Source organism: Rhodococcus sp. 06-235-1A (assembly GCF_002258785.1).
GTDB lineage: Bacteria > Actinomycetota > Actinomycetes > Mycobacteriales > Mycobacteriaceae > Rhodococcoides.
The window spans coordinates 459473-574815 of the sequence record NZ_NOYI01000013.1; the positions used below are offsets into that span (position 1 = coordinate 459473).

Annotated in this window: 110 protein-coding genes, 1 tRNA gene and 1 pseudogene (2 of these 112 running past the window's edge); 69 read left to right on the forward strand and 43 right to left on the reverse strand. The window is 65.1% G+C overall.

Annotation, left to right across the window (positions count from 1 at the left end):
• The 11 genes from ftsZ to CH275_RS15270 all read left to right on the forward strand — a co-directional run.
• Positions 1-461: the 3' portion of a cell division protein FtsZ gene (ftsZ, locus tag CH275_RS15225; RefSeq protein ID WP_094679133.1), read on the forward strand. The gene continues 814 nt to the left of window position 1, outside the view; only the last 461 of its 1275 coding nucleotides appear in the window; the start codon falls outside the window, past its left edge; it ends in the stop codon at positions 459-461.
• Entirely contained in the window at positions 458-1225 is a 768-nt protein-coding gene (gene pgeF / locus CH275_RS15230) for a peptidoglycan editing factor PgeF (RefSeq protein ID WP_094679134.1), read from the forward strand. The genes ftsZ and pgeF overlap by 4 nt, the downstream gene beginning before the upstream one ends.
• Before the next feature lie 19 nt (positions 1226-1244).
• Positions 1245-2000: a YggS family pyridoxal phosphate-dependent enzyme gene (locus CH275_RS15235; RefSeq protein ID WP_094679302.1), complete on the forward strand. Its 756-nt coding sequence runs from the start codon at positions 1245-1247 to the stop codon at positions 1998-2000.
• Positions 2001-2083: 83 nt separating this feature from the next.
• A complete protein-coding gene (locus tag CH275_RS15240) occupies positions 2084-2731 on the forward strand; it encodes a cell division protein SepF (protein ID WP_094679135.1) in 648 nt (215 codons plus the stop codon).
• A gap of 82 nt (positions 2732-2813) precedes the next feature.
• Positions 2814-3101: a YggT family protein gene (locus CH275_RS15245; protein ID WP_094679136.1), complete on the forward strand. Its 288-nt coding sequence runs from the start codon at positions 2814-2816 to the stop codon at positions 3099-3101.
• A gap of 159 nt (positions 3102-3260) precedes the next feature.
• Positions 3261-4112, forward strand: a complete 852-nt coding sequence (gene wag31 / locus CH275_RS15250) for a DivIVA-like cell division protein Wag31 (protein ID WP_094679137.1) — start codon at positions 3261-3263, stop codon at positions 4110-4112.
• 79 nt (positions 4113-4191) lie between these two features.
• The gene (locus CH275_RS29495) at positions 4192-4368 is read left to right on the forward strand and encodes a hypothetical protein (RefSeq protein WP_179276156.1); all 177 of its coding nucleotides are present in this window, start codon (positions 4192-4194) and stop codon (positions 4366-4368) included.
• 295 nt (positions 4369-4663) lie between these two features.
• A complete protein-coding gene (gene ileS / locus CH275_RS15255) occupies positions 4664-7801 on the forward strand; it encodes an isoleucine--tRNA ligase (protein WP_094679303.1) in 3138 nt (1045 codons plus the stop codon).
• The gene (locus CH275_RS15260) at positions 7798-8445 is read left to right on the forward strand and encodes a peptide deformylase (protein WP_094679138.1); all 648 of its coding nucleotides are present in this window, start codon (positions 7798-7800) and stop codon (positions 8443-8445) included. Before ileS ends, CH275_RS15260 begins: the two co-directional genes overlap by 4 nt.
• Before the next feature lie 2 nt (positions 8446-8447).
• Complete coding sequence (locus CH275_RS15265; RefSeq protein WP_094679139.1) at positions 8448-9815, forward strand: DNA polymerase IV; 1368 nt, start codon at positions 8448-8450, stop codon at positions 9813-9815.
• A 198-nt stretch (positions 9816-10013) separates the two neighbouring features.
• Positions 10014-10502 (forward strand): hypothetical protein, encoded by a 489-nt coding sequence (locus CH275_RS15270; protein WP_179276169.1) that lies wholly within the window; start codon positions 10014-10016, stop codon positions 10500-10502.
• 98 nt (positions 10503-10600) lie between these two features.
• On the opposite strand, the gene CH275_RS15275 is transcribed toward CH275_RS15270, so the two are convergent.
• Entirely contained in the window at positions 10601-11344 is a 744-nt protein-coding gene (locus CH275_RS15275; protein ID WP_094679140.1) for a sensor domain-containing protein, read from the reverse strand.
• Positions 11341-12312 (reverse strand): hypothetical protein, encoded by a 972-nt coding sequence (locus tag CH275_RS15280; protein ID WP_256991039.1) that lies wholly within the window; start codon positions 12310-12312, stop codon positions 11341-11343. Before CH275_RS15280 ends, CH275_RS15275 begins: the two co-directional genes overlap by 4 nt.
• 71 nt (positions 12313-12383) lie before the next feature.
• On the opposite strand from CH275_RS15280, the gene lspA reads away from it, so the two are divergent.
• The 4 genes from lspA to dnaE all read left to right on the forward strand — a co-directional run bounded on the left by lspA (position 12384) and on the right by dnaE (position 18300).
• Entirely contained in the window at positions 12384-13034 is a 651-nt protein-coding gene (gene lspA / locus CH275_RS15285; RefSeq protein WP_094679141.1) for a signal peptidase II, read from the forward strand.
• A complete protein-coding gene (locus CH275_RS15290; protein WP_032394372.1) occupies positions 13031-13957 on the forward strand; it encodes an RluA family pseudouridine synthase in 927 nt (308 codons plus the stop codon). The genes lspA and CH275_RS15290 overlap by 4 nt, the downstream gene beginning before the upstream one ends.
• Positions 13957-14616 carry a hypothetical protein gene (locus CH275_RS15295; protein ID WP_094679142.1) on the forward strand — a complete coding sequence of 220 codons (660 nt, stop codon included), beginning with the start codon at positions 13957-13959 and terminating at the stop codon, positions 14614-14616. The genes CH275_RS15290 and CH275_RS15295 overlap by 1 nt, the downstream gene beginning before the upstream one ends.
• 147 nt (positions 14617-14763) lie before the next feature.
• Positions 14764-18300: a DNA polymerase III subunit alpha gene (gene dnaE / locus CH275_RS15300; RefSeq protein WP_094679143.1), complete on the forward strand. Its 3537-nt coding sequence runs from the start codon at positions 14764-14766 to the stop codon at positions 18298-18300.
• Here dnaE and CH275_RS15305 read toward each other — a convergent pair.
• Positions 18271-18540: a hypothetical protein gene (locus CH275_RS15305; RefSeq protein ID WP_094679144.1), complete on the reverse strand. Its 270-nt coding sequence runs from the start codon at positions 18538-18540 to the stop codon at positions 18271-18273. The genes dnaE and CH275_RS15305 overlap by 30 nt on opposite strands.
• Positions 18541-18705: 165 nt before the next feature.
• Here CH275_RS15305 and CH275_RS15310 point away from each other — a divergent pair, with 165 nt between their 5' ends.
• Both CH275_RS15310 and ilvA read left to right on the forward strand, forming a co-directional pair.
• Positions 18706-19140 (forward strand): nitroreductase family deazaflavin-dependent oxidoreductase, encoded by a 435-nt coding sequence (locus CH275_RS15310; protein ID WP_094679306.1) that lies wholly within the window; start codon positions 18706-18708, stop codon positions 19138-19140.
• A 69-nt stretch (positions 19141-19209) separates the two neighbouring features.
• Positions 19210-20565 carry a threonine ammonia-lyase IlvA gene (gene ilvA / locus CH275_RS15315; RefSeq protein ID WP_094679307.1) on the forward strand — a complete coding sequence of 452 codons (1356 nt, stop codon included), beginning with the start codon at positions 19210-19212 and terminating at the stop codon, positions 20563-20565.
• A 1-nt stretch (position 20566) separates the two neighbouring features.
• Here ilvA and CH275_RS15320 read toward each other — a convergent pair whose 3' ends face one another.
• Complete coding sequence (locus CH275_RS15320; RefSeq protein ID WP_094679145.1) at positions 20567-21091, reverse strand: TetR/AcrR family transcriptional regulator; 525 nt, start codon at positions 21089-21091, stop codon at positions 20567-20569.
• Between the two features lie 137 nt (positions 21092-21228).
• Here CH275_RS15320 and CH275_RS15325 point away from each other — a divergent pair, with 137 nt between their 5' ends.
• Positions 21229-22776, forward strand: coding sequence for an MFS transporter (locus CH275_RS15325; RefSeq protein WP_094679146.1), 1548 nt, complete (start codon positions 21229-21231; stop codon positions 22774-22776).
• On the opposite strand, the gene treZ is transcribed toward CH275_RS15325, so the two are convergent.
• The 4 genes from treZ to CH275_RS15345 are packed head-to-tail and all read right to left on the reverse strand — an operon-like array spanning position 22749 to position 31371.
• Positions 22749-24509 carry a malto-oligosyltrehalose trehalohydrolase gene (treZ, locus tag CH275_RS15330; RefSeq protein WP_094679147.1) on the reverse strand — a complete coding sequence of 587 codons (1761 nt, stop codon included), beginning with the start codon at positions 24507-24509 and terminating at the stop codon, positions 22749-22751. The two genes, CH275_RS15325 and treZ, sit on opposite strands and share 28 nt — an antisense overlap.
• Positions 24506-26881 (reverse strand): malto-oligosyltrehalose synthase, encoded by a 2376-nt coding sequence (gene treY, locus CH275_RS15335; protein WP_094679148.1) that lies wholly within the window; start codon positions 26879-26881, stop codon positions 24506-24508. The genes treZ and treY overlap by 4 nt, the downstream gene beginning before the upstream one ends.
• A 3-nt stretch (positions 26882-26884) precedes the next feature.
• Positions 26885-29179, reverse strand: a complete 2295-nt coding sequence (gene glgX / locus CH275_RS15340; protein WP_094679149.1) for a glycogen debranching protein GlgX — start codon at positions 29177-29179, stop codon at positions 26885-26887.
• Positions 29180-29235: 56 nt separating this feature from the next.
• Positions 29236-31371 carry an acyltransferase family protein gene (locus CH275_RS15345; RefSeq protein WP_094679150.1) on the reverse strand — a complete coding sequence of 712 codons (2136 nt, stop codon included), beginning with the start codon at positions 31369-31371 and terminating at the stop codon, positions 29236-29238.
• A 255-nt stretch (positions 31372-31626) separates the two neighbouring features.
• Between CH275_RS15345 and CH275_RS15350 the strand changes: the two genes are divergently transcribed.
• Positions 31627-32835 carry an MFS transporter gene (locus tag CH275_RS15350; RefSeq protein ID WP_094679151.1) on the forward strand — a complete coding sequence of 403 codons (1209 nt, stop codon included), beginning with the start codon at positions 31627-31629 and terminating at the stop codon, positions 32833-32835.
• Between the two features lie 529 nt (positions 32836-33364).
• Here the strand turns inward: CH275_RS15350 and CH275_RS15355 are convergent.
• Entirely contained in the window at positions 33365-34180 is an 816-nt protein-coding gene (locus CH275_RS15355; RefSeq protein WP_094679152.1) for a MerR family transcriptional regulator, read from the reverse strand.
• 149 nt (positions 34181-34329) lie between these two features.
• On the opposite strand from CH275_RS15355, the gene CH275_RS15360 reads away from it, so the two are divergent.
• Complete coding sequence (locus CH275_RS15360; protein ID WP_143546779.1) at positions 34330-35193, forward strand: sensor domain-containing diguanylate cyclase; 864 nt, start codon at positions 34330-34332, stop codon at positions 35191-35193.
• A 6-nt stretch (positions 35194-35199) separates the two neighbouring features.
• On the opposite strand, the gene CH275_RS15365 is transcribed toward CH275_RS15360, so the two are convergent.
• A complete protein-coding gene (locus CH275_RS15365; RefSeq protein WP_094679154.1) occupies positions 35200-35796 on the reverse strand; it encodes a CHAP domain-containing protein in 597 nt (198 codons plus the stop codon).
• A 47-nt stretch (positions 35797-35843) separates the two neighbouring features.
• On the opposite strand from CH275_RS15365, the gene CH275_RS15370 reads away from it, so the two are divergent.
• Positions 35844-36623, forward strand: a complete 780-nt coding sequence (locus CH275_RS15370) for an SIR2 family NAD-dependent protein deacylase (RefSeq protein WP_306436948.1) — start codon at positions 35844-35846, stop codon at positions 36621-36623.
• 44 nt (positions 36624-36667) lie between these two features.
• Here CH275_RS15370 and CH275_RS15375 read toward each other — a convergent pair whose 3' ends face one another.
• The 4 genes from CH275_RS15375 to CH275_RS15390 form a co-directional block, all read right to left on the reverse strand.
• On the reverse strand, positions 36668-37687 hold the full coding sequence (locus CH275_RS15375) for an ABC transporter permease (RefSeq protein ID WP_218828794.1): 1020 nt from the start codon (positions 37685-37687) through the stop codon (positions 36668-36670).
• A gap of 47 nt (positions 37688-37734) precedes the next feature.
• A complete protein-coding gene (locus CH275_RS15380) occupies positions 37735-38595 on the reverse strand; it encodes an ABC transporter ATP-binding protein (protein ID WP_094679156.1) in 861 nt (286 codons plus the stop codon).
• Positions 38592-38993 (reverse strand): GntR family transcriptional regulator, encoded by a 402-nt coding sequence (locus CH275_RS15385; protein WP_094679157.1) that lies wholly within the window; start codon positions 38991-38993, stop codon positions 38592-38594. Before CH275_RS15385 ends, CH275_RS15380 begins: the two co-directional genes overlap by 4 nt.
• Positions 38994-39063: 70 nt before the next feature.
• A complete protein-coding gene (locus tag CH275_RS15390) occupies positions 39064-39444 on the reverse strand; it encodes a helix-turn-helix transcriptional regulator (RefSeq protein WP_256991040.1) in 381 nt (126 codons plus the stop codon).
• Positions 39445-39506: 62 nt separating this feature from the next.
• Between CH275_RS15390 and CH275_RS15395 the strand changes: the two genes are divergently transcribed.
• Positions 39507-39896 (forward strand): hypothetical protein, encoded by a 390-nt coding sequence (locus CH275_RS15395; protein WP_094679159.1) that lies wholly within the window; start codon positions 39507-39509, stop codon positions 39894-39896.
• 61 nt (positions 39897-39957) lie between these two features.
• Here the strand turns inward: CH275_RS15395 and CH275_RS15400 are convergent, their stop codons facing one another.
• Positions 39958-40527: a TetR/AcrR family transcriptional regulator gene (locus tag CH275_RS15400; RefSeq protein ID WP_094679160.1), complete on the reverse strand. Its 570-nt coding sequence runs from the start codon at positions 40525-40527 to the stop codon at positions 39958-39960.
• A 77-nt stretch (positions 40528-40604) separates the two neighbouring features.
• Here CH275_RS15400 and CH275_RS15405 point away from each other — a divergent pair, with 77 nt between their 5' ends.
• The 3 genes from CH275_RS15405 to CH275_RS15415 all read left to right on the forward strand — a co-directional run bounded on the left by CH275_RS15405 (position 40605) and on the right by CH275_RS15415 (position 43957).
• Complete coding sequence (locus CH275_RS15405) at positions 40605-41177, forward strand: dihydrofolate reductase family protein (protein WP_094679161.1); 573 nt, start codon at positions 40605-40607, stop codon at positions 41175-41177.
• 76 nt (positions 41178-41253) lie between these two features.
• Positions 41254-43557 (forward strand): accessory Sec system translocase SecA2, encoded by a 2304-nt coding sequence (gene secA2 / locus CH275_RS15410; RefSeq protein WP_094679162.1) that lies wholly within the window; start codon positions 41254-41256, stop codon positions 43555-43557.
• A complete protein-coding gene (locus tag CH275_RS15415) occupies positions 43550-43957 on the forward strand; it encodes an META domain-containing protein (protein WP_256991041.1) in 408 nt (135 codons plus the stop codon). The genes secA2 and CH275_RS15415 overlap by 8 nt, the downstream gene beginning before the upstream one ends.
• 7 nt (positions 43958-43964) lie before the next feature.
• On the opposite strand, the gene CH275_RS15420 is transcribed toward CH275_RS15415, so the two are convergent.
• The gene (locus CH275_RS15420) at positions 43965-44552 is read right to left on the reverse strand and encodes a TetR/AcrR family transcriptional regulator C-terminal domain-containing protein (RefSeq protein ID WP_094679163.1); all 588 of its coding nucleotides are present in this window, start codon (positions 44550-44552) and stop codon (positions 43965-43967) included.
• A gap of 124 nt (positions 44553-44676) precedes the next feature.
• Between CH275_RS15420 and bioB the strand changes: the two genes are divergently transcribed.
• Genes bioB through CH275_RS15435 form a run of 3 tightly spaced genes read left to right on the forward strand, consistent with a single transcriptional unit; the run spans position 44677 to position 46510 of the window.
• Positions 44677-45669 (forward strand): biotin synthase BioB, encoded by a 993-nt coding sequence (bioB, locus tag CH275_RS15425; protein WP_094679164.1) that lies wholly within the window; start codon positions 44677-44679, stop codon positions 45667-45669.
• A gap of 22 nt (positions 45670-45691) precedes the next feature.
• Positions 45692-45916 (forward strand): biotin synthase auxiliary protein BsaP, encoded by a 225-nt coding sequence (gene bsaP / locus CH275_RS15430; protein ID WP_094679165.1) that lies wholly within the window; start codon positions 45692-45694, stop codon positions 45914-45916.
• Positions 45917-46510, forward strand: a complete 594-nt coding sequence (locus CH275_RS15435) for a DUF2567 domain-containing protein (protein ID WP_094679166.1) — start codon at positions 45917-45919, stop codon at positions 46508-46510.
• 10 nt (positions 46511-46520) lie between these two features.
• Here the strand turns inward: CH275_RS15435 and CH275_RS15440 are convergent, their stop codons facing one another.
• The gene (locus tag CH275_RS15440) at positions 46521-47219 is read right to left on the reverse strand and encodes an NUDIX hydrolase (RefSeq protein WP_094679310.1); all 699 of its coding nucleotides are present in this window, start codon (positions 47217-47219) and stop codon (positions 46521-46523) included.
• Positions 47220-47298: 79 nt separating this feature from the next.
• Here CH275_RS15440 and nadA point away from each other — a divergent pair, with 79 nt between their 5' ends.
• The 4 genes from nadA to CH275_RS15460 are packed head-to-tail and all read left to right on the forward strand — an operon-like array spanning position 47299 to position 51207.
• On the forward strand, positions 47299-48357 hold the full coding sequence (gene nadA, locus CH275_RS15445; RefSeq protein WP_179276158.1) for a quinolinate synthase NadA: 1059 nt from the start codon (positions 47299-47301) through the stop codon (positions 48355-48357).
• Positions 48354-49922: an L-aspartate oxidase gene (locus CH275_RS15450; protein ID WP_094679167.1), complete on the forward strand. Its 1569-nt coding sequence runs from the start codon at positions 48354-48356 to the stop codon at positions 49920-49922. The genes nadA and CH275_RS15450 overlap by 4 nt, the downstream gene beginning before the upstream one ends.
• Before the next feature lies 1 nt (position 49923).
• Entirely contained in the window at positions 49924-50799 is an 876-nt protein-coding gene (gene nadC / locus CH275_RS15455) for a carboxylating nicotinate-nucleotide diphosphorylase (RefSeq protein ID WP_094679168.1), read from the forward strand.
• A gap of 33 nt (positions 50800-50832) precedes the next feature.
• Positions 50833-51207 (forward strand): RNA-binding S4 domain-containing protein, encoded by a 375-nt coding sequence (locus tag CH275_RS15460; protein WP_094679169.1) that lies wholly within the window; start codon positions 50833-50835, stop codon positions 51205-51207.
• A 52-nt stretch (positions 51208-51259) separates the two neighbouring features.
• Here the strand turns inward: CH275_RS15460 and CH275_RS15465 are convergent, their stop codons facing one another.
• Complete coding sequence (locus CH275_RS15465; protein WP_094679170.1) at positions 51260-52243, reverse strand: LysR family transcriptional regulator; 984 nt, start codon at positions 52241-52243, stop codon at positions 51260-51262.
• A 78-nt stretch (positions 52244-52321) separates the two neighbouring features.
• Here CH275_RS15465 and CH275_RS15470 point away from each other — a divergent pair, with 78 nt between their 5' ends.
• Positions 52322-52738 carry a DUF5997 family protein gene (locus CH275_RS15470; protein ID WP_094679171.1) on the forward strand — a complete coding sequence of 139 codons (417 nt, stop codon included), beginning with the start codon at positions 52322-52324 and terminating at the stop codon, positions 52736-52738.
• Here the strand turns inward: CH275_RS15470 and CH275_RS15475 are convergent.
• From CH275_RS15475 to rhtB, 3 genes are read right to left on the reverse strand one after another with little or no spacing between them, the layout of a single operon-like run.
• The gene (locus CH275_RS15475) at positions 52735-53118 is read right to left on the reverse strand and encodes a YchJ family protein (protein WP_094679172.1); all 384 of its coding nucleotides are present in this window, start codon (positions 53116-53118) and stop codon (positions 52735-52737) included. The two genes, CH275_RS15470 and CH275_RS15475, sit on opposite strands and share 4 nt — an antisense overlap.
• The gene (locus CH275_RS29500; RefSeq protein WP_179276159.1) at positions 53115-53258 is read right to left on the reverse strand and encodes a hypothetical protein; all 144 of its coding nucleotides are present in this window, start codon (positions 53256-53258) and stop codon (positions 53115-53117) included. The genes CH275_RS15475 and CH275_RS29500 overlap by 4 nt, the downstream gene beginning before the upstream one ends.
• Before the next feature lie 17 nt (positions 53259-53275).
• Positions 53276-53902, reverse strand: coding sequence for a homoserine/homoserine lactone efflux protein (gene rhtB, locus CH275_RS15480; RefSeq protein ID WP_094679173.1), 627 nt, complete (start codon positions 53900-53902; stop codon positions 53276-53278).
• A gap of 81 nt (positions 53903-53983) precedes the next feature.
• Here rhtB and CH275_RS15485 point away from each other — a divergent pair, with 81 nt between their 5' ends.
• From CH275_RS15485 to hisI, 12 genes are all read left to right on the forward strand, one after another.
• Positions 53984-54451, forward strand: coding sequence for an SRPBCC family protein (locus CH275_RS15485; protein WP_094679174.1), 468 nt, complete (start codon positions 53984-53986; stop codon positions 54449-54451).
• Between the two features lie 21 nt (positions 54452-54472).
• Complete coding sequence (locus tag CH275_RS15490) at positions 54473-54991, forward strand: DinB family protein (protein WP_094679175.1); 519 nt, start codon at positions 54473-54475, stop codon at positions 54989-54991.
• Between the two features lie 89 nt (positions 54992-55080).
• On the forward strand, positions 55081-56433 hold the full coding sequence (gene hisD / locus CH275_RS15495) for a histidinol dehydrogenase (protein ID WP_094679176.1): 1353 nt from the start codon (positions 55081-55083) through the stop codon (positions 56431-56433).
• Entirely contained in the window at positions 56430-57560 is a 1131-nt protein-coding gene (locus CH275_RS15500) for a histidinol-phosphate transaminase (RefSeq protein WP_094679177.1), read from the forward strand. The genes hisD and CH275_RS15500 overlap by 4 nt, the downstream gene beginning before the upstream one ends.
• On the forward strand, positions 57557-58180 hold the full coding sequence (gene hisB / locus CH275_RS15505; RefSeq protein WP_032379000.1) for an imidazoleglycerol-phosphate dehydratase HisB: 624 nt from the start codon (positions 57557-57559) through the stop codon (positions 58178-58180). Before CH275_RS15500 ends, hisB begins: the two co-directional genes overlap by 4 nt.
• A 61-nt stretch (positions 58181-58241) precedes the next feature.
• Entirely contained in the window at positions 58242-59360 is a 1119-nt protein-coding gene (locus tag CH275_RS15510; RefSeq protein WP_094679312.1) for an MFS transporter, read from the forward strand.
• Complete coding sequence (hisH, locus tag CH275_RS15515; protein ID WP_094679178.1) at positions 59357-59986, forward strand: imidazole glycerol phosphate synthase subunit HisH; 630 nt, start codon at positions 59357-59359, stop codon at positions 59984-59986. The genes CH275_RS15510 and hisH overlap by 4 nt, the downstream gene beginning before the upstream one ends.
• Positions 59983-60189, forward strand: coding sequence for a hypothetical protein (locus tag CH275_RS15520; RefSeq protein WP_094679179.1), 207 nt, complete (start codon positions 59983-59985; stop codon positions 60187-60189). The genes hisH and CH275_RS15520 overlap by 4 nt, the downstream gene beginning before the upstream one ends.
• Positions 60190-60245: 56 nt before the next feature.
• A complete protein-coding gene (gene priA / locus CH275_RS15525; RefSeq protein ID WP_037177565.1) occupies positions 60246-60980 on the forward strand; it encodes a bifunctional 1-(5-phosphoribosyl)-5-((5-phosphoribosylamino)methylideneamino)imidazole-4-carboxamide isomerase/phosphoribosylanthranilate isomerase PriA in 735 nt (244 codons plus the stop codon).
• Positions 60981-60986: 6 nt separating this feature from the next.
• A complete protein-coding gene (locus tag CH275_RS15530) occupies positions 60987-61817 on the forward strand; it encodes an inositol monophosphatase family protein (RefSeq protein ID WP_094679180.1) in 831 nt (276 codons plus the stop codon).
• Positions 61814-62587, forward strand: a complete 774-nt coding sequence (gene hisF, locus CH275_RS15535) for an imidazole glycerol phosphate synthase subunit HisF (protein ID WP_094612623.1) — start codon at positions 61814-61816, stop codon at positions 62585-62587. The genes CH275_RS15530 and hisF overlap by 4 nt, the downstream gene beginning before the upstream one ends.
• A 15-nt stretch (positions 62588-62602) precedes the next feature.
• Entirely contained in the window at positions 62603-62956 is a 354-nt protein-coding gene (gene hisI / locus CH275_RS15540; protein ID WP_094679181.1) for a phosphoribosyl-AMP cyclohydrolase, read from the forward strand.
• On the opposite strand, the gene CH275_RS15545 is transcribed toward hisI, so the two are convergent.
• Positions 62947-63468, reverse strand: a complete 522-nt coding sequence (locus CH275_RS15545) for a MarR family winged helix-turn-helix transcriptional regulator (RefSeq protein ID WP_094679182.1) — start codon at positions 63466-63468, stop codon at positions 62947-62949. The genes hisI and CH275_RS15545 overlap by 10 nt on opposite strands.
• A gap of 88 nt (positions 63469-63556) precedes the next feature.
• Positions 63557-64018 carry a peroxiredoxin gene (locus CH275_RS15550; protein ID WP_094679183.1) on the reverse strand — a complete coding sequence of 154 codons (462 nt, stop codon included), beginning with the start codon at positions 64016-64018 and terminating at the stop codon, positions 63557-63559.
• A 56-nt stretch (positions 64019-64074) separates the two neighbouring features.
• Here CH275_RS15550 and CH275_RS15555 point away from each other — a divergent pair, with 56 nt between their 5' ends.
• From CH275_RS15555 to CH275_RS15610, 12 genes and pseudogenes are all read left to right on the forward strand, one after another.
• A complete protein-coding gene (locus CH275_RS15555) occupies positions 64075-65643 on the forward strand; it encodes an anthranilate synthase component I (RefSeq protein ID WP_094679184.1) in 1569 nt (522 codons plus the stop codon).
• Positions 65640-66302 carry a TIGR02234 family membrane protein gene (locus CH275_RS15560; RefSeq protein WP_094679185.1) on the forward strand — a complete coding sequence of 221 codons (663 nt, stop codon included), beginning with the start codon at positions 65640-65642 and terminating at the stop codon, positions 66300-66302. The genes CH275_RS15555 and CH275_RS15560 overlap by 4 nt, the downstream gene beginning before the upstream one ends.
• Positions 66303-66384: 82 nt before the next feature.
• Positions 66385-67194: an indole-3-glycerol phosphate synthase TrpC gene (gene trpC / locus CH275_RS15565; protein ID WP_094679186.1), complete on the forward strand. Its 810-nt coding sequence runs from the start codon at positions 66385-66387 to the stop codon at positions 67192-67194.
• A gap of 134 nt (positions 67195-67328) precedes the next feature.
• Complete coding sequence (gene trpB / locus CH275_RS15570; RefSeq protein ID WP_045199662.1) at positions 67329-68600, forward strand: tryptophan synthase subunit beta; 1272 nt, start codon at positions 67329-67331, stop codon at positions 68598-68600.
• Positions 68597-69400: a tryptophan synthase subunit alpha gene (gene trpA, locus CH275_RS15575; RefSeq protein ID WP_094679187.1), complete on the forward strand. Its 804-nt coding sequence runs from the start codon at positions 68597-68599 to the stop codon at positions 69398-69400. Before trpB ends, trpA begins: the two co-directional genes overlap by 4 nt.
• Complete coding sequence (lgt, locus tag CH275_RS15580; protein ID WP_094679188.1) at positions 69397-70410, forward strand: prolipoprotein diacylglyceryl transferase; 1014 nt, start codon at positions 69397-69399, stop codon at positions 70408-70410. Before trpA ends, lgt begins: the two co-directional genes overlap by 4 nt.
• Entirely contained in the window at positions 70403-71245 is an 843-nt protein-coding gene (locus CH275_RS15585) for a TM2 domain-containing protein (protein ID WP_094679189.1), read from the forward strand. The genes lgt and CH275_RS15585 overlap by 8 nt, the downstream gene beginning before the upstream one ends.
• A 142-nt stretch (positions 71246-71387) precedes the next feature.
• Positions 71388-71888, forward strand: a pseudogene (locus CH275_RS30400) (TM2 domain-containing protein); the annotation flags it as partial.
• Positions 71889-72157: 269 nt separating this feature from the next.
• Positions 72158-76741: a glutamate synthase large subunit gene (gene gltB, locus CH275_RS15595; RefSeq protein WP_094679313.1), complete on the forward strand. Its 4584-nt coding sequence runs from the start codon at positions 72158-72160 to the stop codon at positions 76739-76741.
• Complete coding sequence (locus CH275_RS15600; RefSeq protein WP_094679190.1) at positions 76734-78239, forward strand: glutamate synthase subunit beta; 1506 nt, start codon at positions 76734-76736, stop codon at positions 78237-78239. The genes gltB and CH275_RS15600 overlap by 8 nt, the downstream gene beginning before the upstream one ends.
• Before the next feature lie 122 nt (positions 78240-78361).
• Entirely contained in the window at positions 78362-79780 is a 1419-nt protein-coding gene (gene pyk / locus CH275_RS15605; protein WP_082073683.1) for a pyruvate kinase, read from the forward strand.
• A gap of 105 nt (positions 79781-79885) precedes the next feature.
• Positions 79886-80710, forward strand: coding sequence for an acyl-CoA thioesterase (locus CH275_RS15610; RefSeq protein ID WP_256991055.1), 825 nt, complete (start codon positions 79886-79888; stop codon positions 80708-80710).
• Here CH275_RS15610 and CH275_RS15615 read toward each other — a convergent pair.
• Positions 80676-81200 (reverse strand): DNA-deoxyinosine glycosylase, encoded by a 525-nt coding sequence (locus CH275_RS15615; protein WP_094679192.1) that lies wholly within the window; start codon positions 81198-81200, stop codon positions 80676-80678. The genes CH275_RS15610 and CH275_RS15615 overlap by 35 nt on opposite strands.
• A gap of 57 nt (positions 81201-81257) precedes the next feature.
• Here CH275_RS15615 and CH275_RS15620 point away from each other — a divergent pair, with 57 nt between their 5' ends.
• Complete coding sequence (locus CH275_RS15620; protein WP_143546781.1) at positions 81258-81461, forward strand: hypothetical protein; 204 nt, start codon at positions 81258-81260, stop codon at positions 81459-81461.
• Here the strand turns inward: CH275_RS15620 and CH275_RS15625 are convergent.
• Complete coding sequence (locus tag CH275_RS15625; protein WP_094679194.1) at positions 81437-81928, reverse strand: anthrone oxygenase family protein; 492 nt, start codon at positions 81926-81928, stop codon at positions 81437-81439. The genes CH275_RS15620 and CH275_RS15625 overlap by 25 nt on opposite strands.
• 119 nt (positions 81929-82047) lie before the next feature.
• Here CH275_RS15625 and CH275_RS15630 point away from each other — a divergent pair, with 119 nt between their 5' ends.
• Positions 82048-83040, forward strand: coding sequence for an AraC family transcriptional regulator (locus tag CH275_RS15630; protein WP_094679314.1), 993 nt, complete (start codon positions 82048-82050; stop codon positions 83038-83040).
• Here the strand turns inward: CH275_RS15630 and CH275_RS15635 are convergent.
• The 3 genes from CH275_RS15635 to CH275_RS15645 form a co-directional block, all read right to left on the reverse strand.
• Positions 83025-83756 (reverse strand): AAA family ATPase, encoded by a 732-nt coding sequence (locus tag CH275_RS15635; protein ID WP_094679195.1) that lies wholly within the window; start codon positions 83754-83756, stop codon positions 83025-83027. The genes CH275_RS15630 and CH275_RS15635 overlap by 16 nt on opposite strands.
• Positions 83757-83759: 3 nt before the next feature.
• Positions 83760-83936, reverse strand: a complete 177-nt coding sequence (locus CH275_RS29505) for a hypothetical protein (RefSeq protein WP_165430221.1) — start codon at positions 83934-83936, stop codon at positions 83760-83762.
• A 63-nt stretch (positions 83937-83999) separates the two neighbouring features.
• Positions 84000-84076: transfer RNA gene (locus CH275_RS15645), tRNA-Leu, on the reverse strand.
• A gap of 120 nt (positions 84077-84196) precedes the next feature.
• On the opposite strand from CH275_RS15645, the gene CH275_RS15650 reads away from it, so the two are divergent.
• Together CH275_RS15650 and CH275_RS15655 are read left to right on the forward strand one after the other, a co-directional pair.
• The gene (locus CH275_RS15650; protein ID WP_094679197.1) at positions 84197-84829 is read left to right on the forward strand and encodes an ANTAR domain-containing response regulator; all 633 of its coding nucleotides are present in this window, start codon (positions 84197-84199) and stop codon (positions 84827-84829) included.
• 173 nt (positions 84830-85002) lie between these two features.
• On the forward strand, positions 85003-86337 hold the full coding sequence (locus CH275_RS15655) for an ABC transporter substrate-binding protein (protein WP_094679198.1): 1335 nt from the start codon (positions 85003-85005) through the stop codon (positions 86335-86337).
• 141 nt (positions 86338-86478) lie between these two features.
• Here the strand turns inward: CH275_RS15655 and CH275_RS15660 are convergent, their stop codons facing one another.
• The 4 genes from CH275_RS15660 to CH275_RS15675 are packed head-to-tail and all read right to left on the reverse strand — an operon-like array spanning position 86479 to position 90703.
• Complete coding sequence (locus CH275_RS15660; RefSeq protein WP_094679199.1) at positions 86479-87282, reverse strand: ABC transporter ATP-binding protein; 804 nt, start codon at positions 87280-87282, stop codon at positions 86479-86481.
• On the reverse strand, positions 87282-88373 hold the full coding sequence (locus CH275_RS15665; protein ID WP_256991042.1) for an ABC transporter ATP-binding protein: 1092 nt from the start codon (positions 88371-88373) through the stop codon (positions 87282-87284). Before CH275_RS15665 ends, CH275_RS15660 begins: the two co-directional genes overlap by 1 nt.
• Positions 88366-89355 (reverse strand): branched-chain amino acid ABC transporter permease, encoded by a 990-nt coding sequence (locus CH275_RS15670; RefSeq protein WP_032404006.1) that lies wholly within the window; start codon positions 89353-89355, stop codon positions 88366-88368. Before CH275_RS15670 ends, CH275_RS15665 begins: the two co-directional genes overlap by 8 nt.
• A gap of 7 nt (positions 89356-89362) precedes the next feature.
• Positions 89363-90703: a branched-chain amino acid ABC transporter permease gene (locus CH275_RS15675; RefSeq protein WP_094679316.1), complete on the reverse strand. Its 1341-nt coding sequence runs from the start codon at positions 90701-90703 to the stop codon at positions 89363-89365.
• A 261-nt stretch (positions 90704-90964) separates the two neighbouring features.
• Between CH275_RS15675 and polA the strand changes: the two genes are divergently transcribed.
• Positions 90965-93706, forward strand: coding sequence for a DNA polymerase I (gene polA / locus CH275_RS15680; RefSeq protein WP_094679200.1), 2742 nt, complete (start codon positions 90965-90967; stop codon positions 93704-93706).
• A gap of 92 nt (positions 93707-93798) precedes the next feature.
• Here the strand turns inward: polA and trxA are convergent, their stop codons facing one another.
• The 3 genes from trxA to CH275_RS15700 all read right to left on the reverse strand — a co-directional run bounded on the left by trxA (position 93799) and on the right by CH275_RS15700 (position 95971).
• A complete protein-coding gene (gene trxA / locus CH275_RS15685) occupies positions 93799-94170 on the reverse strand; it encodes a thioredoxin (RefSeq protein WP_032394311.1) in 372 nt (123 codons plus the stop codon).
• A gap of 86 nt (positions 94171-94256) precedes the next feature.
• Positions 94257-95255, reverse strand: coding sequence for a helix-turn-helix domain-containing protein (locus CH275_RS15690; RefSeq protein WP_094679201.1), 999 nt, complete (start codon positions 95253-95255; stop codon positions 94257-94259).
• Positions 95256-95464: 209 nt separating this feature from the next.
• Complete coding sequence (locus tag CH275_RS15700; protein WP_094679317.1) at positions 95465-95971, reverse strand: 2'-5' RNA ligase family protein; 507 nt, start codon at positions 95969-95971, stop codon at positions 95465-95467.
• 10 nt (positions 95972-95981) lie between these two features.
• Here CH275_RS15700 and CH275_RS15705 point away from each other — a divergent pair, with 10 nt between their 5' ends.
• Positions 95982-97079, forward strand: coding sequence for an isocitrate/isopropylmalate dehydrogenase family protein (locus tag CH275_RS15705; protein ID WP_094679203.1), 1098 nt, complete (start codon positions 95982-95984; stop codon positions 97077-97079).
• Positions 97080-97094: 15 nt separating this feature from the next.
• On the opposite strand, the gene CH275_RS15710 is transcribed toward CH275_RS15705, so the two are convergent.
• Positions 97095-97922 carry a class I SAM-dependent methyltransferase gene (locus CH275_RS15710; protein WP_094679204.1) on the reverse strand — a complete coding sequence of 276 codons (828 nt, stop codon included), beginning with the start codon at positions 97920-97922 and terminating at the stop codon, positions 97095-97097.
• A gap of 215 nt (positions 97923-98137) precedes the next feature.
• Here CH275_RS15710 and rpsA point away from each other — a divergent pair, with 215 nt between their 5' ends.
• Positions 98138-99616, forward strand: a complete 1479-nt coding sequence (rpsA, locus tag CH275_RS15715) for a 30S ribosomal protein S1 (RefSeq protein ID WP_027497255.1) — start codon at positions 98138-98140, stop codon at positions 99614-99616.
• Between the two features lie 158 nt (positions 99617-99774).
• Here the strand turns inward: rpsA and CH275_RS15720 are convergent, their stop codons facing one another.
• Positions 99775-99984, reverse strand: a complete 210-nt coding sequence (locus tag CH275_RS15720) for a hypothetical protein (RefSeq protein ID WP_032394307.1) — start codon at positions 99982-99984, stop codon at positions 99775-99777.
• Positions 99985-100113: 129 nt separating this feature from the next.
• Between CH275_RS15720 and coaE the strand changes: the two genes are divergently transcribed.
• Positions 100114-101331: a dephospho-CoA kinase gene (gene coaE, locus CH275_RS15725; protein WP_094679205.1), complete on the forward strand. Its 1218-nt coding sequence runs from the start codon at positions 100114-100116 to the stop codon at positions 101329-101331.
• A 15-nt stretch (positions 101332-101346) separates the two neighbouring features.
• On the opposite strand, the gene CH275_RS15730 is transcribed toward coaE, so the two are convergent.
• Positions 101347-101892: a DUF402 domain-containing protein gene (locus CH275_RS15730; RefSeq protein ID WP_094679206.1), complete on the reverse strand. Its 546-nt coding sequence runs from the start codon at positions 101890-101892 to the stop codon at positions 101347-101349.
• A gap of 78 nt (positions 101893-101970) precedes the next feature.
• Between CH275_RS15730 and uvrB the strand changes: the two genes are divergently transcribed.
• Both uvrB and CH275_RS15740 read left to right on the forward strand, forming a co-directional pair.
• Positions 101971-104133 (forward strand): excinuclease ABC subunit UvrB, encoded by a 2163-nt coding sequence (gene uvrB / locus CH275_RS15735; RefSeq protein WP_094679207.1) that lies wholly within the window; start codon positions 101971-101973, stop codon positions 104131-104133.
• 65 nt (positions 104134-104198) lie between these two features.
• Entirely contained in the window at positions 104199-105065 is an 867-nt protein-coding gene (locus CH275_RS15740; RefSeq protein ID WP_094679208.1) for an SCO6745 family protein, read from the forward strand.
• A gap of 6 nt (positions 105066-105071) precedes the next feature.
• Here CH275_RS15740 and CH275_RS15745 read toward each other — a convergent pair whose 3' ends face one another.
• Both CH275_RS15745 and CH275_RS15750 read right to left on the reverse strand, forming a co-directional pair.
• Positions 105072-105929 (reverse strand): ABC transporter permease, encoded by an 858-nt coding sequence (locus CH275_RS15745; protein ID WP_094679209.1) that lies wholly within the window; start codon positions 105927-105929, stop codon positions 105072-105074.
• The gene (locus tag CH275_RS15750) at positions 105926-108778 is read right to left on the reverse strand and encodes an alpha/beta fold hydrolase (RefSeq protein WP_094679210.1); all 2853 of its coding nucleotides are present in this window, start codon (positions 108776-108778) and stop codon (positions 105926-105928) included. The genes CH275_RS15745 and CH275_RS15750 overlap by 4 nt, the downstream gene beginning before the upstream one ends.
• A gap of 182 nt (positions 108779-108960) precedes the next feature.
• Between CH275_RS15750 and CH275_RS15755 the strand changes: the two genes are divergently transcribed.
• Entirely contained in the window at positions 108961-109413 is a 453-nt protein-coding gene (locus CH275_RS15755) for a universal stress protein (RefSeq protein ID WP_032378962.1), read from the forward strand.
• A 70-nt stretch (positions 109414-109483) separates the two neighbouring features.
• On the opposite strand, the gene CH275_RS15760 is transcribed toward CH275_RS15755, so the two are convergent.
• From CH275_RS15760 to CH275_RS15770, 3 genes are all read right to left on the reverse strand, one after another.
• Positions 109484-111805: a HelD family protein gene (locus tag CH275_RS15760; RefSeq protein ID WP_094679211.1), complete on the reverse strand. Its 2322-nt coding sequence runs from the start codon at positions 111803-111805 to the stop codon at positions 109484-109486.
• Positions 111806-111945: 140 nt separating this feature from the next.
• Positions 111946-113136: a DoxX family protein gene (locus CH275_RS15765; protein ID WP_094679212.1), complete on the reverse strand. Its 1191-nt coding sequence runs from the start codon at positions 113134-113136 to the stop codon at positions 111946-111948.
• Between the two features lie 133 nt (positions 113137-113269).
• Positions 113270-113959: an MBL fold metallo-hydrolase gene (locus CH275_RS15770; protein WP_094679318.1), complete on the reverse strand. Its 690-nt coding sequence runs from the start codon at positions 113957-113959 to the stop codon at positions 113270-113272.
• A gap of 260 nt (positions 113960-114219) precedes the next feature.
• Here CH275_RS15770 and uvrA point away from each other — a divergent pair, with 260 nt between their 5' ends.
• Positions 114220-115343, forward strand: the 5' portion of a protein-coding gene (gene uvrA, locus CH275_RS15775; RefSeq protein ID WP_094679213.1) for an excinuclease ABC subunit UvrA. Its footprint extends 1807 nt past the window's final position; only the first 1124 of its 2931 coding nucleotides appear in the window; its start codon is at positions 114220-114222; its stop codon lies beyond the right edge, outside the window.

Sequence of the window (115343 nt, forward strand, 5' to 3'; positions counted from 1 at the left end):
TCAACGAAGCCGCGTCGCTGGTGCAGGAAGCAGCACACATCGATGCCAACATCATCTTCGGAACCGTCATCGACGACTCACTGGGCGACGAGGTTCGCGTGACCGTCATCGCTGCAGGCTTCGATGGCGGTACTCCCACACGTCGACCGGTCGAAGCGGCCACGTCCACGCGCGGCCCGATCGGGTCGGCCCGCTCCGGAGAAGTGTCCTCGCGCTCGAACGACAGTTCCGAGGGCGCTGTGTTCCGCGACCCGGTCGGCGCACCGAGTGGCAGCAGTCTGCCGCCGTTGAATTCGTCGAGCTCGTCCAACCGTGAGTCGTCCAGCCGAGAATCCGCAGCAAGCCACGGCCGTGACTCGGGCGGGCAGGGTCGTGAGTCGGTCGGCTCGGGCCGTCGGGTGCCGATCGCCGAGGACGAGGGCGAAGACGAAGTCGATGTGCCGTCCTTCATGCGGCGGTGAGTGACACCGCATCCGCCGGTGCGTTTCGCGTCCGCCGCGTCTCGACGACGCGCGCGGGCGGTGTCTCGGCACCGCCGTTCGACACGTTCAATCTCGGCGATCATGTCGGGGACGATCCGATCGCGGTGGACGCCAACCGTCGTCGGCTCGGTGAGCGGTTGGGCATGGGACTCGACCGGCTCGTGTTCATGGAGCAGGTCCATGGCCGGACCGTCACGGTGGTCGATGGTCCCGTGGACGAGCCGGTACCGATGACCGATGCACTGGTGACGACGCAGCGTGACCTCGGCTTGGTGGTACTCACCGCCGATTGCGTGCCGATCCTGCTGTCCGACGAGGAAGCCGGAGTGATCGCCGCCGTCCACGCAGGCCGGGTCGGTGCCCGTATCGGCATCGTGCCCCGGGTCTTGGCCGCGATGGTCGAGCTCGGTGCGGTGCCCGCGAGGATCGGTGCATTTCTCGGTCCGGCCGCGAGTGGCCGACAGTACGAGGTGCCCGCAGCCATGCGTGCGGACGTCGACAAGCATCTACCCGGCAGCGCGACCACGACGGTCCGTCGTACGCCCGGACTCGACATCCCGGCCGGAGTGCGGGCCCAACTGCTCGCAGCGGGAGTATCCGCAGTGGCGCAGGACCCGCGCTGCACGATCGAGGACAGAACGCTGTTCAGTCACCGTCGCGAGGGGTCGACCGGCCGAATCGCTTCTGTCGTGTGGATGGACAGCTCGTCCCCAGGTGATCGGCCGGAAGTGGCCGTTCGGTGACCCGGCAGAGAAGGTTGTGATGAGCGAACCCACCGGCAACGCGTCGGGCACCGATCGGGCGCGCGAGATCGAGACGGCGTTGACCTCGGTGCGGGAGCGGTTGAGCCGTGCATGCATCGAAGCCGGACGGTCTCCGACCGAGGTGGCTCTACTGCCGGTGACCAAGTTCTTCCCGGCGTCGGATGTGCGCATCCTGTACCGCCTCGGGCTGCGCGACTTCGGAGAATCCCGCGAGCAGGACGCGACGCCGAAGGTTGCCGATACCACCGAGGACTTTCTCGCCGACCCGCCTCGGTGGCACATGATCGGACACCTGCAGCGCAACAAGGCCAAGTCGGTTGCGGCATGGGCTCATTCCATCCATTCGGTGGACAGCGCGAGGCTGGTGACCGCTTTGTCGAAGGCGTCGACCGTGGCGCTGGACGAGGGGGTACGTGAGTCGGAGCTGGACGTGTTGGTCCAGGTCAGTCTGGACGGCGATGTGCATCGCGGAGGCGTCGACCGAGACGAACTGCACGAACTTGCCGACGCTGTGTCGAATGCCGCCGGGTTGCGTCTTGCCGGGTTGATGGCGGTGCCGCCTCTCGACGCCGATCCGGATGCGGCGTTCGCGGACCTCGAGAGTCTGCACAACCGTCTGTTGGTCGATCATCCGGGAGCGCTCGAGTTGTCCGCCGGCATGACCGGAGACCTGGAAGCTGCTGTGCGGCACGGATCCACGTGCGTGCGTGTCGGTACCGCAATACTCGGTGCGCGGCCGATAGCCTCGCAATAACAGTCCACGGATCACATCAGTCACAACAGACACTTGCGAACCTGGGGATCGACAGTAGACACACCGCCACGGAAGGCAGAACGATGAGCACCCTGCACAAGTTCAAGGCGTACTTCGGCATGGTTCCGCTCGCCGACTACGAGGACGATTACCTCGACGATCCGGACACGCGGCGCAGCTCCCGTGGTGGTCGCGACAGTTACGACGACATCGACGATCGCGAGTTCGTGAAGCCGTCGTTCGGTGGATCTCGGCACGCGCAACTCGATGACGACTACGACGAGTACGAGGCACCGCGGCCTGCAGCCACGCTCGCCCCGATCGGTGGTCGAACCCGCGGGTCGGCCCCGTCCACACGAGGACCGGCAACGCGCGGAGCGTTGGCCATGGACACTCGAATGGATGTGCGTGCGGAGACTCGACGGAGCCCGATCGCCGACGACGGTGGTCCGTTGTCGAAGATCACCACCCTGCGCCCGCGCGACTACAGCGAGGCCCGCACGATCGGCGAGCGCTTCCGCGACGGCACGCCCGTGATCATGGACCTGGTCGAGATGAGCAACGCCGACGCCAAGCGCCTGGTCGATTTCGCCGCCGGTCTGGCATTCGCATTGCGCGGATCGTTCGACAAGGTGGCGACGAAGGTCTTTCTGCTCTCACCCGCCGACGTCGACGTGTCGCCCCAGGAGCGCAGACGGATAGCCGAGACCGGTTTCTACAGCCAACAGTGAGAGTTTCGCTGTTCGGGGCGGCAATTCGAGGCTGTGACCAGCGCGCTTTGCTCAGCCCGGTGAAGTCAGGCAGAGTATAGCCGTGATCGTGTTCACGGTGATCAACATCGTATTGTTTCTTTTTTGGCTCCTTCTCATCGGTCGAATCATCGTCGAGTTCATCCGGACCTTCGCGAGGGATTGGCAACCGACCGGGGTGGTCGTCATCTTGCTCGAGGCGATCTTCACGGTGACCGACCCGCCGGTGAAGTTCCTCCGTAGGATAATTCCGCCTCTCAATCTCGGTGGAGTACGACTGGATCTGTCAATCATGATCCTGCTGTTCGTCGTCTTCATCGCGTGGAATGTGACCAGCAGTCTCGCGGCCTGAGGCCGAAGATGGAATGTTAGAACGCAGGACGCGCGCAAGCTGCGTGTCCTGTGTGACAGAATGGACGCCAGTTACAGTTTGATTGTTCTGCACTCGCGCGGAATGGCATATAACTGAATGCTTGCTCTACCGCCCCAAGACGCGTGAAGGGATCCTTCCATGCCGCTGACTCCAGCTGATGTGCACAACGTAGCGTTCAGCAAGCCGCCCATCGGTAAGCGCGGATACAACGAAGACGAGGTCGATGCTTTTCTCGACCTCGTCGAACAAGAGTTGTCGCGACTGATCGAAGAGAACGCCGATCTACGCCAGCGGGTCGGCGAGCTCGATCAGGAGCTCTCCGACGCCAAGAGCTCGGTTCGGCAGAACCCGCAGCCTGCTCAGGTCGCGGCGCCGAAGCCCGAGCCGCAGCGCCCGGTCGATCCCCCCAAGCCGCCACCCGTCGCCGCGCAGCCCGCGCCGGTCGCTCCGGTTGCAGCGGCGCCCGCGCAGGGCGGCGACTCCAACATGCAGGCCGCGAAGATTCTCGGCCTCGCTCAGGAGATGGCCGATCGCTTGACCGGCGACGCCAAGTCGGAGTCCGAGCAGTTGCTCGGAAATGCTCGTACCAACGCCGAACGTCTGGTGTCCGATGCGCGCACGCGTTCCGAGGCGATGATGTCCGAGGCTCGGCAGAAGTCCGAGTCGCTGCTGTCGGACGCGCAGACGCGTTCCGAGACTCAGCTTCGCCAGGCCAAGGAGAAGGCCGACGCGCTGCAGGCGGATGCCGAGCGCAAGCACACCGAGATCATGGCGACGATCAACCAGCAGCGCTCCGTTCTTGAAGGTCGCATCGAACAGCTCAAGACCTTCGAGCGGGAATACCGTGTGCGGCTCAAGTCCTACCTGGAATCTCAGCTCGAAGAGCTCGAGAACCGCTCCTCCGCGCTGCCGGTGGACAACGGTCAGGACAACTTCAATCAGGACAACCAGTCGTCCGGGTACAGCCAGTCGTACGCCAAGGGCAACTGACGCGGCTCGGTGCGCCGATGCTGCCGAACGAGGCAGCATCGGGCCCGGTTGTCGCGTGGAGTGGTGAGCGAGGAATCACGTGCTGGTCCTGACTCTCGGCGCAGCGGCGATCGGTTTCGGTTTTCTGGTTCTTGCTCTGATGACGGGTTCGGTGGTGTGGGCGTGGGCCTGCATCGGCGTGTGTATCGTGGGAGCAGTTCTGCTGCTGATCGGTGCACTCACCGGCAAACGACCACCGCCGGAGATCGACAGTTAACATGTGCTCGATCTGATTTGTGCAGTTGATGTCTGGCATCGATCCGGCTATCACCGGGGAGCCTTCGGAAGAACGACGCCGATTCGAGAAGCAACGAACTCGGATCGGTGTTCAGTAGAACCGAACGGGTGAGCCCGTCACAGCTCGTGTGGAGAGGCTCGGTACGGCGGCGACACAGTCGACGCATCCGAGCAAGCGGGGTGGTACCGCGGTATCCGACGTCCCGATCGTCGAATGTCGTCCCCGTGCCAACTGGTGTCGCGTCTCGTACGCGGCCGGCACGGAGGAGATCGATATGACCGATTCGAGCGCACGTCCCGAGAACCCGTCCTACCCCCTGGTCGATTTGGCCGACGGCCGGTCGGGCAGTGTTCCGTTCCCCGATCTCGAGCGCATCGTGTTGCACGAGTGGGCCGAGGACGGAACCTTCCGAGCGAGTATCGACAACCGAGCCGGTGCCGAGGAGTTCGTCTTCTACGACGGTCCTCCCTTTGCCAACGGCCTGCCCCATTACGGGCACCTGCTCACCGGTTACGTCAAGGACCTCGTCCCACGGTTCCAGACGATGCGAGGCAAGAAGGTCGAACGCCGCTTCGGCTGGGATTGCCACGGCCTGCCCGCAGAGCTGGAAGCGGAGAAGCAGCTCGGAATCAAGGACAAGTCCGAGATCGACGAGATGGGCTTGGCGAAATTCAACGCCTACTGCAAGCAATCGGTGCTGCAGTACACCGACGAGTGGCGCGACTACGTCACCCGGCAGGCTCGTTGGGTCGATTTCGACAACGACTACAAGACGCTCGATGTCGACTTCATGGAGTCGGTCATGTGGGCATTCAAGACGCTGCACGACAAGGGCCTGATCTACCAGGGCTACCGAGTGCTGCCGTACAGCTGGTACGAGCAGACACCCTTGTCCAACCAGGAGACCCGCCTGGACGATGCGTACAAGATGCGCCAGGACCCCGCGGTGACCGTCACGATGCCGTTGACGGCTCCCGGCTCACCCCTGGACGGTGCGAACGCACTGATCTGGACCACCACGCCGTGGACCCTTCCGTCCAATCTGGCGATCGCGGTGCACCCGGAGGTGCAGTACGTGCAGGTGCGGGGTGCCGACGGTGAGCGTTACGTGCTTGCCGCTGCCCGTCTTTCGCACTACGCGAAGGAACTGGGGGAGGAGCCGGAGGTGGTCTCGGAGCACACCGGTGCCGAGTTGGTCGGACTCTCCTACGCGCCGCCGTACGACTTCTTCCTCGGCCACGAGAATGCACACCGCGTGCTGCAGGCCGACTACGTCACCACCGATTCGGGTACCGGAATCGTGCACCTCGCGCCCGCTTTCGGTGAAGAGGACATGGACGTCGCCACCGCGAACGGTATCGAGGTGGTACAACCGCTCGACGCGGGCGGCAAGTTCACCTCGTTGGTGCCGCCGTACGAGGGTCTGATGGTGTTCGATGCCAACCCGGTGATCATCAAGGATCTCAAGGCTTCCGGTCGCCTGCTGCGGCACGAGACCATCGAGCACTCGTACCCGCACAGTTGGCGTAGTGGTCAGCCGCTGATCTACATGGCGGTGCCGTCGTGGTTCGTCGCTGTCACCAAGTTCCGTGATCGGATGGTCGAGCTCAACCAGGAGATCACCTGGGTGCCCGAGCACATCAAGGACGGCCAGTTCGGCAAGTGGCTCGAGGGTGCGCGCGATTGGAACATCAGCCGAAACCGGTACTGGGGCAGCCCTATCCCGGCCTGGACGTCCGACGACCCTGCCTACCCTCGTCTCGACGTGTACGGCAGCCTGGACGAGCTCGAGCGCGACTTCGGTGTGCGTCCGACGGATCTGCACCGGCCCTACATCGACGATCTGACGCGACCCAACCCGGACGACCCGACCGGTAAGTCCACGATGCGTCGCGTTCCCGAGGTGCTGGACTGCTGGTTCGAGTCGGGCTCGATGCCGTACGCGCAGGTGCATTTCCCGTTCGAGAACGCCGAATGGTTCCAGACCCACAATCCCGGCGACTTCATCGTCGAGTACAACGGGCAGACTCGTGGCTGGTTCTACACGCTGCATGTACTTGCCACGGCCCTGTTCGACAGGCCGGCCTTCAAAACTGTTGCCGCCCACGGCATCGTGCTCGGTGAAGACGGTCTGAAGATGAGCAAGTCCAAGGGCAACTACCCCGATGTCAAGGAGGTCTTCGACCGCGACGGCTCCGATGCCATGCGGTGGTTCCTGATGTCGTCACCGATCCTGCGCGGCGGCAACCTGATCGTCACCGAGCAGGGCATCCGCGAGGGCGTGCGGCAGGCGCTGCTGCCGATCTGGAATGCGTGGAGCTTCCTCCAGCTCTACGCCTCGACGCCGGGGACGTGGCGCACCGATTCGCCGAACGTGCTCGATCGCTACGTTCTGGCCAAACTGTCGGCCACCCGCGACGCGATCACCGATGCGCTCGAGGGCAACGACATCGCCGGAGCGTGCGACGAGCTGCGCACGTTCTGCGATGCACTGACCAATTGGTATGTGCGACGGTCTCGTTCGCGGTTCTGGAGCGAGGACGCCGACGCGATCGACACCCTGCACACCGTGCTCGAGGTGCTCACGCGCATCGCAGCTCCGTTGTTGCCGTTGATCAGCGAAGTGGTGTGGCGGGGCTTGACCGGTGGCCGCTCGGTGCACCTGACGGATTGGCCCGAGGCCGACGAACTGCCGTCGGATCCGGAACTCGTCGAGAGCATGGACGAGGTTCGTACCGTGTGCTCCACCGTGCTGGGTCTGCGTAAGGCGCAGAACTTGCGAGTGCGGTTGCCGTTGCCCGAGGTGACGGTTGCGGCCGCCGATGCCGAGCGCCTGCGTCCGTTCGTCGACATCATCGCCGACGAGGTCAACGTCAAGAAGGTCGACCTCACCGAAGACGTTGCCGTACACGGAAAGTTCGAGCTCGTCGTCAACGCCCGCGCCGCGGGACCGCGTATCGGCAAGGACGTCCAGACGGTCATCAAGGCCGTCAAGGCAGGCGACTGGTCCGAGGATGCCGACGGAGTCGTCAGCGCGGCAGGCATCGCGTTGCTGCCCGAGGAGTACACGCGCAAACTCGTTGCAGCCGAGCCGGAGTCGACGGCACCGTTGCCCGGAAACGCCGGCCTGGTCGTGCTCGACTCGGCCGTCACCGAGGAGCTGGAGGCCGAGGGCTGGGCCAAGGACCGCATCCGTGAACTGCAGGATGCGCGACGCAACCACGGACTCGACGTCTCGGACCGGATCGACATCGTCATCGAGGTCCCCGAACACCGACAGGCATGGCTCGACACCCACCGTGATCTGATCGCCGGCGAGGTGCTGGCGCTGTCACTGGTCGACGGCCCCGTCGGCGACGAGGGCAGCGATCTCGGTGAAGGAGTTCGGGCAGCGATCACCAAGTCGTCATGATCGACGGCGACGTGTCGGTCGACGCCGTTCGTGAGCTTCTCACCGGGGCTCGCGACGGCGTCGTGCCCATCGTTGCCGCAGGCGACCCGGTGTTGCGATCGAAGGCTGCGCGGTACACCGGGCAGCTCGACTCGGAGACGTTCGCGGAGTTGATCGAGGTGATGCGCGCGACCATGCACGCCGCACCGGGCGTCGGGCTCGCCGCGCCGCAGATCGGCATCCCACTGCGGATCGCGGTGATCGAGGATCGGTACGACGTGGGTGGCGACGTCGGGCGCGTTCGGGAGCGCACACCTCTGCCGTTTCGCGTGTTGGTCAATCCGGGGTACACCCCGGTCGGGTCGCGGACGGCCGGCTTCTACGAGGGGTGCCTGAGCGTTCCCGGCTATCAGGCCGTCGTCACCCGGGCCACCGAGGTGCGGCTCGAGTGCACCGACGAGACCGGGCGTGGGATCGACGAGCTCGTCCGCGGTTGGCCGGCCAGGATCGTGGCCCACGAGACCGACCACCTGGACGGCACCCTCTACATCGACAAGGCCGACACCCGCTCGTTGAGCACGAACGAGAACTACGGCGAGCTATGGTCCGATCCGTCACCCGAACGTGCGGCCCAGGCGCTCGGCTTCACCGTCGATACTCGCTGACGATGTCGAACATCGCCGACGACACCCTGCGGAGTCGCCGATGGGTGCTGCATCTGGACATGGACGCGTTCTTCGCCTCGGCCGAGCAATTGACCAGGCCCACTCTGCGGGGCCGTGCGGTTCTCGTCGGCGGTGCGGGCGGGCGGGGAGTGGTGGCCGGGTGCAGTTACCAGGCCCGCGCGTTCGGGGCGCGTTCGGCGATGCCGATGCATCAGGCTCGCCGACTCGTCGGAGCAGGAGCGGTGGTGCTGCCACCGCGGTTCGTTCTGTACTCGGAGCTGAGCCGTCGGGCCTTCGAGGCACTACGGGGACCGATGCCCGTTCTCGAACAACTGTCGATCGACGAGGCCTTCGGTGAGCCGCTCGAATTGGCCGGAGCGACGGTCGGTGAGGTCGAGCAGTTCTGCGCGGGCCTGCGCGCGCTGATACTCGCCGAGACCGGGCTGGTCGCCTCGATCGGTGCCGGATCGGGAAAACAGATCGCCAAGATCGCGTCGGGCCTGGCCAAACCCGATGGCGTCACCGTCGTCGCTCCTGGAATTCAGGCCGAGCTGATGGCGGCCCTGCCGGTGCGGAAGCTGTGGGGTATCGGACCGGTGGCCGGAGAGCGCTTGCGGCGCTTGGGAATCGATACCATCGGCAAGTTCGTGGCCACGCCGGAGTCGGAAGTGGCATCGATACTCGGGGCCACGATGGGGCCGAGTCTGCATCAGCTGGCGCGAGGAATCGACAATCGCGTGGTGGCCGAGCGGGCCGAGGCAAAGCAGGTCAGCGCCGAAACGACCTTCGCGCAGGATGTCATCTCCCTCGCTCAGCTCCGACCGGCCATCGAGTCCATTGTCAAATCGACTCATCGCCGGTTGCTGAAGGACGGCCGGGGTGCCAGAACCGTGGTGCTCAAACTGCGCAAGTCCGACATGAGCATCATCACCCGATCGGCGACGTTGCCGTACGCGACTGTGGACAAGCAGACCATCGTGGCCACCGCGCAGCGACTGGCGGTCGACCCGGTCGACGTCGGCCCGATCAGGCTGGTCGGGGTCGGCCTGGCCGGGTTGTCGGCGGTACGGCAGGGATCTCTGTTCCCCGAACTCGAACACGAGCCGGTCGTGGATGCGGCAGACGCGACCGAGGAGTCGCCTGCGCCGATCGACGCCGCTGGGGACGTTGTCGTCCCGGAGGGTCCGCGATGGCAGCCGGGCATGGACGTCCGACATCCCGACTTCGGTCACGGCTGGGTACAGGGTGCAGGGCACTCGGTGGTCACCGTCCGATTCGAGACCCGCACCACCGGGCCTGGAATCGCGCGAACCTTCGCCGAATCCGACGAGAACCTGGTCGTTGCCGATGTTCTCGACAGCCTGAAGTGAATGTGGCGGAGCTGAGGAAACTCTGTGAGGTTTCACAGGTATGGGTTCTGGGTTGTGGTTCGACCGATCCGAGCTGACATAGTGGACTCCGGTCCGAGACGACCACTACCCGCAACGACCGACGAGTCACAGAACGATCGAGACGTGACTCAGAGTGAAAAGGACAAGCACTTGAAGCTTCGCAACACCCGACGGGCAATGGTTGCCGGTATCGCCATCGCCGGTGCACTGACCATGACCGCCTGCAGCTCCGGTGGCGGCGACGAGCCGACCGCGACGACGACGACGGCTGTCACCACCTCGGCCTCCACCGCTCCCGAGGGTGGCGCGTACCCGCCCGCACCCACGGTCGAAGAGCTCAACACTCAGCTCATGCGCGGACTCGACCCCAACGTCCCGGTCGAGGAGAAGGCGGCCCTCATCCAGGGCGCGTCCGAGGATCCCGATCTGATCAACCAGGTCGCCGCGGCTGCTGTGGCCAACAACGCTCAGATCGAGATCACCAGCATCGACGACCTCGGCACCGGAGTCCTCAATGCCGGAATCACCATCACGCTCAACGGGCAGGCCAACCCCGGCACGTTCCAGTTCGTCCCCGAGGACGGCGTGTGGAAGCTCTCGAAGGAGAACGCCTGCGGCATCGTTTCGCTCGCGCAGCTGACCAGCCCGGCGTGCCCCGCACCCTGAGTCCTGCCGATCGTCTCTGACCGAACCGGAACTGCCGGTGACATCTTCTCCCGGGGAGATGTCACCGGCAGTTTCGTCGTTCGGAGGTCCGTTCCGACTCAGGCACTCGGCGTGGCCGTTCGGATACGGTCCGCCGCGGCCTCGGCGACCGCGGTGACGGTCGCGGGTTCGAGTCCGCTCTGATCCGAGACGACGATCTGCACGACGGTCGAATCGACCACGGCCACCACGACGTCGGAGATCAACGTGAATCCCTCGCTGCTGGTGGTCAGACGTATCGACGAGGACGCATCGCCGATCTGCGACTGCTCGCGGCCGGCCAACGCGTACTCGACGCTCACCCCGTCGGCATCCGTGCCGGTGAACTCGGTGCACCCGGTCCACGCCTGCTGGACCGAAGCGAATGCCGCCGCGGCCCCGGATGCCTGGTAGCTGGCTGCGTCCTCGTCGATCGACGAGAAGTTCGGCCCCGAGAAGCGGGCCACCGCCGACGATGCCGCGCCGCCGCCTTGCTCCGAGACCGGCGCGAGTACTGCGGCGCACTCGGCCGGGTCGGTACTGGACTTGTCGGGTGAATCGTAGTCGGGAGCCGGGTCCAATCCCAGGTCCTGGACCGGGTCCGGAATCGAGGAGAAGCCGTCCGGGAGGTCGCCCAGAGCCAGCATCGACGCGGTCAGAACGCCGGAGTCGGTGATGGGCGAACCGAGCAGGGGATCGGGAGCGGTGACGGCGGTGGGAACCGGCGCTGGGGCCTGCGACGGCTCGTCCGAGCTGCATCCGGCGGCCGCGGCGATGCAGGCGAGTGACAGTCCGGCCAGTACGCGAGTGGTGCACCGTGTCATCGGGCACCCCAGGTGATCGAGTCTCCGACCGTCTGCCGCAGCACCGTCGTGCTGTCGGGGTCCGTGTACATTTGTTCGCCGCCCGCGGTGATGGATCCACCGACGGGAAGTGGCTGCGTCAGATCGATGTCGAGGGTTCCCGAGCCGGTATAGGTGTACGACGCGATGTTCAGCGTGCCGGAGTTGTCGGGGAGGTTCCACACCGGTGATTCGGGTGTCTGCGTGATCGCGATGTCCACGGTCGCCCGATCGCCGTCGAGTGCTCGGAGCGTGACGGTCGTGCGCTGGTTCAGGGTGATTCCGCTCAGCACCTGCTGATCGACGGTCCACACTGCACCGACACCGATTTCTGCGTCGGGAAAGTCGACGGAGCGATACACCGCGGCGTTGAACGAGCGTTCGATCGCTGCCCTGGCGGTGTCGAGCGCGGCATCGGCCGGAGTGATGTGCAACGCAGTGATCGCTCCGGAATCGGTGGTCGCCAGCCGCGCCGTGGAGCCCTCCGACGCGGACAGCGCGTCGGTCAGACCCTCGTCGGGTGACGTGGCGGCCCCGATGGTCATGTCGATCGACCGTGTCGCCCCGGTCGAGGCGTCGTCTTCCGGTACGGCATCGGCCGTCGATGCGCTCAGGGGCACCGTCAATTCGGGACTGGAGAAGTCCTGCGGCGCACCGTCGTTGATCTGTTGCTGCACGGTGGAGGTGGTCGTGAGGTCGATGTTCTGGGCGTCCGCACCGGCGGTGTCGAAGGCCAGAGTCCGCCGCGGCTCGGTCCCGGGGTTCACCACGGTGGTGGTCGTCGGCGTCACCGCGATGGTCACCTCGTTCGAGGACGGTGTCTGCTCGGGCGAGGGATCGGCATCGGTGCTCGAACATCCGGCCGCCAGAGCCACCGCACAGAATGCGGCGAGCAGACCCGAGCGGACGGTGCGGGAGCGGACGGTGCGGGAGCGATCGGTCGACTTCACGGCCACCAGGCTACTGACAGCCCGCACGGTAGCCGGTATCGCGCGGCACGGATGAGTGTCCGCCGCCGCCGATGCGCCATGATGGACAGGTGATTGAAGACCGCGCCGACGACCCGACACCCGAGACCACCGGTGTCTCGGCACCGAACGAGACCGCGGACCCGCAGGTGACCGATTCCGACAGCGCTGTCGCCGGGCCCGTGAAGCCACTGAAGACTCGATTGCTGATCGCGATCGCGGCGGTGATTCTGCTGTTCGATCTCGTGACCAAAATTCTGGTCGTGCACTTCGTGAAGCCCGGGAGCCCGATCGAAATCTTCGGCGACGTGGTGACGCTGCGGTTGGTGCGCAACCCCGGTGCGGCGTTCTCCATGGCCACCGGCATGACGTGGTTGCTCACGGTGGTGGCCGTCGCCGTCGTCATCGGTGTCATCAAGATCGGTCGGACGCTGCGATCACCGTGGTGGGCGTTGGGGTTGGGTCTGGTTCTCGGCGGCGCACTCGGCAACTTGATAGACCGCTTCTTTCGCGCACCGGGGCCGTTTCAGGGCCACGTCGTCGACTTCGTGTCGGTCGGCTGGTGGCCGGTGTTCAACGTCGCCGACTCGTCCATCGTCTGTGGTGCGATTCTGCTCGTTGTGCTGAGCCTGTTCGGGTTCGAGCCGAACGGCGAACGCGTGACCAAGTCCAAGTCCGATACCCCGGAGAAGGCCGACTCGTGAGGGAATCGCGTTCCATGCCGGTGCCCGACGGCTTGGACGGAATGCGGGTCGATGCCGGGCTCGCCCGGTTGCTGGGGCTCTCGCGTACCGTCGCCGCCACGTTGGCGGAGGAGGGTTCGGTTCTGGTCGATCACGGTGCCGTCGGCAAGTCCGATCGGCTGGCCGCAGGGTCCTGGCTCGAAGTGACATTGCCCGAGCCCGCCCGCGAGTTGACCATCGAAGCGGAGCCGGTGGAGGGGATGGAGATTCTCTATGCCGACGACGACATCGTGGCCGTGGACAAGCCCGTCGGTGTAGCCGCACATGCCAGCGTGGGCTGGACCGGCCCGACCGTCATCGGCGGTCTGGCTGCCGCGGGGTTCCGAATCTCGACTTCGGGTGCACACGAGCGGCAGGGAATCGTGCACCGTCTCGACGTCGGAACGTCCGGGGTGATGGTGGTCGCCACGTCCGAGCGGGCATACACCGTGCTCAAGCGAGCGTTCAAGGCGCGGACCATCGACAAGCGCTATCACGCACTGGTGCAAGGTCATCCGGATCCGAGCAGCGGAACCATCGATGCCCCGATCGGGCGACATGGGAGCAACGACTGGAAATTCGCCGTCCGGGCCGACGGCAAACCCAGCGTCACCCACTACGACACAGTCGAGGCCTTCCAGGCCGCGAGTTTGCTGGACGTGCACCTGGAAACCGGTCGTACACACCAGATTCGAGTGCACTTCTCGGCTCTGCGACACCCGTGCTGTGGGGATCTCACTTACGGGGCCGATCCGCGCCTGGCCGAACGGTTGGGCCTCGAGCGCCAGTGGCTGCATGCACGTTCGCTCGGCTTCGCGCATCCGTCCGACGGCCGCTGGGTGGAGATCGAGAGCAAGTATCCGGCCGACCTCGAACATGCGCTCGAGGTGCTCCGGAAGGCGTGATGCGCGGATTCTCGGGTGTGGTCGGTCTCGTCGCCGCCGCGGCTCTGGTCGTCGGTGGTTCGGCCGTCGTCGGGAACCTGAACCCGCAACGGCAACTGGGTGTCGGTACCGATCGGCTCGGCCCGGACAGCGGTGAGCAGGTGACCGACTACGTGGCCCGTGCCGAGGCGAGCCTGCGCACCGATGATGCCGAACCCCGCTGGGGCTCTGTGTCGTTCGGTCGCGAACTCACGACCGAACAGGCCTATGCCGCGGCGAACGGTGTGCGCATCTCGCAGGTGCTCTTTCGAGTACCTCTCGATCGCGTGCAAACCCCGATACTCACCGTCGGCGTTCCGGGCAGTGAACGGTCGGTATCGAACTCGACCGCACGCGCTGCCGGCCAGATACAGGAATTGTTCGGAGCAGGGGACCGGCAGGCGCAGATAGAGGCCGTCTCGCAGCGCCGGTTGCTGGGCGGATGCGCGTGCGTGGTGACATTGGTGGTGCGGGGCACTGCGGCCGAGCTGAGCGAGGTGGCCGGCCGCGACGAAGTGCGGGCGGTGGAGGCGCTTCCACCCGACGCGGTGTCCGGGAAGTTCGCCGTCGAGCCGTTGCTTCCCGAGTATGTCGACATCGTCGGACCGCTGCCGGACGACGGGCCGATTCCGGCCGAATGAGGGCAACTCCAGTCTCGTTCGTCACACGCGTCACGTCCTCCCAGGACACACCGCCGGCTACGAAAATTCTGTCGGTTCCACCGCTTAGAGTGGGTGCATTCGCGGCTCGTATTTTCGAAAACGCACGACCTTCAGGAGAGAACCTTCGTGGCCGATTCGTTCGTTCATCTGCACAACCACACCGAATATTCGATGCTCGACGGTGCCGCCAAGATCGGGGCCATGTTCGCCGAGGCGGCGCGGTTGGAGATGACGGCGGTCGGCATGACCGACCACGGCAACATGTACGGAGCCAGCGAGTTCTACAACGAGGCCAAGAAGGCCGGCATCAAGCCGATCATCGGCATCGAGGCCTACATCGCCCCCGAATCCCGGTTCAACAAGAAGCGCGTGCTGTGGGGCGATCGGAGCCAGAAGTCCGACGACGTCTCCGGTAGTGGTGCCTACACGCACATGACGATGGTCGCCGAGAACGCCACCGGTGTCCGGAACCTGTTCAAACTGTCCTCGCTCGCGTCCATCGAGGGCCAGCTGGGCAAGTGGGCCCGCATGGACGAGGAGATCATCGCCCAGCACGCCGAGGGCATCATCGCCACCACCGGCTGCCCGTCCGGCGAGGTACAGACTCGGCTCCGGCTCGGCCAGGAGCGTGAGGCGCTCGAAGCTGCAGCCAAGTGGCAGGAGATCTGGGGACCGGACAACTTCTTCCTCGAACTGATGGACCACGGCCTGTCCATCGAGCGACGCGTCCGCGAAGGTCTGCTCGACATCGGCAAGAAGCTCTCCATCCCGCCGCTGGCCACCAACGATTGCCACTACGTCACCAAGGACGCCGCCGAGAACCACGAGGCGCTGCTGTGCATTCAGACAGGTAAGACGCTCAGCGATCCCACTCGCTTCAAGTTCGACGGAGACGGTTACTACCTCAAGTCCGCCGCGGAGATGCGCGAGCTGTGGGACGACCAGGTGCCCGGTGCCTGCGACAGCACACTGCTCATCGCCGAGCGGGTGCAGCCCTACGACGAGGTGTGGGCACACCGAGACCGGATGCCGATCTTCCCGGTTCCCGAGGGCCACACTCAGGGCACGTGGCTGCGCCACGAGGTCATGACCGGTCTCGATCGTCGATTCCCGGACGGCCCGGCCGAGGATTACCTCGCGCGAGCCGAGTACGAGATCAAGGTCATCCTCGAGATGGGCTTCCCGGCCTACTTCCTCGTGGTCGGCGACCTGATCAACCACGCCAAAGCTGTCGGCATCCGCGTCGGTCCCGGCCGCGGCTCCGCCGCCGGATCGCTGGTCGCCTACGCCATGGGAATCACCAACATCGACCCGCTGCCGCACGGACTGCTGTTCGAGCGATTCCTCAACCCCGAACGCGTGTCGATGCCCGATATCGATATCGACTTCGACGATCGCCGCCGCGGTGAGATGGTGCGCTACGCCACCGAGAAGTGGGGCAGCGATCGTGTCGCCCAGGTGATCACCTTCGGCACCATCAAGACCAAGGCGGCCATCAAGGACTCCGCGCGAGTGCAGTTCGGCCAGCCCGGTTTCGGGATCGCCGATCAGATCACCAAGGCGCTGCCGCCGCCCATCATGGCCAAGGACATCTCGGTAGCGGGTATCACCGATCCGTCGCACGAGCGCTACAAGGAGGCCGTCGAGGTCCGTGCGCTCATCGATTCGAACCCCGATGTCGCGACGATCTACAAGACGGCCAAGGGCCTCGAAGGTCTGATCCGTAACGCAGGCGTGCACGCCTGCGCGGTCATCATGTCCTCGGAGCCGCTCACCGACGCCATTCCGGTGTGGAAGCGCGCACAGGACGGCGCGATCATCACCGGCTGGGACTACCCGTCGTGCGAAGCCATCGGTCTCCTCAAGATGGACTTCCTCGGTCTGCGCAACCTCACCGTCATCGGTGACGCGATCGACAACATCAAGGCGAACCGCGGGATCGAGATCGACCTCGACGCACTTCCGCTCGACGATCCGGCCACCTTCGACCTGCTTTCTCGCGGAGACACTCTCGGCGTCTTCCAGCTCGACGGCAGCGCCATGCGAGACCTGCTGCGCCGCATGCAGCCCACCGGCTTCGAGGACATCGTCGCCGTTCTTGCTCTGTACCGCCCTGGTCCCATGGGCATGAACTCGCACAACGATTACGCCGACCGCAAGAACGGTAGGCAAGAGGTCAAGCCGATTCACCCCGAGCTCGAAGAGCCACTCAAGGTGATTCTCGGTGAGACGTACGGCCTGGTGGTCTACCAGGAGCAGATCATGCAGCTCGCGCAGAAGGTCGCCGGGTACACCCTCGGCCAGGCCGACCTACTGCGTCGCGCCATGGGTAAGAAGAAGCTCTCCGAGCTCGAGAAGGCGTACGCCGGGTTCCGGCAGGGCATGTTGGACAACGATTTCTCCGAGGCCGCCATCAAGGCCTTGTGGGACACCGTGCTGCCGTTCGCCGGCTACGCGTTCAACAAGTCGCACTCCGCGGGCTACGGCCTGGTGTCGTACTGGACGGCGTACCTCAAGGCGAACTACCCGGCCGAGTACATGGCAGGCCTGCTCACCAGTGTCGGCGACGACAAGGACAAGGCCGCGATCTACCTGGCCGACTGCCGCAAGCTCGGCATCACCGTGCTGCCTCCCGACGTCAACGAATCCGAGCTGAACTTCGCGTCGGTCGGCAAGGACATCCGGTTCGGGCTCGGTGCGGTGAGGAACGTGGGCACCAACGTTGTTGCCTCGATCATCAGGGCGCGATCGGAGAAGTCGAAGTACACCGATTTCTCGGACTACCTGGGCAAGATCGACGCAATTGCCTGCAGCAAGAAGGTCACCGAATCCCTCATCAAGGCAGGCGCTTTCGACTCGCTCGACCATCCGCGCAAGGGTCTGATGCTCATTCATGCCGACGCGATCGACGCGGTGATGGGCACGAAGAAGGCCGAGGCGATAGGTCAATTCGATCTGTTCGGTGGCGAGGACGCCGACGAGTCCATCTCCGCGGTCTTCAACGTTCGAGTGCCGGACGAGGAGTGGGAATCCAAGCACCGGCTCGCCCTCGAACGCGAGATGCTCGGCCTGTACGTCTCCGGCCATCCGCTCCTGGGAGTCGAGCACATGCTGGCCTCGAAGTCCGACTGCAACATTCCGACCATTCTGGAAGGTGACATCAAGGACGGCACTCAGGTCACCGTCGGCGGAATTCTGGCCTCGGTCAACCGGCGGATCAACAAGAACGGTCTGACGTGGGCATCGGCTCAGCTCGAGGACCTGGCCGGTGGTATCGAAGTGCTGTTCTTCCCGCAGGCGTACTCGGTGTTCGGTGCCGATGTGACCGAGGACTCGGTGGTACTCGTCAAGGGTCGGGTGTCGGTACGTGACGATCGAGTCTCGCTCATCGCCAACGATCTGGCGGTGCCCGATCTGTCGATGGTGGGAATCGACAAGCCGCTCGCGGTCAGTCTGCCGACGCGACTGTGCACGGCGGACAAGGTCGGTGCCCTCAAACGGGTGCTGTCGAGTCACCCGGGAACCTCGGATGTGCACCTTCGGCTGGTGAGCGGAGACAAGATCACCACGATGAAGCTGGACGACAGCCTGCGCGTCACGCCGACGTCGGCGTTGATGGGAGACCTGAAGGCGCTACTGGGACCCGGCTGCCTGACGGGGTGACGCAGGCGCGGTCGGGTGCAGCTCGGTCAGGCGCAACGTCCACCAGGCCGCCACGGCAACTGCGGCACCGGCGAGTACCGCTGCGTGCAGCGAGCCGGCGATGACGAGGGTCGCGAAAAACACGAACGATCCCAGCGCGAGGGCTTCGAGTTTGTAGACCGGCCACGCGATGCCTGCAACATCGACGCTGCGCAGGGCAGCGGTGGGTCGATGGCTCACCCGGGTGCTCGTGAAGGTCATCGTGTTCTCCTCTGCTGCGCCCGGTCCGGTGACTGTTCGGCTGTCCGGCGGGCGAAGTTCAGACTATACCCATCGAAAGATTCGGTCCACCGAACTTGGCATCCGGACCAGGCAATGTGGCCGATCCCGTGGCGTCACGCGCACGAGAGGTGTTCACTGAAAGTCATGCCATTGACAGGAGAATACGAACCGAGTTCATCCGACTGGGCCCGTGAGCAGGCCGAGCGGTACGAGAACTCCGGCGGGACCGAAGGCACGACGATGAACGGGATGCCCGTCGTGCTGCTGACCACCAAGGGGAACAAGAGCGGCAAGCTGCGCAAGTCGCCGTTGATGAGAGTGGAGCACGACGGCGAGTACGCCATCGTGGCCTCGCTGGGCGGAGCACCCAAGCACCCGGTCTGGTACCACAACGTCAAAGCCGAGCCACTCGTCGAGTTGCAGGACGGAACCGAGAAGCACGACTACGTCGCTCGCGAGGTGACCGGCGACGAGAAAGCCGTGTGGTGGGAACGCTCGGTCGCGGCCTACCCCGATTACGCGGAGTACCAGAAGAAGACCGATCGCGAGATCCCGGTGTTCGTTCTCGCGCGCGTCTGAACAGGATCCATCGGTCCGTGGAACGGTCCCGAGTGGGGGGCCGTTCCACGCTGGTGGCAGCATGTGCTGGTGTCTTCATCCCCTGACCTCGCCTCTCAGCACCCATCGTCGGTAGCCGTCACCGCTGCCGACATCGATGCCGCTGCGGTGCGAATTTCGTCGGTGGTGGCCGCAACACCCCTGCAATTGTGCGAGCGGTTGTCGGCGGAGACCGGCGCACAGGTGTACCTCAAGCGCGAAGACCTGCAGATCGTGCGGTCGTACAAAATTCGTGGTGCCTACAACCTGATGGACCAGCTGACCGACGCCGAGCGGGATGTCGGAGTAGTCACCGCGAGCGCAGGCAACCACGCTCAGGGAGTGGCGTTCGCGTGTCGTTCGATGCAGGTGCACGGTCGCATCTACGTTCCGGCGAACACCCCCAAGCAGAAACGCGACCGAATCCGAGTGCACGGCGGTGACTTCGTCGATCTCATCGTCATCGGCGACACGTTCGATGCTGCGGCAGCTGCCGCAGCCGAGGATGTGGCCCGTACCGGTGCCACCATGGTGCCGCCGTTCGACGATCCGCGAACCGTGGCCGGTCAGGGCACCATTGCAGCCGAGATGATCGATCAGCTCGGCGGTGCACCCGATGTCGTCGTGATGCCCGTCGGCGGAGGCGGATGCATCGCCGGCATCTCGAGCTACCTGCGTGAGCGCGCACCGCAGGCGTCCCTGGTGGGTGTCGAACCCTCCGGGGCCGCGTCGATGACCGCTGCTCTGATCGCCGGTGGTCCGGTGACTCTCTCGGAGATCGATCCGTTCGTCGACGGAGCTGCCGTCCGGCGGATCGGGGACGTGCCGTATGCGGCGCTGCAGTCTCTGGGCGCGACGGTGGTCTCGCATGCGTCGTTGCCGCTGATCACCGCGCCCGTGTTCGACAGTTCCGGCCCCGGTGCATTCCTGATCACCCAGATCGACGAGGGCGCGGTCTGTACAGCGATGCTCGACCTCTACCAGAACGAGGGCGTGATCGCCGAGCCTGCGGGCGCGCTGGCCGTTGCGGCGCTCGAGCATCTCGACATAGCGCCGGGAAGCACCGTCGTGTGCTTGGTGTCCGGCGGCAACAACGATGTCTCTCGGTACGGCGAAATCCTCGAGCGATCGCTCGTTCATCTGGGCCTCAAGCACTACTTTCTCGTGGACTTTCCGCAGGAGCCCGGCGCACTGCGTCGTTTTCTCGACGAGGTGCTCGGGCCCGAGGACGACATCACCCTGTTCGAGTACGTCAAGCGCAACAACCGCGAGACCGGCGCCGCGCTCGTCGGTATTCAACTCGGCGCAGCGGACGGCCTTTCTTCCCTACTCGAACGGATGCGGTCTTCGCACCTGCAGGTGGAGCAGTTGGAGCCGGGTTCGCCGGTGTACCGGTACTTGACCTGAGTCAGCGACCGAGCAAGCGGTCGACGACGCGCTTGTGCAGTTCGGGGTCGACTGCCGGCAGGTCGAGCACGGCACCGAGGTAGATTCCGTCGCCGACGAGCCGGATGATCTCGGCCTGGACCGGATCGTCGATTTCGGTGCGCAGGCCCTCGTCCCACTGCTGCATCATGTCGATGACGGCGTCCTGCACCTCGCCCGAGTTCCCGTCGACACTGCGCAGTGCCGCGAGCGTGGAGCGATACAGGGCGATTTCCTTGTCCGAAATGGAATCGGGTGGCTGCAGATACCACTCCGCCACAGACGTGCCACCCTCCGCAGCGTCAGCACGCTGTCGATCGGCCTGAACGGCGAGCCGCCGGACCATGGCCGCTACCAGAGCGTCCTTGGTCTTGAAGTGATACAGCAGGCCGCCCTTCGATACCCCAGCGGCGGCGGCGACGCTGTCCAGAGTCACTTTTGTCATGCCGTGTTCGAGGAGCAGCGTCTCGAGTGAATCCAAGATTCGGTCGCGGGTGTCCGATGACATGGAATTCACTTTACCGGCTGGACGGTTCGCGGTACTCTCAATCACTGTACCGGCTGGACGGTTGGTACTCGGAGGCGATACGGACCCGGCCAACGCCGGCGCACCGGGCGCAGAACGTAGGAGATGTAGTGAGTGACATGCGCACCGGTTCGGTGCACGAGGTAGCCGGGGGATACGAGCAGCGAGCGACCCCGCGGGACTGGCTCGGTTTGGTGGTACTGGCGTTCGCCGTGTTGCTCATCGCTGTCGACGGCACTGTCCTCGACCTGGCGCTGCCGTTCATCAGTTCGGACTTGGCACCGACCAGCAACCAGTTGCTGTGGATCATCGATGTCTACTCGTTCGTGCTGGCCGGCCTGCTCATCACCATGGGCACGCTCGGCGACCGCATCGGCCGTCGCCGATTGCTGCTGATCGGTGCCGCGGGCTTCGGTATCGCCTCACTGGTCGCTGCCGTCTCGACCAGCGCAGAAATGCTGATCGCCGCTCGGGTCCTGCAGGGTATTTCCGGCGCAACCCTGATGCCCGCCACACTCGGCCTGATCCGGACCATCTTCCTGAACCCGCGTCAGCGTGTCGCCGCGATCGGCGTGTGGGGCGCGATGGCCGGTGGCGGCGCTGCGGCCGGTCCTCTCGTCGGCGGCTGGCTGCTCGAGCACTTCTGGTGGGGATCGGTGTTTCTCATCAACATCCCCGTGATGCTCGCGTTGATCGCGCTCGGGCCGCTGGTGATTCCCGAGTCGAAGGACCCGAATCCGGGCCGCTTCGACCTGACGAGCTCGGCGCTGTCGATGCTCGCCATCGTGCCCGTGGTGTTCGCGGTGAAAGAAACTGCAGCACACGGATTCGACGTGGTGTACCTGCTGTCCGCTGTTATCGGTGTGATCGCCGGATACGTGTTCGTGCGACGTCAGCGAACTCTCGCGGCCCCGATGATCGACCTGAGACTCTTCGCGAACCGCGCGTTCTCGACGGGCGTCGCGACGAACTTCCTGTCGGTGTTCGCCCTGGCCGGGGTGTTGTTCTTCGGTTCGCAGTACCTGCAGCTCGTGCTCGGTAACAGCCCGCTCGAGGCGGGTCTGCTGCTGCTGCCAGGTACCGCCGCCAGCATCGTCACCTCGCTACTGGTTGCGGTCCTGCTTCGATACTTCAGTGCCGGAACGGTTCTCGGTGTCGCGATGTTCGTCGGTGCCTCGGGTGCCGGGCTCCTCGTCGGCCTCGCGACCGACAGCGGCCCGGGCTTGTTCATTGCCGGGTTCGTCCTCGTGGGGGCCGGTGTCGGTGTCGCGCTGACGCTGACCTCCGAGCTGGTGGTCAGCGCTGTGGAACCCGAACGAGCGGGAGCGGCGTCGGCAGTGTCGGAAACCGCGTACGAGCTGGGCATCGCCTTGGGCGTCGCGATCCTCGGTACTGTCGTCATGGCCATCTTCCGTCGCGGCATCGACGTCAGCGGGCTGCCCCTCGAGGTGGGGGCACAGGCAGGGGAGACCCTCGGTGGCGCGGACGCAGTGGCCCGTGATCTACCGGAGTCGGTGGCGACGGTCCTGATGGACTCCGCGCATGCTGCGTTCGTATCCGGCATGCACGTCGCGGCCGTCGCCACCGCGGTGGTACTGGCAGTCACCGCCGTATTCGTCCTGGTCAATCTGCGTGAGCGTCAGGACTCCAGCACGGCAAAGGAGTGACCGGGAACCGTTGTGGCGGAGCCGGTCTCATCCGAGGTCGTCGGCTCCCACTCGAGTAGTGCGGAGCCGCCGACCGGCACCGTCACAGCGGAATCGGAGAGGTTGCACACCACGCCGATGCGGCCGCGGCGAACGACGATCCACTTCGCGTCCTCGTCGTACTCCACCTTGACGTGGTCGAGCCAGGGATCGGTCAGCTCGCTCCGGTCGCGCCGCAGCCTCAGCAGATCGCGGTAGACGCCGAACAGTCGTGCGTGATCGCCGTCGCCCACCTCCGACCAATTCAGCTTCGACCGCGTGAACGTCTCGGGATCCTGCGGATCGGGGATATCGCTCTTGTCCCAACCGTGCTCGGCGAACTCCGCTTTGCGCCCCTCAGCGGTGGCCTTGCCCAGCTCGGGCTCGGGGTGCGAGGTGAAGAACTGGAACGGTGTCGACGCTCCCCATTCCTCGCCCATGAACAGCATCGGAGTGTAGGGCGAGGTCAGCACCAGGGCGGCCTTGATCGCGAGCTGGCCGGGCGAGAGGTAGAAGCCCGGACGGTCGCCGATCGCGCGGTTGCCCACCTGGTCGTGTGTGGTCGTGTAGGTCACCAGGGAACTGGCCGGGATACGCCGGGTGTCCAGTGGGCGTCCATGGATGCGTCCGCGGAAGCTCGAGTACGTTCCGGCATGAAAGAACCCCTGCCGCAGCGTGTTCGCCAATCCCTGCAGCGAACCGAAATCGCCGTAGTAGCCCTGCCGCTCACCGGAGACGGCCGCGTGGATCGCGTGGTGAATGTCGTCGTCCCACTGCGCGTCGAGTCCGTAGCCGCCACCCGACCGTGCCGTGATCAGTGACGGGTCGTTGAGGTCGCTCTCGGCGATCAGGGTCAGTGGACGGCCGAGATGCGCTGACAGGGTACGGGTTTCGATCGAGAGCTGCTCGAGTAGATGCACCGCGGTGTGATCGACAATTGCGTGTACTGCATCGAGGCGCAACGCGTCGATGTGGAACTCGGAGAACCAACGCAGCGCGTTGTCCAGGGCATAGCGCCGAACCTCGCCCGAGTCGGCCTCGGCATAGTTGATGGCTTGGCCCCAGCTGTTGGCCCCCTCGGTCATGTACGGGCCGAAGCGGTCGAGATAGTTGCCCGACGGGCCGAGGTGGTTGTAGACCACGTCGAGCACGACCCCGATGCCGCGGCCATGGCAGGCATCGACCAAGCGCTGCAACCCTTCCGGGCCGCCGTACGCCTCGTGCACCGTGTACCAGAGCACACCGTCGTAGCCCCAGTTGTGCTCGCCGTTGAACCCGTTGACCGGCATGACCTCGACGAAGGAGACTCCGAGATCGACGAGGTGATCGAGCTTGGTGATGGCTGCGTCGAACGTGCCCTCGTCGGTGAACGTGCCGATGTGGAGCTCGTAGATCGACGAGCCGGGCAGTTGTCGTCCGGTCCAGGCCGCGTCGGTCCACAGCGTGGCATCGACGTCGAAGACCTGCGACAGCTCGTGTACGCCGTCGGGCTGCCGCGGCGACCGCGGATCCGGCAGCGCCTTGTCTGCGTCGTCGAGCAGGAAGCCGTATCGAGAGTTCGGTGCGGCGTCGACGTCGGCGTGCCACCATCCGTTCGGGGAGCGCTGCATCGGGTGCGCCGTGTCGTCGAGTTGGAGGCGGACCGTCTCGGGGGTCGGTGCCCAGACCTGGAATCGTCGTGTCTTCGCCGAAGAGGTCGCTGCTGTCGATGTCACTGTGTCACCGCTTCTTCGTTGTCGCGCACCAGGAGTGCGACCGGGAGTGAGGCGAACACCTCGGCCACCGAGACGGTGCCCGTGTGTTCGGAGTCGGTGATGCGATCGCGCCAGTGGCCGTCGGGCAGGGTCAGTGTTGTCTCGCCCCAACCCTTCTCGGCCAGTCCGAGCGAGAGTCTGGTGGCCAGTGCGATCACGTCGGCGTTTCCGGGAACCGGTCCGCGCGCAAATCCGACGAGGTGCTCGGCCGCGGAACCGTCCGCGACGACCGGCGCGTAGGTGCCGCCGACGAAGCTCTCCGGCCGCTCGCGTCGCACGTGCAGCGCGGAGCGAACGACGGCCAGCTTCGCTGCACCGGTGTCGAGCGAGAGCGTGCCGGTGCTCGACGCTGCGAGCATCGATCGACGCATCGAGTAGTCGACGGGCCTGCGATTGTCGGGGTCGACAAGCGAGTCCTCCCACAGCTCGGTGCCCTGATACACATCGGGGATACCGGGGCCGGCCAGGTTCAACAACTTCTGACCCAGAGCGTCGGAATGGCCGTGAGGTGCCAGCTTGTCGACCAACATCGTCATCGACCGAGCGACGGCACCATCGAAGATGGCGTCGAGCCAACCGTGTACTGCGGACTCGAACTCCTCGTCCGGTGCGGTCCACGTCGTGCGCAGGGCGGCCTCGCGAATTGCCTTCTCGGCGTATGCATGCACGCGCTCCCGCAGCGTGGAGGTGATCACTCCGTCGGCCGGCCAAACGCCGAACAGGTTCTGCCACAGGAACATTCCGGTTGTACCGTCCGGGCTGGGGGCCAGCTCTTCCCAGTCGGTGATGCAGCGAGCCCACAATTCGGGAGTCTGCGACAGCACGCCGATGCGCGCCCGCACGTCCTCGCCGCGCTTGGTGTCGTGGGTGGAGAGCGTGGTCATCGCAGCCGGCCAACGACGGGCTCGATCGGCATTGGTCAGGTGGTAATACGCTGTGCTGCAACCGAAGCGACTCGGATCGCCGCCGACCTCCTGCAGCGAGATGAGCCGGTTGGCGCGATAGAACAGGCAGTCCTCGACGCCCTTGGCGGTGACGGCACCGCACACCTGATCGAACCGCACCGGAGATTCGGAGCCCGTGACGAGGGCGGTTGCCAGCGCGCCCAGGCCGGCGGTCAGCTCCGGCTGCTCCTCGCCGATAGCAGCGATCACGCCTGGCAACACACCCGCGAGCGGTGCGTAGTCGGTTCGGTACACCGGCACTGCCGCCACGACGGCGACGATCGAGTCGATGACGGATTCGAGTGCGACGGTCGTGCCGGACTCGCGTACGACGGCCCGGGCGAGGCGTCGCACCTCGGGGGACAGGTCGCCGCGCGCAACGGCGGTCTTGAGATCCAACTCTGTTTCGTGCAGCGTCTCGGCGTCGTAGGCGATGCCCGAGCGCACCTGCGACAGAGCAGTGAGCGCATGGATGCCCTCAGGGTCGACGAACACCCCGCCGACCGCGGCCAATGCGTCGTATCCGGTCGTTCCGTCGACGGGGAGTGATTCGTCCAATGGCTCGCCGTCGGCCAGAATTTTCTCGATGACCAGCCATCGGTCGGGTCCGAGCAGTCCGCGTAGCTCCGTGAGGTAGCCGGCGGGATCGGCCAAACCGTCGGGGTGGTCGACGCGAAGCCCGTCGATCAGATCGTCCTCGATCCAACTGGCGACCTGACGATGGGAGTCGGTGAAGACGTCGAGGTCTTCCTGCCGAATTCCGGCCAGACCGTTCACCGAGAAGAACCGCCGGTACCCGATCAGCCCGTCGGACCAACTCACCAGGCGGTAGGCCTGACGGTCGTGCACGGTCTGCGCATCGTCGCCGTCGGTACCTTCGGCGATGGGGAAGCGGTGCTCGTAGAACGCGAGCAGCGGCTCGTCCTCGGAGCGGTCGACGGTCAGCTCGCCGACATCGCTCGCGCTACCGAGAACGGGGATGGCGATTTTCCCGTCGACTCCGTTGTCGGCTCCGAAGTCGATGTCGAAGTACGTCGCGTACTCGGAGTCGCGGCCGCGGCGCAGTACGTCCCACCACCATGCGTTCTGTCGTGGGTCCTCGACTCCGACGTGGTTGGGCACGATGTCGACGATGATCCCCATGCCCAGTTCGGCGGCACGAGAATGCAACCGAGTCAATGCTTCTCGGCCTCCCAGCGCGGCCGAGACCGTGGAGGTGTCGGTGACGTCGTATCCGTGAGTCGAGCCCTCGGTCGCAGTCAGGATCGGTGACAGGTAGAGGTGCGTGACCCCGAGGTCGTGCAGGTAGTCGACCACGTCGGAGGCGTCGGCCAGGGTGAAGGCATCGCCCCGCAGTTGTAACCGGTATGTACTGGTGGGCAGCGGCATGTGTCAGGCAGTCTTTCGTAGAACGAGTAGGGAACGAGCGGTGACCTCCACCGGTGTACCCGCTTCGATCGTTTTCTCACTTGTCCCGGTTCGCGACGCGGTGTTCAGCGCTACCGTCCACTCCTTGGCGTAGTTCCCGTCCGGGGTCACGAACTCGATGGTTTCGTGATGTGCGTTGAAGCACAACAGGAACGAGTCGTCCACCACGCGCTCGCCGCGTTGATTCGGTTCCGGGATTCCCTCACCGTTGAGAAACACCGTCAGTGACTTGCCGAATCCGCTGTCCCAGTCCTCGGGAGTCATTTCCTCGCCCGCGGGGGTGAGCCAGGCGATGTCTCGTGCCTGCTCGCCGGTTCGAATGGGGCGGCCCTCGAAGAATCGTCGACGCCGGAACACCGGGTGTTCGGCGCGCAGCGCGATGGCGTTGCGGGTGAACTCGATGAGTTCGGCGTTCTTCTCCGCCAGCGACCAGTCCATCCACGCCAGTTCGGAGTCCTGGCAGTAGACGTTGTTGTTGCCCTGCTGAGTTCGCGCCATCTCGTCGCCGTGGGCGATCATCGGCGTTCCCTGGCTCAGGAGCAGCGTTGCCATGATGTTGCGGATCTGGCGGGCACGCAGATCCAGGATCTCCGGATCGTCGGTCGGTCCCTCGACGCCACAGTTCCACGAGCGGTTGTGGCTCTCGCCGTCGTTGTTGCCCTCGCCGTTGGCTTCGTTGTGCTTGTCGTTGTACGAGACCAGGTCGTTGAGGGTGAACCCGTCGTGTGCGATGACGAAGTTGATGCTGGCTCCGGGACGACGACCGTTCGACTCGTACAGATCCGAGGATCCGGTCAGCCTCGACGCGAACTCGCCCAGCGTCGCGGGCTCCCCGCGCCAGTAGTCGCGCACGGTGTCGCGGTACTTGCCGTTCCACTCCGTCCACAGCCCCGGGAAGTTGCCGACCTGGTAGCCGCCCTCACCGATGTCCCAGGGCTCGGCGATCAGTTTCACCTGGCTGACGACCGGATCCTGCTGGACCAGATCGAAGAATGCACTGAGTCGGTCGACGTCGTGCAGTTCGCGCGCCAGGGTGGACGCGAGGTCGAATCGAAAGCCGTCGACGTGCATCTCGGTGACCCAGTAGCGCAGCGAGTCCATGATGAGCTGCAGCGTGTGCGGGTGTCGTGCGTTGAGACTGTTGCCGGTGCCGGTGTAGTCCATGTAATGCTCGAGGTCGCCGTCGACCAGACGGTAGTACGCGGCGTTGTCGATGCCACGGAAGCTGATGGTCGGGCCCATGTGGTTGCCCTCGGCGGTGTGGTTGTAGACCACGTCGAGGATCACCTCGATGCCGGCTGCGTGGAACGAACGAACCATGGCCTTGAACTCGGTGACGGCGGCACCGGGAGACTGCAGCGACGAGTACTCGGCATGCGGGGCGAGGAAGCCGAATGTGTTGTATCCCCAGTAGTTTCGCAGTCCTTTGTCCAGCAGAACCTGATCCTGCATGAACTGGTGCACCGGCATCAGTTCGATCGCCGTGACTCCGAGGTGGTTGAGGTGATCGATGATCGCCGGATGCGCCAGGCCGGCGTAGGTGCCGCGCTCGGCCTCGGGGATGTCGGGATGGTTGATCGTCATACCCTTGACGTGGGCCTCGTAGATCACCGTCTCGTGGTACGGGCGCTTGGGGGCTCGATCGGCCTGCCAGTCGAAGAACGGGTTGATCACGACGGTCGTCATCGTGTGTCCGAGCGAATCATGCTGCGGGAAGTCGTTGTTCGGCACGTCGTCGTGCGCGATGGGAGCTTCCTCGATGATCTCGTCGTCGGGATCGGCGAGGTCGGCGGCGTCCTCGAACGGTTCCTCGGCGTCGAGCGAGTCATCGGGTGCGTCCGCCTGGGCATCGGCTTCGGGTTCCGGGTTCGGGGCAGGGGTGTCCATGTTGTACGAGAACAGCGAGCGGTCACCGTCGAACGAACCCTGGAACGCCTTGCCGTACGGATCGACGAGCAACTTGCTCGGATCGCAGCGGTGTCCGGCGGCCGGATCCCACGGGCCGTGCACTCGGTATCCGTAGCGCTGACCCGGCACCACCGTGGGGAGATATGCATGCCAGACGTAGCCGTCCGATTCCTCGAAACGGATTCGGGTCTCGGTGCCGTCCTCGGCGATCAGGCACAGGTCCACTGCTTCTGCGACCTCGGAAAACAAGGCGAAATTGGTTCCTGCTCCGTCGTAGGTCGCTCCCAGCGGATAAGCGGATCCCGGCCATACGGCGATGGCAGGCGTGTCGTCGGAGGCTTCGTGCAGCATGGATCAACCCTACTGTGGCCGATAGGCCCGGGCTTACCGAGCGCGCGGGGCTCGACTCATGGTCCGGCCCACCAGCCGGTGGCCGATCCGACCTGTCGTCCCAGCTCCCTGGTCAGGGTTCGCACATATGTCGCGGTCAGGTGGTGTTCGTCACGGTAGACCAGTACGTTGCCTTGCTCGACGCGGCACACGGTGGCGTCGCAGACGGCGTCGGAGAGGTCGAGAGCCGAAAACCCCTGCAGCTGAAACGACGAGGCCAGTGCCGGGTTCACGGGGTCCAATGCGTCGTCTCTCGGAATACCGCACGAGGTGGCCGTCCCGCCGTCGGCGAGACAGTCGATGGCGCGATATGCCAGCCACGGCGTGTCCCGGACGCCCAGGATTCCCACACCGTCGGCAACCAGTTGCCGCCACACCGAGGCGTACCAGGTAGGGGTGTAGTCGCCCGGGACGTCCTCCCGAGGGCGTGTAGCAGTGGTGAACACGTAGTCCGGCTGCATCTCGGCCACGTCCGCGAGCACGGTCTGCGTCCAATCGAGGCAATCGGGGTATTCGTTGGGGCCGAGCATCGGCATGGTGTCCGTGCTCAGCGGGCAACCCATCTTCAGGAAGGTGACGACCTTGAAGCCGTGCTCCAGACCGAGTGCGTCGAGGGCCGTCACCCAGTGCTCGGCGTGCGAGCTGCCTGCCAGCACGATGGTTCGATCCGCGTCGACGTCGCCGTAGGTGCACGAGACCGCGTCGCGCGTCTCGAAGTCGGCGATGCACCCCTCGATGGTGGTGACGGGTAGGTCCGCGGGAGCGGAGTACAACGGGGGACTGACGTCGGCCGGCTCGACACGAATTCCGTCGGTCAATTCGAGCGCTCCCGGGTGCGTCAGTTCGTCGACCGCTCCATCGGCCTGCACCGCGGTGATCGATCGATCGATGTAGACGTTCCATCCGATCGAACCGGCCGTCACTGCGAGTGCAGCGATCACTGCGCAGCCGGTCACCGCGATGCGTCCCGGAGTGAACGTCGTCGACTGCGTCGGCCGCTCGATCAGCCGCACGGTGAGCCATGCCAGCGTTACCGAGGCTCCGACAATGCCGAGCCCACCGAGCACATCGGCATGGGGCCGGCCGGTGGCCGACAGGTAGAAGATGAGCAGGGGCCAGTGCCACAGGTACAGCGGAAACGCGATCGATCCGACCCAGGCGAAGAACCGGTTGGACAGCGTCGCCGCCACGGCTGTCTCGGATCCAGCGACGATCAACGCGAGGGTCGCCACTACCGGAATCAGCGCCAGGGGTCCGGGAAAGGCGGTCACGCCGTCGACCACGAAGCCGCACCCGACGATGACGGCGATGCCGAGCACGGCCAGGACTCCGCGCGTGGTCGACGTCCAGCGGGGGTGTCGCGGCGACGGTCGATCCGTAGGCGCTCCGCTACGCGCAGCGAACACTGCCGCGACTGCGGCACCGGCCATGATCTCCCACAGTCGCGCGCCGGTGTCATAGTAGTTCCACGCCTGATGATGTCGAACACCGTCCGCCGCGTACACGAACGAGACCAGTCCGATCATCGAGAAGATCGCTGCGAAGGTGCGCGGGCGCAGACTCCTCGGCCCCTCGGGACGGGCGATCCGCCGGACCCAGGCGAGGCCGAACACGACGGCAATGGCCACCAGATAGAACTGGAACTGCACGGCCACCGACCACAAGTGCTGCACGGGACTCACCGAGGGGTCGGCTGCCAGGTAGTCGTTCGCTGTTGCGGCGAGCTGCCAGTTCACGTAGTAGAAGACGCCCGACACCAGTTGGTCGCCCAGGTCTGCCCAGCGGGTACGCGGGAGCAGGAAGATCGATGCGACGGCCACGGCGAGAAGCGTGATCAGCAGCGGCGGCCCGAGCCTGCGCAGCACGCGGGTGAGGCGAGCGATCGGATTCAGGCTCGCTCCGGCCTGGGCCGATCGCAGTAGGGATGCTGTGAAGAAGAATCCGGACAGCGTCAGGAAGACGTCGACACCCCCCGATACGCGACCCATCCAGATGTGGAACACGACGACCAGAGCGATCGCGACGCCGCGCAGACCGTTCAGATCGTGCCGTTGCGGCGGCCGACCTTGCGCGGCGGGGATCGGGGCGGGAGTGTCCTGGACCGGCACCGAGAATTCGGTGGCCGAGTCGCTGTCGGTCGGGTGTACGTGCATGAAGGAGAAGTGGCTCCGGCTGTCGATCGACTACTCGGTCGGATGTGCGATACCGGGCAAACAATACGTGTACGCGAGATGAAGCACTTCCCGGAGTCTGCTTCGAGGCAATAGTCCCATTTCGGGGTCGGCGAAGGCGAATCAGCGCGTTATCTGCTTGCGCCGATAGAGAGCGTATGCAACTATTTATGACGCGCGTGCAACTACACGTGTAAGCCGCATAAATGCGTTCGCCTTACTCTCAGGAGCTTCCTCATGCCGCTAGGTCTGCTCGCCCTCGCAATCGGAGGATTCGGAATCGGATTGACCGAATTCGTCATCATGGGCCTACTGCCCGAGGTCTCGGCCGACTTCGCGGTCACCGAGGCCACCGCCGGCTGGCTCATCACCGGCTATGCGCTGTCCGTGGTCGTCGGCGCGCTCGTCGTCACCGCCGCGGTGACGCGTTTTCCGCGCAAGACCGTCCTGCTGGCACTGATGTGTCTGTTCATCGCCGGCAACCTGATCTCCGCACTGTCGGACAGTTACGACACGATGCTGCTCGGTCGTGTGGTCGCCGCGCTGTGTCACGGAGCGTTCTTCGGAATCGGTGCCGTGGTCGCGGCAGGTCTGGTCGAGCCCGCAAAGAAAGCGGGAGCGATCGCCACGATGTTCGCCGGCCTCACCGCCGCCAACGTTCTCGGTGTTCCGTTCGGAACGTTCCTCGGTCAGAGTTACGGATGGCGATCGGCGTTCTGGGCAATCACGGTGATCGGCATCGTTGCGCTGCTCGGAATTGCCGCCCTCGTTCCTCGGGAAACCGGGATCGGTGAGGAGAGCGATCTGCGCCGCGAACTGCGTGCGTTCCGGTCTCCGCAGGTGTGGCTCTCCATTGCCACGACGGTGCTCGGATTCGGCGGCATGTTCGGCGCGTTCACGTACATCGCGTTCACACTCACCGACGTCAGCGGTTTTGCGTCGAGTTCGGTGCCCTGGTTGCTGGTGCTGTTCGGCGGTGGCCTCTTCGTCGGAAACTACCTGGGCGGCAAGGCCGCCGACCGCGATCTCACTGCGACGCTGCTGACCCTCCTGGGTGCATTGACCGTGGTACTCGTCTTCTTCGCGCTCACCGCGGAGAGTCGCCCCGCCACGATCGCCTCCCTGGTGCTGATGGGGGCGTTCGGCTTCGCAACGGTGCCGGGGCTGCAGATGCGGGTGATGTCGTTCGCGCCCGACGCCCCGACGATGGCATCCGGGGCGAACATCGCGGCATTCAACCTCGGAAACGCGTTGGGCGCGTGGCTCGGTGGTGTGACGATCTCGGCCGGCCTCGGTTACACCTCGCCCATCTGGGCCGGGGCCGGTATCACCGTGCTGGCGCTGGTGGTCTTGCTGTTCGCAACGACACTCCTACGCCGCGCCGCGCCGGTCTCGGAGTCGGACCGGGTGAGCGCCGCGACCAATGCGGCGGGGTCGTCCACCTGAACGCTGAACGAGCGGGCGGTACCGGATGCCCGCCACCGCTGCAGGAGTGCGGGCACCACAACCTCTGCGGCACGGGCCAGCTCGATGTCGACAGTGGTGCCGTCCTGGTTCGGTAGGGCGAGCCGGCCGCCGTCGAGGGTCGGTGCCACGACGCCGTAGCGCCGGCGGACTCGGGCCGAGACGATCGTCGCTCGGTCCACCGTCGCCACGACGGTGCCGGATGTGCGCAGAACCAGAGCCTCGGATGAGAGGACATGCGGGTGCACTCGAGCCAGGGCGACCGACGACGCGAGCAGCACCAGGGACACAACCGACGCGGCTGCAACCAGGGCGCTGAGCCAGAGCCACGGAATCAGCAGGTGCAGAACGACCATCTCGATCACGGTGGCGGCCCCGAACATCAGTGGCAGGGCGAGGGTTCCGCGCGACGCCGTGAACACCGTGGAGCCCGCAGCGATCGGCGCATGCCGCCCCCGTATCCACAGCACAGGCGAATGCCATGTGCCGACCTGGGCAGGAGCCTCGACCGTCATCGGGTGCCCGCGACGTGTTCGGTGGTCTGCGCGTGCTCGGTGGTGCGCAGACGTTCGGTGGCGCGAACGATCACGGCGCGCTGAGCCGGATCGGGCACGATGTCGTCGATGCTCAGCGGGCCGGTCTCGTCGGTCTGCGCAGCGGCATGGAACTGCGGCGAGGCGAGTGAATCGAGGTCCAACATCGACTCCAGTTCTGCTGCGAGCGCGTCGATGTCGTGCTCGGACTCGACCGGGTCCCGGCCTTCGAGTGCGCTGAATCCGCGCAGAAGCACCAGGTACCTCTGCCGACGGCCGGGATCGCCGAGTGTGGAGGTCACCGTCTCGAAGAACGCTGGGGGAACGGCACCCGATATCGCCATCACTTCGAGTAGATCGCGTTCACGGATCAGCGCTTCTCGCTGCGTTGGTGCGGAGGCGTCGATCACCGCGTCGATGGCGTCGGCCACCTCGCGCGGGAGGGCAGTCAGAGGGCGCTGCTCGACGGCGTCGACCAACAGTGCCGACAGTCGGATGTGCTTGTGCGCGAGCGCTTTCTGCTCGAGTTCTATCCCGGCAAGGAGCGCCCGTAGATCGGCGACCACGTCGGCCTCGCGCGTCGCAGGCTCGGCCAGGGCGGCGGCAATCTCGCCCAGTGGCATGCCGCAGTCGGCCAGCCACCGAATTCTCATCAGACGGACGACATCGTCGATGGTGTACTCGCGATAGCCGTTGGACAGCCGGCGTGGCTCGTCGAGCAAGCCGAGACGGTGGTAGTGCCGCACCGTTCGAGGCGTCGTTCCGGCGGCATCCGCAAGGGATCCGATTCTCATGTGTTCAGTGTGAACCTTGACATTGCGTCAAGGTCAAGATCGGCGTCCGCCGTAGCGTGGGGGCCGGGTGCGGGGACGCCGCGTATCGTCGGTGTCTGCCGTGTGAATCGTCGTGGCTTGCACTGTTCGAGGAAGAGACCTGGCTGAAGATGGTCGACACCGATCGCTGGTATCGGGAGATGTTCGAGGCCAGTACCGTCGGATTGGCGTTGGCCGACGAGAACGGTTTGTTGGTCCTGGCGAACGATGCCTATGCGGCGATCGTCGGGTGTCCACGTCATCTGTTGGCCGGCCGGTCCTCGCGCGAATTCACACATCCCGACGACTTGGCTCAGCACGCCGCCATGGAGCAGATCATGGACGAGGCGAAGGCGTGCGGTGAATCGGTTCACGTCGAGAAGCGCTACCTGCACGCCGACGGCTCGGTGCGGTGGGGCTGGATCTCGGCCAGCGAGGTTCCCGGCCCCGGGGGTGCACGCTGGACGATGGCCGTCGTGCACGACACCACCGACCGGCGACGCGTCGAGGATGACTTACGCGTGGCCGCTCAGACCGATGCGCTCACCGGACTCCTCAATCGGCGCGGATGGCGAGATCGGTTGCACGCGTTGACAACACAGCCGGAAATCGATGCAACATTGGCTCTGGCCATGATCGATTTCGACCGGTTCAAGTCGTACAACGACGAACACGGCCACGGCCGCGGAGACCGACTCCTGGTTCGGTTCTCCGTTGCCGCGGCAGACCTGCTCGGCGCTCGGGCCTCGATAGCGCGGTGGGGTGGGGAGGAGTTCGCTCTCGCGATGCCGGGCGTGGGATCGACGACGATGGCAGCGGTGCTGACCGAGTTGGCCACGGTCGTTCCCGACAAGCAGACGTTCTCGGCGGGATATGCGACGTTGCGTGCCGGGGAAACCGTCGACGACTGCTTCGATCGCGCAGACATGCTGCTGTACCGAGCGAAGTTCGACGGCGGCGCACGTTCCTACGGCGACGACTCGTGCCCGACGTAGGGCCCGTCAGCCCCGCAGGCGGCCGAATCCGACGACTCCGGAATCGGACGCGTAATCCAACGTGTGAACCCGGATCTTGCCTGCCTCGTTCCCGCCGACGGTGATGGCCTCGTCGCCGTCGACCGCCACGATCACGTTCGTGTGTTGGCCGATCCAACTGGTGTTGTCGTAGAGCACGACATCGCCCACCGACGGCGTGTAGTCGCCGACGGTCTCGAATCGGCCCTGCTCCTGGTAGTACTCCTGGAGCGTGTAGACGCCGGGTATGCGCCACGAACCCGAATTGGGGTTCGAGAGCGGCATGTCCGCCTCCTTCATGATCCAGCTGACGAAGTCGGCACACCAGGCCTCGTCGATCCCTTCGGCGTAGAACGTTCCCGGACGCTGCTGCTCGTGCTCGGTGCGCAACAGTTCCACCACCCGTGCCTGACCGGCGGTCAGTTCACCGGTGTTCAACTCGGGAAAGGCCTCGGTGTCCCAGGGGAGGTATCGGCTCGGTGCCAGCCACAGAACACCGACAACCGCGACCACGACGACAGCCGTGCAGGCTGCCACCCACAGCGGCCACCGTCGTCGGGTTGGCGAGGCGGTATCGATGCTCATGCGACCACGGTAGCGCGACGTGGGACACCGCTCGGCACAATGACTGTGTGACCGCTTCCGAGAACCTTCATCCCGTTATCGTTCCGGAATCCATCGTGGACTCCGCGCGCCGAGCATCGCGCATCGCCGTACTCACGGGCGCAGGCATGTCCGCCGAGTCGGGGATCGCAACCTTCCGGGACGCCCAGACCGGGTTGTGGAAGGACTTCGACCCCAAGTATCTCGCCAGTCCCGAGGGCTGGATGGCCGATAGCGATCTGGTGTGGGGCTGGTATCGGTGGCGAGCGGAATTGGTCCGACGCTCCGAGCCCAACGCCGGTCACGTGGCACTCGCGCAATGGCAGCAGCGGGCGCATGTCGACATCGCAACCCAGAATGTCGACGACCTTCACGAGAGAGCCGGAACCACGGTGCTGTCGCACGTGCACGGGTCTCTGTTCGAGCCGTACTGCAGCGACTGCGGGACACGAGCAGCGCTCGACGCCGGTTCCGCCGACGCACCGGCCGAGGCGGATCAGCGGGTTCCGCCGCCGGAATGCACGTTGTGCGGTGGGCTGATTCGGCCGGGCGCGGTGTGGTTCGGCGAATCGCTGCCCGAGGCCGCGTGGGAGGCAGCCGAGGATGCCGTCCGACATGCCGACCTGGTTCTCGTGGTCGGCACGTCCGGAGTGGTCTACCCGTTCGCTGGGCTGCCTGCGATCGCTCGAAGTGCCGGAGCCGTGGTCGCCGAGATCAACCCGGTCGAGACCGAGGTCTCGGACATGGCCGATCACCGGTGGCGCACCACGGCCGCGGTGGGATTGCCTGCCTTGGTTGCGCAACTCTGACCTCGGTGACATCCCACCGCGTCGCATGCTGCATGGATCCGCCATCACGGCCGCAGTCTCCGCACCAGGAGCAGTGACAGCCCACCGAGCAGTGCGGCGATCACCAGAGTCAGGGCAGTCTCGATCGCTTGGAACCGCCAGAACAGCCGATCCTCGTGGTACTTCGTCTCGAAGGCTTCGGCACCCTGACCACGGATGCAGTCGATCTCGATTCGGGCGTTGTCCGCCATCCGACGGTCCGAGTATTCCTCGTATTCGGCGACCGTCTCGAATTCGCTCATGTCACGGTAGTCGTCCGGCCAGGCGCGCCAGGCGCACTGCTGCAGGTCGATTTCTACGGCGTCACCGTTTCGATCGACGTAATCCGCCGAGACGTTCCATCGCGGATATATCGAAATCGAATCCAATGGCCGGTAGTAGTCCGGTGTGCCGCCGTACATGTCGTTCATCTTCTGCTCGAGTGTTTGGGTCTCGACCATGGGAGTCGCGTAGTGTTCGCGAATCTGCGTCGGCAGCAGCGCCAGGAAGGCAGTGGACACTACGACGGTCGTGACCATCGCGGCGATCGTGTTCCTCATGGCGAGTGCGCACGCTGCGCCGAGCATCAGGCCGACCGCCGTATACCCCCCTGCTACGAAGCCCGTTGCGCCGAAGGTGGGGAAGTCCAAGCGCGATTCACCGGTGCTCATGAAGGTGAACGATCCGGGGGAGGTGCGGTATTTCGCCCAGTACAGCGCGCATCCGAGTATCGCCATGGCAAGTACAGTGGGCACGAACACCACGAGCACACGCACGCCGTACCAGCGTCGTCTGCTCACCGATTGGGTCAGACCCAGCACGTGAGATCGCCGTTCGAGATCGCGAGAGAACACGGTGACCCCGACGAAAGCGCCGAACACGACGGGAAGCGCGATCGTCAGCAATATCGCCATGGTCTGCGCGGTTTGCGCTGTGCAGTAGTCCTCCTGGAACCCGAAGCATCCCCGGATCCCGGTAACCGGTGCGACGCCCCCAGCAAGTTTCGTGATCGCAATCGTCATGGTCGCCAACAACAGTGGCGTCAAGACACCGAACAATATCGTTGCGCGGAATTGTCGCCACGTCACCCAGATCATGCCGCCACCACCGAACCGAGGTGGGCGAGCACAACGTCGTCCAGGGTGGCGTCCTCGATGGTCCAGCCCGGTCTCGCCGTCTCCGGTCGCGTGCCACGGACGACGAATACCGATGCGCCGGAACCGAATACCTCGGATACGACGGTTCCGTCGTCGACAACGGGCTCGGAACCGGTGCTACCGACGAGAAGATAGTGCTCGCCCGTGATGGTGTCGAGTTCCCCGTCGAGTCGAATTCGTCCGTCGCGCAACAGGAGTAGACGATCTGCGACGTCGACGAGTTCGGACAACACGTGCGAGGACAGCACGATGGTGGTGCCGTTCTCGGCCGCATCGCGCATGAGAGTGCGGGCCACCGCGCGACGGGCGACCGGGTCCAGATCGGCGAGGGGCTCGTCGAGCAGCAGTATTTCCGGTCGTCGTCCCAGTGCGAGTGCAAGGGCGACGCGTGTGCGGTGACCGGGCGAGAGTGATTTCACCCGTGCCGAAAGAGGGATTTCGGCTGCGGACACGAGTTCTGCCGCATAGGCATCGTCCCAGTGGGCGTTGGTGTTTCGGCCGAATCGGAGCATCTCGGCCACGGTGAAGTGCGGATACAGAGGCTTGTGCTGCGCGAGGTAGGACAGGCCGGGCGCGATGCCTCGTTGGCCCACGGCTTCGCCCAGAACTCGGATGTCTCCGGCGTCCGGTGTGAGCAACCCGACGGCGAGCGACATCAATGTCGACTTGCCGGCACCGTTGGAGCCGACCAGCGCTGTGACACTTCCTATTTCGATGGCGAACGAGCAGCGGTCGAGAACGGTCGTTCGCCGGAACGACTTGACCACCCCGTCCATGGTGAGTACTGCGTCGGTCATGATCCGTCTCTTTCGGGTCGGTCGAATTGTGTGTCGAATGCTGCGGTGACGATGGCCTCGAGGTCCGGTCTGTCCAGTCCTGCTGCCAGGCAATGGCGAATCCAGCGGCCCAGTTCGGCCTCGAGGGCAGATCGTTCGGCCATCCCGGGTTTCGCCAGCGAGGCGACCACGAAGGTCCCGGACCCGGTGCGTGGCTCCACCAGGCCCTCCCGTTCGAGTTCGCGGTAGGCCTTGAGCACGGTGTTCGGGTTGATGGCGAGAGCCGTGACCACGTCTTTCGCGGTCGGTAGCTGGTCGCCGACAGCCAGTGATCCGAGTCGTAGAGCCTGTTTGGTCTGCAGTATCAGTTGGACGTAGGTGGGGATGCCGGACTGACGATCGATTCGGTACGCGACCACCAGAAACCTTTCACTAGTTGATTAGTGGAAGACGGTAATGCGAACTATTCGGTTTGTCCAGGTTTTGCGGTCAGTGAGAGGTCAGAGCTTCGACGAGGGCGCTCATTGCCGATGTGGCACTGTCGGTTTCGGTAGGTCCGAGCGCGGCGAGACTGGCAATGAGAGCTGCTATCTCCGGGACGGTCAAACGCACGGGACGGGGATCGGCCACACTCGCCAGCCGTGATCCGCCGTGCACTCCCGAGACCGCATCGATGGGAACCCCGGATTCACGCAACCGGGCGAGATCGCGTTCGACCGTGCGCACTCTCACCCGCAAACGCTGCGCGAGTTCGGGCGAGGTCAGCGGTACAGGTGCCGAACTGAGCCACTCGACGATCCGCTGCTGGCGCGCGACGCGGCGCAGGGTGAGGGCGCTGTCGAGCGAGTGGGGCGAATTCTGCTTCGGCACCGGACCGATTCTTCCGGATTCCCGACACAGCCCTGACGGGAATCGGTCCTACCGTTCTCGATATGACACCTGACGCCGAATCGATCGACAGCTTCTTCGCTCGCTACACGGGGTATCTGACCTCGGGTGATCTCGACGGGCTGGCCGAGATCTACAACTATCCTGCTTTGGCTGTGACGGCGCGTGGTTGCGCGGCAATCGCCGCGCCACAGCAAACGCGAGAGTTCTTCGAGCAGGGCCAGGCCTACTACCGATCGCGCGGGATACAGGGCGTGCGAGCGCGTGACATCGTCACCGAGATCGAGGTGCCGGGGGTGTGGGTCGGGCATCTGCTGCTGGAAAACCTCGACTCCGACGGGTCGCCGGTGGGAACCGAGCGCAATGCCTATCAGGTGGTGACGGCCGAGGACGGCACTCGCCGGATCGCGGTGACGACGCCCCTCGACGCCTAGTGGTGCATGTGGTGGTCGCCTGCACCGAAGTCGTCGATCCTGGATGGGACTCGGTGTGCGATCACGGGTTCAGCAGGCCGGCAACCAATGCGTCGACCACCTCGTCCGTCGAGGTATCCGGATCGATCGGGTAGGTCAGTCGGTCGAGCAGCAGGCCGTCGATCGCGTAGTGGAACAGTGCGACCTCCTTGCGACCCCCCGGTAGGCCTGCGGCGAGATTGAATTCGACGTCGGCAGAGAAGTTCGAGCGCTGCCAGGTGCCGAGGATGTCCCTGATCTCCGGTCGTCTCGATGCCTCGAGCCGCAACTCGAACAGCGCGAGCGTCACCTCGCGATTCGTCAGGAGCCGCGCAACGATGTCGCGGATGTACGCGCCGAACAGCTCGGGGCCGGGATGTTGCGCAGCAAGCGGTTCGTGGACCTCGGCGCTGGGGGCAAGTCTCTGCCCGATGCGCTCGATCAGTCCGGCGATGACGTCGGCGCGGGTCTTGTAATAGTTCGATGCCGTTCCCCTCGGCACTCCTGCTTCCTCGTCGATCGCGCGGTGGGTGAGTCCGCGGGAGCCTTCCGCCGCGAGCAGTCGAAGCCCGGCGTCGGCGAGTTCGGAGCGTCGGAGTGGGTTGCGAGCCATGAAAACAGGCTAGCGGAACCACTACGGATGTCGTAGTCTTGCGCAACCACTACACCCGTCGTGATCGGAGAACTCTCATGCGTGAACTGGTTTACTACGTCGCCGTCAGCCTGGACGGGTACATCGCGGCCCCCGACGACACCTTCGCGGACTTTCCGATGCAGGGAGATCACATCGACATGATCCTGCGCGACTACACCGACACCATTCCGACACTCGGCCTGCGTGCGACCGGACTGACCCCCGACCTGAGTCGCTTCGACACGGTGCTCATGGGGTGGAACACCTACAAGGCCGGCGGAATCCATCCTCCGGACGGTCCGTACGGCCACTTGAAGCAGTACGTCTTCTCGCGCGATCACTCGGGCGTCGAACCGGCCGTGATTCTGACCGGTGAAGATCCAGTAGAGATCGTGCGAAAGCTGAAGGGCGAGAGCGGCAGTGGGATATGGCTGGCCGGTGGAGGCATTCTGGCGTCGGCCCTGGCGGACGAAATCGACAGACTGATCCTCAAGGTGAATCCGATTCTCCTGGGCTCCGGTAAACGTCTCTTCGCCGAGCGCGCGTACTCGCCGGCCCGAACTCACCTCGTGGGCAGTACACCCTTCGAGTCGGGGGTGGTGGTGAACGAGTACACGGTGGATCGATGACGCAGCACCGAGGACGGGGTGGCGCTCGGTACTGTGGGAATGAACGTTCTTCTTTATTCTCAGGTAGGGATTGCAGATGGCTTTGGGCTCCGACCGTTTCTGGCGTGTACTAGGCCGCTCCGCGCAGAAGGCGCAGAGCACGTCGCGTCAGCGCGTCGACCGAGCCCAGGAGCATGCCGAATGGGCGGCCGCCCTGGACGACAGCGACCTGGCAACACAGGCGACCGCACTACGCGTCGAGACCGCAGCACGCCTCGATGTTCCGCGGTACCTGGCCTTGGTGCGCGAGGCGAGTGAGCGAACACTGTCCATGCGACCCTTCGACGTACAGCTGCACGGTGCCGTTCGACTTCTCGCCGGTGACGTGGTGGAGATGGCCACCGGTGAGGGCAAGACGCTGGCCGGTGCAATCGCAGCCGTCGGATACGTCTTGTCCGGGCGTTCGGTGCACGTCATCTCGGTCAACGACTTCCTGGCGCAACGCGACGCGCAGTGGATGCAGCCGTTGTTCGAGGCTCTCGGCGTCACGGTCGGTTTCATAAGTGAGGCGTCGACTGCGCAGGAGCGTCGCACCGCGTACGCCTGCGACATCACCTACGCCTCGGTCAACGAGGTCGGCTTCGACGTCCTGCGTGATCATCTGGTGAACGATCGACAGGATCTGGTCTCGCCGATCCCGGACGTCGCACTGATCGACGAGGCCGACTCCGTGCTGGTCGACGAGGCGCTCGTGCCGCTGGTGTTGGCCGGTTCCGTATCGGGTGACGTCTCGACCTCGACGGTGATGGAGGCAGTCCGTGTGCTGGACAAGGGGGTCGACTACGACACCGATGCCGAGGGGAGGAACGTATTTCTCACCGACGAGGGTGCCTTGCGGATCGAGAAGGAGCTCGGCGGGATCGACCTCTACTCCGAGCACCATGTCGGCACGACGCTGGTGGCCGTCAACGTGGCCTTGCACGCCCAGGTACTGGTGCAACGCGACGTCGACTACATCGTGCGTGACGGACGCGTTCAGCTGATCAACGCCTCGCGTGGCCGGGTGGCCGATCTTCAGCGCTGGCCGGACGGGCTGCAGGCGGCGGTCGAGATCAAGGAAGGGCTGGTGCCCACCGAGACCGGAGAGATCCTCGACACGATCACCGTGCAGGCGTTGATCAATCGGTACGCCACGGTGTGCGGCATGACCGGCACGGCCATGGCGGCGGGGGAGCAGCTGCGCACGTTCTACAGCCTCGGAGTTTCGGTCATCGCTCCGAACGTGCCCACGGTGCGCGTCGACGAAGACGATCGGGTGTACGACACGATCGAGCACAAGAACGCTGCAATTGCGCTGCAGGTGAAGGACATTCACGAGACCGGTCAGCCGATTCTCATCGGCACCCACGATGTCGCCGAGTCCGAGGCGCTGGCCGAGACGCTCAGGGCGTCGGGCGTCGAGGTGGTGGTGCTCAACGCCAAGAACGACGCCGAGGAAGCGGCGGTCATCGCTGCGGCAGGAGCACACGGCGCAGTGACGGTGTCCACGCAGATCGCCGGACGTGGAACCGATATCAAGCTCGGCGGTCCCGACGGAGCCGATCGCGATCGGATAGCCGAACTCGGCGGACTGTTCGTTCTCGGCACCGGGCGCCACACCACCGAGCGACTCGACAACCAGCTACGAGGACGCGCGGGTCGGCAGGGCGATCCGGGCCGATCGTTGTTCTTCGGAAGCTGGGAGGACGACGTCGTCAAGAACAACATCGGCGACAAGGACGCACCCAAGGGGTTCGACGAGAGCGGCCTGTTCACCTCCTCTGCAGCGGCCGACCGCGTCGACCACGCGCAACGCATCGCCGAAGGTCAGATGCTCGAAATTCATTCGCGCACATGGCGTTACAATCAACTGACCGCTCAGCACCGCGAGATCCTGGATCGCCGCCGGGCTACGTTGCTCGACTCGGACGAGGCGTTGGCTCTGCTCGAGCAGCAGTCGCCGACGCGCTCGAAGGAACTGCGCGAGGCCGTATCGGAGGAGACCCTCGTCCAGGTGGCTCGTCAGATAGTTCTCTACCACCTCGATCGGTCGTGGTCGGACTACCTGGCGCACCTCGCCGATGTGCGCGAGAGTATCCACCTGCGCGCATTGGGACGGGAGAACCCGCTGGACGAGTATCACCGCATCGCGGTCGAGGCGTTCAAAACGGTGTCGTCGAAGGCGATGGACCTTTCGCACGCAACATTCGAGTCGGCCGAGATCACCTCCGACGGAATCGATCTGGACGAAGCCGGCTTACGGCGGCCGACATCGACCTGGACGTACATGGTGCACGACAACCCGTTCGCCTCCCGCGGAAATGCCGGTGCGGCCGGTCTGGGGCCGATTTTCGGTGGCTGACGCGCGGCGCGCGTTGGTCGCCCTCGCGTTCGGCGCGAGCATGGTGGCATGTGCGTGTGCCGACTCGTACGGCGAGTTTCCCGCCGACAAGACCTACTCGTCGGTCGACGCCCCCGACTCCTACACCCCGGTTGGCGGGACGACGGTTCGACTCGAGTTCGTCGACGACCGAATCTCGGCCGAGGCGGGGTGCAACAGGTTGTTCGGCACCGTGGACACCTCGCAGGGCAGGATCACCGTCGACTCACTCGGTTCGACGCGGATGGCCTGCCCGGAGGCGTTGATGGAACAGGACCGGTGGCTGACGGCGTTCCTGACGTCGGCCCCACGGTGGTCGAGGAACGACGGCACCATGGTTTTGGACAACGGCAGCGAGCGCGTGGTCTTCGCCGAGACCTGATGTGACTCTAAGGGCGGATGCGATCTGCCGCCGTGTGCCGCACTCCGTCGAGGAACAGCTTCAATCCGAAATCGAAGCGGCTCGTCGGGTCGGGACTCTCGAACAGCGGCGACGCGTCGGGGGTCAGGGCTCCGGCTGAGTCCATCTGGAGCCTGGCCTGTTCGTCCACTGTCTGGCCGAGGATGTAGTACAGCAAGGTATCGGCTGTCAGTTCCGCGTCTCGACGCGGCAGTCCCGCACGGATGCACACGGCGGCGATGCGTTCGCGAATGTGATTGGTCGTGAGCCTCGACGCGTATGTCGCGGCGACCAACTCTGCACCGTCTCGCCGGGAGAGAAGCGCGTCGCGCAGTCGGTGCGCGATCTGACCGATCTGCGCATCCCAGGTTTCCTCGGTGGACGGCGCGTCGGCACCGGCGAGCAGGTGGTCGGCAATGTCACCGAGCAGCGTCTGCTTGTTGGGGAAGTGCCAGTAGAGCGCTCCGGGCTGCACGTGCAGCGATGTCGCCAGGCGCCGCATGGTCAGGTCGGCCAGGCCGTATTCGTCGAGAATGGCGATCGCACCGTCCAGGACGTCCTGCCTGCGTAGCTGCACTGCTTCCCCCAAGTCGTTCGACGCGGCCTTCGCTTTGACAGTAGCCGAGCGCGATGCCTAACGTGAACACCGTTCAACTTGAACGGTGTTCAATTATGGCGCGTTCGACTACGAGGGGACCGGTATGGACATTTTGGCTACGGCGCGGGAACAGGTGCTCGGCGATGGCACAGCTCTCGACAGATCTCAGGTTCTCGAGATTCTCGAGCTGGGCGACGACCGCCTCGAAGAGACGATGCTGTTGGCACACGAGGTGCGGATGAAGTGGTGCGGGCCCGAGGTCGAGGTGGAGGGAATCATCAGCCTCAAGACGGGCGGATGCCCCGAGGACTGCCACTTCTGTTCGCAGTCGGGGCTTTTCGCTTCCCCGGTTCGTGCCGCGTGGCTCGACATCCCCTCGCTGGTGGAAGCCGCGAAGCAGACCGCGAAGACCGGAGCGACGGAGTTCTGCATCGTGGCGGCAGTACGCGGACCCGACGCTCGGCTGCTCGCTCAGGTCGCCGCAGGAATCGAGGCCATTCGGAACGAGGTCGAGATCGATATCGCCTGCTCGTTGGGCATGCTCGATCAGGATCAGGTCGATCAGCTCGCAGCGATGGGCGTGCATCGTTACAACCACAATCTCGAGACCTCTCGATCGTACTTTCCGAACGTGGTGACCACACACACCTGGGAGGAGCGGTGGAACACCCTGCGGATGGTGCGCGAGGCGGGCATGGAGGTGTGCTGCGGCGGAATTCTCGGCATGGGGGAGACGCTCGAGCAACGGGCCGAGTTCGCGGCCGATCTCACCGCCCTCGAACCCGACGAGGTGCCTCTGAACTTCCTGAACCCGCGACCGGGCACCCCGTTCGGAGACCTCGATGTGCTGCCGGCATCCGATGCTCTGCGCGCCGTCGCCGCGTTCCGGCTCGCCCTGCCGCGCACGATTCTGAGATTTGCCGGCGGCCGCGAGATCACCCTCGGTGATCTGGGTGCCAAGCAGGGAATTCTCGGCGGAATCAATGCCGTCATCGTCGGCAACTACCTGACGACGCTCGGTCGTCCGGCAGAGCAGGATCTCGATCTGCTCGGCGAGCTGGAGATGCCGATCAAAGCGTTGAACTCGACCATCTGATGGGCGTATTAGGGTGGGTCGAATGACGAGCGAGACCCACTACGATCCGCACACCGGTCGGACTGTCGAAGCCGGAGCCGAGGTGGGTTCCCACTCGATGTCGGTCGCAGTGCGGCTCGGGCTGGAGCCGCCCCGTTTCTGCTCCGAGTGCGGTCGCCGCATGGTGGTGCAGATCGTCCCCGACGGGTGGACGTCACTGTGTTCGCGTCACGGCCTGACCGACTCGGCCGCGACGGGTAGGCGTTAGATGACCAGCTCGGACCTCGCCGAAGTCTCGACGCGACACAGCACCGGTCGGGTCCTGCTGACGGTCGTCGGGATATCGGTGGCGCTGTCTGCCTTGGGCGGCATGCTGTGGGGTTTCCTCGCGCCGGCGCAACAGTTGCTCGTGGTGGCCCAGGACCGCGGCGCTGCCCTCACCGGGGAGAGTCTGCACCGCTTCGACGCCCTCGCGTTGTTCTCGTTCGTCGCGCTCGTCCTCGGTCTCGTTCTTCCGATCGGGTGGTGGCAGTGGCGGTCGGAGCGGGGGCCGCGACTGTTCGGAGCCGTCTTCCTCGGTGCACTCGCCGGTTCGATCGTTGCGATTCTGGTCGGTAACGGCATTGCTGCCCTTCGGTTTCCGAAGGCCACCGACCCTACGGTCGGATCGATCGTCACCGTGGCACCGAGTATCGAGACTCCGTTGGTGCTGATCGTGCAGGCGTTGACGGCGTCGTTGGTCATCTTGTTGTTGGCAGCGATGAACCCCAACGACGATCTGCAACACACCGATCCCGCGCCGGAGGACTTCGAAGTCGATTCCCCGCCGCCGCCGTCGTTCGACTCACGGACGGCCTACTGACCGCAGCCGCTCACGCCTGCGGCGGGCGCAGGGCCGCGAACTCGTCGGTGACGCGAATGCTGCTGTCGGCGAACCTGAACAGGGCCGGAGGTCGGCCGCCTGCCTTGCCCGACGGGGCGCGTCGCCCGGTGGGTTCGATGACCCCGCGGCGGCCGAGCACACGCTGCAGGTTGGTGGCGTCGACCTGATAACCGAGCGCGGCACCGTAGATCTCGCGCAGCGTCGATATCGCGAATTCGACCGGGGCGAGCGCGAATCCGATGTTGGTGTACGACAGTTTCGCGACGAGTCGGTGTCTCGCGTGCGCGACGACGGTTCCGTGATCGAACGACATCGCCGGAAGCTCCGCGACGGGGTACCACGTCGTATCCGCGGGGAGCGTCGGCTCGGCCGATATGGGCACCAGACCCAGGAAGGTCGATGCGATCCGCCGGTCGCCCGGTACCCGGTCGGGTTCGCTGAAGATCGACAGTTGCTCGAGGTGTGCCACCGAACGCACGTCCACCTTCTCGGCGAGCTGTCGGCGCGCCGAGGTGGCGAGGTTCTCGTCGTCGCGCAGGGTGCCCCCGGGAAGAGACCAGGTGCCGGCTTCGGGGTCGAGCGCGCGCTGCCACAGCAGGACCGCCAACTCGGGGGTGTCGGGGTCGCCGAAGGCACGAACTTGGAACACCGCAATGAGCACTTCGTGGACGGTGCTACGATGAATCATGTTTTCGATCATAAGTCGAAAACTCCCTCGGAGGAAATTCGGTCACCGACGACCGGATGATCGGTGAAGGAGAACCGTCATGACCAGCAGCGCTACCCGGGTGAACATCCTGGACTCGGCTTTCGCCGGAGTTCGCGACATCGTCGACGGAGCCGGTGGCTACGGGGGAGTCGAGGCAACTCCGGAATGGGCTGCCGAGATTCGACGGCTCGCCGATCTGCGCGGAGCAACGCTGCTCGCGCACAATTACCAACTGCCTGCGATCCAGGATGTCGCCGATCATGTCGGTGACTCCCTCGCGCTCTCGCGCATGGCCGCCGAGGTCTCCGAGGACACCATCGTGTTCTGCGGCGTCCACTTCATGGCCGAGACCGCCAAGATCCTGAGCCCGCAGAAGACGGTGCTCATTCCGGACCAGCGCGCCGGCTGCTCGCTCGCGGATTCCATCACCGCAGACCAGCTCCGCGAATGGAAGGCAGACTTTCCGGACGCCGTGGTCGTCTCGTACGTCAACACCACCGCCGAGATCAAAGCGCTGACCGATATCTGCTGCACCTCGTCCAACGCCGTCGAGGTCGTCCAGTCCATCGACCCGAGCCGCGACATCCTGTTCCTGCCGGATCAGTTCCTCGGTGCACACGTCAAGCGCATCACCCAGCGCGAGAACCTGCACATCTGGGCCGGCGAATGCCATGTGCACGCCGGCATCAACGGTGACGAGCTGGCCGAGAAGTCTCGCACCCATCCCGATGCGGAACTGTACGTGCACCCCGAATGCGGTTGCGCCACTTCGGCTCTGTACCTCGCGGGCGAAGGCTTCGTGCCGGCCGAGAAGGTCAAGATCCTGTCCACCGGCGGCATGCTCGACGCTGCCCGCACCACCGCGTCCAAGCAGGTCCTCGTCGCCACCGAGATCGGCATGCTGCACCAGCTCCGCAGGGCGGCACCCGACGTCGACTTCCTGGCCGTCAACGACCGTGCGTCGTGCGGGTACATGAAAATGATCACCCCCGCGGCCCTGCTGCGGTGCCTCGTCGAGGGACGCGACGAGGTGCACGTCGATCTCGAGACCGCGAACGTCGCCAGCAAGTCGGTGCAGCGGATGATCGAGATCGGCACCCCGGGCGGCGGCGAGTGACTCCGTCGGTCGGGTGGGAGACCGCAGCCGACCTCGTCGTGGTCGGCGGCGGAATTGCCGGACTCACGGCGGCCCGCACCGCGGCCGCCCGCGGCCTGCGCGTCCTGACCGTCAGCAAGGGCAGTTCGCCCGACACAGCGACGCAGTACGCGCAGGGCGGGATCGCCGTCGTCGGACCTGACATCGACGATTCGATCGAGGCTCACGTGGCCGACACGTGTGCGGCCGGTGCCGGCCTCTGCGACGAGGAGGCAGTGCGCTCGATCGTGTCCAGCGGACGCGCGGCGATCACCTCGCTCGAAGCTGCGGGTGCGGAGTTCGATCTCGGAGCGGACGGCTCGGTTGCGCGCACCAGGGAGGGCGGCCACAGCGTTCGTCGCATCATCCATGCCGGGGGCGACGCCACGGGAGCGGAGGTGCAGCGCACGTTGGACGCTGCCGTGCCGGCCGTGCAGTTCGACACGACGGCGCTGCGCGTGCTGACGACCGACGGCGAGGTGTCCGGTCTGCTCGTGCGCGGGCCCGCCGGTGTCGGTGTCGTTCACTGCTCGACGGTGCTGCTCGCGACAGGTGGACTGGGACAACTCTTCTCGTGCAGCACCAATCCGGCAGGCGCGACAGCAGACGGTATCGCGCTTGCCCTCGACGCCGGGGCGCGGATTGCCGATCTGGAATTCGTTCAGTTCCATCCGACGGTGCTGTTCGCAGCCGGGTCGACGGGCCGCCGCCCGCTGATCAGCGAGGCGGTGCGCGGCGAAGGCGCACGGCTGGTCGATGTGTCCGGTCGCGCGTTCATGGCAGGCGTGCACGCTCTCGGGGACCTCGCACCACGTGATGTGGTGTCGCGGGCCATCGCCGAACTGTTGCACGTCAGCGGGGACGACCACGTGTTGCTGGACGCCCGCGGGGTGGAGCGCGTCCACGAGCGGTTCCCGACCGTCACCGCCTCGTGCCTCGAGGCCGGCATCGATCCGGCGACGGACCTCATTTCGGTGGCACCCGCGGCGCACTATTCGTGCGGAGGAGTGGTGACCGACACGTCGGGACGCACCTCGGTCCCGGGATTGCTCGCGGCAGGCGAAGTAGCGCGCACCGGGCTGCACGGTGCCAACAGATTGGCGTCGAACAGTTTGCTCGAGGGCCTCGTCGTCGGCGAGCGCGCTGCGCTCGTTGCCGCAGATCGGCTCGGCAGGAGGGTCGAGGTGACGGACATCGCGCTGCCCACCTATCGCCGCATCGACCGTGCGGTGCTGCAGCGGACCATGACCGCCGAGGTCGGTGTGGTTCGTGACGCAGCGGGACTCGCTGCGGCACAACGCGTCCTGGCCCACGGTGTCGTGTCGGAACCGCCGGTCGACGCACGTGCTGTCGAGGATGCTGCGTTGACTGCTGCGGCCGAGGTGATCGTGCTGGCCGCGTCCGAGCGTCGGGAGAGCAGAGGGTGCCATACCCGCCGCGACTACCCGGAAAGCGCACCGGCGCAACGTCGAAGTCTGTACATCGAACGAGATCAGGGCGGGCGGTTGGCGATCGTGAACGACGACGTGATGACGGGAGCATGCTGACATGACCGATATCCCGAACGAGGTGAACCCGGGCGTCGATCGCGGCGAGGTACTCGGGCTGATCCGCACCGCGCTCGAGGAGGACCTGCGCTACGGACCCGACATCACCACTGTGGCAACAGTTCCCGAGGATGCCGTCGCGACTGCGTCGGTGGTGTCACGCCAGTTCGGTACGATCGCCGGCCTCGACGTGGGCCTGCTCGTCCTCGACGAGGTCATCGGAGCCGGCAACTACTCCGTCGGGCATCGCATCGAGGATGGATCGAAGGTCGAACCCGGACAAGCTGTGCTGACGGTGACAGCACCGACTCGTGGTCTGCTCACCGCCGAGCGCACGATGCTCAACATCGTGTGCCATCTCTCGGGCATCGCCACCGCAACAGCCGGCTGGGTCGCCGAGGTCGCAGACACCGAGTGCAAGATCCGGGACAGCCGAAAGACTTTGCCGGGCTTGCGTTCACTGCAGAAGTACGCCGTTCGTGCAGGCGGCGGCGTCAACCACCGGATGGGGTTGGGCGACGCCGCCCTCATCAAGGACAATCACGTGGCAGCCGCCGGTTCGGTCGTCGCTGCCTTGAACGCGGTGCGTGCTGCGGCTCCCGACATCGCCTGCGAGGTCGAGGTCGACAGCCTCGAGCAACTGGACCAGGTGCTCGCCGAGAACGTCGAACTGGTGCTGCTGGACAACTTCGCGCTGTGGCAGACACAGATGGCGGTGCAGCGCCGCGACAAGTTCGCTCCCGAGACCAAGCTGGAATCCTCGGGTGGCTTGACCGTCGATGTGGCACGGGACTTCGCGCGCACGGGGGTCGACTTCCTTGCCGTGGGCGGTCTGACACACTCGGTGACAGTGCTCGATCTCGGCCTGGACATGTAGTCGAGCCTCGTGATGTGAGGAATTCATTCGAAGATGGAAGCGCAGAGTGCCCGCCTCGACAGCTGGATCTGGGCGGTGCGGTTGTTCAAGACGCGGTCCGCGGCAGCTGCTGCCTGCCGCGGCGGTCACGTTCGCGTCAATGGAACTCCCGCCAAGCCCGGTCAACGAATCGGCCCGGACGACGAAATCCGGCTCCGGGTCGACGGGGTGGAGAAGATCGTCGTGGTGGTGCGGGCGATCACCAAGCGCGTCGGCGCAGCGGTCGTCCCCGATTGTTTGATCGATCGCAGTCCGCCGCCCCCGCCGAAGGAAGTTCTGGCCTCTGTTCCGAGGCGTGATCGAGGAGCGGGCAGGCCGACCAAGCGCGACCGACGCGAGCTCGACCGTCTTCGGGCTTCGCCCTCGTGAGCGTTTTGCGTACCTCTGGCTACGCAAAACGCGCACGAGAGGCGGAGCCCGTCTAGCGACGCTTGCCGCTGCGGCGGGTGTTCGACTTCGTCTTGGCAACCGGACGAGCAGGCTTGGAGGGGTGCGCCTTCTTCTTCTTGACCGGTGTCTCGTCCGACGAGCCTCGTGAACTCCGGGTCGAGCGCCCGCGCACGATGCCGATGAACTCCTCGATGCGGTCGTCCTCGTGTTCGGCAACCCAGGCCAACGCAATCTGGGAGTGCTCGATGTCGGTCACCGGGCGGTAGACGAGATCTTTGCGGGCGTTGAAGCGGGCGACCGAGTGCGGCACGATCGCCACCCCCAGCCCGGCCGCCACGTACTCGAACGTCTCGGCGACGGAATTCATCGGGGGCAGAGCAGGGCGATTGCCGACCTCGAGTTCCGTTGCCACAGCGGCCCATTCGGGCACCGTCGCGGGATCGGCCAGCAGATGCTCGTCGGCGAGATCGCTCGCGGTCACCGAATCGAATGCGGCGACGGCGTGGTCTTTCGGGACCACCACAACCTGGACTTCCTGATACAGGCCGATCGCGTTGAGGCCCTCGCGGTCGATCGGCGGCCGAACGAAACTCACATCCACCGTTGCGTCGTGCAGGGCCGACACCTGAGTCTCCGGCGTCGTCGCCACTACGGACAGCGTGACATCCGGGAACCGATCCGCCCAGATTCGCGTCCACTTCGTCAGCGTCACACCTTCGGCGTATCCGATGGTGAACGTCGTCGGCTCGGCAGCAGCAGCCTGAGCGAGTTCCGAGTGCCGATCGTCCTCGGCGATCTCCACAAGAGCCCGCTCGAGCAGGACGCGGCCGTCCTCGGTGAGTTCGGTGGGGGAGACCCCAGGCACGAACAGGTCGACGCCGAGTAGTTCCTCGAGTTCCACGATGGTCTTGCTCAGGCGGATTCGCGAGATTCCGAGCGACTGAGCAGCGCGGGCGAAATGCAGTTGTTGCGCCACTGCGGCGTACCAGCGCAGTGTCTGCACGTCGATGTTCACGGTGTCGAGCCTATGGGACGGCGCGCACCGTGCGGGACGGTGGCGTCGAGACCGCGGAATGCCGGATAAGCTGGTCCGGTGAGCCCGGAGAACAAACAGCAGACCATGAAGCCACTGACCGCGGCGAACAAGCTCGGCATCTACCTTCCCGCAACGCCCGAAGAGTTCCAGAACTCGATGGTGAGCAGGTCCGACCTGGACGCCTTGCGCAGCGATCCGCCGCAGTGGCTCATCGAACTGCAGACCAACGGCCCCTTCCCGCGCGACGTCATCGCGAAGAAGCTCGGCGTGTCCATTGCAGGCTTGGCCCGCGGCGGTGTCACCGAAGCGTTGACCAGTGACGCCATCGACGAGCTGATTGCCAGTCCGCCGCAGTGGCTCGTTCGCGAGCGTCGCACGCAGATCCAGGTGCGCAAGGACGCCGAACGCATCAAGGAGAAGCAGGAAGCGCGTCGAACTGCGAACAACCGACCGACCAAGCTGCGTAACCTCTAGCGCGAGACGACGCCGTCGAGGTAGAGCCAGCTGCCGGCTGTTCGGACGAACCGGCTCACCTCGGTCATAGTCCCCGCCCCTTCGGGGTGCTTGTATCGAGCCCTGAACTCGACGGTTCCCGCGTCGTCGAACATCCCGCCGGCCTCGACCCCGACGATGTCGAGTCGATACCAGCGCTGATCGGGGTCGAGTTCCAACTCGGTGGGCGCTGTATCGGGATGCCACGACGCGCGCAGGTAGTCGACGTCGCCGACAGCGAACGCGGTGAATCGAGATCGCATCAATTTCTCGGCCGTCGGCGCGCTCGCATCGCCGCGCAGGTACGGCTCACAACATGCGTCGAACGTGTCGCCACTCGAACACGGACACCGCCCACTCACTCCGCTGTTTCCACTTCTACTGTGTAGGTGCCGAGTTCGTGCTCGTCACGCTTGCCGACATCCTGGATCCACGTGTTGGCCTCGAGGAGAGTGTCGAACAATCCCAACGGAATCGGGTCACCGCCGAGCGCGTTCTTCATGATCACTCGGTACTTCCTCACGGTGTGACCCGACGGACGGTCGCGAGAAACGTTGCGGCAGCGAAGAACATCCCGGCGAACGTGCGATTCATCGTCTTCTGTTGGCGCTGTGAACGCATCAGCCGCAGTACCCGAGATGCCAGCGAGGTGTATCCGGTCATTACCAGCATGTCGACCGTGACCATCGTGGCCGCGATGACGAGGTATTGAGTGAGCAGGGGGCGTGCCGGATCGAGGAACTGGGGGAGGACGGCGACCATGAACACGACGGCCTTCGGGTTGCTGGCGTTGACCAGGAATCCTCGGGCCAGCATCGTCGTTCCGCGATCGGCAACCGCGGGGGCGTCGGCGACGTCGGTGGGCGCTGCGCGCCACTGTCGAACACCCAGGTAGACCAGATACGCAACGCCGAACCACTTGATCGCGGTGAACGCCAGCGCCGAGCTGGCGAGTACTGCACCCAGTCCAACGGCGACGATGCCGATCTGCAGGAGCAGGCCGATCTGCAGCCCGAAGATGTTCCAGTAGCCGCGGCGCAGACCGTAGCGAAGCCCGGTGGACATCGACGCGATGGCGCCGGCCCCGGGGGAGAGACTGATGACGATGCTCGCGCCGAGGAAGGCGAGCCACACTGACCAGGACATGCGTTCATTGAACTACGGCCGTCAATTCGTATTCGTCCGGACCGGTGTGTCGAACGAGGCGGTGTGGGGTAGGCCGTGGCAATGGCAGACATCAGAACTATCGACACAGGCCCGCAGCAGGTCACCCGTCAGACCGACGTACGGGCACCGGCATCCGAACTGTTCGACATCGTGGCCGATCCGAAGCGGCACGGCGAGCTCGATGGATCCGGGACGGTCAAGGACACCGTCCGAGGTCCCGATCGCCTCAGCTCCGGCGCGAAGTTCTCCGTGGGCATGAAGCAGTACGGGGTGCCGTACAAGATCACCAGCACCGTCACCGAGTTCGTCGACGCAGACAAGCACAAGGTCGTCGAGTGGCAGCACCCGATGGGGCACAGCTGGCGCTGGGAGTTCGAGGAGAAGCAGCCGGGGCTGACCACGGTCACCGAGAGCTTCAAGTACGGCACCGCCAAGGTCCCGAAAGTGCTCGAGCTGTTCAAGATGCCGCAGAAGAACGCGCAGGGAATCAAGAGCACGCTGCACAACCTGGCTGCCCGCTACGCCTGACCTGAAACTATTCTGACCGGCATGCCGATCGATCCCGATACCAAGAACTGGACCTGGGTACTCGAGCGAGGGTGCCCGGACTGCGGGTTCGACTCGAGTGCCGTGGATTACGACGACATCCCGGACCTGATCCGTGCCGACGTCGAGCGTTGGGAAGCTGTACTGCGGCGCGACGACGCGACCGTGCGTCCCGACGACTCGACGTGGTCTGCGCTCGAGTACGCCGCACATGTGCGCGACGCGCACCGCATCTTCCGCACCCGGCTGGCGCTGGTGTTGACCGAGGACGATCCCGAGTTCGCGAACTGGGATCAGGACGCCACCGCGCTGGCCGAGAATTACAACGCACAGAACCCCGCGACAGTGGCATCGGAACTCGGTGACGCCGCGCGCGCCCTCGCAGACGATTTTGCTGCCGTTCCGCCGGATAATCGGCAGCGGACCGGTCGACGAAGCGACGGGTCGGACTTCTCGGTCGAATCACTGGCCGCCTATTACATCCACGATCCGATTCACCATCTGTGGGACGTGCGAGGCTGAGCCGAATTCGATGGAACTATCCTGGGTGTTCGGACAACACTGATTCGACCGAACCCCGGCACCGAACCGACTCCACGAAGGGGCCCATTATGCCTGCCCGCATCGAGCTCGCCCGCGTCGATCTACGCGGACGAACTCCATCCACCGCCGAACTACGCGGCGCACTTCCCCGAGGCGGAGTGGATGTCGATTCGGTGCTGCATCAGGTTCGCCCCGTCGTGGATGCCGTCAAGGAACGCGGCACCGAGGCGGCACTGGAATTCAGTGAGAAGTTCGACGGCGTTCGGCCGGACCGTGTTCGGGTTCCGCAGGAGGAGCTGGTCAAGGCTCTCGCCGAGCTCGACCCGGAAGTTCGTGCTGCTCTCGAAGTCGCGATCGAACGAACCCGCCTGGTGCACTCCGATCAGCGCCGAACCGACCACACCACCCAGGTGGTGCCCGGGGGGACCGTGACCGAGCGTTGGATCCCCGTCGATCGGGTGGGCCTGTACGTGCCCGGCGGCAACGCCGTGTACCCGTCGTCGGTCGTGATGAACGTGGTGCCCGCGCAGATCGCAGGCGTCGGCTCCCTGGTGGTGGCGTCTCCGCCGCAGAAGAACTTCGGCGGACTGCCCCACCCCACAATCCTTGCTGCGGCGCAGCTGCTCGGCGTGGACGAGGTCTGGGCGGTCGGCGGCGGCCAGGGTGTAGCGCTGCTCACCTACGGCGGCGTCGACACCGACGGCGGCGAGTTGGCACCGGTCGATCTGATCACCGGTCCCGGCAACATCTACGTCACGGCCGCCAAGCGACTGTGTCGCTCACTCGTCGGAATCGACTCCGAGGCAGGCCCCACCGAGATTGCAATTCTCGCCGACGCCACCGCGGATCCCGTCCACGTGGCTGCAGACCTCATCAGCCAGGCCGAGCACGACGTCATGGCGGCCAGCGTGTTGGTGACCGACAGCATCGAACTCGCCGACGCGGTCGATGAGGCCGTCAACGCACAGATGGCATCCACCCGGCATGCCGACCGCGTGGCCACCGCACTGAACGGAAGCCAGTCCGGCATCGTGCTGGTCGACGACGTCACGCAGGGCTTGGCCGTGGTCAACGCCTACGCCGCCGAGCACCTCGAGATCCAGACGAAGGACGCTTCCGACGTCGCCGCGCGGGTACGCAGCGCTGGTGCCGTGTTCGTCGGGGCATGGTCGCCGGTGAGCCTCGGTGACTACTGCGCGGGCTCCAACCACGTGCTCCCGACCGCCGGCTGCGCTCGGCACTCGTCCGGCCTGAGCGTGCAGACGTTCCTGCGCGGCATCCACGTGGTCGACTACAGCGAAGCTGCACTCAAAGATGTTGCGGCGCACGTCATTGCACTGGCCAATGCCGAGGACCTGCCCGCCCACGGCGAAGCGGTGCGGCTGCGGTTCGAGGGGTTGCGAACCGGTGACGCGTCGTGAGTGATGCTCTGGGACAGTCGGTCTCGCTGGACGACCTCCCGCTGCGCGAGGCGCTCGTCGGCAAGTCACCGTACGGCGCGCCGCAGCTCACCGTGCCGGTTCAGTTGAACACCAACGAGAATCCGCACCCGCCGACGCAGGCGTTGATCGACGACGTGGCGGACTCCGTTCGCGTCGCCGCCGGGCAGCTCCACCGCTACCCGGATCGCGATGCGGACGAGTTGCGAGCCGACCTCGCGCGCTACCTCAGCGAGCAGACCGGTTTCGCGGTCGACACGGCGAACGTGTGGGCGGCCAACGGCTCCAACGAGATTCTGCAGCAGTTGCTACAGGCGTTCGGCGGACCGGACCGCACGGCACTGGGCTTCGTGCCGTCGTACTCCATGCATCCCATCATTTCGTCGGGGACTCAGACCGAATGGATCCCGGCCGAGCGTCGGGCAGATTTCTCTCTCGACGTCGACTACGCGGTGCAGGCGATCGAGGAGCGCAAGCCCGATGTCGTGTTCGTCACCAGCCCCAACAATCCGACGGGCCACAGCATCGGCGAGGCGGATCTGCGCCGAATCCTCGACGCGGCACCGGGAATAGTGGTGGTCGACGAGGCCTATGCCGAGTTCTCCTCTGCGCCGAGCGCGATCGGATTGATCGAAAGCTACCCGAGCAAGATCGTGGTCAGCCGAACCATGAGCAAGGCGTTCGCGTTCGCCGGCGGTCGACTGGGATATCTCGTTGCTGCGCCGGCCGTCGTCGACGCAATGTTGTTGGTGCGCTTGCCTTATCACCTATCGGTCGTCACGCAGGCAGCAGCGCGCGCTGCGCTGCGGCATGCGTCGGACACTCTGGGCAGCGTGGCCGAACTGTCCGCCGAACGAGATCGGGTGGCCGCGGCACTCGGCAGCCAGGGTTACGACGTGGTGCCGTCCGACGCGAACTTCCTGCTCTTCGGCCGGTTTTCCGATGCGGCCGCGACGTGGCAGCGGTACCTGGACGACGGCGTCCTCATCCGAGACGTCGGAATTACAGGATATCTGCGCGTCACCATCGGTCTGGCGCACGAGAACGACCGATTCCTCACCGTCAGCGCAGCACTCGCATCGACCGAAAGAGCAGAGGCACAGCAGTGACCACACCCGCTCCCCGCATCGCCAAGATCGAGCGCACCACCAAGGAATCCGACATCTCGGTGGAGCTGAACCTCGACGGCACCGGCATCGTCGACATCTCCACCGGAGTTCCGTTCTACGACCACATGCTCACCGCGCTCGGCACCCATGCTCGTTTCGACCTGACAGTGCGCGCGAAGGGCGATATCGAGATCGAGGCGCACCACACCGTCGAGGACACCGCGATCGTGCTCGGCCAGGCGCTCGGTCAGGCCCTCGGCGACAAGGCGGGCATCACCCGGTTCGGCGACTCGTTCATTCCGATGGACGAAACGCTCGTGCACGCGGCGGTCGACGTGTCCGGCCGGCCGTACTGCGTGCACACCGGCGAGCCCGACTACATGGTGCACTCGGTCATCGGTGGCTACCCGGGAGTTCCGTACTCCACGGTGATCAACAAGCACGTGTTCGAGACGCTGGCGTCCAACGCTCGCATCGCTCTGCACGTTCGCGTGATCTACGGCCGGGACCAGCATCACATCACCGAAGCCGAGTTCAAGGCGGTCGCTCGGGCGCTTCGGCAGGCCACCGAGTACGACCCACGTGTGACCGGAATTCTGTCCACCAAGGGAAGTCTGTGATCGGTCGATCGGCGCTCGTGCTTTGAGTGGTCTGCTGGCCATTCGCGGTCTCCCCGCCGCGATGGCGATGGGAGCAGCGGCGTTCGGCGGCTGGGGATTGCTGCTCCCGGTGGTTCCCCTCGCTGTGTCCCAGTCGGGGGCATCGGACGCGGTGGCGGCGGCCAGCACTGCGATCTTCATGGCCACGACGGTGATCACTCAGCTGTTCGTGCCACGCATGCTGCAGCGAGTCGGCCACCGTGCGGTTCTGGCCGCCGGGTGTCTGCTCCTCGGTCTGCCTGCGCTGCTGTTCATCGTCTCCGTCGAGGCAGCACCGGCGCTCGCGGTGTCCGCATTGCGGGGAACGGGTTTCGGAATGTTGACGGTCGCCGGTGCCGCCATCGTCGCCGAGCTCGCTCCGACAGCGTTGCTCGGCCGGGCAACGGGCGCGCAGGGGATCGCCGTCGCCTTGGCTCAGATGGTCACGCTGCCACTGGGTCTGGTGATCTTCGCGGCGAGTCCGACGGCCGTGTTCGTACTCGGTGCTCTGGTGCCCGCGGCAGGCCTGATCGGCGTGGCGCTGTTGCCACCCACCCGGCCTGCCCCGCAGCCGCCCAGGATCGAGCGGGTTCGCCTCGACGTACGGCAATTCCTCGTGCCGTGTCTGGTCGTGGCCTCGGTATCCGCGGCGTACGGCGGAATCACCAGTCTGTTGCCGATCGCCGAGTCGAACCGCGCGGCGATGATCGGCCTGGCACTGGCCGTGGTCAGCGCCGCGATGCTCGTCGGCCGCTACGCCGCGGGTTCCGTGGCGGATCGAATCGGAATCGGACGCTCGGTGGTTCCGGCACTGGTATCGGCGGCGCTCGGCATCGTCTTGTTCGCAATCGCTGCGCTCGGCGGCATGCCCGCGGCACTGTTCTTCGTCGCGGCCGTCCTGTTCGGAATCGGGTACGGCGCATGCCAGAACGACAGCCTGGTGATGGCGTTCGATGCTGCCGGTCCCGCTCGATACAGCAGCGCCAGCGCAGTCTGGAACATCAGCTTCGACGCCGGTACCGGAGCGGGCGCACTCGCCCTCGGTGTGCTGGCGACGAGCATCGGGTACACCGCGGGCTTCACCGCTGCCGCGATCACGGTGGTCGTCGTCGCGGCGGTGGCGATCATCGCACGACCACGCCCCGATAGACTTCGCTCATGACTTCTGTGGTGTTGCTCGATTACGGCTCGGGCAATCTGCACTCGGCGAAGAGGGCGCTCGCCCGGGTCGGTGCCGATGTGACCGTGACCTCGGACTTCGACGAGGCTCTGAATGCAGAAGCATTGGTCGTCCCCGGGGTCGGTGCATTCGCCGCCTGTATGGAGGGCCTGCTGGCCGTCAAGGGCGAGCGCATCATCGGGCGGCGTCTGGCCGGCGGACGACCCGTGCTGGGTATCTGCGTCGGAATGCAGATCCTGTTCGACCGCGGGGTCGAGTTCGGCGTCGAGGCGAACGGGTGTGGGGAGTGGCCGGGAACGGTCGAGCGGTTGCAGGCCGAGGTGCTGCCCCACATGGGGTGGAACACCGTCGAGGCACCCGAGAAAAGTGTGCTGTTCGACGGCATCGATCCCGAGACCCGGTTCTACTTCGTCCACTCCTACGCCGCGCAGCAGTGGGAGCTCGAACCCAGCGACACCATCGCTGCCCCGCTGCTCACCTGGGCCGATCACGGCGGCCGGTTCCTCGCCGCGGTGGAGAACGGCGCGCTCTCGGCCACTCAGTTCCACCCGGAGAAGTCCGGTGACGCGGGGGCCGCGCTGCTGGAGAACTGGGTCCGATCGGTGTGAGCGACCGCGAGTTCTCACTGGGGCGCTTGGCTTTTCGAGCGCTCGGTGCTGCCGTGGCCGTGCTGGCCCTCGCCACCGCCCTGATCGCCGTCCTGCAGCCGAGCGCCGGAACAGCTCTGGTCATTGCGTTGGCCGGTGTGGTCGGAGCGATCGCGGCGATGGGTGTGGTGTCCACGCGCATGACACGCAGGGAACTCCGGTAGGACCACAGGCGACCCGTTTTGAGTTCACGCCTGCTCGGCCCGTAGCATAACCGCACGTGAGCCTGGTCTTATTGCCTGCTGTCGATGTCGCAGGCGGCGAAGCTGTCCGTCTCGTTCAAGGAGAAGCCGGAAGCGAAACGAAGTACGGGTCGCCTCGCGATGCCGCCCTCGCGTGGCAGAACGACGGCGCAGAATGGGTCCATCTGGTCGATCTCGATGCTGCGTTCGGACGTGGATCCAACCGCGAGCTGCTCGCGTCGGTCGTCGGTGAACTCGATGTCGAGGTGGAGCTGTCGGGCGGCATTCGTGACGACGAGTCACTGCGTGCGGCGCTGGCGACCGGTTGCGCACGAGTCAATCTCGGCACCGCAGCCCTCGAGGATCCGCAATGGTGCTCCCGCGCGATCGGCGAGTTCGGAGATCGCGTCGCCGTCGGCCTGGATGTGCTCATCGTCGACGGAGCGCCGCGTCTACGCGGCCGGGGCTGGGTCAGCGACGGCGGCGACCTGTGGGAGGTTCTCGAACGGCTCGAGCGCGACGGGTGCTCGCGCTACGTGGTCACCGATGTGACCAAGGACGGCACCTTGACCGGGCCCAACCTGGAACTGCTCGCCGACGTGTGCGCCAAGACCGACAAGCCCGTCATCGCGTCGGGCGGGGTGTCCACGATCGCGGATCTGGAAGCGATCGCCGGACTGGTCGACCGCGGAGTGGAAGGTTCCATCGTCGGAAAGGCGCTCTACGCCGGACGTTTCACCCTCCCGGACGCCCTCGCTGCGGTGTCTCGGTAACGACGAATGACCCTTCCCGAGGAACCGACACGTCTGCTCGAGATCGCCGGTGGGTTGCTCGACGGCATCCACGATCGGTTCGTTGCGGGCGTGGGCGCACCCAGTGCGGTGCAGAAGGGGCCCGACGACTTCGCCACCGCAGTCGACTTGGAACTCGAACGTCGACTCACCGCCGAACTGCACGAGGCGACCGGAATTGCCGTGCACGGTGAGGAATTCGGCGGACCCGACCTGAACACGGGTCTGGTCTGGGTGCTCGACCCGATCGACGGCACGTTCAACTACTCGTCGGGGTTGCCCTCGGCCGGAACGTTGCTGGCTCTGCTCGACGACGGCGAGCCGGTTCTCGGGCTCACGTGGCTTCCGTTGGTGGGTCAGCGTTTCGCGGCCGTTGCAGACGGTCCGTTGCTGCTCAACGGCGACGCCCTGCCCTCGTTGCAGCCGAAATCGTTGCGCGAGTCCATGATCGGGTTCGGCGCCTTCAACGTCGCCAGTCGCGGCTCGCTGCCGGGGCGTTTCAGGTTCCGTATTCTCGAAGAGTTGTCGATGCACTCGTCCCGGCTGCGGATGCACGGGGCCACCGGGGTGGATCTGGCCTATACGGCCAGTGGCGTACTCGGCGGCGCGGTGGTGTTCGGGCACCGTGCGTGGGACAACGCGGCAGGCGCACTGCTGGTGCGCGCGGCGGGCGGAGTGGTCACCGATCTCGCGGGTGAACCGTGGACCGTCGACTCGACGTCGGTGCTCGCTGCAGGCCCCGGCGTACACGACGAACTGCTGAAGGTGATCATCGAACTCGGTGATCCCGCCGACTATCTGGAAGGACCGATGCGATGAGCGTCGCGGTCAGAGTCATTCCGTGTCTCGACGTCGACGCCGGGCGCGTCGTCAAGGGTGTGAACTTCGAGAACCTGCGGGACGCAGGCGATCCCGTCGAGCTCGCCGCGGCCTACGACGCGCAGGGAGCCGACGAACTGACCTTTCTCGACGTCACCGCGTCCACCTCCGATCGAGGCACGATGCTCGACGTGGTCAGCCGAACCGCCGAGCAGGTGTTCATTCCGCTCACCGTCGGCGGGGGAGTGCGGACGGTCGCCGACGTCGATCGCCTGCTGCGGGCCGGAGCCGACAAGGTCAGTGTCAACACCGCGGCGATCGCTCGACCGGAGTTGCTGCGCGAGCTCAGTGAACGGTTCGGCTCGCAGTGCATCGTGCTCTCGGTCGACGCTCGAACAGTTCCCGACGGCCAGCAGGACACCCCGTCGGGCTGGGAGGTCACCACGCACGGAGGCAAACGCGGCACCGGCATCGACGCCGTCGAATGGGCAGTGCGCGGAGCCGAGCTCGGCGTCGGGGAGATCCTGCTCAATTCCATGGACGCCGACGGCACGAAGGCAGGGTTCGATCTGCCGATGATCGCGGCGGTCCGTGCCGCCGTGCACGTCCCGGTCATCGCCAGTGGGGGAGCCGGTAGCGTGGAGCACTTCTCACCGGCAGTGCATGCCGGAGCCGATGCCGTTCTGGCTGCCAGCGTCTTCCATTTCGGCGATCTCACCATCGGCCAGGTCAAGGACGCGATGCGTGCCGAGCGCATCGTCGTTCGCTAGCGAAGAGGTTCATCGATGACACTCGACCCGAGTCTGTCCGCGAGACTCAAACGCAACGAGGCCGGGCTGTTCAGCGCCGTCGTGCAGGAACGATCGACCGGTCAGGTGCTCATGGTTGCCTGGATGGACGACGAGGCGCTCTCGCGTACCCTCGAAACCCGCAAGGGCACTTACTATTCCAGGTCGAGGCGGCAGTACTGGGTGAAGGGCGAGACCTCGGGGCATACGCAGTACGTGCACGAGGTCCGGCTCGACTGCGACGGTGACACCGTGCTCCTGGTCGTCGACCAGGTCGGTGCGGCATGTCACACGGGCACGCACACCTGTTTCGATGTCGATGTCCTGTTGGGACCCGACACTCAGGCGTGACCTGTACCTGCCGCGATTCCCTTGTCCAGCTGGACCAGCAGAGTGGAGCTGAGGGTTCCGAGTTCGCCGACCTCCGAGTCGGACAGACCGTCGAAGATCAGCGCCTGCACAGTGGCGACGTGACCCGGTGCCGATGCCACGACTTTGTCCATTCCGGCGTCGGTCAGCACTGCGTAGGATCCCCGGCTCCCGGGGATGGACTCGCGCCGAACCCACCCGGCTTTCTCCAGCTTGGTGATCACGTGCGACAGGCGCGAGAGAGACGCGTTCGCGTACTCGGCCAGATCACGAAGCTGGATGCGGCGCTGTGGGTTCTCGCTGACCACGGCGAGGACGAAGTAATCGAAGTGGGTCAGCTGCGAATCGCGTTGCAATTGAGCGTCCAGCGCTGCCGGAAGCCGAGTGACGAGGGCGACGAGCGACCGCCAGGCCTCCTGTTGACTCTCGGTGAGCCAACGGGGATCCACCGCATCTCCCGGTGTCGCCTCCTGCGGTGTCGCCGACGTGTCCATCGCGGGGAACCTCTCGATCAAGTTAGTTGTGGTCTGCACATGATGCCTCGAGCGTCCCCCCACTCGAGGCATCGCGTCGGACAGGCCGCTATGTGCGATGTGCGCGCAGGTACTCCAGAGCCTTGTCCGCGTGAGCTTCGAACCGTACTTCGCTCGAGAAGGTCTCGAGCACCTTCCTGTCGGTTCCGATGACGAAAGTCGCTCGCTTGACCGGGGAGAGCTTGGCGAGCAGGCCGCGCTTGACCCCGAATGCGGTGGCGACGGCACCGTCCTCGTCGGAGAGCAGTGGGTAGTCGAACGACTTGGACGCAGCGAATTCTGCCTGCTTGGCGACGGCGTCGGCACTGATTCCCACTCGGGTGGCTCCCACCTCGGCGAACTCGGAGGCCAGGTCCCGGAAGTGGCACGCCTCGGCGGTGCACCCGGGGGTGAACGCGGCCGGGTAGAAGAACAGCACTATCGGACCGTTCGCCAGCAATTCGGTCAGGGTTCGGGTCTCTCCGGTCTGGTCCGGCAGGGAAAAATCGGGAACGAGCTCGCCTGGTTTCATGCTCGGGAGGTTACCGCGAGCGCCGACCCTCGTGCCGAACCTGGGAGGATGGTGGCATGCACGGCGAGACGACCACCGACCCCAGTCCCACCTCCGGTACCGAGAATTCGGACTCGACGACCACCCGCGAGGTGTTCCGGCATCTCGCAGCCGAGCACCGCGTGGTGCCGGTGACGAGAAAGGTTCTCGCAGACTCGGAGACTCCGCTGTCGGCGTACCGGAAGCTCGGCGCGGACCGGCCCGGCACATTCCTGCTCGAGTCCGCGCAGAACGGCAGCTCGTGGTCCAGGTGGTCGTTCGTCGGTGCCGGCGCTCCGGCGTCGCTGACGGTGATCGACGGAGAGGCGGCGTGGCGCGGCAACGTCCCTGCAGGGGTGCCGAGCGGCGGCGATCCGCTGGAGGTACTGGCCCGGACGCTGGAGCTGTTGCACTCGGAGCGGTTGCCCGGTCTGCCGCCGTTGACCGGCGGCATGGTCGGCTACCTCGGCTACGACTCGGTGCGGCGCATCGAGAAGCTGCCCGAGCATGCGCAGGACGATCTCGGTGTCCCCGAGCTGGTCATGCTGCTCGCGACCGATCTGGCAGCCGTCGACCATCACGAAGGCGCGATCACCCTGATCGCGAACGCGGTCAACTGGAACGGCACCGACGAGCATGTCGACGAGGCATACGACGACGCAGTGCGTCGTCTCGATCGCATGTGTGCGGACCTGTCGAAGCCCGCCGCCTCCACCGTCTCCACCGTGGCCAGGCCCGCCCCGCAGTTCCGCCGGCAGCGCACGTCCGAGGGCTTCGGTGCCGACGTCGCTCGTCTGGTGGAGGAGATCGAAGCCGGTGAGGCGTTCCAGGTGGTGCTCTCGCAACGGTTCGAGATGGACACCGAGGCGTCGCCACTGGACGTGTACCGGATGCTGCGGGCCTCCAACCCCAGCCCGTACATGTACCTGATGCATGTTCCGGGGGAGAACGACGAGACGGCTTTCTCCATCGTCGGATCCAGCCCCGAGGCGTTGGTGACAGTGGTCGACGGCCTCGCCACGACGCATCCGATCGCGGGAACCCGCTGGCGCGGAACGTCCGAGGAGGAGGACGTACTGCTCGAGAAGGATCTGCTGGCCGACGAGAAGGAGAACGCGGAGCACCTGATGCTCGTGGATCTCGGGCGCAACGATCTCGGGCGCGTGTGCGCTCCCGGTACGGTCCGGGTGAGCGACTACCGCCACATCGAGCGATACAGCCACGTCATGCATCTGGTGTCGACGGTGACCGGACGGCTCGCGGAGGGCAAGCGCGCACTCGACGCGGTCAAGGCCTGTTTCCCAGCGGGCACCCTGTCGGGAGCGCCCAAGGTGCGCGCCATGGAACTCATCGACGAGCTGGAGCCGACCCGACGCGGTATCTACGGCGGCATCGTCGGCTACCTCGATTTCGCGGGCGACGCCGACACCGCCATCTCCATTCGTACCGCCCTGATCAAGGACGGCACCGCATACGTTCAGGCCGGCGCGGGCGTCGTGGCCGACTCGGTCGCGGAATACGAGGACGACGAGGCGCGAAACAAGGCGATGGCCGTACTGGGAGCCGTTGCGGCGGCGGAATCGCTCCGTGAGGTCGGTGGCCGATGACCGAGGGATCCGGTCGCCGTGGATCGGCCGCTGTGCCCGTCGCGCTGCTGATCGTGGCTGCGGCGTGCCTGTGGGGCGCGTCGAGAATGACGTGGGTTCGGGTGACGTCCTCCGACGGGCTCGGTGAGAATCGAACCGACGACCTTCTGGGAAGCACCTGGGCCGCTGCCACCACACCGCTGGCGCTGGTGTTGTTGGCGGCGGTGGCGGCATCGTTCGCGGTGCGCGGGTGGGCCTCTCGGGTGCTGGCCATGCTGATCGCGGTGGTTGCCGTGGCGGCCGCTGTTCCTGCCGTCCGATTGCTCACCGCAGGGGCGTCCGACTCGGAGTCCGCGGCGCTGGCCGAACTTCCCGCCAGGGCCCAGGTCTCGATGACGGACGTCTCTGTCCTGCCCGCGATCGTGACCCTGATCGGCGCACTGTGCGCCTTGTCGGCCGCCGTGGTGTCGATTCGGAAATCATCTGCCTCGCAGGTACTCTCGTCCAAGTACGACGCCCCGGCGGTGCGACGCGAAGAGGTCGCTCGACGCGCTCGCAGTACTTCGGCCGGAAACGGTGCGCAGGACGAGGGTGAGGACCTCACCGAACGCATGATGTGGGACGCGCTCGATGCAGGCGAAGACCCTACCGACGAGTCCGGTACCCCGCGTTCGTCGTGATGAAACCGCCCTCTACGCTAGGTCCGACCCCGATGAGATTCCTCACATCGGAAGTCGACGCTCAGAAAGGACTGGGGGCACCATGACTGTTCTCGACTCGATTCTCGACGGTGTACGGGCCGACGTGGCCGCGCGTGAATCGGTGGTCGATTTCGCCGCCGTCAAAGCAGCAGCGAAGGCAGCCCCGGCACCTCTCGACGCGGCTGCGGCGCTGCGCGAGGACGGCATCGGCGTCATCGCCGAGGTCAAGCGTGCCAGCCCGTCCAAGGGCGCATTGGCCGACATCGGTGATCCTGCGGTTCTCGCTCGCGCCTACGAGCAGGGCGGGGCGCGCATCATCAGCGTCCTCACCGAGGAGCGTCGCTTTCACGGATCTCTCGCAGACCTCGACGCGGTACGTGCCGCCGTCTCGATTCCCGTGTTGCGCAAGGATTTCATCGTCGGCCCCTACCAGATCCACGAGGCTCGGGCCCACGGAGCCGACGTCATACTGCTGATCGTCGCCGCACTCGAGCAGGACGCGCTGACGTCTCTGCTCGATCGCACCGAGTCGCTCGGGATGACCGCTCTGGTGGAAGTCCACACCGAAGCCGAGGCGGATCGCGCCCTCGAGGCCGGTGCCAGCGTGATCGGCATCAACGCCCGCAATCTGAAGACGCTCGAGATCGATCGTGACAGCTTCGGCCGTATCGCTCCCGGGTTGCCCAGCGAGGTCATTCGTATCGCGGAGTCCGGGGTGCGTGGCACTGCGGATCTGCTCGCCTACGCCGGTGCAGGCGCCGACGCGGTACTCGTCGGCGAGGGCTTGGTCACCGCGGGAGATCCGCGTACGGCCGTCTCGGACCTGGTGACGGCGGGCACGCATCCGTCGTGCCCCAAGCCCGCACGCTGACCCTGCACCGCTGACCCGGCACCCGACCCGAACGCGGCGGCGGTCCGCCGTTGGGGCACACTGGACCGGTGAGCACCAGCAATTCTTCTTCCATCACGGACGCCCCGCAGGCAGTCCGTTTCAAGGGCGCTGATCTGCCGCAGAGCAGCATCGGCCTCACCGATCGCAGCGCGCACGAGCCCGATGTGGGCGGCCATTTCGGTGTCTACGGCGGCAGATTCGTGCCCGAGGCACTGATGGGCGTGATCGAGGAAGTCACCGCCGAGTACGAGAAGGTGCGCAGCGACAACGAGTTCCTCGGTGAACTCGACCGACTGCAGCGCGATTACACCGGTCGCCCCTCGCCGGTCTTCGAGGCGACGCGGTTGTCCGAGCACGCAGGCGGCGCTCGGATTCTCCTCAAGCGAGAAGACCTCAACCACACCGGTTCTCACAAGATCAACAACGTGCTCGGACAGGTGCTCCTGGCCAAGCGGATGGGCAAGACACGGATCATCGCCGAGACCGGCGCGGGCCAGCACGGAGTGGCCACCGCCACGGCGTGCGCGCTCCTCGGGCTCGAGTGTGTCGTGTACATGGGCGAGGTCGACACCGAACGGCAGGCCCTCAACGTCGCGCGGATGCGTCTGCTCGGATCCAGTGTCGTGGCCGTGAAGTCCGGATCGCGCACCCTCAAGGACGCCATCAACGAGGCGCTACGCGACTGGGTCACCAACGCGGACAACACGTACTACTGCTTCGGCACGGTCGCCGGGCCGCACCCGTTTCCGGTCATGGTCCGTGACTTCCAGCGCATCATCGGTCTCGAAGCACGCCAGCAGGTGCTCGCATCGACGGGCAGATTGCCCGACGCCATCGCGGCCTGCGTCGGCGGCGGGTCCAATGCAATCGGAATCTTCCACGCCTTCATCGACGACGCCGATGTTCGACTCATCGGCTTCGAGGCGGCAGGCGACGGCGTCGAGACCGGCCGCCACGCTGCGACGATCAGCGGTGGAACGCCGGGAGCGCTGCACGGCGCATACTCCTACCTACTGCAGGACGAGGACGGTCAGACCGTCGAATCTCATTCCATCTCAGCGGGATTGGACTACCCGGGCGTCGGTCCCGAGCACTCCTACCTGCACGACATCGGGCGGGCCGAGTACCGCGGCATCACCGATACCGAAGCAATGAACGCCTTCAAGCTGCTGTGCCGCACCGAAGGCATCATCCCGGCCATCGAGTCCTCGCACGCCATCGCCGGCGCGCTCACCCTCGGCAAGGAGTTGGGCAAGGACGCGATCATCCTGGTCAACCTCTCCGGCCGCGGAGACAAGGACGTCGACACCGCCGCCGAGTGGTTCGGTCTGATCGACGGAGACGGCGAAGCGAACGTGGACGACGAAGCAGGTATCAAGCCATGAGCAACAACGACTCTCGCCTGTCGGGAACCTTCGCGCAGTGCCGTGCCGAAGGGCGCGCTGCACTCGTCGGCTACCTCCCGGCGGGCTTTCCGACCGTGCCGCGCTCGGTCGAGGTGTTCAAGACGATGGTCGACGCCGGCTGCGACATCGTCGAGGTCGGAATCCCGTATTCCGACCCGGTGATGGACGGCCCCACGATTCAGGCCGCCGCAGACGTGGCACTGCGGGCCGGGGCCCGGGTCAAGGACGTGTTCAACGTCACCGAGCAGGTCTCCGCCGCGGGCGGAAAAGCCGTCGTGATGACCTACTGGAACCTGGTGCTCAAGTACGGCATCGAGAACTTCGCTCGGGATCTGGCCGGTGCGGGTGGCCTCGGAATCATCACCCCGGATCTGATTCCGGACGAGGCGCAGGAATGGATCGAGGTCTCCGACAGATACGGACTCGACCGCATCTTCCTCGTCGCCCCGTCGTCCACCGAGGAGCGTCTCGTCAGCACCGTCGAAGCCAGCAGCGGTTTCGTCTACGCCGCCTCGACGATGGGTGTGACCGGTGCACGTGACGCCGTGTCTTCGATGGCCCCTGCGCTGTCGGCGCGTATCCGGCAGCACTCCGACATCCCGATCGGCGTCGGCCTCGGCGTTCGCTCCGGTGCTCAGGCTGCCGAGATTGCCCGCTACGCCGATGCAGTGATCGTCGGTTCGGCATTGGTCAGTGCCGTCGACAAGGGACTCGACGCAGTGCGTGACCTGACGACGGAACTCGCCGAGGGTGTCCGTTCCGCTAACGTAGCGTCGTGACTTCGACCGCGATCCTGGCCTACATACCCAGTCCTGCGCAGGGGGTGTGGCACGTCGGACCGCTGGCTCTGCGGGCCTACGCCCTGTTCATCATCATCGGCATCGTCGTAGCCGTCGTGTGGGGCGATCGCCGCTGGGTTGCCCGTGGCGGAACGAAGGGCACCGTACTCGACGTCGCCGTGTGGGCCGTCCCGTTCGGTCTGCTGGGCGGACGTCTGTACCACGTGGCAACGGACTGGAAGACGTACTTCGGGCCCGGTGGAAACCCGATCGAAGCGCTGTACGTCTGGAACGGCGGTCTGGGAATCTGGGGAGCGGTGTTCCTGGGCGGTGTCGGTGCCTGGATCGCCTGCCGCAGGCGCGGAATTCCGCTGCCCGCATTCGGTGACGCCGTCGGCCCACCGATTCTGCTGGCCCAGGCGATCGGCCGCATCGGCAACTATTTCAATCAGGAACTGTACGGCCGCGCCACCACGCAGCCGTGGGGTCTGGAGATCTACGAGCGGATCGACGCCGACGGACGGCTCGACCCTCTGAACGGCGTCTCGACCGGGTTCGTGGAGAGAGTCGTGCATCCGACGTTCCTGTACGAGCTGCTGTGGAGCGTGGCAATCGTCGCGCTGCTTGTGCTCGTCGATCGTAAGTACACGATCGGTCACGGGCGTCTGTTCGCGCTGTACGTCGCGGGCTACTGCGCCGGACGGTTCTGGGTCGAACTCATGCGCGACGATTTCGCCACGAAGATCGCCGGGATCCGAGTCAACACCTTCACGTCCGCGATCATTTTCGTCCTGGCCGTGGCGTACTTCGTGATCGCCACCAAGGGCCGCGAAGATCCGGAGACGCTGAAATCGAACGACGACGAGGATCGCGTGAGCGCGCCTGCAGATGCGGAAGGCTCGAGCCCGACGCCGGTCGACGACACCACCACGGACGCAGGTGCCGCCGACTCGCAGCCCGTTCGGGTGTCCGACAAGAAAGCCGAGGAAGAAGGCAGTACGCGTGGTTGATTTCGACAAGACCCCTCGATCCGATCCCGAATCGGGTTCCGGCACTGCCGATTCGAGTGACAGCGCGACGAAGCCGACCGAGTCGTTCGGCACACCGTTCGACTACGACGCCACCGCCGAAGCGTCCCTGTCGGAGCCGCCCGCCACCTCCGACTCCGGGCCCTCGCACGGTCCCACCGGTCCGACCGGGCCAGGGTGGGATACGTACTCGGGCATCGGAAACGGTCCTGGTTGGTCGAGTACCCCGAGCTACCCGGCTCCGAGCCCGGACGGCAGCTCGGACAATCCGGTCGGCGGATTCCCGCCACCCTCGGGTTACCCACAGCAGGAGTACACCGAACGGGGTTACCCGCAGCAGGGTTACCCACAGCAGGGATACGGTCAGCCGCAGAATTTCGGGCAGCAGGGCTACCCGCAGCAGGCTTACCCGCAGCAGGGTTACGGACAACCGCAGGGATACGGCCAGCAGGGGTACGGCCAGCAGGGATACGGTGCACCTTCGGGCTACCCGGGTGGGTACGCGTTCGGCGCGGGCCCCGACGCACCCTACGGTCGCGATCCCATGAGCGGCGAGCCGCTGTCGGACAAATCCAAGATCGTCGGCGGCTTGCTGCAGCTCTTTCTCGGTTGGTTGGGAATCGGTCGGTTCTACCTCGGGAGTACCGGGATCGGCGTTGCGCAGCTGCTGCTGTTCTTCTTCGGACTCCTGCTCATCGCAGTGTTCGGTCTCGGACTGATCCTGCTGTTCGGCCTTTTCGTGTGGCACGTCGTCGACGGCATCCTGATACTGGTGGGCAATGTGACGGACGCTCAGGGGCGAAAACTGAGAGACTGATGCCCTTGCTGGTACTGCATCGGACGTAAGGGAGCTCGACGTGAGTGACTCAGGTACATCGTCCTCGGACGGATCCTCGGGCGACGGATCGCCTTCGTCGGAGCCGACCATCTCGTTCGAGAAGGGTTCTCCCGCCGGAGCGGGTCCGGTGTACGGCGCAGCCGACCCCAACTACACCACTCCGAACTACGGGACCCCGAACTACGGCAGTCCCGACGCCGACGATCAGGGGCAGTTCGGACCTCCGCCCGGCACCGGCTACCCACCACCATCCGACGGTTCCGGCCAGTACGGTGCGCCGCCGCCGCCGTACGCGGGCGGGCAGTACGGCGCTCCTCAATACGGTGGTCCCCAGTACGCGGGCGGGCCCGGGTACATGGACCCAATGGCTCCGTACGGTCGGCACCCGGTCACCGGTGAGCCGTTCTCGGACAAGCAGAAGCTGACGGCAGGTCTGCTCGGCATCCTGTTGGGTGCGTTCGGAGCCGGCCGCTTCTATCTCAACCAGCCGGGCATTGCTGTTGCTCAGATTGCCGTCACGTGGCTCACCTGCGGTATCGGTGGCATCTGGCCGCTGATCGACGGGATCATGATGCTCACCGGCAGCGTGCGCGACGAGCACGGACGACCACTGCGCGACTGACAACCGCAACGACGGTGGCCACGGTATTCGCGATTGCATCGATGCGAATGCCAGCTGCTACGATTTCGCCATCCGGGAGCAATCTCGGATTCTTTCGCGGGCCAGGGCTGTCCCGGTGAATTTCCCGATAGGCAGTTCAACTCGGCTCATCCGACCATTCCGGTCGACTCGAGCCGACCAGCCGGCGGGGTTGCCGAGACTCTCGGTGCGGGGTCGAAGACGCTGCACCGCCTTCGCGGCACCCACCGGCCTACGTGGAGGTGATCGTGGTGCTGTTTTCTCGGATGCCTGCGGAGCAAGGCCTGTACGACCCGAGCTTGGAGAAGGATTCCTGCGGGGTGGCGATGATCGCCGACATCGCGGGCCGCCGCTCCCACGCCATCGTGGCCGACGGTGTTCTGGCACTGGAAAATCTGGAACATCGCGGTGCTGCGGGGGCCGAACCCAACAGCGGTGACGGTGCGGGCATTCTGATTCAGCTGCCCGTCGAACTCCTCGACGCCCTCGCGCCGTTCGATCTGCCCGTGGCCGGTGCCGATGGCGAGAACACGTTCGCAGCCGGAGTGTGTTTTCTGCCGCAGGGCATCCGTGAGCGCGCGATCGCCGTCGAGCGCGTCGAAGCCGTTGCGGCAGAGGAAGGTCTGGACGTCCTGGGTTGGGTTCCGGTCGAGGTCGATCCCGATCGCGCCGATGTCGGCCTCACCGCCCTCGGGTGCATGCCCTACATGAGCTACCTCTACGTCACCGCCCCCGAGGTCGACGGCACGCGTCCGGCCGGTCTCGCGCTCGACCGTCTCGTGTACGGACTGCGCAAGCGTTCCGAGCGGGTCACCCCCGAGATCGAGGCCGAGGGATCGGGGCTGTTCTTCCCGTCGCTGTCCTCGCGCACCATCGTCTACAAGGGCATGCTCACCACGATGCAGCTGCCGCTGTATTTTCCGGAGTTGCGGAACCCGCTGTGCAAGAGCGCTATTGCCATCGTGCACAGCCGCTTCTCGACCAACACGTTTCCGTCGTGGCCGCTGGCGCACCCGCATCGCTACGTGGCCCACAACGGTGAGATCAACACCGTCAAGGGCAACCGAAACAGAATGCGGGCTCGGGAAGCGCTGCTCTCCAGCGACCTGATCCCCGGTGACCTCGAGCGGTTGTTCCCGATCTGCAATCCCGACGCCTCGGACTCGGTGTCCTTGGACGAGGTGCTCGAACTGCTGCACCTGGGCGGCCGCAGTGTGCCCCATGTGGTGATGATGATGGTGCCCGAGCCCTGGGAGAACCATCGCACGATGGATCCGCGGGTGCGGGCGTTCTATCAGTTCCATTCGTCGATGATGGAGGCATGGGACGGTCCGGCGTGCGTGACGTTCACCGACGGCAGTTACGTCGGAGCCGTACTGGACCGCAACGGTCTTCGCCCCGGCCGCTGGTGGCAGACGGCCGACGGCCGAGTGATTCTCGCCAGCGAGGCAGGCGTGCTCGATGTGCCGCAGTCCGAGGTCGTCGCCAAGGGTCGTCTCGAGCCCGGAAAGATGTTCCTGATCGACACGGTCGCCGGACGGCTGGTGCCGGACGAGGAGATCAAACTCCAACTGGCAACCGAACATCCGTACCAGGAGTGGCTGCATGCAGGCTTGCTCGAGATCAAGAGTCTGCCCGAGCGTGCGCACATCCAGTACAACCACGACTCGGTGGTGCGTCGACAGGTCGCGTTCGGCTATACCGAGGAAGACCTACGCGTGGTCTTGACGCCGATGGCCGCATCCGGGGGCGAGCCGCTCGGTTCGATGGGTACCGATACCCCGGCAGCAGTGATGTCGCAGCGGTCGCGTCAGCTCTACGACTACTTCATCGAACTGTTCGCGCAGGTCACCAACCCGCCGCTGGATTCGATCCGCGAGGAGATCGTGACCTCGCTCGCGCGAGTGATGGGTCCGGAGCAGAACCTGCTCGAGCCCACTGCCGCGTCGTGCAGGCAGATAGTGTTGCCGTGGCCGGTGCTCGACAACGACGAGCTGAACAAGATCATTCACATCAACGACGACGGCGACCATCCAGGACTGTCGGCCACGGTGTTGCGTGGGCTGTACGAGGTCGAGCGGGGTGGCGAGGGCCTTGCCGAGGCAATCGAGGAGTTGCGTGCCCGGGCATCGGAAGCGATCGCTTCGGGGTACACGACCCTGATCATTTCCGATCGCGATTCCGACCACACTCGGGCCCCGATCCCGTCGCTGCTGGCCACGTCCGCTGTGCACCACCACCTGGTTCGTACCAAGGAGCGCACCAAGGTCGCGCTCGTCGTCGAGTCCGGCGACGCACGCGAGGTGCACCACCTGGCGCTGCTGATCGGTTTCGGTGCTGCCGCTGTCAACCCGTATCTGGCGATGGAATCGATCGAGGATCTGGTCGGCGAGGGCGAACTGACCGGAGTGGAACCGACGATCGCGGTGCGGAACTACTTGTACGGTCTCGGCAAGGGCGTACTCAAGGTGATGTCGAAGATGGGCATCTCCACCGTCGGGTCCTACACCGGCGCACAGGTTTTCGAGGCCGTCGGTCTCGACCGCGAGGTGGTGCGCGAGTACTTCAAGGGCACGGTCAGCAAGCTCGGCGGCGTCGGTCTCGACGTGCTCGCCGAGGAGGTCAAGCTCCGCCACCGTCGGGCGTACCCGGAGAATCCGACCGACCGAGTCCATCGGCGGTTGGAGATCGGCGGCGAGTACCAGTTCCGGCGCGAGGGCGAGCTGCACCTGTTCACTCCCGAAACGGTGTTCCTGTTGCAGCACGCGACTCGCACCGGCCGGTACGACGTGTTCCAGAAATACACAGACGAGGTGGACCGGCTGGCTCGCGAAGGGGGCGCACTGCGCGGTCTGTTCGAGTTCAAGGACGGTGTGCGGCCGCCGGTTCCGCTCGACGAGGTGGAATCGGTCGAGTCGATCGTCACGCGGTTCAACACCGGAGCGATGAGCTACGGATCCATCTCTGCCGAGGCGCACGAGACGATGGCCGTCGCGATGAACAATCTCGGTGGACGGTCCAACTCCGGTGAGGGCGGCGAGGACGTCGACCGGCTCTACGACCCGACGCGGCGCAGTGCCGTCAAGCAGGTCGCCAGCGGTCGGTTCGGTGTCACCAGCGACTACCTGGTGAACGCCACCGACATTCAGATCAAGATGGCGCAGGGTGCCAAGCCGGGCGAGGGCGGTCAGCTGCCCGGCTACAAGGTGTATCCGTGGGTGGCGAAGACCCGACATTCGACTCCGGGTGTCGGCCTCATCTCGCCGCCCCCGCACCACGACATCTACTCGATCGAGGATCTCGCGCAGCTGATTCACGATCTCAAGAACGCCAACGAGAAGGCGCGCGTGCACGTCAAGCTCGTCAGTTCCGTCGGCGTCGGTACGGTGGCAACGGGCGTGAGCAAGGCGCACGCCGATGTCGTCCTCATCTCCGGATACGACGGCGGAACCGGCGCCGCACCGCTGACCTCGCTCAAGCACGCAGGCGCTCCGTGGGAGATCGGCCTGGCCGACGCGCAGCAGACGCTGGTACTCAACGGCCTGCGTGACCGCATCACCGTGCAGTGCGACGGCGGCATGCGTACCGGACGAGACGTGATCGTCGCGGCCCTGCTGGGCGCGGAGGAGTTCGGCTTCTCGACGGCCCCGCTGATCGTGGCCGGATGCATCATGATGCGCGTCTGTCACCTCGACACCTGCCCGGTTGGTGTCGCGACGCAGAACCCGGAGCTGCGCAAGCGGTTCACCGGTAAGCCCGAGTTCCTGGAGGACTTCTTCAAGTTCATCGCCGAGGATGTGCGAAAGTACCTCGCGCAGCTCGGTTTCCGGAGTATCGACGAGGCGGTCGGTCACGCGGACGTGCTCGAGACGGCGGCCGGAGTGGCGCACTGGAAGAGCAAAGGCCTCGATCTCGCGCCGATATTCGCGATGCCCGTCGACCGCCACGGTGCCCCGATGACGCAGCGTCGACGCCTCCGCGCGCAGGATCACGGTCTCGATCTCGCGTTGGATCGGACGCTGATCCAGTTGGCCGAGGGAGCGCTAGAGGACGCCCATCCGGTGACGCTGGAGCTGCCGGTCCGCAACGTCAATCGCACTGTCGGAACACTTCTGGGCTCCGAGGTCACCCGGCGCTACGGCGCGGGCGGATTGCCGGACGACACCATTCGCATCGCGTTCACCGGATCGGCGGGTCAATCGCTCGGTGCCTTCCTGCCGCCGGGTATCACCATCGACCTGGTCGGTGACGCGAACGACTATGTCGGCAAAGGATTGTCGGGCGGCCGGATCGTCGTGCGCCCTGCCGAGGATGCGCCGTTCGTCGCCGAGGACAACGTGATCGCAGGCAACACGATTCTCTACGGTGCCACCTCGGGCGAGGTGTACCTGCGCGGCAAGGCTGGGGAGCGGTTCGCGGTCCGTAACTCGGGAGCGATCGCGGTGAACGAGGGTGTGGGCGACCACGCATTCGAGTACATGACCGGCGGTCGTGTCGTGGTGCTCGGGCCCACCGGTCGCAACATGGCGGCGGGTATGTCGGGCGGCATCGCGTTCGTCCTCGGTCTCGATCCGGCGGACGTGAACATGGCGATGGTCGAACTGCAGGTGCCCGACCCGGACGATCTGGTGTGGCTGCGCGAGACCGTCGAGAATCATCAGCGCTGGACCGGGTCCACCGTGGCCACCTCGCTGCTGGCCGACTGGCCTCGCCGGTCTGCGCTGTTCACCAAAGTCATGCCCGTCGACTACCAGCGGGTGCTGGAGGCGACTCGAATGGCGCGTGCCGAAGGGCGCGACGTCGATGCTGCGATCATGGAGGCTGCACGTGGCTGATCCACAGGGATTTCTGAAAGTCGTCAAGCGTGAGGCCGCCAAGCGTCCGATCGGCGAGCGCGTCAAGGACTGGAACGAGGTGTACTCGCACCAGCCCACGAGCGAACGGGCCGCCGAGGTCTCCGATCAGGCACGACGCTGCATGGATTGCGGAATTCCGTTCTGCCACTCCGGAACTGCGGGTTGCCCCCTGGGCAACCTGATTCCGGAGTGGAACGATCTGGTGCGCCGCGGCCGCTGGGACGCCGCCAGCGACCGACTGCACGCGACCAACAACTTCCCGGAGTTCACCGGTCGGGTGTGCCCGGCACCGTGCGAATCGGCCTGTGTGCTGTCGATATCGGAGGCGGCCACCGGTGGCAGCGTGACCATCAAGCGGGTCGAGCAGACGATTGCGGATCTGGCCTGGGAAGAAGGCAGCGTCGTGCCACAGCCGCCGACGATCACCACCGGTAAGCGGGTTGCCGTCGTCGGGTCCGGTCCCGCGGGGTTGGCTGCGGCGCAACAGCTCACGCGCGCAGGGCACGACGTCACCGTGTACGAGCGCGACGATCGCCTCGGTGGATTACTGCGGTACGGCATCCCCGAATTCAAGTTGGAGAAGTCGGTACTCGATCAGCGCCTGATGCAGATGCGCGCCGAGGGAACGCATTTCGTCACCGATTGCGAGGTGGGTATCGACTTCACGGTCGAGCAGTTACGCGAATCCTTCGACGCGGTGGTCCTCGCCGTCGGGGCTCTACGGGCCCGAGACAACACCGAGGTGATCGGTCGTGAACTCGACGGCATCCATCTGGCGATGGAACACCTGGTGCCGTCGAACAAGGAGTGCGAGGGCGACGGTCCCACATCCATCTCCGCCGCCGACAAGCATGTGGTGATCATCGGCGGCGGCGACACCGGAGCCGACTGCTTGGGTACGGCTCACCGCCAGGGTGCTGCATCGGTGACTCAACTCGACTACAACCCCGCTCTGCCCGGAGCCCGCGACGACAGTCTCTCGCCGTGGCCGTCGTGGCCGTTGGTACTGCGCACCTCGCCTGCACACGCCGAGGGTGGTGCCGTGCGTCATCAGGTGGCCGTGCAGCGATTCCTCGGTGACGAGCGTGGACATGTCCGTGCGATGGTGCTCGCCGAGGTGGAGGTGCAGCGCGACGCGGACGGTCGACGCATCGTCACTCCCATCGGCGAGGAAGTGGAGCTGCCGTGCGATCTGGCGCTGTTCGCCATCGGGTTCGAGGGCGTCGAGCACGGTCCGCTGCTCGACGAGTACGGCCTTGCGCTGACCAAGCGTGGTGCCCTCTCGTGTGGTCCCGACTGGCAGACCACGGCGCCGGGGGTGTTCGTCTGCGGAGACGCGCACCGCGGTGCGTCGTTGGTCGTGTGGGCTATCGCGGAGGGCCGATCGGCGGCTCACGGAGTCGACGCTTTTCTCACCGGACACTCGGAATTGCCGTCGCCGGTGCACCCGACTGCACTGCCTTTGGCGGTCGTGTGACCCCCGTCTCTGAACCGGTACAGACCGTCCCAGCAGCAGGGTAGTGAGACTACCGATCGGTAGTATTCGGCTGGGCACGTCTGCGATAGAGAACGGGGCTCTCAGCGGCTAGGCTCGCTTTCGTGAGCCGACGTACGAAGATTGTCTGCACCCTTGGACCCGCAACCGCAACCACAGAGCGCATCCGCGAACTCGTCGAGAGTGGAATGGATGTCGCACGACTGAACTTCAGCCATGGTGATCACCCCGATCACCAGGCCAACTACGAGAGGGTCCGCGCAGCATCGGACGCCACCGGCAAAGCCGTGGGCATCCTGGCCGACCTGCAGGGACCGAAGATTCGACTCGGCCGATTCGCCGAGGGCTCGACCACCTGGGCGGCCGGCGAGCTGATCCGCATCACCGTCGAAGAGTGCGAGGGCACTCACGACCGGGTGTCGACCACCTACAAGGAGTTGGCTCAGGACGCCAAGGAAGGCGACCGCCTGCTCGTCGACGATGGCAAGGTCGGCCTCGTGGTCACCGGCGTCGAAGGCAACGACGTGTTGTGCCGTGTCACCGAAGGCGGTCCGGTCAGCAACAACAAAGGTGTCTCCTTGCCGGGCATGGACGTATCCGTTCCTGCCATGAGCGAGAAGGACATTGCCGACCTCGAATTCGCGCTCGCCCTCGGTGTCGACTTCATCGCGCTGTCGTTCGTGCGCTCTCCCGCAGACGTCGAACTCGTGCATGCCGTGATGGATCGCGTCGGCCGCCGAGTTCCCGTCATCGCCAAGCTCGAGAAGCCCGAGGCTGTCGATAACCTCGAAGCTATCGTGCTCGCGTTCGACGCCATCATGGTTGCCCGCGGTGACCTCGGCGTCGAGTTGCCCCTCGAGCAGGTTCCGCTGGTGCAGAAGCGCGCCATCCAGATCGCCCGCGCCAACGCCAAGCCCGTCATCGTCGCGACCCAGATGCTCGAATCGATGATCGAGAACTCCCGGCCGACACGCGCCGAGGCGTCCGACGTCGCCAACGCAGTGCTCGACGGGACCGACGCGGTCATGCTGTCCGGCGAGACCTCGGTCGGCAAATACGTGATGGAAACCGTGCGGACTATGGCGCGCATCGTCGAGACGGTCGAGACCGAAGGCGACAGCGTTCCTCCGCTGACCCACGTGCCGCGCACCAAGCGTGGCGTCATCTCGTACGCTGCTCGCGACATCGGCGAGCGTCTGGACGCGAAGGCTCTCGTCGCCTTCACGCAGTCGGGTGACACCGTCCGACGCCTGGCGCGTCTGCACACGAAGCTGCCGTTGCTCGCCTTCACCTCCATCTCCGAGGTCCGTAGCCAGCTGTCGCTGAGCTGGGGAACCGAAACGTTCCTGGTCCCCGATGTGGGCTCGACGGACGCGATGGTCAAAGAGGTCGACAAGGCGCTGCTCGAACTCGGTCGGTACAACAAGGGCGATCAGGTCGTGATCGTGGCCGGTGCCCCTCCCGGCACAGTAGGCTCGACCAACTTGATCCATGTGCACCGAATCGGAGAAGAGGACCGGTAAGTGGTCGAAGCGGGGGGAACCGGCGTCAGCGAAAGCGCGCCGAGCAGTACAGCTGTACGCAAGACCGATCTCGAGACGCTCCTCGATCTCCTCGCACTCGAGGAGATCGAGGAGGATGTGTTCGTCGGCGTTCACCCCGAGCAGGTGGGGAGCCGGACGTTCGGGGGGCAACTGGTCGCTCAGGCCCTTATCGCGGCAGGGCGCACGGTGTCCGGTACGTCGCGTGACGTGCATGCAATCAACGCACATTTCATCCGTGGTGGTGACGTGAAGAAGCCCATCGAATACCGGGTCTCCCGTCAGCGCGACGGCCGAGCATTCGCCAACCGCCAGGTCACCGCCGTACAGGACGGCAACGAGCTGTTCGTCATGCTCGCGGCCTTCCAGGATTTCGGAAAGGGCCTCGAACACAGCGTCGAGGTTCCCGAGGTTCCGTACCCCGACGCATTGCCGCCTCTCGGCGACCACTTCGTCGGGTACGAGGATCGTCTGCAGATGTTCGTCGACGCCCTCAAGCCGATCGACATGCGCTACGCCAACGATCCGGCGTGGATCATGCACGGCACCGGTGAGAAGCTCAATCACAACCGCGTGTGGATGAAGGCCGACGGCGATCTGCCCGACGCCTCGATCTTTCACGCCGCGACCATGGGATACGCGTCGGACACCACGGTGCTGGATTCGATCATCACCACCCACGGTCTGTCCTGGGGGCTCGACCGGATCGTCGCGGCGACGGTCAACCATTCCATCTGGTTCCACCGCCCGTTCCGCTTCGACGAATGGGCGCTCTACGCCACCGAATCGCCGGTCGCGGCCGGATCACGGGGATTGGCGACCGGTCGATTCTTCTCGATGGACGGTCAGTTGCTGGCCACCGTCGTACAGGAAGGCCTCATCCGGCACTTCCCGAAGCGGGACCGGGCCTGAGGGCACTCGACCACTCCTGCGTCTTCGTTGCGAGATCGAGCGAGGCGTGCGCAGGGCTGGTCGACGGCAATCGGGTGAATTCGACGTGGGGGAGTTGCAGTCCTTTCGCGACGTACCGCCGGTAGCTCTCGGCTGCTTTGGCTCCGTTGAAGAACACCCTGCCGACGCCGGGGTTCTCGGCGAAGAAATCCTCGAAATCGTTTGTCTCGATGGAGGATTCGACGATCGCCGAGTCCAGGCTTCCCTCGCGCGTGCACAGCCTCAGCACGTCCCACACCGCTACTCCGTGGTTGCGTAGACTCTCGACGCGTTCGTCGTAGAGAAGTTCGGGCCCTGCACCGAACAACGTTCCCATGATCGGCCAGAACGCATTTCGTGGATGGGCGTAGTACTGCTGCGCGGCCAGCGACGCGACGCCGGGCATGGACCCCAGGATCAGGGTGGTTGCGCCCGGTCCGACGATCGGGTCGAAACTGTGCACCACGTTCATTGCGCGATTACAGCAAATCCCCGCGGGGGCACCGGACGGGGGACCACAATGGAGGTCATGTTGGATCCACGCGTACTCGACAACAACGAACTCGAAGCCGAACTCGCCGCACTGCGTCGGGGGCGTGACGCCGCGATGGACGAAGGCGCGCGGGATGTCTCGTCCGCCGACACCGACCACCTCATAGCGCGGTTCGAGGAAGAAATCCGCAAGCGGCACCAGGATTCGGTGTCCGATCAGCCCAGTGCCGATCTGCCCTGACCCACGATCAGGACGGCGCAGGCGGCAGTCGCAGCGACGGTTCTGACGTTGTTCCACACGGTCCACTTGTCGGTGAAGTTCTGCCACGCCTGCGCGCCTGCGGCACTGCCCGGGTCGACGCCGGCCAATGCGTCGTTGAGTGGAACGTTGAGGACCATGGTGATCGCGAAGCATCCGACCACGTAGAGAACTGCCCCGGCGAGAACGAGTGCGGCCGAGCCGCGACCGGTCAAGTAGGTCAGAACCGTTGCAAGAGCGCATGTTGCAGCCGTTCCGACGAACAGGGCGAGGAACAGCGGGTTCAGTATTGCAGCGTTGAACTTCTGCATCGCGGCGACGGCGTCGGGTACCGGCAGCGATGCAAGGCCAGGGAGCACGCTGACGGAGAACGCGAGCATGATTCCCGCCACGAGGCCGCATCCGACTGCGGAAACGACGGTGGCAACTGAGGCGATTCGATCGATCATGACGGCTCCTGTCGGTCGCGATTGTCCTGCCGTCCACTCTGATATCGAATCGCTGGATGGACAATGCTCACGAAGCCGGATTCGATGTCCGATCGTCCAATCGGTGCGACAATCGATCCATGCATGGACCCGACCCTTGGACGTCGCCCGACCCTCTCGGTGAGGCTCTGCATTTCGTGCGGATGACCGGATCGTTCTACGTACGATCCGAGATGAGCGGCTCCTGGGGTCTCGAGCTACCCGCTATGGACGACGCGTTGTGGTTCCACACCGTCGTCGACGGCCGGTGCGTGTTGTCGGTTCCCGGTGAGCCGACGCGTGAGTTGGTGCCAGGCGATTTCGCTCTGGTCCCGCACGGGCGAGGTCATGTCCTCGCCGCCGATGTCGAAGCATCGGCACGAGCGACGAGTGTTCACGACGTCCCGCACGAGTACATCAGTGACCGTTATGCGCTGATCTCCCAGCACGGGGATGGCACCGGCCGGGCCGCCACTCTCGTCTGCGGCGCGGTGCGACTGGATCATCCTGCAGCGCAACAGCTCGTTCGCTTGCTGCCCGCACTGGTGGTGGTCGACGCAGAGCCGGGTCCGAGACAATCGAGGATGCAGAACATTCTGGCGATGGTCGCGGACGAAGCGCGGGTGCTCGAGCCCGGGGGAGAAGCGGTGATCACCCGGCTGTCCGACATTCTGGTGATTCACGCGTTGCGGTCGTGGATCGCGAACACGCCGGGCGCACAGTCGGGTTGGCTCGGAGCATTGCAGGACGACCGGGTCGGAGCGGCGTTGGCGCTGATCCATGGACACCCTCACGAGCGGTGGACCGTTGCGACTCTGGCGGCGAGTGTGAACATGTCCCGCTCAGGGTTCTCGGCGCGCTTCACCGAGCTGGTCGGCGACTCCGTGATGAGCTATTTGGCGACGTGGCGAATGCAGGTCGCACACGAGACGTTGCGTTCCGAGGATGTGGTACTGGCCGAATTGGCCCGGCGCAGTGGATATCTCTCCGAGGCCGCCTTCGGCAAGGCGTTCAAGCGTGCAACGGGGGTGTCACCGGGAAGCGTGCGTCGGCGAGAGGTGTTGTCGATGTCGGCCGGTCAGTCGAGCAGGTGACGGAGGTAGCTGTTCGGGTCGTCGAGATAGCGACGCCAGTGTTGCACCAGTTCGAGTTCGTCCCAGGTGCTTCGGCGTAGGCCGTGTTCGCCCACCTCCACGATGTCCGCACCGGGGGTCGACGCAAGAATAGGTGAGTGGGTGGCGCAGACGATCTGTGCGCCCTCGTCGCCCAGCTCGGACATCAGCGCAACCAACTGCAGGCACGCGGTGAACGACAGGGCAGATTCCGGCTCGTCCAGAACGTAGAAGCCGGGTTCGGCCAACATCGCACCGAACATGGTCAGGAACCCTTCGCCATGGCTCATCTCCGCTGTGTTCTCGTCCCAGAAACCCGGCATGCCGCCGAGGTTTTCGGCCATGTCGAACGCGGTCTCGGCGCGGAGAAAGAAGCCGCGCTTCTGCAGGCGTGGGCCACGAAGCATGCGAGAACCGCGCGGTGTGGTCTCGAGTTCGAGTACCTCCCCGAGGGCGCTGGTCACCTCGTCGAGTCGACGCGACTGCTGCGCCGCCCGCCCGCCGCGAGCGTCGATACCGAAACCCTCGGCGATCGCCTCGACGAGAGTCGACTTACCGGAACCGTTGTCGCCGACCAGAATTGTGACCGGTGCCAGAAACTCGAGTCCGTCGCGAGCGAGGTCGGCGACTGCGGGCACGGTGAAGGGCCAATCCGACCCGACATCGTCGGCGTGAACGTGGGCGCGCTCTACGAACATGATTCAGGCAGTGACCAGGCGGTCGACGTAACCGGTCTCGTGAGCGGAGTCCGCGCTGCAGGTGTAGTAGACCCACTGAGCGGACTGGTCCGCCGAATCTCCGAAGCGATGGTCGACCTTCTGCGCGCACAATTTGCCCGCGCTGGTGTCATGGCAACGAAGACTGCTGGGTATGTACATCACTCCACTGTAGGCGCGATTGTGGAATGGCTTTACCGTCGTCCGACCCGACGGAAGGTCATGTGGTGCCCTCGGTGAGACTCGAACTCACACTGGACGGGTTTTGAATCCGTTTCCTCTGCCAATTGGGATACGAGGGCTGGCGTCTTTCAAGCAACGATTGACGAGTTTAGAAGATGCGCTTTCGGGGGCGCGCACCGGTACCCTTCAGATGCTCGACGGCCCTGATGGGCGATGACTGTCAAAGGAGACCGATACAGATGAACGCTCCTGGTGCGCACGGTACTGGCAAGCCCGCGCTTCGCGTGGTGGTGGCAGAGGACGAATCCCTGATCCGGCTCGACCTCGTGGAAATGCTCCGTGAGGAGGGCTACGACGTGGTCGGTGAAGCGGCCGACGGTCAGCAGGCGGTGGAGTTGGCCGTCGAACTGCGTCCCGATCTGGTGATCATGGATGTGAAGATGCCGCGTCGGGACGGCATCGATGCGGCGTCGGAGATCGCCGAGAAGCGGATCGCTCCCGTCGTCATTCTCACCGCGTTCAGTCAACGCGAGTTGGTCGAGAAGGCTCGCGATGCCGGGGCCATGGCGTATCTGGTCAAGCCGTTCACCAAAGCCGATCTGATGCCTGCGGTGGAGTTGGCGGCCAGTCGCTTCAGCGAAATTTCTGCCCTCGAATCCGAGATTGCCGATCTGCAGGATCGGCTCGAGACGCGCAAGTTGATCGAGAAGGCCAAAGGCATCCTGATGACCTCGCAGTCGCTCACAGAACCGCAGGCGTTCAAGTGGATTCAACGTGCCGCGATGGACCGTCGAACGACGATGAAGGCCGTTGCCGAGGTCGTGATCGAGACTCTCGGTACTCCTGCGAACAAGCCTGCGGCAGAGGGCTGATCGGCCCGCGAAAGCTACGGCCACGTAAAACTTCGACTCTCTAGGTCACAGTCAGGTCACGAGCGTCGTTCTAGGCCTTGCGAATCGACTCCGAGCGTTAGCGTCTGATCCACACGTGAGCCACATGTAACTCAGGTGCGCTTCAACGACGAGCAATTTCAAGGAGAACCTAGATGGCAATTCGGACCTATGTCCGCACGGCTGCGGTGCTGAGCGTCACCTCGCTCGCACTGTTCGGCTGTTCGTCGAGCGACGACTCGGGCTCGACCGACTCCACCAGTGCCAGCGGCGGCACTGCAGCCGCGGAAACGACCGTCTCCACCGACTGCACGCCCGAACAGGCCACTGCCGGGGCAACCCCCGACACGTCGCCTCTGGTAGTGGGAACCCTCCTCCCCGAGACCGGAACCCTGGCCTTCCTCGGCCCGCCCGAGGTTGCCGGTGTCCAGTTGGCCGTCAACGACGTGAACGGTGCCGGTGGCGTCCTCGATCAGCCCGTCACGCTCATCCCGGGTGACTCGGGCGATACGACGACCGATACCGCCAACACGACGGTCGACCGCCTGCTCGCCGGCGGAGCGAACGTCATCGTCGGCGCAGCCTCGTCCTCGGTCTCGCTCAAGGTCATCGACAAGATCGCCAGTGCGGGCGTCGTGCAGTTCTCGCCGGCCAACACCTCCGATCAGTTCGTCTGCTACCCCGACAAGGGTCAGTACTTCCGTACTGCACCCACCGACGTGCTGCAGGCCCAGGCACTGTCGCAGCTGATCGCCGAGGACGGCGCGCAGCGCGTGTCCATCCTCGCGCTCAACGATCCCTACGGCACGGGCCTGGCCGCGAACACCGCGAAGAACCTCGAAGAGGCCGGCATCGCGGCAGATCAGATCCAGACCACGATCTACGATCCGAATGCGCAGTCGTTCAACGCCGAGGTCGACGGTGTGAAGAACTTCAACCCCGACGCCGTGGCCATCATCGGCTTCGAGGAGTCCGCGAAGATCATCACCCGTATGCACGAGATCGGCATCGGGCCGTCCGACGGCACATTGGTCTACGGCGTCGACGGCAACATGGGTAATGCCCTGGGCGAATCGGTGGCAGCAGGCCTGTTGAACACGATGCGCGGCACCACCCCGTTGACCGACGTGGGTACTGCGTTCCAGGACCGCCTCAAGGGCGTGAACCCGGCACTGGTCGACTTCAACTATGCCGGTGAGTCCTACGACGCAGTCGTCATCTCGGCACTCGCTGCCGAGCAGGCCAAGTCGACGGCGGGCACCGACATCGCTGCCAACATCAACAGCATCACCAAGGACGGCACCAAGTGCACCAGCTACGCCGAGTGCCTTCCGCTCGTCAAGGCCGGAACCGATATCGACTACGACGGAATCACCGGCGCGCTGAACTTCAGTGACGCAGGAGAGCCCGCCACAGGTTCTTACGGCAACCTGGTCTTCGGGCCGGACAACACGCTGACGACGGACGGATACATCGTCGTCGGTGAGTGATCTGTAACCGCCACACGCCACTGGGCCCGAGTCCTCGATCAGGACTCGGGCCCAGTGGTTTTCGTACGCGCCTCACGTTCGACAGCAGCGGAAAGGCCCCGGTTCGATATCGAACCGGGGCCTTTCGTCGTCGAGGACGACCTACGACTTCTTCTCTTTGCTTCCCGCGAGAGTTCCGAGGTACAGCTCGATGACCTTCGGGTCGTTCATCAGCGCCGGACCGGTATCGGTGTACGCGTTACGGCCCTGATCCAGGACGTAGCCGCGGTCGCAGATCTGGAGGCAACGACGGGCATTCTGCTCGACCATGATGATCGAGACGCCCGCCGCATTGATCTTCTTGCAGCGGATGAACACCTCGTCCTGGAACATCGGCGACAGGCCTGCCGACGGTTCGTCGAGCAGCAGTACCGACGGCTCCATCATCAGGGCACGTCCCATGGCGACCATCTGTCGCTCGCCACCGGACAACGCGCCTGCCTTGACCTTCTTGCGCTCGCCGAGCAAAGGGAACAGCTCGCTCACGAAATCGAAACGCTCACCGAACTTCTTGGGACGCAGATAGATTCCCATTTCGAGGTTCTCCTCGATGGTCAGCGACGGGAACACGTTCTGCGTCTGCGGAACATATCCGACACCCTTGGTGACGAGCACGTGTGCCTCGGCCGAGGTGATGTTGTCACCGCGTAGCTTCACACTTCCCTCACGGACAGCGACCAGTCCGAACAGTGTCTTGAGCAGGGTCGACTTGCCGGCACCGTTGGGACCGATGATGCCGACGATCTCGCCGTCGTTGAGGAAGAAGTTGCATTCGCTGAGGATGTTGACACCGGGGATGTACCCGGCGACCAACCCGTCGGCGCGCAGCAATGCACCTTCGGCCAGACGAGCGTGCTCCCCGGGTGTTGCGGCGAATTCTGCCGGCGTCAATGTCTGTTCGCTCATCAGTTGTCCTCCTTGGCCCGGTGTGAGCCGCCTTCGGCGACATCGGCCGTCGCTGGGCTGACGAACTCCGGTTCCGAAAGATCGCCTCCCGCTTCGAGTTCTTCCTTCTCGGCCTGCTTCAGTGCCTCCGCCAGTTCGGCGGTCGCCCCGACCGGATTGCCGTCGGCATCGAATTCGAGCGCCTGATCGTGATGGCTACCGAGATAAGCATCGACGACGGCACCGTTGTTGGAGAGTTCCTCCGGCGTGGACTCGGCGATGATGCTGCCCTGAGCCATCACCACCACCCAGTCACTGATGTCGCGGATGACGTCCATGTCGTGTTCGACGAACACCACCGTCATACCGTCGTCGCGCAGCGACTTGATGTGACCCAGGAGTGACTGTGTCAGAGCGGGATTGACCCCGGCCATCGGCTCGTCGAGCATGACCACCGACGGATCGGTCATCAGCGCGCGTGCCATCTCCAGAAGTTTGCGCTGGCCGCCCGAGAGCGAGCCGGCCAGGTCGTCGGCCTTGGCGTCGAGTTTGAAGCGCCCCAGTAGCTCGTATGCGCGTTCGGTGATCTGGCGCTCCTGCGCCTTCCACGTCCACGGCATGAACGTGTTGATCATGCGCTCACCGCGCTGACCGGTTGCGCCCAACCGAACATTGTCCAGCACAGTCAGTTTCGACAGCGCTTTGGTCAACTGGAACGTGCGCACCACGCCTTTGCGTGCCACCTGGTGCGGGTGCATCCGGCCCAGCTCCTGGCCATCCATCGACCAGGTCCCGGTGTCGGGGCGATCGAATCCGGTGAGCAGGTTGAACAGCGTGGTCTTGCCTGCACCGTTCGGACCGATGAGACCGGTGATGCAACCGCGCTGGATTTCGAGGTGCGCCACGTCGACGGCTTTGAGGCCGCCGAAGGTGCGGGAGACTCCGTCGACCACCAGGGTGGCGTCGGGTTTGGGTGCGCCGGGTTCGTTGGCGACACCGGCGAAGAGCGACGTGCGTTGATCGCTCGACAGCGCTTGGGCAGCGCGTGATTCGAGTGTGCTGGCTTTCTTGCTCGGTGCCGCCTTGGCGGCACCGTTGCTCGGGTCAGGCATTGAGTTGAACCTCTCGCTTGTTGCCGAGAATGCCCTGAGGTCTGAACACCATCAACACGGCGATCAGGATTCCCAGGAGCACGAACCGCGTGGCACCGACCTGAGCGCCGGTGAGGTTGAGCACCGGGTCGTCGCCGGATATCAGTTGCCGCAGAATCGCATCGGGAATGGACAGCAGGAACCAGAAGAGCATCGCGCCCAGTACCGGGCCGAACACTGTTGCCGCCCCACCGAGAATCAGAGCGCCGAAGGCGAAGAACGTCTGCGCCGTGGAGTAGAAGTCGGGGTTGATGGACTGAGTTTGCAGTGCGTTGAACACGCCGCCCATGCCGCCGATGACACCGCCGAGAACCAGCGCCTGCATCTTGTAGACGAAGACGTTCTTGCCCAGTGAGCGGGCCGCGTCCTCGTCTTCACGGACGGCCTTGAGCACACGTCCCCACGGGCTGTGGGTCAGCAGATAGATCACTCCGCACAGCAGCAGCACCAGCGTCCAGCCGACGAGCATGGCCCACAGGTCGTTGCCCAGGAATCGCACGCCGAGGAAGCTGTACGACTTGCCGCCCTCGAACGGACTCATGCTGGTGAACGGACCGGCGAAACCGGTGATGCCGTTGGTCGACTTGGTCACCGAATCCGTTGCGGTCGAACGAAACACCAAGCGAAGAATTTCCGAGGCCGCGATGGTGACGATCGCGAGATAGTCGGCTCGCAGTCGCAGAGTCGGAATACCGAGGACCAGAGCAAGCAAGCCTGCCGCAGCGAGACCGACCAGAATGCCGAGCCACAGTGGCTGCTCGTAGGTGATGGTGGTGATGCCGACGCCGTAGCCGCCGAGCAGCGCGAAGCCGATCTGCCCGAAATTGAGCAGTCCGGCGTAGCCGAAGTGGAGGTTCAGGCCGATGGCGAGCAGAGCGTAGAAGATGGCCGACGGGCCGACCAGCTGAGCGAGTGAGATCTGAAGTGCGCCGATGATATCCATGTGGTGGTCACCCGATCCTTTGTCGCGAGCCGAGGATGCCCTGTGGTCGGACGACGAGGATGAGAATCAAGACGAGCAACCCTCCGATGTATTTGAGATCGGGATTGATGACCAACGTCGACCACTGCACGAGCAGACCCACGATGACGCAACCGAGGAACGCACCGTAGGCCGTTCCCAGTCCGCCGAGCGTGATTCCGGCGAACATCAGCAGCAGGAGCTTGAAGCCCATCTCCCACTGGACGCGGCCGCCGAGTTCGGAGAGCCCGAACAGCACGCCACCGAGAGCGGCCAAGCCGCCACCGAGGCACCAGACGAACGTGACCACACGCTCGACGTTGATACCGGAGGACGCGGCGAGGTCCCGGTTGTCGGCCACCGCGCGCATGGCTTTGCCGATCTTGGTGCGCTGCAACATCAGTGCGACGCCGATCAGGACGACGACGCTGATGACGATGCAGGCGAGATTGACGTTGGTGATCGACAGCGGCCCCCAGTCGTTCTCGGTCTGAGCCTGGTAGTCGTCGAAGGGCTCGGAACGGTCCGAGAAGAAGATCAGGATGAGATAACGCAGCGCGATCGCGAGTCCGATCGTCACCACCAGCTGGGCGATCAGGCCGGTTCGCCGTTTCCGCAGCGGCCGCCAGATCAGCGCATTGTTGAGCCAGCCGATCGCGACTCCGACGATGATTGCCAGCACCGTGGCCGGAATCAGTTGTATCCCGAGGCTGACGTTGAAGAACCACGCGGCGACGGCCCCGAGAGTGACGAGTTCACCGTGCGCGAAGTTCGTCAGGCCCGTGGTGCCGAAGATCAGGCTCAGCCCGACCGCGGCGAGCGCGATGACGAGGCCGAAGCGAAAACCGTCGACGGTGGTGCGGACGAACTTCTCGTAGAACGGGATGCTGGTGGCCGTTCTGGCCTCACCGAACGAGAAGATGACGGTGTTGGAACGCCCGGCCTGCACATCACGCTGGACCTCACCCTGAACGCTCACCCCGTCGGGAAGCGTTTCCTGGACGACCTGGAATGTGTATGTGCCGGGGGACAATTCGAGAGTCCAGCGGCCGCCGGTTTCACTGGTGGTCCGAGCGACTTCGGCACCGCCGGCGTCGAGCGCTGCGACATCGACACCGACGAGACGTTCGCCACCGTTGTTGAGAGATCCCGCGACGCTGACAGCGTCTGCGGGCGGTGCCTGTTCGGCACTGGTCCCCGGTGCAGCCGGGGGAGTGGGGGTAGGTTCCTGGGCCAATGCCGGCGCACTGAACAGCAGCGCGGCGATCGAACTCAGAACGGCGAGTAGAAGTGTTCGCTGGAGAAGCCGAACGGCAGATCTTGCGCGCAACCTCGGCGGTTGCACCTTTCTGGTCCATCGAACATTTGGAGCCACGCACGTCCTCCGGACGGTTGTCGTTGTGCCACGGGAATGTGGGTTTCCTGCAATTGTCGGACTCTATCCGTTGAAACGACGCAAAATCGGCGACTGAGATTTCCGGAAAGTATCGGTTGTGTTTCGCGGCGCACGATGCGCGTCGTGCGGCCGAGCACGACGCCCAGCGAGCATCCGGCTACGAGTTGTCGGACCCGCTACCTAGACTGGACAACCGTGAGCCCAGTAACCGAGAACAGTGCAGCGCCCGCAGCCCTCATCGATGCGAAGGCGGACGGGCAACGTCCCACGTTGCTGCTCATCGACGGCCACTCGATGGCGTTCCGTGCCTTCTTCGCGTTACCTGCGGACAACTTCAAGACCACAAGCGGTCAGTCCACCAACGCCGTGTACGGGTTCACCTCGATGTTGATCAATCTGCTGCGGGACGAGAAGCCGACGCACATCGCGGCTGCGTTCGATGTCTCGCGCCAGACCTTCCGCGCCGAGCGGTTCCCCGAGTACAAGGCGAACCGCAGCAAGACGCCCGACGAGTTCGCCGGCCAGGTCGACATCACCAAGGACGTACTCGGGGCCATGGGCATCCCGGTGATGGCAGAGGCGGGATTCGAAGCGGACGACATCATCGCCACTCTGGTGACGCAGGCCGAGGCGCTCGGGTACCGCGTTCTGGTGGTGACCGGCGACCGCGATGCACTGCAGTTGGTGACCGACAACGTCACGGTGCTGTACCCGCGCAAGGGAGTTTCGGACCTGACCCGGTTCACCCCCGAGGAGGTCGCCACCAAGTACGGTTTGACGCCGTCGCAGTATCCGGATTTCGCAGCGCTGCGCGGAGACCCGAGTGACAACCTCCCCGGCATTCCCGGCGTCGGTGAGAAGACGGCAACCAAATGGATCATCGAATACGGTTCGCTGACCGCTCTTGTCGACAACGTGGACAAGGTCAAGGGCAAGGTGGGAGACGCACTGCGCGCCAACTTGTCGAGTGTGGTGCTCAATCGTGAGCTCACCGAAATGGTGCGCGATGTGCCGTTGCCGTACACCCCGGATCAGCTCGAACTGGCTCCGTGGGATCGCGAGAAGATCCACGCGCTGTTCGACGATCTGGAGTTCCGCATTCTGCGGGACCGGCTCTTCGAGACGCTCGCATCGGTCGAACCCGAGGCAGAAGAAGGCTTCGACGTCCGCGGTGGCATCGTCGCGCCGGGCGACCTTGCCGCCTGGCTGGACGAGCACGCGTCCGACGGCAGGCGCAGCGGCCTGTCCATCCTCGGTCCACGCAGGCCTTTCGACAGCGACGCGACGTCCTTGGCCATCGCCGCGGCCGACGGGGAAGGCGCGTTCGTCACGACCACGGCCCTCGACGAATCCGACGAGCGCGCGCTCGCGGCCTGGCTCGCCGATCCGGCGCAACCCAAGGCGCTGCACGAAGCGAAGTGGGCGTTGCACGCGGTGCGCGGACGTGGGTGGACCCTCGCAGGGTTGACCACCGACACCGCTCTGGCCGCGTATCTCGTTCGACCGGGACAACGATCGTTCAATCTCGACGACCTGTCGCTGCGCTACCTCAAGCGTGAACTCCGCGTCGAAGACGCGGGTGAAGGCCAGATGTCGCTCCTCGATGCCGAGGACACCGCTGATGCGGCGTTCGCCGAGGGAGAGATCCTCAAGGCGCGGGCCGTCATCGACCTGGCCGAGGCCCTGGACGCCGAGCTCGCTGCCATCGAATCGACCACATTGCTCTCCGAGATGGAGTTGCCGCTGCTGACGGTCTTGGCCGATGTCGAAGCGACCGGCATCGCCGTCGACAGTGACCACCTTCGCTCGCTGCAGTCCGGTTTTGCCGCACAAGTGGACGAGGCCGCCAATGCCGCGTACGGCGTGATCGACAAGCAGATCAACCTCGGGTCACCGAAGCAGTTGCAGGTGGTGCTGTTCGAGGAACTCGACATGCCCAAGACCAAGAAGACCAAGACCGGCTACACCACCGATGCCGATGCGCTGCAGGGGTTGTTCGAGAAGACCGAACACCCGTTCCTGAAGTTCCTGCTCGATCACCGAGATGCAACGCGTATGAAGGTGACGGTCGACGGCCTGCTGAAGTCGGTTGCCGACGACGGACGCATCCACACCACGTTCAACCAGACCGTTGCGGCCACCGGGCGACTGTCGTCCACCGAACCCAACCTGCAGAACATCCCGGTGCGCAACGAGGCGGGACGCCACATCCGCGACGGCTTCGTCGTCGGGGCGGGATACGACACCCTTCTCACGGCCGACTACAGCCAGATCGAAATGCGCATCATGGCGCACGTCTCCGGCGACGAAGGCCTGATCGAGGCGTTCAACACCGGCGAGGATCTGCACAGTTTCGTCGGTGCCAGGGCGTTCGGCGTGCCGATCGAGGAGGTCACCCCCGAACTGCGCCGCCGGGTCAAGGCGATGTCGTACGGATTGGCCTACGGACTGAGCGCATTCGGTCTCGCCGCGCAGCTCAAGATCTCCACCGACGAAGCGAAGCAGCAGATGGAGGCGTACTTCGCGCGGTTCGGCGGCGTCCGTGACTACCTACGCAACGCCGTCGAGGAAGCGCGCAAGGTGGGGTACACCTCCACGCTGTACGGCAGGCGCCGGTACTTGCCGGATCTCAACAGCGACAATCGTCAGCGCCGCGAGGTCGCCGAGCGTGCCGCCCTCAACGCCCCGATCCAGGGCACCGCTGCAGACATCATCAAGGTGGCGATGATCGACGTGCACCGATCGCTGGCGGAATCGACGCTGAAATCACGAATGCTGTTGCAGGTGCACGACGAATTGGTGCTCGAGGTAGTCGACTCCGAGCGCGAGGAGGTCGAGGCGCTGGTTCGCGACAAGATGTCCTCGGCCATCGAACTGTCGGTGCCCTTGGAAGTCTCGGTCGGCACCGGTCGCAGCTGGGATGCAGCAGCTCACTGAATCGGGCCAGCGCACTGATCCAACCCATGGCACAGCGAAGGGCCGCTCACCGAACTCGGTGAGCGGCCCTTCGCGTCGTGCTGAGTGAAGAACTACTCCGCAGCGGGAGCCTGCTCGGCGATCTGCTGACGCACGACATCCATGTCGAGGGCCTTGATCTGCCCAACGAGGTCTTCGAGCGCTGGTGCGGGCAACGCGCCGGGCTGTGCATAGACGAGGATTCCTTCGCGGAACGCCATGATCGTCGGAATCGACTGGATCTGAGCTGCCGCGGCGAGGCCCTGCTCTGCTTCGGTGTCCACCTTGGCGTGCACGACGTCGGGGTGTGCATCGGACGACTTCTCGAAGGTCGGCGCGAATTGGCGGCACGGTCCGCACCATGATGCCCAGAAATCGACCAACACCACGTCGTTGCTCGTCACGATCTCGTCGAAATTCTGCTGGGTCAAAGTCTGAGTGGCCACGCGGTCCCTTTCGATTGATTGCGCTTCTGGTGTGTCTCAACGCAGGTACTCGCCGGAATCATCCCGGCTGCGTCGGAACGCCTGCGTCAGGCGGGCTGTGGGGTTGCCCGGAACGTTCGACGGTACGAGTTGGGTGTGGTGCATCGCAATCTCACGAAGTGCTGCCGCAGTGCGGCAGCATTTCCGAACCCGACGACCTCGGCTATCGAATCCATCGGCAGGTCGGAGTTCTCCAACAATTGCTGCGCTGCCAGCACGCGTTGGTCGTTCAACCACCGGGCCGGCGTAGTTCCGGTCTCGGCCGCGAACTTACGGGCGAAGGTTCGAGCGGACATGTTCACTCGCGCCGCCAACCGACCGATGGTGAGTTCGGAGTGGAGGTTCGCGGTCATCCAGTCCAGCAGCGGTGCCAGTGTTTCGGTGCGGGTGGCGGGCAGGGGACTGGTGACGAACTGGGCCTGGCCGCCGTCCCGATGTGGAGGAACCACCATTCGGCGGGCGATCCCGTTGGCCACGACGCTGCCCTGGTACTTCCGCACTATGTGCAAGCACAGATCGATTCCGGCAGCCGTGCCCGCGCTGGTCAGCACGCTTCCGTCGTCGACATAGAGGACGTTCGGATCGACCTGCGCGAGCGGGTATTTCGCGGCCAGCGAGGCGGAATGTCGCCAATGCGTCGTGCAGGGTCGGCCGTCGAGCAGGCCGGCCTGGCCCAGCAAGAACGCGCCGTTGCACAGGCTGGCAACCATGGCGCCTCGGTTCACCGCCGCACGGAGTTTGGCCAGCAGGGGTTCGATGGACGGGTTGTATCCGATGCCGCACACATAGCTGCCGTCCTCGGCGGCCTCGGTTCCACCGGCCGGAACGATGATCAGATCAGCGGTGTCGAGTCGGTCGAGATCGTGTGGCACGTCGATGGTGTAGCCCACACGGGTGCGAATCGGTTGGGGGACACCTGCGATCAGGGAGAAGTCGTAGGTGGGGAGGCCCTCGTCCGAGCGGTCGAAGCCGAACACCTCGCAGGCGACGCCCAGCTCGAACTGTTCGGTCAACGGCATCAGCGCAACGACCACTCGTTTCAGCATGCCTGCGAGTATGGCAGAAAGTCGTGTATATGTGGCGTTACTGCCACTCGTGCGGACTCTGCGCAGGTTGGAAGCTAGCGGCATGACAATTGTATTGGTAGTTGTGCTGCTGTTCCTGGCCCTCGACGCCTTCGTGGTGGCAGGCTTCGCCCCCGATACTCACGCGGAGGTGACGCAATTCGGCGACTACCGGTTCTGAGGTGCGTCGATCAGCCGATTCGCCACTCACGTTTGCCCTCGCCGTCCCACCTGCGCAGCGACACCGCAGATCCGACCAGATCGACCACGTCGGCCGAGAGCAGGCGTACGGCCGCTCCTGCCTCCTCGGGCGTCAAACGTCGGGCGACCGTGACGTGAGGTGTCCACCGGCCTGGCGCGAGATGATCGAGCGATCGTTCGCCGACCGCTGCGTGCATCCTGGCATGCAGATCGAGCAACTCGCTCGACGGAACCACCAGTCGAGCCAGGGTGATCGCCCGACCACCGAACACGACGAGGCCGCCGAGGCGTACATCGAACGGATCGAAGCGAACCGCATCGCCGTCGTCCACCGCGACCGGCATCGACGACGCCACCGCGACGGTGATGTGCGGGCGATTCGATTCACCGCGGTGCCGGTTCTGGCTCGGCAGGCCGGCCTCGGACAGTGCCGCCCACTCGCGGCGGACCGCTGCGTCGAGGCCGGAGTCGAGTAGAAGTTCTGCGGACTGCACCATGGAGGCCATGATGTCGCAGACGGACGGCCGGAATGCAACGACACTACGGATCGGGGCCATGACCGGCGACGGGATAGGCCACGAAATCGTGCCCGCAACCATCCGGGTGGTCGACGCGGCACTGGCGGCCGTCGGCGGACCGGCCGTGGACTGGGTGCACCTGCCGCTGGGCCTGGACGCCATCGACCAGTATGGAACGCCGACACCCGACAGCACGTTGGACGAACTGTCCGCACTCGAATGCTGGATTCTGGGACCACACGACAGCGCGTCGTATCCGGAGCCGTTCCGTTCACAGCTGACGCCCGGTGGACGGATTCGCAAGAATTTCGACCTGTTCGCCAACATCCGGCCGGCGAAGGCCCTCGCCGGCGTGCGGGCGATGTCCCCGCGGATGGATCTGGTGGTGGTGCGGGAGAACACCGAAGGCTTCTATGCCGATCGCAACATGTTCGTCGGCAGTGGCGAGTTCATGCCGACTCCCGATGTGGCACTGGCAGTCGGAGTGTTCACCCGCGGTGCGTGTGAACGTATTGCACGCGAGGCGTTCTCGCTGGCAGACCGACGCCGCCGCAAGCTGACCATCGTGCACAAGACCAACGTGCTGTCGATGACGACGGGACTTTTCCGCGATGCGTGTCGCGCCGTGAGCGAGCACTTCCCGCATGTCGAGATCACCGAGGAACACGTCGACGCTCTCGCGGCGCATCTGGTTCGACGAGGCGAGGACTACGACGTCATCGTGGCCGAGAACATGTTCGGTGACATCCTGTCGGACCTGACGGGCGAGTTGTCCGGGTCGCTCGGCACCGCTCCGTCGATCAATTCCTCGGAAACTCGGGCGATGGCGCAGGCCTCGCACGGATCGGCCCCGGACATCGCCGGCAAGAATCGTGCCAATCCGACGGCGTTGTTCCTGTCGGCCGCGATGCTGCTCGAGTGGCTCGCCGACCGGCACGGGGACGAACGGCTCGCCGCCGCCGCGGGCCGGATTCGGCACGCCGTCGACGACACCGTCGAATCGGGTGTCGCGACAGCCGACCTCGGTGGGCAGGCGTCCACCAGTGCCTTCACCGAGACCGTCGAAGCCAGGGTGCGCCGGCGCTGAGAGGCGTGCGCTCGGTCAGAGCGGCTTGCGGCTGCTGAAGATCGCGGTGCCGGGAAAGAGCTGGCCGCGCAGCGGGCTCCATTGGCCCCACTCCCGGTCGAGCCACTCCGGCCAGTCCGGCTCGACGATGTCGCGTACCTCCAGACCTGCGGCGACCAGCTCGCGCACGCGATCACCGATCGTGCGGTGATGCTCGACGTAATTGGGGCTTCCGTCGGCGTCGTACTCGACGTACGGGGTTCGGTCGAAGTACGGAATTGTCGCGGTCAGCCCGCCTACTCCTGGGTCGTCGGGAAACACCCAGCGCATCGGATGATTGACCGCGAACACCCAGATGCCGCCCGGCCGAAGTACCCGCGCCACTTCCTTCATCACATTGGCGGAGTCCGCGACGAACGGAACTGCACCGAACGCCGAGCAGACGATGTCGAAGCGCTCGTCGGCGAACGGCAACGATTCGGCACTGGCCTGCACCAGCGGAACCGTCGACCCTCCTGCGGTCATGGCATCGACGCCGCGCTGCAACATGCCCATCGAGATGTCGAGACCTACGGCGCGAGCACCCTGTGCCCCGAGCCAGCGGGCGCACGGCGCACTGCCGCAGCCCACTTCGAGGACGTCCTTGTCTGCGACGTCGCCCAGCAGATGTACGTCACCTTCGTGCAGTCCCTCGGGGCACCAGACGAACTCACCGGATTCGGTCGACACTCCCAGAAAAGCGCCGTGCGTACGGTGGTAGTTCTCGGCGTCGGAATCCCACCAGAGGCGACTCGCCCGGTCGCTCGCGACGGAATCGATGCGGCCGCGGCCGGGAGTGGACGACGGTGCGGAAAGATCGGTCACACGCCGACTCTAACCGGGTTTGTGCTGGTACTGCGGCATCGCGTACCCTGTTCAACGCGAGTGTGTTCACGCTGCGCCCAGGTCGGGTCCGCCCGGCGTCGACGCATGCGGACCCGGCAACGGATCCGCCGAAGATGCTCGTGCTGCACACGTTTCACCAAGTCCGACCGAACATCCATCAACCGATACCCAACCCGTCCGGAGCAACTCAACACATGCCCTCAACCACAACCTCACCGCAGGTAGCCGTCAACGATATCGGCTCCGCAGAGGATTTTCTCGCCGCCATCGACGCCACGATCAAGTACTTCAACGATGGTGACATCGTCGAGGGCACCATCGTCAAGGTCGATCGTGACGAGGTTCTACTCGACATCGGTTACAAGACCGAAGGCGTCATTCCTTCCCGCGAGCTCTCCATCAAGCACGACGTCGACCCCAACGAGGTCGTCTCCGTGGGAGATGAGATCGAAGCACTCGTCCTCACCAAGGAGGACAAGGAAGGCCGTCTGATCCTGTCCAAGAAGCGAGCTCAGTACGAGCGCGCTTGGGGCACGATCGAGGAGCTCAAGGAGAAGGACGAGGCCGTCAAGGGCACCGTCATCGAGGTCGTCAAGGGTGGACTCATCCTCGACATCGGTCTTCGTGGCTTCCTCCCCGCCTCGCTCGTCGAGATGCGTCGCGTCCGCGACCTCCAGCCGTACGTCGGCAAGGAGATCGAGGCCAAGATCATCGAGCTCGACAAGAACCGCAACAACGTGGTCCTGTCGCGTCGCGCATGGCTGGAGCAGACCCAGTCCGAGGTTCGCAGCGAGTTCCTGCACCAGCTCCAGAAGGGCCAGGTCCGCAAGGGCGTCGTGTCCTCCATCGTCAACTTCGGTGCCTTCGTGGACCTGGGTGGCGTCGACGGCCTGGTGCACGTCTCCGAGCTGTCCTGGAAGCACATCGATCACCCGTCCGAGGTTGTCGAGGTCGGCACCGAGGTCACCGTCGAGGTTCTCGACGTCGACCTGGACCGCGAGCGTGTGTCCCTGTCGCTCAAGGCAACTCAGGAAGATCCGTGGCGCCAGTTCGCTCGCACCCACGCGATCGGCCAGATCGTGCCCGGCAAGGTCACCAAGCTGGTTCCCTTCGGTGCATTCGTGCGCGTCGAAGAGGGCATCGAGGGCCTCGTGCACATCTCCGAGCTGGCCGAGCGCCACGTGGAGGTTCCGGACCAGGTCGTGGGTGTCGGCGACGACGCACTCGTCAAGGTCATCGACATCGATCTCGAGCGTCGCCGGATTTCGTTGAGCCTCAAGCAGGCCAACGAGGACTACGCAGAAGAGTTCGATCCGTCCAAGTACGGCATGGCCGACTCGTACGACGAGGGTGGCAACTACATCTTCCCCGAGGGCTTCGACTCCGAGACCAACGAATGGCTCGAAGGCTACGAGAAGCAGCGTGAAGAGTGGGAAGGTCGCTACGCCGAGGCAGAGCGTCGCCACAAGATGCACACCGCTCAGATGGAGAAGACGGCCAAGGACGAAGCTGCCGAAGCCGCCAACACCAACTACTCCTCCGAGTCGGGTCAGGCCCCCGCAGATGCAGAAGGCGATGCTCCCGCAGCGTCGGCTCCGGCATCGACCGGTGGATCGCTGGCCAGCGATGCGCAGCTCGCTGCACTTCGTGAGAAGCTGTCGGGCAACGCCTGATAGACGTAGTCCACCCGTGAGGGTGTGACATCGAGCCCCGGTTCTCCTCGTGAGAACCGGGGCTTTCTCATTCGAAGTTCACACGAGCAGAAACCTTGGTGACACGACAATGGACCCGGTTCGGAAGAACCGGGCCCATGTTTGAGGGGGAGTGCGAACTACGCGGCGGTGGCTGGACTCCACTGGCCGACGCTCTCCGTGCGCTTGCGCATGGTGGCGAAGCTGTGGCGGGCGGGGGTCAGAAGGTTGGTGAACCAGTTACGCCGGTGGTCGGCCAACGCCGAGGCAACTTCCGGAATGAGAATGCAATGAACGCCTGCATCCATGCCAAGGCGGTGCCGACCCGGTTGGATCTGATTGCTTCGCATGGGTGTCCTTTTCAATAGCATTGGGTCGGCACATCGAGGTCGCGCTCGTCGAAGATAACCGACACACCTCCGAAAGCGGTGTATTTGGGGCTGGTGTGCTTCGGCGTGTTCGAGTGTCAGACTGGGTGCATGCTGAGACTGGGACTGACCGGTGGAATAGGTGCCGGAAAATCGACCGTGGCGAAGGTACTGACCGAACTGGGGGGAGTTCTCGTCGACTCCGATGTTCTGGCCCGTGAAGTCGTGGAGCCGGGAACACCTGGGCTGCAACAACTGACGGATACCTTCGGCGTCGAGATCCTCGCGGCCGATGGTTCACTCGACCGTCCTGCGTTGGCGGCCAGAGCATTCGGAGACGAGGAATCTCGTAAGAAGCTCAATGCCATCGTCCACCCGCTGGTCGGCAAGCGCACTGCCGAGATCATCGACGGCGCTCCGGCGGACGCCGTTGTGGTACAAGATATTCCGCTTCTGGTCGAAGGATCGATGGGCCCGTTCTTCCATCTGGTGGTGGTCGTCTGGGTCGACGCAGAAGAAAGAGTCCGACGGCTCACCGGGCAACGAAACATGCCGGAGGCCGATGCCCGTGCCCGCATTGCCGCGCAGGCAACCGACGATGCCCGCCGCGCGGTAGCAGACGTGTGGATCGACAACACCGGTGCGCCGGGCAGCGTCGACGAGCAGGTTCGCACGTTGTGGAGCGCGCGCCTGATTCCCTTCGAGCGCAACATCCGCGAGGGCGTCGTTGCGCGAATCCATCCCGAACAGGTGACGGCGGACCCGGTGTGGGAGTTGCAGGCCCGTCGAATCATCGGGCACCTCGCTCTCGCGTGTGGGGACAAGGCTGTGCGGATAGATCACGTGGGTTCCACCGCGGTGCCCGGACTGGACGCGAAGGATGTCGTCGACATTCAGATCACGGTCCGCGGACTCGACGACGCCGATGCCGTCGGCGAACAGTTGCGTCTCGCGGGCTTCCCCGGAATCGCGACCAGTAATTTCGACGACCCCAAGCCTGCGTACGGTATGGGCGGGGAAGCCGATCCGGCCGTGTGGGGCAAGCGCTTTCACGGCAATGCAGACCCCGGCCGTCCGGCGAACGTGCATGTTCGAGTCGACGGTTGGCCGAACCAGCAGTTCGCGTTGCTGTTCCGTGACTGGCTGCGGGCGGACGCAGCCGTCGCGACGGAGTACGCGGGAATCAAGCGACGGGCCGCCGAGGCCGTAGCCGGAATCGTCGACTACCAAGCGGCGATCGAGGCCTACGAGAACGCCAAGGCACCCTGGTTCGACGTCGCGTATCGGCGGGCGTGGCAGTGGGCAGGGGAGACGAACTGGACTGCATGAGTCGGACCGGATGAATCAGGACGGCTTTCCGTTCCACTCGGTCGGCATCCCGATGGATGCGAGCCACGCGTTCAGGTCGTAATCGTGCCGCGTCAGTCCTTCGATGGCCGTGATCGATCTGGCCAGCGCGAGCTCGGCCGTCGGGGTGTCGAGATGTTGCGCCACCCGAGCGTCGAACAACTCGTCGACGTCGAGTAGGTCGTAGTCACGGCCGGTCCGAACGCTGAGGTCCAGATAGTGGTCGATGGATGTCCACTGGGTGGTGCCTGCCGTGTACTCGCCGATGTCGACGTAGTAGTCCTGATCGCGTGCGTGTGCCGGCAGGTAATGGAACACCGAGGCGCGGAGCCCGAGGGCCGGCAGTAGCCAGGACTCCAGGTAGTCGAAATGAGCGTGGTCCGAGGGTCGGGCCATGTACAGGCCCCAGGGCTCCACGCGGTATTCGTCGACGATCCGCACGAAACCTTTGGGGTCCACGTTCGTCTTGGCCACGAGGTCGAACGTCTCGTGCTTGGGGGCATGAACGACGGTGTGCGCACCGGCTGACGTGTGAGCGACCATGCCTGTAGAAGCTACCGGGAACCGACCTTCGAGGTCTGTCCGACGGAACTTGTCGGTGGTCGCGTCTACGCTTGTGTAATGGCGTTTGCATCCGAACATCCCGTTGTCGCGCACTCCGAACACCGTCCGGTGGGCGCGATCGAGCGCACCGGACCGGCATTCGAGGTCGTCAGCGAACACGTTCCGGCCGGTGATCAGCCGACCGCCATCGCCGAGCTCGAACGGCGGATCAAGGCGGACGAGAAGGACGTGGTGCTTCTCGGTGCCACGGGTACCGGTAAATCGGCCACCACGGCCTGGCTCATCGAGAAGTTGCAGCGCCCCACCCTGGTGATGGCACCGAACAAGACGTTGGCGGCGCAGTTGGCGAACGAGCTACGAGACATGTTGCCCAACAACGCAGTCGAGTACTTCGTGTCGTACTACGACTACTACCAGCCCGAGGCGTACATCGCGCAGACCGATACCTACATCGAGAAGGACTCGTCCATCAACGACGACGTCGAGCGTCTGCGCCACTCGGCGACGGCATCATTGCTCTCGCGCCGCGACGTGGTCGTGGTGGCCTCGGTGTCGTGCATCTACGGCCTCGGTACCCCGCAGTCGTACGTCGATCGGTCGATCGAGCTCGAGGTCAACGTCGAGGTGCAGCGCGACGCGCTTCTCAGGCTGCTGGTGGACGTGCAGTACACCCGCAACGACATGGCCTTCACTCGCGGTTCGTTCCGGGTTCGCGGCGACACAGTCGAGATCATTCCGTCCTACGAGGAACTGGCGATTCGTATCGAGTTCTTCGGCGACGAGATCGAAGCGTTGTACTACCTACACCCGCTCACGGGAGACATCGTTCGGCAGGTCGATTCGGTGCGCATCTTCCCGGCCACGCACTACGTGGCCGGTCCTGAGCGGATGGAACGCGCCGTCAAGGACATCGAATCAGAACTCGAAGCACGCCTGGCGGAGCTCGAAGGAAAAGGGAAGCTGCTCGAAGCGCAGCGGTTGCGGATGCGGACGCAGTACGACCTCGAGATGATCAAGCAGGTCGGGTTCTGCTCGGGTATCGAGAACTACTCGCGGCACATCGACGGCCGTGGTGCGGGCACCGCTCCGGCAACTCTGATCGATTACTTTCCCGAGGATTTCCTGCTCGTCATCGACGAGTCGCACGTGACCGTGCCGCAGATCGGTGCCATGTACGAGGGCGACATGTCGCGTAAGCGCAACCTCGTCGACTTCGGGTTCCGGTTGCCGTCGGCAACCGACAACCGACCGCTGACGTGGGAGGAATTCACCCAGCGGATCGGCCAGACGGTGTACCTCTCGGCAACGCCGGGAAAGTACGAGTTGGGGCAGACCGGGGGAGAGTTCGTCGAGCAGGTGATCCGCCCCACCGGACTCGTCGATCCCAAGGTCGTTATCAAGCCGACCAAGGGACAGATCGACGACCTGGTCCATCAGATCCGAGAGCGTGCCGAGAAGGACGAGCGTGTTCTGGTGACCACACTGACGAAGAAGATGTCCGAGGACCTGACCGACTACCTGCTCGAACTGGGCATCCGCGTCCGCTACCTGCACTCCGACATCGACACGCTGCGTCGCGTCGAACTGCTCCGGCAACTCCGGCTGGGCGAGTACGACGTACTGGTGGGCATCAACCTGCTGCGCGAGGGTCTCGACCTGCCCGAGGTTTCGTTGGTGGCCATCCTCGACGCGGACAAGGAAGGCTTCCTCCGCAGCGGTACCAGCCTCATCCAGACCATCGGCCGTGCTGCGCGAAACGTCTCCGGCGAGGTTCATATGTACGCCGACAAGATGACCGACTCCATGACCTACGCGATCGAGGAAACCGAACGTCGGCGTGAGAAGCAGATCGCGTACAACAAGGAGCGAGGAGTCGATCCGCAACCGTTGCGCAAGAAGATCGCCGACATCCTCGACCAGGTGTACCAGGAAGCCGAGGACACCGAGTCGGTCGTCGAAGTCGGGGGGTCCGGGCGCAACGCCAGCCGTGGTCGACGCGCGCAGGGCGAGGCGGGCCGGTCGGTCAGTACCGGGGTCTACGAGGGTCAGGACGTCTCGTCGATGCCCCGCGCCGAGCTGGCCGATCTCATCAAGAACATGACCGATCAGATGATGAACGCGGCACGCGAATTGAAGTTCGAGCTGGCAGGCCGACTCCGTGACGAAATTCAGGACCTGAAGAAGGAACTGCGTGGAATGGACGCGGCCGGCCTCAAGTAATTGGACCGGGTGGGCGCGAGTGGAGCCTGCGGAATGAGCCGAATGTGTTCGGTTACCGTTCAGTGATGGACGCAACCACTGCCGGCCGCACCTCTCGTGCTCTCGAACTCATTCACTCGATGACCTACTTCCTTCCGGAGACGCAGGAGGCGCTCGTCGCCGCTGGGTTGCCCCCGCGGGCCTGTTATTTCGCGGGCCGGGCAGCGCCGTTGGGACGAGTCGGTGCCGGTGTGGTCACCGCCACGTTCTACAACTTCAACCGTGAACTGGTGGCACCGCTCATCCCGGCGGCCTGGGACATCGCCTCGCCCGACGAGATCATGGCGATCCGCTACGCCACGCTCGATGCCGCGTTCGGTCGGCTGCTCGGCCCCGAGGTTCTGACGTCCGCGGACATGGCCGAGGCCGCTGACCTGGCATCGATCGCAGCCCGTGGAATTCCCGGTGATGACGGTCGCCCCCTGTACGCCGCGTACGCCGAGCTCGACTGGCCGACGGCACCGCACCTGGTGCTGTGGCACGCCCTGACGCTGATCCGTGAATACCGCGGTGACGGTCACATCGCGGCGCTGCAGACGGCGGGCCTGAGCGGTCTCGAAGCGCTGATCACCCATACCGCCACCGGATACGGCTTCGAGAAGGAGTTCGCCCGCAAGCGTCGAGGATGGTCGACCGAGCAGTGGGACGGCGCTGTCGCGTCGCTGGCCGACCGAGAGTTGCTCTCGTCCGACGGCACGCTGACTCAGGACGGCACAGATCTCCGCACGCTGGTCGAGGACATCACCAACGACCTCGCCGTCGCGCCGTGGGCCGCCCTCGGCGAGGACGGTGCAGCACGTCTGGTCTCGCTCGCGACCCCGTGGCGCGAGTCGATCGTCGGCCAGGGCGTCATTCCCGACGGCGTTTTCGGACCGGCGATCAAGAAGAAGTAGGCGGCCTCAGCTGGTGATGTCCTTGGTGCCGAAACGTCGCCATGCGATCAACCCGAACACGGCCGCGTACGTGATGGCCGAGAACGATCCCACCACCATGTCGTTCCAGTCGATACTCGTTCCGAACGCATCGATCCACGAATTGGCGTAGTGCCCGGGCAGGTAGTTGCGAAGTGATCCCAGTGCGGTGATCTGGTCGAGAATCTGCATCAGAATCGACGTCATCACTGCGCCACCGACGGCCCCGAGCGGGGCGTCGGTGAGCACCGACAGCAGCATCGCCAGGCCGGCCACCCACAGCAGGTTGATGCCGATATAGGCGACTGCGATCAGTAGCCGCACCAGTGCGGTGCCGTACGGCAGCCCCTCACCCAGTGGGGTGATGAGCGATTCGGCTCCGTACATCACGGTTCCGATCAACAGTGACACCCCGACGAGCACGACGATCGCCACACTGGACAGCGTCGCCGACACCAGCGCCTTCTGCGTCAGCAGTCGACTTCGGGGCACCGGGATGGCCAGCAGGTATCGAAGACTCGACCACGAGGCCTCGCTTGCCACCGAGTCGCCGAAGAACAGTGCCACCACCACGATCAGCAGAAATCCCACCGACATGAACAGCGCGAAGACCGTGAAGTTCATGCCTCCGCGGGTGCCGAGCTCGATGAGCCCATCGGCATCGGAGTCCGCGCTCGAGCTGCCGACGGTGAACGCGATCGCGAGAATCACCGGAAGCAGGGCCAGGAATCCGATGGCCAGCTGAGTGCGGCGACGTCCCAGCTGCCTGCGCAACTCGGTGCGGAACGGCAGGGTGCTGCCGCCGGTGTACCCGGCAGCGCGCCCGTCTGCGTGTGTGGTGCTCATGAGCGATCCTTGCTGGTGTCGGAGCCTGGGTTGTCCCGGTGGACGAGGTCGAGGAACACGTCCTCCAGGCGGGTCGACTGAGAGAATCCGCGCACCGAGATTCCTGCGGTGACGAGCTCCCGGATCACGACGGCAGAATCGGCGTCGGTCAGGTCGACGGTCACCGTTCCGTCGTCGACGATCACCGCTCCGTCGTGGCCGGACGCACCGAGCACCGACTGTGCGCGGGTGGCGTCGTCGACCCTGATCTCCGTCTGCCCGCCCGCCGCGGTCAGTTCGCGGACGGTGCCCGAGCTGATCACCGATCCGCGATTCATGACGACCACGTGGGTACACGTCTGCTCGACCTCGGCGAGGAGGTGACTGGACACCAACACCGTGCGCCCGGTCTTCGCGTAGTTGATCAGGACGTCGCGCATCGTCCTGATCTGTGGTGGGTCGAGTCCGTTGGTCGGTTCGTCCAAGACCATGAGATCCGGCAGGCCCAACATGGCCTGAGCGATCGCGAGCCGCTGCCGCATACCCTGGCTGTAGGACTTGACCTTGCGCTCGATTGCGGTGCCGAGGTCGGCGATCTCGAGGGCCTCCTCGAGGTGAGCGTCCTCGATCGGTCGTCCGGTGGCCTCCCAGTACAACCGCAGATTCTGCGTTCCGGTCAGGTGGGGGAGGAAGCCGGATCCCTCGACGAACGAACCGAGTCTGGACAGCACCGGGGCACCGGGCGTCACCTTGTGGCCGAAGACCCTGATCTCGCCACCGGTGGGAGTGATCAGGCCCATCAGCATGCGCAGAGTTGTGGTCTTTCCTGCACCGTTGGGCCCGAGGAGACCCAGGACCTGGCCCTGCTTCACCTCGAAGCTGACGCCGTCGACGGCGCGGAATCCGTTGGAGTAGGTCTTGGCCAGATCGGTGATCACCAGGGGAGTGTCGATCAGGTCCTCGTCCACTTCGGCGACTGCGCGACGTCTGGTCCGCACGACTCCGGCGACGATCGCACCGGCGACTGCGAGCAGTACCACTCCGATGCCGACCAGCGGCACCACCGGGACCGTGCTGTTGGCGCTCGCCTCTGCGGGGACGGTGGGCAATGCGATGGAGTTGTCGGCCATGGCCACGCTGAACTGTGCTGGTTCGAGCGGAACCGCGTAGGCCTGGTCCGTGGTCACGATGCTCAACTCGAGGCGATGACCCTGCTGGACGGTATAGCTGATGCCCGGCAGGGCAACGGTGACGTCCACGGGATCGATGCCCTCGGTGTCGGGCAATCGGATTGCCGAGACTGCGCCCCCGGGAAGCGTTCTGGTTCCGTTCGGTGCGACGTCGTAGAGCTTCGCGAACAGCACCGATTGGCCGGGCGAGGCGAGGGAGGCCACGCGCAGATTCACTCGCGGTGCACCGGTGATCGTCACGGACGATTCGAGGGGATCGCTGCTGAACGTGGCCGACTGGCCCGGTAGATCCGACGTCAGAGCCGCACCTGCCCCGGTCGATCCCAACGTCGACAGCACCGATCCCAGACCGGGCACCGACGAAATGGCCGACGGTGACGCTCCTGGCGGACGAATGATCGACTGGTTCTCGGCCCTGGGAGTGAACGAGACGGCTTCGGTCCGGGTGGCGTCGGAGTCGGCCGCCAGTCCCGGGTAGTCGGGAGCGGTCATCCGTCGGTTGCGGTTGCCGCCGCGCTCGTCGGCTGCCCGCTGAGTGGAGTAGACGAACGGCTGGCTACCGTTGGCAGTGTCGTAGTCACGCAACGTCCTGTCGAAGAAGTCGGCGATGGCCCGATCGCTCGTGCCGTCCGTTCCGCCGGCGTCGTGTCCGCCGTCGAACCACCGCACGGTGACGTTCCCACCGGCCGCTGCGATCTGACGAGCCGTCGCATCGGCCTGATCCACTCCGAACAGCGTGTCCTGCGTGCCCTGCACCAGCAGAGTCGGCGCGGTGATGTTCGACGCCACCGCGACGGGCGAGTGGGCGGTCAGCAGGTCGAGCAACTGCTGGCTGGGGATTCCGGTCACTGCCGATCGGCTGTATGCGTCGCAGAACTCGGGTGCGAACCTGCCACACGCAGATGCGCCGTCACCGGTCCCCGATGTTTCGGTGCTTGCACCATCGCCGTCGCCAGGCGCTGCACTCGCCGCGCCCGCTCCGAAGAACACACCGGCCCAGCCACGCTTGAGCACGCCGGGTCCGCCGTACTCCGCCGCAGCTGGAGTGATCGTGTCGCCGAGGGCTTCTCGGCCCTCGGTCGAGGTGACGCCGTAGTTGGGGAACAGGGCCTGACCCAGGTCGTTCCACGTGATCGCGGCGGCAATGGAATCGATGCGGGGATCGGTGCCGCCCGCACTCAGTGCCAGCGCGCCGCCGTACGATCCGCCTGCGACTCCCACGTGAGGGTCGCCGGGAGCGTCGAGTTCTACCTCCGGTTGTTCGGCGAGCCAGTCGATGAGTCCACGAGCGTCGGCGACTTCGCGATCGGGGTCGTTGATAGAGATCGAACCCGTGCTGGCTCCGAAACCGCGCGCACTGTAGGCGAGCACGGTGTACCCACGAGCCGCGAGGTCACGTGCCTGCCCGTCGACCGAATCCTTGCTGCCGCCGAAGCCGTGGGCGAGCAGCACCGTCGGGGCCGGCGTGACAGCCGGTGCGTAGAGCCGTGCGTCGATGTCGACGGTGCCCGTCGACCCGGGGCTGTCCGGTACCGTGATGCGCGCATCGCGCGTGGATGTGTCGGCGCTCGAATCCTGGGGGAGGACTACGAATGCGAGAGCGGCTACCGCGAGAATTGCAATCACTGCGGTGCCGACAGTCATGGCCCGTCTGGACAATGGCGGGCGGGGAATCGGCATGGAAACCAATGTATGTGAGCGGCGCGGATCGTGTTGTTCCCCAAGTTCACGTGCCGATCGGCCGGTTCCGGCTAGTGTCAGCGAATCAGTCCCCGGACCACGTCTTTCGGTCCTGTGACTTGCACCAATCGAGTTCGACCAGAAGTGTCACATCTGTGTGTGACCGACAAATGGAGGAATGAATGAGCGCGTACCGCACCGTTGTCGTCGGGACCGATGGCTCCGAGTCGTCACTGCGGGCAGTGGAGAAGGCGGCGGCTCTGGCGGGAGACGCCGATGCCACTCTGGTGATCGCTTGCGCGTATTACCCGGCCGATCCGAAGGACACGTCCGCGGCCGCCGACGCATTGCGCGAGGACGCCTACCAGATCACCGGATCGGCTCCGACGCGTGAGATCCTGCGCACGGCGCGTGAACACGCGACCAAGGCCGGTGCGAAGAACATCGAGGAGAAGGCGATCGTCGGAGCCCCCGTCGAGTCGCTGCTTGCTCTCGTGGACGAGGTGAAGGGCGATCTGCTCGTCGTCGGCAACCGCGGCCTGAACTCGTTGACCGGCCGCCTGTTGGGTTCGGTTCCGTCGGACGCCGCTCGCAAGTCCACCTGCGATGTTCTGATCGTGCACACCGTCCGCTGATTCACCCTGCGCACACGAACGGCCCGCTCCATCGAATCCGACGGAGCGGGGCGTTGTGATGCGTTGTTCTCTATGCGTCCGGTTCGAACGGCTGCAGCGCCGAGAGCACCTCGGGTAGAGCGTCGACGTGTACCACCCCGAGTCGCTGCGTGGCTCGGGTGAGCGCTACGTACAGGTCGTTCATGCCCTTGGTCGATTCGGCCACGATCGCAGACGGCTCGACGATGAGAACCGAGTCGAACTCGAGCCCCTTGGCGTCCTTGACCGACGACACCGTCACCACATCCGATGCCAGATGCCGGAAGTCGGAGACGCGACCGGAAGGGACGAGCACTGCGCTCAGTCCAGGTCGTGGGTGCTCGGCGACCCGCTTCTCCACCGCAGTGAGCAGGTCCGACTCCGTCACTCGTTGGGCCCACGGCCGGACGCCGGTGCTGCGGATGGACCGGGGCTCGGACTGTTCGGGATCGATCGCGGCCAGCACGTCGTGCGCCACCGTCATGATCTCCGACGGCGTTCGATAGTTCACCGTCAGTTCGGTTCGCTTCCACCGCTGGGCCACATACGGTTCGAGAACCGAACCCCACGACGAGGTTCCAGCGGGATCACCGGTCTGCGCCGTATCGCCTACCAATGTCATCCATCGATTCGGGATGCGCCGCATCACCATTCGCCATGCCATGGCCGACAGTTCCTGCGCCTCGTCGACGATCACGTGCCCGTAGGTCCACGTGCGGTCACCGGCAGCCCGTTCGGCGGTGGTGAGGCGCTGACCCGAATTCTGGCGTCGTGCAAGCTGATCGGCGTCGATGAGGTCGTAGGCCATCAGGATCTCCGGATCGAGTTCGTCCTCGAGATCCTGTGGTGCCGAACCGGTCAGGATGTCCAGTGCGCCCTGGGCGTCGGCGATCTGGCTGCGCCACTGACGTTGTGCCTGTTCACGTTCGGCCGCATCGTCGACGCCGAGTAACTCGGCGAGTTCGTCGAGCAGGGGAGCGTCGGCAGACGAGAAACCGTGACCTCGACGAACGAGCGACGCTCGCTCTGCCTCGTCCAGTGCCGGCGCGGCCGAAGCGATCTTCTCCGGCGACGCGAACAGGTCGCGAAGCACCTGCTGGGGAGACAGATCCGGCCACAGCTCGTCGACGGCGGCCATGACGTCCTTGTCCTCGCGCATCTCGTCGCGCATGTCTGCGATGTCGTCTGCGCTGAGCAAGCTGGACCCGTCCACGAGGTTCTGCCCCAGCTTCGCGGCCAGTTGATTGGCCAGTTGGTCGATGACCGAGGACACGAACAACGGTCGAGCCAGGTTGTGCGGTCGTCGAGACGAGCGGGCGCGTCCGCGAGCCCGGGTGACGATCTTGCGATCGAGTGTGATGTCGTAGGTGTCGAATTTCAACCGACGCGGTTTCGCAGGCACTTCCTGACGGTCGCGTACCGCCTGGGTCAGCACCTCGACCATCGACAGTCGGCCTTTGACCTCGGTCGCCACAGCCGAATCCTCGCGTTGCGCACGGACTCCCGGGTAGAGGTCGCCGATCGTCGACAGTAATACGCCCGTCTCACCGAGAGAGGGCAGAACCTGGCCGATGTAATCCAGGAACGTGGCGTTCGGTCCGATGATCAGCACTCCGCTCTTACCCAGCTGCTGACGGTAGGTGTAGAGCAGATACGCGGCGCGGTGCAGGGCGACGGCGGTCTTGCCGGTGCCCGGTCCGCCCTGCACGACCAGCACGCTGCGATGCTGCGATCGGATGATCGCGTCCTGTTCGCTCTGGATCGTCTCGACGATGTCGTTCATCTGGCCGGTACGCGCAGCATCGAGTGCCGACAGCAACGCACCTTCGCTGGCGACGCCGCCCGCTACGGCGGCACCACTGGACGATCGCGCAGAGTCGAGATCCAGGAATTCGTCTGCGATCGATGTCACTCTGCGGCCACGAGTGCGAATGTGTCTGCGCCGCAACACGTTTTCCGGTGCTGCCGGCGTCGCTAGGTAGAACGGCCTGGCCATCGGTGCGCGCCAGTCCAGCAGCAGTGTTTCGTAGTCGTTCTTGTCGTCGAGAATTCCGACACGGCCGATGTAACGCTCGGGTCGATCGTCGACCTTGGGGTCGAGGGAATCGGGATCGAGATCGATGCGCCCGAAGCACAGTCCGTTCTCGGCGGCGTCGTACTTGGCGATGTCTTCGGTGTACATCTGGTTGAACGATTCGCGTTCGCTACGGGCCTGCGGGGTGCCGCCGGTCTCCAACAGCACTGCCCGCAGTCGGGTTGCCGCGTATTCGCGTAGCGCGTCGAGCTGCGTGTACAGCCGCGTCAGGTGCGCTTGCTCGACGTCTTCTTCGATCGGCACATCGGAGTTTCTCGATGTGTGGCCGTCGTCCTGCAAAGGGTCTCCTCGGGAGTTCGGCCGAGGCGAAGATATCGCCTCGAAATCAGCCAGAGCAGTCTACGTCGCACAGCGGCCCTGCCGCAGAACCGCTGGTTCCGGGGCAGGGCCGCATCTGTCTCTCGTGCTGTCGGCGATAACTACTTCGCGTACTGCTGCAGCTTCTTGTCCAAGTTCTTCTGAGCCTTGGCGACCCGCTTCTCGAGCTTGGCGCGGGCCTGCTCGGTCACCTTCTCGAGTTCCTTGCTCTGCTTCTCGGCGCGCTTACGGGCGCGCTTGCTCAGCGTCTCCACGCGATCGGAGGCCAGATCGGCCCACGTGACTCCGCGCTTCTGCGCCTCGTCGGCGAGAACGGAGCCCTTCTCTACGGCCAGATCGGCGAGCTTGGATGCCCGCTTCTGCGCGACGTCGGCCAGTTCGATGCGACGATCCGCGGCAACGTCGACGAGCTTCGATCCGCGCTTCTGCGCGAGTTCGGCCAGATCGGTTCCGCGGTGCGCTGCCTTGTCCGCGAGCTTGGAACCGCGCTTCTGGGCCTCGTCGGCCAAGTCGCTGCCGCGGTCGGCGGCGAGTTCGGCCAGCTTGGATCCGCGCTTCTGTGCTTCTTCTGCCAGTTCGGAGCCCTTGTCGGCTGCGATATGAGCCCAACGGTTCAGTGCCGGCTGAGCTACCTCCGCCAGTTCCGAGCCCTTCTCGGTGGCGATGTCGGCGAGCTTGGCCAACTTCGGCTGGGCTGCGTCGGCGAACTTGGCCAGCTTCGGCTGTGCAGCCTCGGCCAGATCGGCGCTGCGGCTCGCAGCGACGGCTGCGATTTCCTTGACGCGCTCACCGGTCTCGTGGGTGGAGTGGCCCGGCAGTGCGGAGACGACGGTCTCCTGCGCGCGGCGTGCTGCCCGCTTGCTGCGCCACGCGACAGATGGCTTGCCCTCGGTGTCGACGGCTGCGATGAGCAGTCCACCCAGCAGGCTCAGGTTCTTGAAGAAGTGGATGCGCTGCGCGGCCTTGGTCTCCGGGTCGGTTTCGTTCCAGAAGGCGTGTCCGGCGAGCGTCGTCGGGACGAGACTCCCGGCGAGTGCGAGCGACGCGATGCGTGGTGCCTTGCCGGTGGCCAACAAGATGCCGCCTGCGACCTGAATGCCGCCGTTGATGCGAACCAGCGTCTCCGGGTCACTCGGCACGTTTGCGGTGACGTCGTTGGGCAGGACGTCCTTGCCCTGCTCGATCAGCGGAGTGGCGACCTTCGCCTTGCCGGTGGGATTACGGAGTGCGTCGACGCCCCCTGCGATGAAAATCGTAGACATCAGCGGACGGGCGATACGGCGGACCAGCATTGACAGCCTCCTGCGTAGTTTCTCGTGTCATCGGCGGTTGAACCAGGGACAGCGCGGCGGCCCGAGAACCTACCGGTGTCCTTTTGTCACACTATTCATACCCCGTGATTCACGGTCTCAAGCACGGCGATCGTCACCAGCCTCGTTCGCGCCACTCGCCGAGGTGAGGGCGCTCGGCTCCGAGCGTGGTGTCCTTTCCGTGACCCGGGTAGACAACGGTCTCGTCGTCGAATCGGTCGAACAATTTCGCCGTCACGTCGTCGAGCAGGTGGGTGAAGTCCTCGGGGCTTCCGGTCTTGCCGACGCCGCCGGGGAACAACGAATCTCCGGTGAACAGATGGGTGCGCACGCCGTCGGTATCGGTGAGTGCGAGTGCGATGGAGCCGGGAGTGTGTCCGGTCAGATGGATCACGTCGAACGTGAGCTCGCCCACCGACACGGTGTCCCGGTCGGCCAGTAGACGGTCCGGGGCGACGGGCAGCGGCGCGGCGTCGAGTTCATGAGCGGCTGTCGGTGAGTCCGTGCCACCGGCGATGTCCGCCAGCGCCTGCCAGTGGTCGGCGTGCTGATGCGTCGTCACGATGAGCGAGAGCGTCGGTGCGTTGTCGTCGATGAGCAGCGAGATGCGCTCGGCCTCGTTGGCGGCGTCGATCAGCACCGAATGACCCGTTGCGGAACAGACGACCAAGTAGGTGTTGTTGTCCATGGGGCCGACCGACATCTTCGTGATCGTCGCGCCGGGAATCGTGCGCCGCTGCGGCTGCGAACCCTGAGAGACGACGCCGGTGTAGTTGTCGTCGATGACCATGAGGTGCTCGTCCATTTCGAGGACGCTACCGTCGGCGGCACGACGAGGGGCGTCGGGGTCGTGCACGTGGAAAAGTGTGTCGGTGCCTGGATCTACCATTGCTACTGCGTGAGGTTCGTCCCTCACCGATACAGGTTTTCGACGTGGGGTGCACGGTTACACGACGGGTAACCGGTGCATAGGCATCACACGTCATCACGCGACTCGACAGTTGCGCACTGCTGCGCCCCGCAGCAAGTCGACTGAACGTGCTCGTTCGGAAAGAAGGGAACACAGTGGCGGATCGCCTGATAGTGCGAGGTGCACGAGAGCACAATCTGCGGGGAGTCGACATCGACCTGCCTCGCGATGCGCTCATCGTGTTCACAGGTCTGTCCGGCTCGGGCAAGTCGTCCCTCGCATTCGACACGATCTTCGCCGAAGGTCAGCGCAGGTACGTGGAATCGCTGTCCGCGTATGCGCGGCAGTTCCTCGGCCAGATGGACAAGCCGGACGTCGATTTCATCGAGGGACTCTCGCCTGCGGTCTCCATCGATCAGAAGTCGACCAACCGCAACCCGCGGTCGACCGTGGGCACCATCACCGAGGTCTACGACTATCTCCGCCTGTTGTACGCGCGTGCGGGAACGGCCCACTGCCCCGTGTGCGGTGAGCAGATCGCCAAGCAGACCCCGCAGCAGATCGTCGACCAGGTGCTGGACATGGAGGAGGGTCTCAAGTTCCAGGTTCTCGCCCCGGTGGTTCGAACCCGAAAAGGTGAATTCGTCGACCTGTTCGACTCGTTGAACACTCAGGGCTACTCCCGTGTTCGCGTCGACGGTGTGGTCCACCAGCTCACGAGCCCACCGGTTCTCAAGAAGCAGGAAAAGCACGACATCGAGGTCGTCGTCGACCGTTTGACCGTCAAGTCCAGCTCGAAGCAGCGTCTGACCGACTCGGTGGAAACCGCCCTTCGACTTGCCGACGGCATCGTCGTTCTGGACTTCGTCGACCGCGACGAGAATGCGGCGGACCGCGAGCGCCGGTTCTCCGAGAAGCTCGCGTGCCCCAACGGTCACCCGCTGTCCATCGACGATCTCGAACCGCGGTCGTTCTCCTTCAACTCGCCGTACGGTGCGTGCCCGGACTGCGTCGGTCTCGGTGTGCGCAAGGAGGTCGATCCGGAGCTGGTGGTTCCCGACGGCGATCTCAGCCTCGCCGACGGTGCCATCGCGCCGTGGTCGATGGGCCAGACGTCCGAGTACTTCGGTCGCCTGCTGTCCGGCCTCGCCGACGCCATGGGGTTCGACCTGAATGCACCGTGGAACAAGTTGCCCGCCAAGGTCAAGCGTGCGGTCCTCGAAGGCAGCGACCATCAGGTCCACGTGAAGTACAAGAACCGCTACGGCCGCACGCGCTC

Bases quoted from the DNA above. Each gene is read 5' to 3' on its own strand.
- CH275_RS15235 (WP_094679302.1), top strand. From the start codon at position 1,245: ATGAGCGAACCCACCGGCAACGCGTCGGGCACCGATCGGGCGCGCGAG.
- CH275_RS15240 (WP_094679135.1), top strand. From the start codon at position 2,084: ATGAGCACCCTGCACAAGTTCAAGGCGTACTTCGGCATGGTTCCGCTC.
- wag31 (WP_094679137.1), top strand. From the start codon at position 3,261: ATGCCGCTGACTCCAGCTGATGTGCACAACGTAGCGTTCAGCAAGCCG.
- ileS (WP_094679303.1), top strand. From the start codon at position 4,664: ATGACCGATTCGAGCGCACGTCCCGAGAACCCGTCCTACCCCCTGGTC.
- CH275_RS15260 (WP_094679138.1), top strand. From the start codon at position 7,798: ATGATCGACGGCGACGTGTCGGTCGACGCCGTTCGTGAGCTTCTCACC.
- CH275_RS15265 (WP_094679139.1), top strand. From the start codon at position 8,448: ATGTCGAACATCGCCGACGACACCCTGCGGAGTCGCCGATGGGTGCTG.
- CH275_RS15270 (WP_179276169.1), top strand. From the start codon at position 10,014: ATGGTTGCCGGTATCGCCATCGCCGGTGCACTGACCATGACCGCCTGC.
- CH275_RS15275 (WP_094679140.1), bottom strand. From the start codon at position 11,344: ATGACACGGTGCACCACTCGCGTACTGGCCGGACTGTCACTCGCCTGC.
- lspA (WP_094679141.1), top strand. From the start codon at position 12,384: ATGCGCCATGATGGACAGGTGATTGAAGACCGCGCCGACGACCCGACA.
- CH275_RS15295 (WP_094679142.1), top strand. From the start codon at position 13,957: ATGCGCGGATTCTCGGGTGTGGTCGGTCTCGTCGCCGCCGCGGCTCTG.
- CH275_RS15305 (WP_094679144.1), bottom strand. From the start codon at position 18,540: ATGACCTTCACGAGCACCCGGGTGAGCCATCGACCCACCGCTGCCCTG.
- CH275_RS15310 (WP_094679306.1), top strand. From the start codon at position 18,706: ATGCCATTGACAGGAGAATACGAACCGAGTTCATCCGACTGGGCCCGT.
- CH275_RS15320 (WP_094679145.1), bottom strand. From the start codon at position 21,091: ATGTCATCGGACACCCGCGACCGAATCTTGGATTCACTCGAGACGCTG.
- CH275_RS15325 (WP_094679146.1), top strand. From the start codon at position 21,229: ATGCGCACCGGTTCGGTGCACGAGGTAGCCGGGGGATACGAGCAGCGA.
- treY (WP_094679148.1), bottom strand. From the start codon at position 26,881: ATGCCGCTGCCCACCAGTACATACCGGTTACAACTGCGGGGCGATGCC.
- glgX (WP_094679149.1), bottom strand. From the start codon at position 29,179: ATGCTGCACGAAGCCTCCGACGACACGCCTGCCATCGCCGTATGGCCG.
- CH275_RS15345 (WP_094679150.1), bottom strand. From the start codon at position 31,371: ATGCACGTACACCCGACCGACAGCGACTCGGCCACCGAATTCTCGGTG.
- CH275_RS15350 (WP_094679151.1), top strand. From the start codon at position 31,627: ATGCCGCTAGGTCTGCTCGCCCTCGCAATCGGAGGATTCGGAATCGGA.
- CH275_RS15355 (WP_094679152.1), bottom strand. From the start codon at position 34,180: ATGAGAATCGGATCCCTTGCGGATGCCGCCGGAACGACGCCTCGAACG.
- CH275_RS15360 (WP_143546779.1), top strand. From the start codon at position 34,330: ATGGTCGACACCGATCGCTGGTATCGGGAGATGTTCGAGGCCAGTACC.
- CH275_RS15365 (WP_094679154.1), bottom strand. From the start codon at position 35,796: ATGAGCATCGATACCGCCTCGCCAACCCGACGACGGTGGCCGCTGTGG.
- CH275_RS15380 (WP_094679156.1), bottom strand. From the start codon at position 38,595: ATGACCGACGCAGTACTCACCATGGACGGGGTGGTCAAGTCGTTCCGG.
- CH275_RS15395 (WP_094679159.1), top strand. From the start codon at position 39,507: ATGACACCTGACGCCGAATCGATCGACAGCTTCTTCGCTCGCTACACG.
- CH275_RS15400 (WP_094679160.1), bottom strand. From the start codon at position 40,527: ATGGCTCGCAACCCACTCCGACGCTCCGAACTCGCCGACGCCGGGCTT.
- CH275_RS15405 (WP_094679161.1), top strand. From the start codon at position 40,605: ATGCGTGAACTGGTTTACTACGTCGCCGTCAGCCTGGACGGGTACATC.
- secA2 (WP_094679162.1), top strand. From the start codon at position 41,254: ATGGCTTTGGGCTCCGACCGTTTCTGGCGTGTACTAGGCCGCTCCGCG.
- bioB (WP_094679164.1), top strand. From the start codon at position 44,677: ATGGACATTTTGGCTACGGCGCGGGAACAGGTGCTCGGCGATGGCACA.
- bsaP (WP_094679165.1), top strand. From the start codon at position 45,692: ATGACGAGCGAGACCCACTACGATCCGCACACCGGTCGGACTGTCGAA.
- CH275_RS15435 (WP_094679166.1), top strand. From the start codon at position 45,917: ATGACCAGCTCGGACCTCGCCGAAGTCTCGACGCGACACAGCACCGGT.
- CH275_RS15440 (WP_094679310.1), bottom strand. From the start codon at position 47,219: ATGATTCATCGTAGCACCGTCCACGAAGTGCTCATTGCGGTGTTCCAA.
- nadA (WP_179276158.1), top strand. From the start codon at position 47,299: ATGACCAGCAGCGCTACCCGGGTGAACATCCTGGACTCGGCTTTCGCC.
- nadC (WP_094679168.1), top strand. From the start codon at position 49,924: ATGACCGATATCCCGAACGAGGTGAACCCGGGCGTCGATCGCGGCGAG.
- CH275_RS15460 (WP_094679169.1), top strand. From the start codon at position 50,833: ATGGAAGCGCAGAGTGCCCGCCTCGACAGCTGGATCTGGGCGGTGCGG.
- CH275_RS29500 (WP_179276159.1), bottom strand. From the start codon at position 53,258: ATGAAGAACGCGCTCGGCGGTGACCCGATTCCGTTGGGATTGTTCGAC.
- rhtB (WP_094679173.1), bottom strand. From the start codon at position 53,902: ATGTCCTGGTCAGTGTGGCTCGCCTTCCTCGGCGCGAGCATCGTCATC.
- CH275_RS15485 (WP_094679174.1), top strand. From the start codon at position 53,984: ATGGCAGACATCAGAACTATCGACACAGGCCCGCAGCAGGTCACCCGT.
- CH275_RS15490 (WP_094679175.1), top strand. From the start codon at position 54,473: ATGCCGATCGATCCCGATACCAAGAACTGGACCTGGGTACTCGAGCGA.
- hisD (WP_094679176.1), top strand. From the start codon at position 55,081: ATGCCTGCCCGCATCGAGCTCGCCCGCGTCGATCTACGCGGACGAACT.
- CH275_RS15510 (WP_094679312.1), top strand. From the start codon at position 58,242: ATGGCGATGGGAGCAGCGGCGTTCGGCGGCTGGGGATTGCTGCTCCCG.
- hisH (WP_094679178.1), top strand. From the start codon at position 59,357: ATGACTTCTGTGGTGTTGCTCGATTACGGCTCGGGCAATCTGCACTCG.
- CH275_RS15530 (WP_094679180.1), top strand. From the start codon at position 60,987: ATGACCCTTCCCGAGGAACCGACACGTCTGCTCGAGATCGCCGGTGGG.
- hisF (WP_094612623.1), top strand. From the start codon at position 61,814: ATGAGCGTCGCGGTCAGAGTCATTCCGTGTCTCGACGTCGACGCCGGG.
- hisI (WP_094679181.1), top strand. From the start codon at position 62,603: ATGACACTCGACCCGAGTCTGTCCGCGAGACTCAAACGCAACGAGGCC.
- CH275_RS15545 (WP_094679182.1), bottom strand. From the start codon at position 63,468: ATGGACACGTCGGCGACACCGCAGGAGGCGACACCGGGAGATGCGGTG.
- CH275_RS15550 (WP_094679183.1), bottom strand. From the start codon at position 64,018: ATGAAACCAGGCGAGCTCGTTCCCGATTTTTCCCTGCCGGACCAGACC.
- CH275_RS15555 (WP_094679184.1), top strand. From the start codon at position 64,075: ATGCACGGCGAGACGACCACCGACCCCAGTCCCACCTCCGGTACCGAG.
- CH275_RS15560 (WP_094679185.1), top strand. From the start codon at position 65,640: ATGACCGAGGGATCCGGTCGCCGTGGATCGGCCGCTGTGCCCGTCGCG.
- trpC (WP_094679186.1), top strand. From the start codon at position 66,385: ATGACTGTTCTCGACTCGATTCTCGACGGTGTACGGGCCGACGTGGCC.
- trpA (WP_094679187.1), top strand. From the start codon at position 68,597: ATGAGCAACAACGACTCTCGCCTGTCGGGAACCTTCGCGCAGTGCCGT.
- CH275_RS15615 (WP_094679192.1), bottom strand. From the start codon at position 81,200: ATGAACGTGGTGCACAGTTTCGACCCGATCGTCGGACCGGGCGCAACC.
- CH275_RS15620 (WP_143546781.1), top strand. From the start codon at position 81,258: ATGTTGGATCCACGCGTACTCGACAACAACGAACTCGAAGCCGAACTC.
- CH275_RS15625 (WP_094679194.1), bottom strand. From the start codon at position 81,928: ATGATCGATCGAATCGCCTCAGTTGCCACCGTCGTTTCCGCAGTCGGA.
- CH275_RS15630 (WP_094679314.1), top strand. From the start codon at position 82,048: ATGCATGGACCCGACCCTTGGACGTCGCCCGACCCTCTCGGTGAGGCT.
- CH275_RS15635 (WP_094679195.1), bottom strand. From the start codon at position 83,756: ATGTTCGTAGAGCGCGCCCACGTTCACGCCGACGATGTCGGGTCGGAT.
- CH275_RS29505 (WP_165430221.1), bottom strand. From the start codon at position 83,936: ATGTACATACCCAGCAGTCTTCGTTGCCATGACACCAGCGCGGGCAAA.
- CH275_RS15650 (WP_094679197.1), top strand. From the start codon at position 84,197: ATGAACGCTCCTGGTGCGCACGGTACTGGCAAGCCCGCGCTTCGCGTG.
- CH275_RS15655 (WP_094679198.1), top strand. From the start codon at position 85,003: ATGGCAATTCGGACCTATGTCCGCACGGCTGCGGTGCTGAGCGTCACC.
- CH275_RS15660 (WP_094679199.1), bottom strand. From the start codon at position 87,282: ATGAGCGAACAGACATTGACGCCGGCAGAATTCGCCGCAACACCCGGG.
- CH275_RS15665 (WP_256991042.1), bottom strand. From the start codon at position 88,373: ATGCCTGACCCGAGCAACGGTGCCGCCAAGGCGGCACCGAGCAAGAAA.
- CH275_RS15670 (WP_032404006.1), bottom strand. From the start codon at position 89,355: ATGGATATCATCGGCGCACTTCAGATCTCACTCGCTCAGCTGGTCGGC.
- CH275_RS15690 (WP_094679201.1), bottom strand. From the start codon at position 95,255: ATGCTGAAACGAGTGGTCGTTGCGCTGATGCCGTTGACCGAACAGTTC.
- CH275_RS15700 (WP_094679317.1), bottom strand. From the start codon at position 95,971: ATGGTGCAGTCCGCAGAACTTCTACTCGACTCCGGCCTCGACGCAGCG.
- CH275_RS15705 (WP_094679203.1), top strand. From the start codon at position 95,982: ATGTCGCAGACGGACGGCCGGAATGCAACGACACTACGGATCGGGGCC.
- rpsA (WP_027497255.1), top strand. From the start codon at position 98,138: ATGCCCTCAACCACAACCTCACCGCAGGTAGCCGTCAACGATATCGGC.
- CH275_RS15720 (WP_032394307.1), bottom strand. From the start codon at position 99,984: ATGCGAAGCAATCAGATCCAACCGGGTCGGCACCGCCTTGGCATGGAT.
- coaE (WP_094679205.1), top strand. From the start codon at position 100,114: ATGCTGAGACTGGGACTGACCGGTGGAATAGGTGCCGGAAAATCGACC.
- CH275_RS15730 (WP_094679206.1), bottom strand. From the start codon at position 101,892: ATGGTCGCTCACACGTCAGCCGGTGCGCACACCGTCGTTCATGCCCCC.
- uvrB (WP_094679207.1), top strand. From the start codon at position 101,971: ATGGCGTTTGCATCCGAACATCCCGTTGTCGCGCACTCCGAACACCGT.
- CH275_RS15740 (WP_094679208.1), top strand. From the start codon at position 104,199: ATGGACGCAACCACTGCCGGCCGCACCTCTCGTGCTCTCGAACTCATT.
- CH275_RS15745 (WP_094679209.1), bottom strand. From the start codon at position 105,929: ATGAGCACCACACACGCAGACGGGCGCGCTGCCGGGTACACCGGCGGC.
- CH275_RS15750 (WP_094679210.1), bottom strand. From the start codon at position 108,778: ATGCCGATTCCCCGCCCGCCATTGTCCAGACGGGCCATGACTGTCGGC.
- CH275_RS15755 (WP_032378962.1), top strand. From the start codon at position 108,961: ATGAGCGCGTACCGCACCGTTGTCGTCGGGACCGATGGCTCCGAGTCG.
- CH275_RS15765 (WP_094679212.1), bottom strand. From the start codon at position 113,136: ATGCTGGTCCGCCGTATCGCCCGTCCGCTGATGTCTACGATTTTCATC.
- CH275_RS15770 (WP_094679318.1), bottom strand. From the start codon at position 113,959: ATGGACGAGCACCTCATGGTCATCGACGACAACTACACCGGCGTCGTC.